Annotated in this window: 111 protein-coding genes and 6 tRNA genes (1 of these 117 only partly in view); 27 read left to right on the forward strand and 90 right to left on the reverse strand. The window is 59.5% G+C overall.

Features of this window, described 5'->3' with window-relative positions:
- Window positions 1–475: SNF2-related protein (locus tag AMM33_RS07775; RefSeq protein WP_228768011.1), on the reverse strand; the 475-nt coding region annotated here is incomplete at its 3' end.
- 82 nt (window positions 476–557) lie between these two features.
- On the reverse strand, window positions 558–767 hold the full coding sequence (locus AMM33_RS21885) for a hypothetical protein (protein ID WP_194945326.1): 210 nt from the start codon (window positions 765–767) through the stop codon (window positions 558–560).
- A 147-nt stretch (window positions 768–914) separates the two neighbouring features.
- Between AMM33_RS21885 and AMM33_RS07785 the strand changes: the two genes are divergently transcribed.
- From AMM33_RS07785 to AMM33_RS07790, 3 genes are all read left to right on the forward strand, one after another.
- Window positions 915–1562 carry a LysE/ArgO family amino acid transporter gene (locus AMM33_RS07785; RefSeq protein WP_194945327.1) on the forward strand — a complete coding sequence of 216 codons (648 nt, stop codon included), beginning with the start codon at window positions 915–917 and terminating at the stop codon, window positions 1560–1562.
- A gap of 321 nt (window positions 1563–1883) precedes the next feature.
- Window positions 1884–2036: a hypothetical protein gene (locus AMM33_RS21890; RefSeq protein ID WP_194945328.1), complete on the forward strand. Its 153-nt coding sequence runs from the start codon at window positions 1884–1886 to the stop codon at window positions 2034–2036.
- Window positions 2037–2155: 119 nt separating this feature from the next.
- On the forward strand, window positions 2156–2449 hold the full coding sequence (locus AMM33_RS07790; protein WP_062403242.1) for an RNA recognition motif domain-containing protein: 294 nt from the start codon (window positions 2156–2158) through the stop codon (window positions 2447–2449).
- 232 nt (window positions 2450–2681) lie between these two features.
- Here the strand turns inward: AMM33_RS07790 and AMM33_RS07795 are convergent, their stop codons facing one another.
- The 18 genes from AMM33_RS07795 to AMM33_RS07880 form a co-directional block, all read right to left on the reverse strand.
- The gene (locus tag AMM33_RS07795) at window positions 2682–4079 is read right to left on the reverse strand and encodes a PucC family protein (protein WP_090140161.1); all 1398 of its coding nucleotides are present in this window, start codon (window positions 4077–4079) and stop codon (window positions 2682–2684) included.
- Window positions 4080–4133: 54 nt separating this feature from the next.
- Entirely contained in the window at window positions 4134–4328 is a 195-nt protein-coding gene (locus AMM33_RS07800) for a light-harvesting protein (RefSeq protein WP_062403236.1), read from the reverse strand.
- A gap of 12 nt (window positions 4329–4340) precedes the next feature.
- Window positions 4341–4493: a light-harvesting antenna LH1, beta subunit gene (gene pufB, locus AMM33_RS07805; protein WP_019429105.1), complete on the reverse strand. Its 153-nt coding sequence runs from the start codon at window positions 4491–4493 to the stop codon at window positions 4341–4343.
- 104 nt (window positions 4494–4597) lie between these two features.
- Window positions 4598–5461: a carotenoid 1,2-hydratase gene (locus tag AMM33_RS07810; protein ID WP_090140163.1), complete on the reverse strand. Its 864-nt coding sequence runs from the start codon at window positions 5459–5461 to the stop codon at window positions 4598–4600.
- The gene (crtD, locus tag AMM33_RS07815; protein ID WP_090140165.1) at window positions 5458–6990 is read right to left on the reverse strand and encodes a 1-hydroxycarotenoid 3,4-desaturase CrtD; all 1533 of its coding nucleotides are present in this window, start codon (window positions 6988–6990) and stop codon (window positions 5458–5460) included. The genes AMM33_RS07810 and crtD overlap by 4 nt, the downstream gene beginning before the upstream one ends.
- Window positions 6983–7843: a hypothetical protein gene (locus AMM33_RS07820; RefSeq protein ID WP_228768012.1), complete on the reverse strand. Its 861-nt coding sequence runs from the start codon at window positions 7841–7843 to the stop codon at window positions 6983–6985. Before AMM33_RS07820 ends, crtD begins: the two co-directional genes overlap by 8 nt.
- Window positions 7844–7913: 70 nt before the next feature.
- Window positions 7914–8975 carry a photosynthetic reaction center cytochrome PufC gene (gene pufC, locus AMM33_RS07825; protein ID WP_228768013.1) on the reverse strand — a complete coding sequence of 354 codons (1062 nt, stop codon included), beginning with the start codon at window positions 8973–8975 and terminating at the stop codon, window positions 7914–7916.
- Window positions 8972–9949 (reverse strand): photosynthetic reaction center subunit M, encoded by a 978-nt coding sequence (gene pufM / locus AMM33_RS07830; protein ID WP_090140167.1) that lies wholly within the window; start codon window positions 9947–9949, stop codon window positions 8972–8974. Before pufM ends, pufC begins: the two co-directional genes overlap by 4 nt.
- A 47-nt stretch (window positions 9950–9996) precedes the next feature.
- Window positions 9997–10833 carry a photosynthetic reaction center subunit L gene (gene pufL / locus AMM33_RS07835; protein ID WP_090140169.1) on the reverse strand — a complete coding sequence of 279 codons (837 nt, stop codon included), beginning with the start codon at window positions 10831–10833 and terminating at the stop codon, window positions 9997–9999.
- Between the two features lie 83 nt (window positions 10834–10916).
- Entirely contained in the window at window positions 10917–11126 is a 210-nt protein-coding gene (pufA, locus tag AMM33_RS07840; RefSeq protein ID WP_090045568.1) for a light-harvesting antenna LH1, alpha subunit, read from the reverse strand.
- A gap of 10 nt (window positions 11127–11136) precedes the next feature.
- The gene (locus AMM33_RS07845) at window positions 11137–11361 is read right to left on the reverse strand and encodes a hypothetical protein (protein ID WP_090140171.1); all 225 of its coding nucleotides are present in this window, start codon (window positions 11359–11361) and stop codon (window positions 11137–11139) included.
- Between the two features lie 44 nt (window positions 11362–11405).
- Entirely contained in the window at window positions 11406–11549 is a 144-nt protein-coding gene (gene pufB, locus AMM33_RS07850; protein ID WP_019425952.1) for a light-harvesting antenna LH1, beta subunit, read from the reverse strand.
- A 140-nt stretch (window positions 11550–11689) separates the two neighbouring features.
- Window positions 11690–13216, reverse strand: a complete 1527-nt coding sequence (gene bchZ / locus AMM33_RS07855; protein WP_090140173.1) for a chlorophyllide a reductase subunit Z — start codon at window positions 13214–13216, stop codon at window positions 11690–11692.
- Entirely contained in the window at window positions 13213–14766 is a 1554-nt protein-coding gene (gene bchY / locus AMM33_RS07860) for a chlorophyllide a reductase subunit Y (RefSeq protein WP_090140174.1), read from the reverse strand. Before bchY ends, bchZ begins: the two co-directional genes overlap by 4 nt.
- Before the next feature lie 32 nt (window positions 14767–14798).
- Window positions 14799–15806, reverse strand: coding sequence for a chlorophyllide a reductase iron protein subunit X (locus AMM33_RS07865; RefSeq protein WP_090140176.1), 1008 nt, complete (start codon window positions 15804–15806; stop codon window positions 14799–14801).
- On the reverse strand, window positions 15803–16756 hold the full coding sequence (bchC, locus tag AMM33_RS07870; protein WP_090140178.1) for a chlorophyll synthesis pathway protein BchC: 954 nt from the start codon (window positions 16754–16756) through the stop codon (window positions 15803–15805). The genes AMM33_RS07865 and bchC overlap by 4 nt, the downstream gene beginning before the upstream one ends.
- 37 nt (window positions 16757–16793) lie before the next feature.
- Window positions 16794–18008, reverse strand: coding sequence for a methyltransferase (locus AMM33_RS07875; protein WP_090140180.1), 1215 nt, complete (start codon window positions 18006–18008; stop codon window positions 16794–16796).
- A 32-nt stretch (window positions 18009–18040) separates the two neighbouring features.
- Entirely contained in the window at window positions 18041–18955 is a 915-nt protein-coding gene (locus AMM33_RS07880; RefSeq protein WP_090140182.1) for a polyprenyl synthetase family protein, read from the reverse strand.
- A gap of 116 nt (window positions 18956–19071) precedes the next feature.
- Between AMM33_RS07880 and AMM33_RS07885 the strand changes: the two genes are divergently transcribed.
- Together AMM33_RS07885 and AMM33_RS07890 are read left to right on the forward strand one after the other, a co-directional pair.
- Window positions 19072–19260 carry a hypothetical protein gene (locus tag AMM33_RS07885; protein ID WP_090140186.1) on the forward strand — a complete coding sequence of 63 codons (189 nt, stop codon included), beginning with the start codon at window positions 19072–19074 and terminating at the stop codon, window positions 19258–19260.
- 232 nt (window positions 19261–19492) lie between these two features.
- Window positions 19493–19939: an REP-associated tyrosine transposase gene (locus tag AMM33_RS07890; RefSeq protein ID WP_090140188.1), complete on the forward strand. Its 447-nt coding sequence runs from the start codon at window positions 19493–19495 to the stop codon at window positions 19937–19939.
- 78 nt (window positions 19940–20017) lie between these two features.
- On the opposite strand, the gene AMM33_RS07895 is transcribed toward AMM33_RS07890, so the two are convergent.
- The gene (locus AMM33_RS07895; protein ID WP_090140523.1) at window positions 20018–21769 is read right to left on the reverse strand and encodes an ABC transporter transmembrane domain-containing protein; all 1752 of its coding nucleotides are present in this window, start codon (window positions 21767–21769) and stop codon (window positions 20018–20020) included.
- 183 nt (window positions 21770–21952) lie between these two features.
- Between AMM33_RS07895 and hemE the strand changes: the two genes are divergently transcribed.
- Window positions 21953–23119, forward strand: coding sequence for a uroporphyrinogen decarboxylase (gene hemE, locus AMM33_RS07900; RefSeq protein ID WP_090140190.1), 1167 nt, complete (start codon window positions 21953–21955; stop codon window positions 23117–23119).
- Between the two features lie 421 nt (window positions 23120–23540).
- Here hemE and AMM33_RS07905 read toward each other — a convergent pair whose 3' ends face one another.
- The 3 genes from AMM33_RS07905 to AMM33_RS07915 form a co-directional block, all read right to left on the reverse strand.
- On the reverse strand, window positions 23541–24512 hold the full coding sequence (locus AMM33_RS07905; RefSeq protein ID WP_090140192.1) for an alpha/beta fold hydrolase: 972 nt from the start codon (window positions 24510–24512) through the stop codon (window positions 23541–23543).
- Complete coding sequence (locus AMM33_RS07910) at window positions 24512–25516, reverse strand: Bug family tripartite tricarboxylate transporter substrate binding protein (RefSeq protein ID WP_090140194.1); 1005 nt, start codon at window positions 25514–25516, stop codon at window positions 24512–24514. Before AMM33_RS07910 ends, AMM33_RS07905 begins: the two co-directional genes overlap by 1 nt.
- 155 nt (window positions 25517–25671) lie before the next feature.
- Window positions 25672–27669, reverse strand: a complete 1998-nt coding sequence (locus tag AMM33_RS07915) for a sigma-54-dependent Fis family transcriptional regulator (protein WP_090140525.1) — start codon at window positions 27667–27669, stop codon at window positions 25672–25674.
- Between the two features lie 356 nt (window positions 27670–28025).
- Between AMM33_RS07915 and AMM33_RS07920 the strand changes: the two genes are divergently transcribed.
- The 7 genes from AMM33_RS07920 to AMM33_RS07950 are packed head-to-tail and all read left to right on the forward strand — an operon-like array spanning window position 28026 to window position 33855.
- Window positions 28026–29033: a thiamine pyrophosphate-dependent dehydrogenase E1 component subunit alpha gene (locus AMM33_RS07920; protein ID WP_090140196.1), complete on the forward strand. Its 1008-nt coding sequence runs from the start codon at window positions 28026–28028 to the stop codon at window positions 29031–29033.
- Between the two features lie 51 nt (window positions 29034–29084).
- Entirely contained in the window at window positions 29085–30125 is a 1041-nt protein-coding gene (locus AMM33_RS07925; RefSeq protein ID WP_053172431.1) for an alpha-ketoacid dehydrogenase subunit beta, read from the forward strand.
- Window positions 30122–30364 carry a lipoyl domain-containing protein gene (locus AMM33_RS07930; protein WP_090140198.1) on the forward strand — a complete coding sequence of 81 codons (243 nt, stop codon included), beginning with the start codon at window positions 30122–30124 and terminating at the stop codon, window positions 30362–30364. Before AMM33_RS07925 ends, AMM33_RS07930 begins: the two co-directional genes overlap by 4 nt.
- Window positions 30361–30996, forward strand: a complete 636-nt coding sequence (locus tag AMM33_RS07935) for a 2-oxo acid dehydrogenase subunit E2 (protein WP_090140200.1) — start codon at window positions 30361–30363, stop codon at window positions 30994–30996. The genes AMM33_RS07930 and AMM33_RS07935 overlap by 4 nt, the downstream gene beginning before the upstream one ends.
- Window positions 30993–31700 carry a lipoate--protein ligase family protein gene (locus tag AMM33_RS07940; RefSeq protein ID WP_090140202.1) on the forward strand — a complete coding sequence of 236 codons (708 nt, stop codon included), beginning with the start codon at window positions 30993–30995 and terminating at the stop codon, window positions 31698–31700. Before AMM33_RS07935 ends, AMM33_RS07940 begins: the two co-directional genes overlap by 4 nt.
- On the forward strand, window positions 31697–32251 hold the full coding sequence (locus AMM33_RS07945; protein ID WP_228768014.1) for a gluconate 2-dehydrogenase subunit 3 family protein: 555 nt from the start codon (window positions 31697–31699) through the stop codon (window positions 32249–32251). The genes AMM33_RS07940 and AMM33_RS07945 overlap by 4 nt, the downstream gene beginning before the upstream one ends.
- Before the next feature lie 23 nt (window positions 32252–32274).
- On the forward strand, window positions 32275–33855 hold the full coding sequence (locus tag AMM33_RS07950; protein ID WP_090140203.1) for a GMC family oxidoreductase: 1581 nt from the start codon (window positions 32275–32277) through the stop codon (window positions 33853–33855).
- A 320-nt stretch (window positions 33856–34175) separates the two neighbouring features.
- On the opposite strand, the gene AMM33_RS07955 is transcribed toward AMM33_RS07950, so the two are convergent.
- From AMM33_RS07955 to AMM33_RS07970, 4 genes are all read right to left on the reverse strand, one after another.
- Window positions 34176–35741, reverse strand: a complete 1566-nt coding sequence (locus AMM33_RS07955) for a class I adenylate-forming enzyme family protein (protein WP_090140205.1) — start codon at window positions 35739–35741, stop codon at window positions 34176–34178.
- Window positions 35741–37009: an acyl-CoA dehydrogenase family protein gene (locus AMM33_RS07960; protein ID WP_369802415.1), complete on the reverse strand. Its 1269-nt coding sequence runs from the start codon at window positions 37007–37009 to the stop codon at window positions 35741–35743. Before AMM33_RS07960 ends, AMM33_RS07955 begins: the two co-directional genes overlap by 1 nt.
- Window positions 37006–37788, reverse strand: a complete 783-nt coding sequence (locus AMM33_RS07965) for an alpha/beta fold hydrolase (RefSeq protein WP_090140207.1) — start codon at window positions 37786–37788, stop codon at window positions 37006–37008. The genes AMM33_RS07960 and AMM33_RS07965 overlap by 4 nt, the downstream gene beginning before the upstream one ends.
- A 145-nt stretch (window positions 37789–37933) precedes the next feature.
- On the reverse strand, window positions 37934–39019 hold the full coding sequence (locus AMM33_RS07970) for a 2,5-dihydroxypyridine 5,6-dioxygenase NicX family protein (RefSeq protein ID WP_090140532.1): 1086 nt from the start codon (window positions 39017–39019) through the stop codon (window positions 37934–37936).
- Window positions 39020–39090: 71 nt separating this feature from the next.
- Between AMM33_RS07970 and AMM33_RS07975 the strand changes: the two genes are divergently transcribed.
- The 5 genes from AMM33_RS07975 to AMM33_RS08000 all read left to right on the forward strand — a co-directional run bounded on the left by AMM33_RS07975 (window position 39091) and on the right by AMM33_RS08000 (window position 42938).
- The gene (locus AMM33_RS07975) at window positions 39091–39675 is read left to right on the forward strand and encodes a flavin reductase family protein (protein ID WP_228768015.1); all 585 of its coding nucleotides are present in this window, start codon (window positions 39091–39093) and stop codon (window positions 39673–39675) included.
- Window positions 39672–40127 (forward strand): MarR family winged helix-turn-helix transcriptional regulator, encoded by a 456-nt coding sequence (locus tag AMM33_RS07980; RefSeq protein WP_090140211.1) that lies wholly within the window; start codon window positions 39672–39674, stop codon window positions 40125–40127. The genes AMM33_RS07975 and AMM33_RS07980 overlap by 4 nt, the downstream gene beginning before the upstream one ends.
- Window positions 40128–40146: 19 nt before the next feature.
- On the forward strand, window positions 40147–40440 hold the full coding sequence (locus tag AMM33_RS07985) for a helix-turn-helix domain-containing protein (protein ID WP_090140212.1): 294 nt from the start codon (window positions 40147–40149) through the stop codon (window positions 40438–40440).
- Window positions 40441–40840: 400 nt separating this feature from the next.
- Window positions 40841–41494, forward strand: coding sequence for a hypothetical protein (locus AMM33_RS07995; RefSeq protein ID WP_194945330.1), 654 nt, complete (start codon window positions 40841–40843; stop codon window positions 41492–41494).
- 88 nt (window positions 41495–41582) lie between these two features.
- Complete coding sequence (locus AMM33_RS08000) at window positions 41583–42938, forward strand: AlbA family DNA-binding domain-containing protein (RefSeq protein WP_090140219.1); 1356 nt, start codon at window positions 41583–41585, stop codon at window positions 42936–42938.
- Between the two features lie 134 nt (window positions 42939–43072).
- Here AMM33_RS08000 and AMM33_RS08005 read toward each other — a convergent pair whose 3' ends face one another.
- From AMM33_RS08005 to AMM33_RS08035, 7 genes are all read right to left on the reverse strand, one after another.
- Window positions 43073–43468 carry a RidA family protein gene (locus AMM33_RS08005; protein WP_090140220.1) on the reverse strand — a complete coding sequence of 132 codons (396 nt, stop codon included), beginning with the start codon at window positions 43466–43468 and terminating at the stop codon, window positions 43073–43075.
- Window positions 43469–43589: 121 nt separating this feature from the next.
- On the reverse strand, window positions 43590–45260 hold the full coding sequence (locus AMM33_RS08010) for an AMP-binding protein (RefSeq protein WP_090140534.1): 1671 nt from the start codon (window positions 45258–45260) through the stop codon (window positions 43590–43592).
- A gap of 150 nt (window positions 45261–45410) precedes the next feature.
- Window positions 45411–46595 (reverse strand): acyl-CoA dehydrogenase family protein, encoded by a 1185-nt coding sequence (locus AMM33_RS08015; RefSeq protein ID WP_090140222.1) that lies wholly within the window; start codon window positions 46593–46595, stop codon window positions 45411–45413.
- Between the two features lie 3 nt (window positions 46596–46598).
- Complete coding sequence (locus tag AMM33_RS08020; RefSeq protein WP_090140224.1) at window positions 46599–47459, reverse strand: enoyl-CoA hydratase family protein; 861 nt, start codon at window positions 47457–47459, stop codon at window positions 46599–46601.
- A 14-nt stretch (window positions 47460–47473) separates the two neighbouring features.
- Window positions 47474–47974 carry a MarR family winged helix-turn-helix transcriptional regulator gene (locus tag AMM33_RS08025; protein WP_090140225.1) on the reverse strand — a complete coding sequence of 167 codons (501 nt, stop codon included), beginning with the start codon at window positions 47972–47974 and terminating at the stop codon, window positions 47474–47476.
- Window positions 47971–48759 (reverse strand): SDR family NAD(P)-dependent oxidoreductase, encoded by a 789-nt coding sequence (locus tag AMM33_RS08030; RefSeq protein WP_090140227.1) that lies wholly within the window; start codon window positions 48757–48759, stop codon window positions 47971–47973. Before AMM33_RS08030 ends, AMM33_RS08025 begins: the two co-directional genes overlap by 4 nt.
- Window position 48760: 1 nt before the next feature.
- A complete protein-coding gene (locus AMM33_RS08035; RefSeq protein WP_090140229.1) occupies window positions 48761–51094 on the reverse strand; it encodes a bifunctional salicylyl-CoA 5-hydroxylase/oxidoreductase in 2334 nt (777 codons plus the stop codon).
- A 450-nt stretch (window positions 51095–51544) separates the two neighbouring features.
- Here AMM33_RS08035 and AMM33_RS08040 point away from each other — a divergent pair, with 450 nt between their 5' ends.
- On the forward strand, window positions 51545–52792 hold the full coding sequence (locus tag AMM33_RS08040; RefSeq protein ID WP_255350680.1) for a sigma 54-interacting transcriptional regulator: 1248 nt from the start codon (window positions 51545–51547) through the stop codon (window positions 52790–52792).
- A 31-nt stretch (window positions 52793–52823) separates the two neighbouring features.
- Here the strand turns inward: AMM33_RS08040 and AMM33_RS08045 are convergent, their stop codons facing one another.
- From AMM33_RS08045 to rpe, 29 genes are all read right to left on the reverse strand, one after another.
- Window positions 52824–53981: a FimV/HubP family polar landmark protein gene (locus AMM33_RS08045; protein WP_194945332.1), complete on the reverse strand. Its 1158-nt coding sequence runs from the start codon at window positions 53979–53981 to the stop codon at window positions 52824–52826.
- Between the two features lie 231 nt (window positions 53982–54212).
- Window positions 54213–54288: transfer RNA gene (locus tag AMM33_RS08050), tRNA-Phe, on the reverse strand.
- A gap of 54 nt (window positions 54289–54342) precedes the next feature.
- Window positions 54343–55002, reverse strand: a complete 660-nt coding sequence (locus AMM33_RS08055) for a response regulator (protein WP_090140235.1) — start codon at window positions 55000–55002, stop codon at window positions 54343–54345.
- A gap of 20 nt (window positions 55003–55022) precedes the next feature.
- Complete coding sequence (locus tag AMM33_RS08060) at window positions 55023–57254, reverse strand: ATP-binding protein (protein WP_369802417.1); 2232 nt, start codon at window positions 57252–57254, stop codon at window positions 55023–55025.
- A 67-nt stretch (window positions 57255–57321) separates the two neighbouring features.
- Complete coding sequence (locus AMM33_RS08065; protein ID WP_090140237.1) at window positions 57322–57960, reverse strand: DUF4390 domain-containing protein; 639 nt, start codon at window positions 57958–57960, stop codon at window positions 57322–57324.
- Window positions 57920–59278 (reverse strand): 16S rRNA (cytosine(967)-C(5))-methyltransferase RsmB, encoded by a 1359-nt coding sequence (gene rsmB / locus AMM33_RS08070; protein WP_090140239.1) that lies wholly within the window; start codon window positions 59276–59278, stop codon window positions 57920–57922. Before rsmB ends, AMM33_RS08065 begins: the two co-directional genes overlap by 41 nt.
- Before the next feature lie 10 nt (window positions 59279–59288).
- Window positions 59289–59831: a LemA family protein gene (locus tag AMM33_RS08075; protein ID WP_090140242.1), complete on the reverse strand. Its 543-nt coding sequence runs from the start codon at window positions 59829–59831 to the stop codon at window positions 59289–59291.
- 97 nt (window positions 59832–59928) lie between these two features.
- Window positions 59929–64143 (reverse strand): DNA-directed RNA polymerase subunit beta', encoded by a 4215-nt coding sequence (gene rpoC, locus AMM33_RS08080; protein WP_090140244.1) that lies wholly within the window; start codon window positions 64141–64143, stop codon window positions 59929–59931.
- 23 nt (window positions 64144–64166) lie between these two features.
- Entirely contained in the window at window positions 64167–68291 is a 4125-nt protein-coding gene (rpoB, locus tag AMM33_RS08085; protein WP_090140246.1) for a DNA-directed RNA polymerase subunit beta, read from the reverse strand.
- A gap of 350 nt (window positions 68292–68641) precedes the next feature.
- Window positions 68642–69016 (reverse strand): 50S ribosomal protein L7/L12, encoded by a 375-nt coding sequence (gene rplL / locus AMM33_RS08095; RefSeq protein WP_090140537.1) that lies wholly within the window; start codon window positions 69014–69016, stop codon window positions 68642–68644.
- 40 nt (window positions 69017–69056) lie between these two features.
- Window positions 69057–69563: a 50S ribosomal protein L10 gene (gene rplJ / locus AMM33_RS08100; RefSeq protein ID WP_090140250.1), complete on the reverse strand. Its 507-nt coding sequence runs from the start codon at window positions 69561–69563 to the stop codon at window positions 69057–69059.
- 254 nt (window positions 69564–69817) lie between these two features.
- Window positions 69818–70513: a 50S ribosomal protein L1 gene (gene rplA, locus AMM33_RS08105; protein ID WP_090140252.1), complete on the reverse strand. Its 696-nt coding sequence runs from the start codon at window positions 70511–70513 to the stop codon at window positions 69818–69820.
- Window positions 70514–70945: a 50S ribosomal protein L11 gene (gene rplK, locus AMM33_RS08110; protein ID WP_090140253.1), complete on the reverse strand. Its 432-nt coding sequence runs from the start codon at window positions 70943–70945 to the stop codon at window positions 70514–70516.
- Window positions 70946–71063: 118 nt separating this feature from the next.
- The gene (nusG, locus tag AMM33_RS08115; RefSeq protein ID WP_090140255.1) at window positions 71064–71645 is read right to left on the reverse strand and encodes a transcription termination/antitermination protein NusG; all 582 of its coding nucleotides are present in this window, start codon (window positions 71643–71645) and stop codon (window positions 71064–71066) included.
- Window positions 71645–72028 carry a preprotein translocase subunit SecE gene (gene secE / locus AMM33_RS08120; RefSeq protein WP_090140257.1) on the reverse strand — a complete coding sequence of 128 codons (384 nt, stop codon included), beginning with the start codon at window positions 72026–72028 and terminating at the stop codon, window positions 71645–71647. Before secE ends, nusG begins: the two co-directional genes overlap by 1 nt.
- Window positions 72029–72127: 99 nt before the next feature.
- A tRNA-Trp gene (locus tag AMM33_RS08125) sits at window positions 72128–72203 on the reverse strand.
- A 12-nt stretch (window positions 72204–72215) separates the two neighbouring features.
- Entirely contained in the window at window positions 72216–73406 is a 1191-nt protein-coding gene (gene tuf / locus AMM33_RS08130) for an elongation factor Tu (RefSeq protein ID WP_053172486.1), read from the reverse strand.
- A gap of 73 nt (window positions 73407–73479) precedes the next feature.
- Window positions 73480–73554 (reverse strand) — tRNA-Thr (locus tag AMM33_RS08135).
- Window positions 73555–73584: 30 nt separating this feature from the next.
- A tRNA-Gly gene (locus AMM33_RS08140) sits at window positions 73585–73658 on the reverse strand.
- 87 nt (window positions 73659–73745) lie between these two features.
- A tRNA-Tyr gene (locus tag AMM33_RS08145) sits at window positions 73746–73831 on the reverse strand.
- A gap of 62 nt (window positions 73832–73893) precedes the next feature.
- Window positions 73894–74655 (reverse strand): uracil-DNA glycosylase, encoded by a 762-nt coding sequence (locus AMM33_RS08150; protein WP_090140258.1) that lies wholly within the window; start codon window positions 74653–74655, stop codon window positions 73894–73896.
- Window positions 74655–75443: an indole-3-glycerol phosphate synthase TrpC gene (trpC, locus tag AMM33_RS08155; protein WP_090140539.1), complete on the reverse strand. Its 789-nt coding sequence runs from the start codon at window positions 75441–75443 to the stop codon at window positions 74655–74657. Before trpC ends, AMM33_RS08150 begins: the two co-directional genes overlap by 1 nt.
- A 46-nt stretch (window positions 75444–75489) precedes the next feature.
- Window positions 75490–76518, reverse strand: coding sequence for an anthranilate phosphoribosyltransferase (trpD, locus tag AMM33_RS08160; protein WP_090140260.1), 1029 nt, complete (start codon window positions 76516–76518; stop codon window positions 75490–75492).
- Between the two features lie 39 nt (window positions 76519–76557).
- Complete coding sequence (locus AMM33_RS08165; protein ID WP_090140262.1) at window positions 76558–77253, reverse strand: LysE family translocator; 696 nt, start codon at window positions 77251–77253, stop codon at window positions 76558–76560.
- 4 nt (window positions 77254–77257) lie between these two features.
- The gene (gene ltaE / locus AMM33_RS08170; protein WP_090140263.1) at window positions 77258–78334 is read right to left on the reverse strand and encodes a low-specificity L-threonine aldolase; all 1077 of its coding nucleotides are present in this window, start codon (window positions 78332–78334) and stop codon (window positions 77258–77260) included.
- Window positions 78331–78912 carry an anthranilate synthase component II gene (locus AMM33_RS08175; RefSeq protein WP_194945333.1) on the reverse strand — a complete coding sequence of 194 codons (582 nt, stop codon included), beginning with the start codon at window positions 78910–78912 and terminating at the stop codon, window positions 78331–78333. Before AMM33_RS08175 ends, ltaE begins: the two co-directional genes overlap by 4 nt.
- A gap of 2 nt (window positions 78913–78914) precedes the next feature.
- On the reverse strand, window positions 78915–80414 hold the full coding sequence (gene trpE, locus AMM33_RS08180; protein ID WP_090140267.1) for an anthranilate synthase component I: 1500 nt from the start codon (window positions 80412–80414) through the stop codon (window positions 78915–78917).
- 284 nt (window positions 80415–80698) lie between these two features.
- On the reverse strand, window positions 80699–81421 hold the full coding sequence (gph, locus tag AMM33_RS08185; RefSeq protein ID WP_090140269.1) for a phosphoglycolate phosphatase: 723 nt from the start codon (window positions 81419–81421) through the stop codon (window positions 80699–80701).
- A 12-nt stretch (window positions 81422–81433) separates the two neighbouring features.
- Window positions 81434–82114: a ribulose-phosphate 3-epimerase gene (rpe, locus tag AMM33_RS08190; protein ID WP_090140271.1), complete on the reverse strand. Its 681-nt coding sequence runs from the start codon at window positions 82112–82114 to the stop codon at window positions 81434–81436.
- A gap of 29 nt (window positions 82115–82143) precedes the next feature.
- Between rpe and apaG the strand changes: the two genes are divergently transcribed.
- The 4 genes from apaG to AMM33_RS08210 are packed head-to-tail and all read left to right on the forward strand — an operon-like array spanning window position 82144 to window position 84552.
- The gene (gene apaG, locus AMM33_RS08195) at window positions 82144–82536 is read left to right on the forward strand and encodes a Co2+/Mg2+ efflux protein ApaG (protein ID WP_090140273.1); all 393 of its coding nucleotides are present in this window, start codon (window positions 82144–82146) and stop codon (window positions 82534–82536) included.
- Window positions 82537–82574: 38 nt separating this feature from the next.
- Window positions 82575–83534 (forward strand): thiamine-phosphate kinase, encoded by a 960-nt coding sequence (gene thiL, locus AMM33_RS08200; RefSeq protein WP_090140274.1) that lies wholly within the window; start codon window positions 82575–82577, stop codon window positions 83532–83534.
- Window positions 83535–83536: 2 nt separating this feature from the next.
- Entirely contained in the window at window positions 83537–84073 is a 537-nt protein-coding gene (locus AMM33_RS08205; protein WP_090140276.1) for a phosphatidylglycerophosphatase A family protein, read from the forward strand.
- Entirely contained in the window at window positions 84073–84552 is a 480-nt protein-coding gene (locus AMM33_RS08210; RefSeq protein ID WP_090140542.1) for a CinA family protein, read from the forward strand. Before AMM33_RS08205 ends, AMM33_RS08210 begins: the two co-directional genes overlap by 1 nt.
- 108 nt (window positions 84553–84660) lie before the next feature.
- Here AMM33_RS08210 and AMM33_RS08215 read toward each other — a convergent pair.
- From AMM33_RS08215 to AMM33_RS08335, 25 genes are all read right to left on the reverse strand, one after another.
- Window positions 84661–84737: transfer RNA gene (locus AMM33_RS08215), tRNA-Met, on the reverse strand.
- 18 nt (window positions 84738–84755) lie between these two features.
- Entirely contained in the window at window positions 84756–85142 is a 387-nt protein-coding gene (gene rplQ / locus AMM33_RS08220) for a 50S ribosomal protein L17 (protein WP_090140278.1), read from the reverse strand.
- 82 nt (window positions 85143–85224) lie between these two features.
- Window positions 85225–86217 carry a DNA-directed RNA polymerase subunit alpha gene (rpoA, locus tag AMM33_RS08225; protein WP_090140280.1) on the reverse strand — a complete coding sequence of 331 codons (993 nt, stop codon included), beginning with the start codon at window positions 86215–86217 and terminating at the stop codon, window positions 85225–85227.
- A gap of 100 nt (window positions 86218–86317) precedes the next feature.
- Complete coding sequence (gene rpsD / locus AMM33_RS08230; protein WP_090140281.1) at window positions 86318–86941, reverse strand: 30S ribosomal protein S4; 624 nt, start codon at window positions 86939–86941, stop codon at window positions 86318–86320.
- A gap of 85 nt (window positions 86942–87026) precedes the next feature.
- Window positions 87027–87431, reverse strand: coding sequence for a 30S ribosomal protein S11 (gene rpsK / locus AMM33_RS08235; protein ID WP_019427456.1), 405 nt, complete (start codon window positions 87429–87431; stop codon window positions 87027–87029).
- 19 nt (window positions 87432–87450) lie between these two features.
- Window positions 87451–87816 (reverse strand): 30S ribosomal protein S13, encoded by a 366-nt coding sequence (gene rpsM / locus AMM33_RS08240; protein ID WP_053172519.1) that lies wholly within the window; start codon window positions 87814–87816, stop codon window positions 87451–87453.
- A gap of 24 nt (window positions 87817–87840) precedes the next feature.
- Complete coding sequence (rpmJ, locus tag AMM33_RS08245) at window positions 87841–87954, reverse strand: 50S ribosomal protein L36 (protein ID WP_011481465.1); 114 nt, start codon at window positions 87952–87954, stop codon at window positions 87841–87843.
- Between the two features lie 91 nt (window positions 87955–88045).
- Window positions 88046–89365, reverse strand: a complete 1320-nt coding sequence (secY, locus tag AMM33_RS08250) for a preprotein translocase subunit SecY (RefSeq protein ID WP_090140283.1) — start codon at window positions 89363–89365, stop codon at window positions 88046–88048.
- A gap of 22 nt (window positions 89366–89387) precedes the next feature.
- A complete protein-coding gene (gene rplO / locus AMM33_RS08255; protein ID WP_090140284.1) occupies window positions 89388–89819 on the reverse strand; it encodes a 50S ribosomal protein L15 in 432 nt (143 codons plus the stop codon).
- A 10-nt stretch (window positions 89820–89829) separates the two neighbouring features.
- Window positions 89830–90012 (reverse strand): 50S ribosomal protein L30, encoded by a 183-nt coding sequence (gene rpmD, locus AMM33_RS08260; RefSeq protein ID WP_090140286.1) that lies wholly within the window; start codon window positions 90010–90012, stop codon window positions 89830–89832.
- A gap of 14 nt (window positions 90013–90026) precedes the next feature.
- Entirely contained in the window at window positions 90027–90545 is a 519-nt protein-coding gene (gene rpsE, locus AMM33_RS08265; RefSeq protein ID WP_090140287.1) for a 30S ribosomal protein S5, read from the reverse strand.
- Window positions 90546–90562: 17 nt separating this feature from the next.
- Window positions 90563–90928 (reverse strand): 50S ribosomal protein L18, encoded by a 366-nt coding sequence (gene rplR / locus AMM33_RS08270; RefSeq protein ID WP_062407202.1) that lies wholly within the window; start codon window positions 90926–90928, stop codon window positions 90563–90565.
- 11 nt (window positions 90929–90939) lie between these two features.
- Window positions 90940–91473, reverse strand: a complete 534-nt coding sequence (gene rplF / locus AMM33_RS08275) for a 50S ribosomal protein L6 (protein WP_090140289.1) — start codon at window positions 91471–91473, stop codon at window positions 90940–90942.
- Between the two features lie 16 nt (window positions 91474–91489).
- Entirely contained in the window at window positions 91490–91885 is a 396-nt protein-coding gene (gene rpsH, locus AMM33_RS08280; protein WP_019427448.1) for a 30S ribosomal protein S8, read from the reverse strand.
- Between the two features lie 18 nt (window positions 91886–91903).
- Window positions 91904–92209, reverse strand: a complete 306-nt coding sequence (gene rpsN, locus AMM33_RS08285) for a 30S ribosomal protein S14 (RefSeq protein ID WP_053172533.1) — start codon at window positions 92207–92209, stop codon at window positions 91904–91906.
- A gap of 8 nt (window positions 92210–92217) precedes the next feature.
- Entirely contained in the window at window positions 92218–92757 is a 540-nt protein-coding gene (gene rplE, locus AMM33_RS08290) for a 50S ribosomal protein L5 (protein WP_062408250.1), read from the reverse strand.
- Window positions 92758–92759: 2 nt separating this feature from the next.
- Complete coding sequence (gene rplX, locus AMM33_RS08295; protein WP_090140291.1) at window positions 92760–93080, reverse strand: 50S ribosomal protein L24; 321 nt, start codon at window positions 93078–93080, stop codon at window positions 92760–92762.
- A 9-nt stretch (window positions 93081–93089) separates the two neighbouring features.
- On the reverse strand, window positions 93090–93458 hold the full coding sequence (rplN, locus tag AMM33_RS08300) for a 50S ribosomal protein L14 (protein ID WP_053172537.1): 369 nt from the start codon (window positions 93456–93458) through the stop codon (window positions 93090–93092).
- Window positions 93459–93806: 348 nt separating this feature from the next.
- Window positions 93807–95390: a glycerol-3-phosphate dehydrogenase/oxidase gene (locus AMM33_RS08305; protein ID WP_090140293.1), complete on the reverse strand. Its 1584-nt coding sequence runs from the start codon at window positions 95388–95390 to the stop codon at window positions 93807–93809.
- Window positions 95391–95448: 58 nt separating this feature from the next.
- The gene (locus AMM33_RS08310) at window positions 95449–97182 is read right to left on the reverse strand and encodes an ABC transporter substrate-binding protein (protein WP_090140294.1); all 1734 of its coding nucleotides are present in this window, start codon (window positions 97180–97182) and stop codon (window positions 95449–95451) included.
- A gap of 94 nt (window positions 97183–97276) precedes the next feature.
- Window positions 97277–97585, reverse strand: a complete 309-nt coding sequence (locus AMM33_RS08315) for a DUF2160 domain-containing protein (RefSeq protein ID WP_090140296.1) — start codon at window positions 97583–97585, stop codon at window positions 97277–97279.
- 1 nt (window position 97586) lies between these two features.
- A complete protein-coding gene (locus tag AMM33_RS08320) occupies window positions 97587–98399 on the reverse strand; it encodes a carbohydrate ABC transporter permease (RefSeq protein WP_090140298.1) in 813 nt (270 codons plus the stop codon).
- Entirely contained in the window at window positions 98392–99285 is an 894-nt protein-coding gene (locus AMM33_RS08325) for a carbohydrate ABC transporter permease (protein WP_090140300.1), read from the reverse strand. The genes AMM33_RS08320 and AMM33_RS08325 overlap by 8 nt, the downstream gene beginning before the upstream one ends.
- Window positions 99282–100358 carry an ABC transporter ATP-binding protein gene (locus tag AMM33_RS08330; protein WP_090140302.1) on the reverse strand — a complete coding sequence of 359 codons (1077 nt, stop codon included), beginning with the start codon at window positions 100356–100358 and terminating at the stop codon, window positions 99282–99284. Before AMM33_RS08330 ends, AMM33_RS08325 begins: the two co-directional genes overlap by 4 nt.
- The gene (locus AMM33_RS08335) at window positions 100358–101434 is read right to left on the reverse strand and encodes an ABC transporter ATP-binding protein (protein WP_090140303.1); all 1077 of its coding nucleotides are present in this window, start codon (window positions 101432–101434) and stop codon (window positions 100358–100360) included. The genes AMM33_RS08330 and AMM33_RS08335 overlap by 1 nt, the downstream gene beginning before the upstream one ends.
- A gap of 161 nt (window positions 101435–101595) precedes the next feature.
- Between AMM33_RS08335 and AMM33_RS08340 the strand changes: the two genes are divergently transcribed.
- The 3 genes from AMM33_RS08340 (at window position 101596) to proC (ending at window position 104826) form a co-directional block, all read left to right on the forward strand.
- Complete coding sequence (locus AMM33_RS08340; RefSeq protein WP_090140305.1) at window positions 101596–102366, forward strand: DeoR/GlpR family DNA-binding transcription regulator; 771 nt, start codon at window positions 101596–101598, stop codon at window positions 102364–102366.
- Between the two features lie 17 nt (window positions 102367–102383).
- A complete protein-coding gene (gene glpK / locus AMM33_RS08345) occupies window positions 102384–103877 on the forward strand; it encodes a glycerol kinase GlpK (RefSeq protein ID WP_090140307.1) in 1494 nt (497 codons plus the stop codon).
- 124 nt (window positions 103878–104001) lie between these two features.
- The gene (gene proC, locus AMM33_RS08350; RefSeq protein WP_090140309.1) at window positions 104002–104826 is read left to right on the forward strand and encodes a pyrroline-5-carboxylate reductase; all 825 of its coding nucleotides are present in this window, start codon (window positions 104002–104004) and stop codon (window positions 104824–104826) included.
- 58 nt (window positions 104827–104884) lie between these two features.
- Here the strand turns inward: proC and ubiA are convergent, their stop codons facing one another.
- Window positions 104885–105736 (reverse strand): 4-hydroxybenzoate octaprenyltransferase, encoded by an 852-nt coding sequence (gene ubiA, locus AMM33_RS08355; RefSeq protein WP_090140310.1) that lies wholly within the window; start codon window positions 105734–105736, stop codon window positions 104885–104887.
- A gap of 448 nt (window positions 105737–106184) precedes the next feature.
- Between ubiA and AMM33_RS08365 the strand changes: the two genes are divergently transcribed.
- Window positions 106185–113505, forward strand: partial view of an Ig-like domain-containing protein gene (locus AMM33_RS08365; RefSeq protein WP_194945334.1) — the start only. Its footprint extends 21011 nt past the window's final position; 7321 of the gene's 28332 nt are visible here — the first part of the coding sequence; its start codon is at window positions 106185–106187; its stop codon lies beyond the right edge, outside the window.

Raw genomic sequence — 113505 nt, forward strand, 5'->3', positions numbered from 1 at the left:
GACCAAGTCCCAAGCCATGGAGCGCACCTCTTCTTTGATGCGGGTGGCGTAGGCATACGACATGACCACCACGGCTTTTTGGCGCAGCGGGGCCAAGCCTTGGCGCTGGGCTTCGCGCCAGGTTTTTGGAGTCCAGCACCACGGCGGGCAGGTTGAATTTGTCTTGCAGCTCCAGCGCCCATTGCTTGCGCAGCGAAGCGGGGCAGATGACCAGCAGCTGCCGCTTGCGCTCGGCCCAGTATTGGCAGAGCACGATGCCCGCCTCGATGGTTTTGCCCAGACCCACCTCGTCGGCCAGCAGCACGCCCTTGCTCAGCGGCGAGCGCAGCGCAAACACCGCAGCCTCGATCTGGTGGGGGTTCAGGTCCACGCTGGCGTTAAAAAGCGCCTGGCTCAAACGCTCGAGCCCGCCGCCTGCGTGCTGCAAGGTCAGGTCGTGCGCGATGTATTTGGCTTGGTGGGGGGTGAGCTGCAAGACAGTGCGGCCGTGAGCCGTGAATATGAATCAAAAAAGATATATATCGTAATTCCCTATTAATTTTTGAGTTGATTCAGATTCACTTTTTTTGTATTTTTTTATTTACTTTTTTAGCGACTTCAGGGTTTACCCCATGCAATTGGGTCAAGTAAAAACTGACAACGACTTTGAAGCCGCACTGCTGCGATGCGTCGATCTGGCGCTTGAAGGTGAAGTCGCCCCCCAGCCACAGGGCACAGACTTTTTTCATGCGGACGAGCCTGTTACGCGGCATGGTTTTTTGCACCATGGCTGGGCCTGACTCACGCCTTCACACAGGTTCCTGCAAAAGGCCGAGACCAAGGAAACCTGGTGAGCCATGGGCTCAAGACTTGGCACGTAAACCCGGCACAATCTCCCTTTTTTGAAACCTTTCGCGCTCTGAAGCGCGCATCGCATGAGTGTGCTGTCAAGTGTTGGAGGGGCCTGGCCTGTTTTTGTGCAGGGCATGGTCTTGGGGCTGGGTTTGATCGTGGCCATTGGGGCGCAAAACGCGTTTGTGTTGCGCCAAGGTCTGCGCCGCGAGCATGTGGGCAGCGTAGTGGCTTTTTGTGCGGTGGCCGATGCGGTGCTCATCACGGCAGGCGTGCTGGGCATGGCGCAGGCGCTGGGCAACAGGCCTATGCTGGCGCGTGGTCTGGCTTTGGGCGGGGCGGCGTTTTTGGCCGTGTATGGCTGGCGGGCACTGCAGCGGGCGCGCCAGGCCAACGCGCTGGATGTGACGAACACGGGCCAGGGCCTGAGCCGTGGGGCGGCGCTCGCGCAAGCGGCGGCCTTCACCTTACTCAACCCACATGTGTATCTGGACACGGTGCTCTTGGTGGGCAGCATTGGCGCACAGCAGCCCGCGCCCTTGCAAGGCTGGTTTGCGGCCGGGGCCAGTTCGGCCAGCTTGTTGTGGTTCAGCGCCTTGGGTTTTGGGGCGCGTTGGTTGGCACCCTGGTTTGCACGGCCACGCGCTTGGCAGGTGCTGGACGCGCTGATCGGTGTGACCATGTGGGTGCTGTCGCTCTTGTTGGTGCGCCACGCCATCGCCGGGCTTTGATGTCTTTCAAACTGTCGGAAATAAAAAATTTGACTTTTATTTCATGTGGAAATATACTCTTGGCTTGTTATGCAATACCCGCATAACAAAACGCAGATGGCTCACAAGGCGTCTGCATAAGCATCGATTGACTTCGAACACCGTCTCCTGTTGAGCTGCAGGCCTCGGCATTTTTCTCACAGCTCTGCGCAAGCCCCTGGATGGTTTGCGACTCGATTGATTTTGATTTCCCCGATTACCACCCGCACGGGCTCCCCGGTCGCTTCGCCCTCGACACACCCTTTTTGCACCGGCCTCGGCCGAACAACAGCTGCCACGGCTTTGCGCCAGGTTCGCCCTGCTCTGCAAGGCCTGGACCTGACGCCCGCCCTGCACAGGTCGGCTTGTGCTTTCACCCAACATGCTGCGCGCCGCGTCCTCGACACCACGCGCGACTGGCTGCAAAACAGCCCCAGCCCCGAACAAATGCGCTAAGGCCTCACGGCCCCTTGCGCATTTCCCTGCGGCCTCTCGGCATCTGCCAAGAATCCGCTTTTCCCTGCATGTCGGCTTCGTTTTGAAGCTGCCACGCCACCTCTCTGAAAGGCTCAACCATGAGCAGCAAAATTTACGTGGGCAACCTGCCCTACACCATCGACGACGCCAGCTTGCGTCAAAACTTTTCTGAATTTGGCGGCGTGATGTCGGCCAAAGTCATGATGGACCGCGACACCGGTCGCTCCAAGGGTTTCGCCTTTGTCGAAATGTCCAGCGCCGAAGAAGCCCAAGCCGCCATCACCGGCCTGAATGGCATGTCGGTCAGCGGTCGCTCGATCGTGGTGAACATCTCCAAGCCCAAAGAGCCGAGCACCGGCTACGGCAGCGGTTACCGCGACACACGCAACTGATCTGTTTCAGTCGCCCACAAAAAAGCCGCTTTACAGCGGCTTTTTTGTAGTCGGGGCTTTTTTCGAAGTCCCCAGGCCATGGGGCGCTTTACTTGCGTGGGCCCTTTGGACGGTTGAACCAGTTGGCCAGCATGAACAGGCCAAAAACCACGAACATGATGATGAGGATGTGTTTGATTTCCATGGTGAGTCCTTGGGTTGTGGGGTGATCTTGAAAAGGCGTGGGGAATGATTATGCAGAGATGGCGGGCGGGCGTACAGCAGCGGGCGCAGAACGCAGCAAAGGTCCCATGGCCCACAGGGTCATGCCCAACAAAAGAATCTCGATGGCGTAGACGGCCGAGTAGCCCATGACGGGGCTGCTGACCAGGCCAACGCCGTCGCGCAACAAGCCGCCTGCGGCCATGCCCACACCCGCAGCCGTGGCCTGCACGGCGCCCCAGGCGCCCATGGCCAGACCGATCTGCCCCGGTGGGGCCAGCTGCATGGTGGCCGTGAGGGTGCCGTGTGCAAACAAACCACCCCCCAAGCCAATCAAGAAAATGCCCAGTACAAACAAGGCGGGCATGGTCAGAGGGCCAGAGGCCATGACGCAGACGAAGGCAGGCAAACCGACCCAGGCCCCCCAGCCGGACATGCGGTAGGCGTCGCCGCCACGCCCCAATGCGCGCGAGGCCCAGGCAAAACCCAGCAGGCCGCCCAGCGCCAAAGTGGCAGAGAGCAAGGTGGTGCTGGACACGCTCATGTGCAAAATTTCGCCGCCATAAGGTTCGAGCAACACGTCTTCCATGGTGAAGGCCATGGTGCCCAGGCCTACCGCCAACAAACGGCGCAGTGTGTTCGGCCCTTGGCAAAACAGTTGCCAGGCTTGCGCAAAGGTGTGTTCGATGGGTGTGCCGGGTTTGCGCAGCCGGCTGCGCGGCTCTTGCTTCCAGAGCGCGATCACATTCAGGACCAGTGTGGTCACCGCCACGGCCTGCACCACGCGAATCAGCTGGCCAGGGCTGTAGTCGTGCAGCAAATAGCCCAGCATCAAGGCGCTGCCGATCATGCCGATCAGCTGCATGACGTACATGAGCCCCACCACCTGGGGCTGGCGCTCGGGCGGGGCCAGGTCGGTGGCCAGGGCCAGGCCTGCGGTTTGCACGGTGTGCATGCCCAGGCCCACCAACAAAAACGCACCCGCTGCGCCCAACTGGCCAACCCAGGCCGGGGCCTGGCTGGCTTGCCCGGCACCGGCGAGCACCAAGAGCGCAAAGGGCATGATGGAAAAGCCGCCAAACTGCAGCAAGCTGCCCATCCAGATGTAGGGCACGCGCCGCCAGCCCAGCTGCGAGCGGTGGTTGTCCGAGCGAAAACCAATGAGCGCGCGCAAAGGCGCAATGAGCAGGGGCAGCGCCACCATGAAGGACACCAGCGTGGCGGAGACTTTGAGCTCCACGATCATCACGCGGTTGAGGGTGCCCACCAGCATGACCATGGCCATGCCAACAGAAATTTGAAACAGCGACAAGCGCAGCAAACGCGACAGCGGCAAATCATCGCTGGCGGCGTCAGCAAAAGGGAGAAACCGGGGACCCCAACTGGCCAAAGCCATGCCCCAGTTGCTGCGATTTTTGGTGGTATTCATAAATCAAGAGAAAGACCAGGCGCTTGCGCGCCTGGCCGTTCGGGCTTTCACCCTTTACTTCTTCACCGCAGCATCCGCAGAAGGCGCCGCAGCGACCACTTTGGTACCACCGTTCAGGAAGCTTTTCACCCAGGTCGTGTTCGTTGTCAGGGCCAGGTGCACGCTGAAGGACGAAATCGCCACAGCCGCAATGAACACTGGGATACCGACCGAAGGCTTCACCACACACCACATTTTGGAGTAGATCATGATGATTTTCCTTTACTTGAGCCAGGGTGAATAGATGTAGGCCAGCAGGTGCGCAAATGCGGCAATCATGCCGAAGATTTGCGTACCCTGGATGAGATTGCGGTGAATCTCTTCCGATTCGGCCTCGGTCAGTCCCGTTGGCCAGACTTTGTCTGAGTTAGACATAGTTTTCTCCTTGCAGAAGACGTGCACGGCCCGCACGAGGGCTATTCTTGGCCACCGCGGCCAGGAATGGGGTTGCCTTGACATCACGTTCAAGGTTGTTCATCTCAAGCCCGCCTTGGCATGCGAAAAGGCAGCATGGCTTGAACCACCGGTGACACCAAACGCGGCACCGACAGGGTTTCGTGAAAGGCGAGCAAGGGCTCACCTGCGTGATCAAATTGCAGCAAGGCACGCTGGTAAAACGGCGTGTCTTCGAGTTGTTCATGCACGCGCACGGCTTGCGAACTTCGCATCCGACGGTAGATGCGCCAGCCGGTCTTGGACAGGCGCTGCACCGGGGGCGTGGCGATGGGCTCGACCGTGCCTTGGGGCGTGAAGCGCAGCGACAGCACGCGGTCTTCGGTGCCAGGCGATTGCATGTCATAAAACACCACGGTGCTGCCGTCGCGTGTGCGGGCACGGGACCAGTCCCAGGTGTGAAAACCCCGGTCCACCGGCTCGTCGCCTTCGTTGGAGTCCAGATACGCGTGGCCTTGCCACTTCAGATCGGGGGCACTCAAGTCCACCTCGATGCGTGAGGCGGGCGCCAGCGGCCCCCAGCGGTGCTGGGCGTACACATCGAGCGGTGTGGAGTAAGCAAACAACTGCTGGGGCCAGAGCTTGATGCGGCCGCGCACGCGGCGCGGGATGGGCACACACAGCTCGTCGATGTCGATGGTCAGGCAGTCGCCGTCCCAGCTGAGTTGGCTCGGGCCGATGGTGAACTGGCGAGCGCTGCGGGCGCAGTGGCGCTGGCCACGCTCGGTCATGGCCCAGCGGCCTTGGCCTTTGCTGTAGATGGCCACGTTCAGGGCGCAGTGGTTATCCGGGTTGGCCCGGCCACGCCCACGCGCCCAGGCGTAATAAGGCGAGAACACACTGCCCACAAACGCAATGAGGGTGATGCCGTGTTGACCATCGTCACTCATGGCGTCGACATACCACCACAGGTAGCCCCCATCGGGAACGTGCTGGTCGAAGCGAGGCTCGCCATCAGCGCCTCGGCCGCCCGCTGCCCGGACAAGGCCGCCATCGGCACGCCCGGTCCCGGATGCACGCTGCCCCCCGCCAGATACAGGCCCTGCAGGGGTGTGGTGGAGCCAGGTCGGCTGAAGATGCTGGTCCAGCCGTGCGTCGCCTGCCCGTACAGCGCTCCCCCGCTGGCCGGAAAGCGTCGATGGAAATCCTGTGGCGTCGTGCGCAGGCTGTTGCTCGCCGTGGGTTGCAGGTGCAGGCCCAGTTGGCGCAGGTGCTGAAAGGTGTGCGTTTGGCATTGTTCTAAAGCCTCCTCGGTGATTGCGCTGCCATCACCGCAGGCGGGGGCGTTGACCAAACAAAACAGGCGCTCGGCTTGGCCGTGCGGTAACGGAGCAGGCCGGTCTTGCGCGCAGACATAGACCGTGGGCTGTGCGGGCAAGCGCTGGCGCTCAAAGATGTCTTCAAACTCGCTGGCGTAGGTGCTCTGGAAAAACACGTTGTGCCGGTCCAGGGCCACGCCCTCGGCGGGGGTGTGCATGGACCAGGTCAAGGCCGACAAAGAGCGCGGTGGCGCGTCTTGAGGCACAGCGCGGCGCACATCCTCGCCCAGCAAGCCTTGGCGCAAAGCGGCGGCGTCGCCATTGAAGATGACGCGGTCGGCCGGTAAAAATTCGCCCGACTGCAGGTGCACACCGCACACACGGCCCTGGCGCTGCTCGATGCGCTGGCAAGTGCTGTGGTAGCGGAACACCGCGCCTCGGCGACGGGCCACACGGGCCAGTGCCTGAGCCATGCCGACCATGCCGCCTTCAACCGACCAGACCCCGTCCATCTCGACCTGCGCGATCAGCATGAGCGTGGCCGGCGACTGCCAGGGCGATGAGCCGCAGTAGGTGGCGTAGCGTGCAAACAGCTGGCGCAAACGCGGGTCTGAAAACTGGTGGCCGAGTTGTTGCCACAGGCTGCGCATGGGGCCAAGTTGGGCCAACACGCCCAAGCCTTTGAAGCCCAAGTCGCCCATGAAGCCGCCCATGCTGGGGCGCTGGGCACGGATCATCGGGCCTTCGAGCGTGGCATAAAGCTGGCGTGTGGTCTTGCAAAAATCCCGAAAGCGCCGGGCTTCGTCGCCACCCGACCATGCGGCAATGGCCGCCTCGCTCTCGCGGGCGTCGGCCGATAAATCGAGCTGGCTGCCATCGGGCCAGAAGTGGCGGGCCAGCACTTGCAGCGGCGTGATGCGCATCTCGGCCTCGACGCTGGTGCCCACGCTGCGCAGCAAGTCGTCGAAGACCCAGCGCATGGTGAACACGGTGGGGCCACTGTCGATGTGGGCGCCGTTCACCTCGCGGCTGTGTACTTTGCCACCGGGGGCGCCAGAGGTCTCGACCACGGTGACATCGAGCCCTTGGTGCGCCAGCGTGATGGCGCTGCACAAACCGCCCATACCCGCACCCACGATGACGACGCGGTGCTCAGACATGGCTGACCTCCAGGCTGGGCTCACCGGCCAGGCGGCTGCCGGTCAGCGCAGCATCGGCTGGGGCTGGGGCCTGCACCGCCAAGGCAGGTGCATCAAAGCTGCGGCCTTGCCAGGCCCCGGCCATCTGCAACACCTGCATGCGCACGAACAAGGATTCGGAAAAAAACTGGTGTTTGTACGCGGCGGTACTGGCCACCTGGTGCGCGCCCTGATGGGCGTAGTGCAACATGGCCTCAGTGTCTTTCCACAAGCTGAAGGTGCATTGACGCACCAAGGGTGCTTCGCCCAAGCCCATGGCCAGCAGACAGCCGGGGGCTTGGGCCAAATCGGCTTGTGCTGCTGGTGCATAGCGCCAAAACGCCATGGCCTTGGTGGGCACAATGCTGGCGCGGGTCAGCACGGCAAACGGCCCTTTGTTTTGCGCTGAATGCAGCCCACCTTCATGGTCATGCGCGTCCCACGGCTCACCCAAGGCTTCGGGCGTGCTGGCTTGCCAGCTTTGCTTGTCCCACTGCCCCCGTGCGGATTGGACCGAGAGCACGCCCGTCCAGCACTCGCGGGCACGGCTGCGGTAGGCCTGCACAGCGGCGCTGTCCAAAAATTGCAGTGCCCAATCCAGGTGACTGAAGGTGCAAATCAGACCCTGGTGTGAGGCACTGGGGCGCAAGCTGAAACCACCGCCATGACCACTGCCCATGACCTTGGCCATGGTCAAGCCAGGCACATCCTTGTAGGGCGTGGCCCCGGCCATCAACCTGAGCCAGCCCCAGCCCTGATGCTGGCGCATGAAATCTGCCAGCAACACCACCACCACGCCGGTCAGCGGGTCATGCGGTGTGCGAAGGCTTGGCATGAGGGTGTGTCCGGCAAGGTGTTGGAAGCGTGCTTGGGCTGACGGCTTGACAGACTTTTTTTCAATCCGACTACTTGGCCGCAACTTTGGCAGCGGCCAAAGCGGGTTTGAGCAATTCAGGAAAGTCTTTGGCCATGGGCGCGCCATTCAAAGGCTTGTAAGCACCCTGGTGGCAAGTGGCGCAGTTGAGCTTGGCCACATCACCCAGAGGACCCTTGCGGTGCGCCGGAAAGACTTCGGTCAAGGACTCCATATAGGTCAAGTTCAGGTCACGCGCCATGCGGATGCCGTGCCAGGCGGTCACACGCTGAGGCGGGCTGTTTTCCCAGTTCTGGAAGGACTGCGTGTTGTGGCAATAAGTGCAGTTCACACCCAGCGAGGTGGACATGTGCGTCATCAGCCCATAGGTCCATTCGGCTTGCTTGATCGACTGGCGGTTGCCCGAGGGCAGCGCGGTGGGGCCGTTCACGCGGATGTTCTGCTTGTCCAGCAGGAACGGGGTGAAGGGATCGTTGGGCAAAGAGGACAAATTGACCACGGGTGAAGGGGTGTTTTGTCCAGCCTTGTCACCGATGAAGTTCGAGCCTTGTGGCTGAGGATCGGACTTGAACCAGATCGCGCTGGGCACGGGCTCGCCACGGTGGCAGGTGTAGCAGGTCACACCGGTCTGCGCGACGTGGGGCTGCCAGTCGGCGTTGATGTGTTGCGTCATCTCGACCATGCGCCGCGCCACCACCTTGGTGTATTTGCTGTCGTCTTCAAAATTGGGCAAGGCGTGGCAATACGCACAGCCTTCGTTGGGCGCCACCCAGCTGGTCATGGAGACCATCAGGCGGTTGAAATCGCCCACGCTCAGGTCACCCAGGACCTTGACGTTCTTGTAGACCTTGGAGGCCTTGGGGCCGTCAGACCCAGCCGAAGGAATGGCCACAGGCGGCTGGTTTTTTTCGGTTTTGACTTCGAGCAGACGGGCGTTGTAGACCTGCGCCATGCCGGTGCCCCGGTAGCCGCTTTGCACCGTTTCGGGAATCGGGCGTTCGCAACCGGCCAGCACAAGGCCGACCAGTGCCAGGCCCAGGCCTTTGGCCATGCGGCTCATCCAACTGGGGTGGTGGGTGGTGTTCGGGTTCATGGCTTGACTCCTGTGCTCAGCGCGGGGTCAGCCATCGCTGGAAAAATTTCGGGGTACGGTGGTGCCACGCCATGCTTGATGGCCCAGAGGTACCAGTTGTCCACCACGGTGCCGGTCAGCAAGATGCCGATGCCGCCCGTGATGGGGCACAGGACGGCGAACCACCAGGCCCAGCGGTGAATCGATTCCATGGTGGCGTTGAAGCCCATGGTCCAGCGCCAGAACAAGGCCGCACGCTCAGAGGCCGTGCCCCGGTCGGTGATCTGCTCGATCTCGCGCTCGCCACCAAAGCGGGTCACCGCCAAAATCGTCGCGCCGTGCATGGCAAACAGCAGGGCCGAGCCATAGAGGAACACGATGGACAGCGCGTGGAAGGGGTTGTAGAACAGGTTGCCGTAGCGCAGCGAGAAAGCCGCCGTCCAGTCCAGGTGGGAGAAGATGCCGTAGGGCACAGCCTCACCCCAAGAACCCATCAGGATGGGGCGGAACAAGCCCAGCACCAGGAACAACCAGATGGCCGCTGCAAAGGCCCAAGCGATGTGTGTGCCCATGCCCAACTCGACCGCGCGGCGGTAAGTGCGGGCCCACCAGAACATGATCGATGCGGTGAGGAACAAACCCACGATGAGGAACCAGCCGCCTTGGTTGAGCGGGGGCATGCTCAGGCCGTAGCTCGGTGGTGGCGGCTCCAGCGACAGCCAGAACAACTGGCGCACGAACTGGATCGGGTCGTAGTTGACCGAGGCCAGCATGTTCATGCCAATCAGGGTGAAGGCGATCAAGCCAAACACGAGCGAAGCCAGACCCAGGCCACCGAGGTAGATGGGACCGAGCTGGGCGTTGCCCAGTTTGCCGATCCAGTAGTTGATCAGGGGTTGTCCGGTGCGCGGGCTGTTGCCGTGTCCAAGCTCCACCCCGTGGTGGACTGGACCCACGGCTTGCACCGTGGTGAACAGGTTTTGATAGTCGGCCATTTGCGGTACTCCTCAATTCTTGGGGTTCGGGCTGTGTGCAGTCCGAATCAGACCGGCCACTGGGACCAGATCGGCATGTTCAGCCACCAGCTCCACCACTCGGGCCAGCCACGGCTCCAGAAGGGGCCGCTGAGCACAATGCACAGGGCGCTGAACAGCACTGCAGCGAGCGCCAGGAACAGACCCAGGCGGTGGATGCCCAAGGTGCCGATCGAGTAGCCGATGATGTCGCGAAAGAACGTGTCTTCGTGTTCGGGTGTCTTGACCACGGTGCCCGGTGCAGGGTTGGTGGACGACAAAATCAGACCGCCGTGCAGCGACAAGGCAAACACACTGGCGAAGAAGAAACTCACGGCGATCATGTGCGCCGGGTTGTAGTGAAAGTGCAGGTACTGGTAGCCCACGTTGGACACCCAGTCCAGGTGGCTGTAAATGCCGTACGGAAAGCCGTGGCCCCAGGCGCCCATGAGCACCGGACGCACGACCACCAAAGTGACATAGGCCGAAATGGCTACACCGAAGGCCACAGGCACATGAAAGCCCATGCCCAGCTTGCGGCAAATTTCGACCTCGCGCATCATCCATGAGCCGAAGGCGCCGATGGCACACACGGTGATGAGCTGCCACAGGCCGCCTTCCATCAAGGGCGCAAAGCGCAGGCCATACGACAGATCAGGCGGTGCGATGCTGATCTGCCAGAGGTTCCAGGTAGGCCCTTGTGAGGCGCCCCACAAAATGAGGGCTGTACCCAGGAACGAAAAGAACAAGGTTGTCACGCCGAAGAAGCCGACGTAAAACGGCCCGACCCAAAAGTCGAACAAGTCACCACCCAGCAGGGTACCACCGCGAACACGGTACTTTTTCTCAAAACTCAGCATGGCCATGGTAGGGTCCTCCTGCTTCAGTGGATCAACAGATGCCGCATTGACACGAAGTCAATTGCGGCAACTGAACGACAAGTCCTGGATCAGGACTTGGGCGCGGGGAGCGATGCCACCGCAGTCGGCAGCGGCGAGTTTTGCGCCGATGCAGCGACTGGCTTTTTCGCGCCGTCGAGCCAGTTGAATTTGTTGGTGCTGAGCAAGATGAGGTGAATCATCGCGGCCAGGCCAAACAAGAAAATGCCCTGCAGTACCATGGCACGCAAAGGGTCGTAAAGTCGCCAAATTCTCCACATGGTGAATCTCCTAAATGATGTGGGACATGAAGGTGTACACAGCAGCTTTCACACCCTGACTCATGCTCTTGGCATCTTCTGCACCAGGCAGCAGATCCCGCCAGTGAACGCCGACCAGTTTGGCCAGTACGACGACCACAAACAGGCATCCGAATCCGATGAGGAAAATGGACCAGTAAGCGGGAGACTCATCCGCACGCGAATGGGCCTCGTTGAGGTGGGTTGTGTTGGGCATGACCGTGACTCCGTCAATCTATGGTTGAAAAATCAGGCTCTGAATCAGAACCAGGGACGCCACGCCCAGACCAGGATGTGTGCCAGCACAGCAACTGCTGTGAAGCCCACGGTGCCCTGCATCCAGTAGTGGTGGAACTCCTGGGCTTCCTCATCGGTGAGTCCGGAAATTGATGTCTTGGTGGACATGTTTTGCTCCTTTTAAAGAGGCCTTGCGACCCGGGTTGCGCACAGCCCGCGCAGATGGGCATCCGCAGCCAAAGGCCACGACATCGGATAAGCCGTGCCGCATGTGGCGGCACCGGCTGGTGTGTTGTTGGGGGTGTGGCTCATGCCGCGATCCCCAGACCCAGTTCGCGGCTGGCCGCGTTCACATGGGCTTCGGTCACCTCGCTGTGGCCTTGGGCCTGCGAGAGTTGTTCGGCCTGATCGCGCAAGCGCTTGGCCGCTGAAATCTGCACCAGCACCGGCTGGCTTTGCACCACATCGCGCAGGCGCTGCTGAGCCTGGTCTTGCCAGCTGGCATTGGGGGCGACCACGCCACGCGCTTGCGTGGCTTCGACTTTGTCCATCTCGGTGCCCAGCGGCAGGATGTGGAACAGCGCATCAAACAGCGCGTTGCAAACCTCCTGGATCACATAGCTCGCACCGCTGTAGCCCATGAAGGGGGTGCCCGTGTGGCGGCGGATGATGGCGCCGGGAAAGGACGCGGGAATGAAGGCCGCACGCATGGGGCTCCCGCCCGAGATCTCGCTCAGGTACATGCGCTCGTTGTAGCTGCCGAACATGATGAGTGGCGTTTGCGTTTTGACCAGCTCGCGCACAGCGGCGTTGTCGGTCTTGTTGCCTGCGGTGCGTGAGACGCTGAAGCGGCAGGGCAAGCCCATCTCGTTTTCGAGGAAGTTTTTAAGGCCCCGCGAATAGGTCTCGCCCGCCACCACCGCAAAACTGGCGGTGGCAAAAAAGTCTTGCGTGACCGAGCGCCACAGGTCCCACATGGGCTTGAGCGTTGTGTGCTTTTCGCGCTCGATGAAAGGCTCGGGGTCCAGGTGCAGCAACTCACCCAATTTGCGCAAGAAGTTGGTGGTGCTGTGCAGGCCAATCGGCGCTTGCAAATAAGGGCGCTCCAACGCCTCGCACAGCATGCGGCCGAATTCGCGGTACATGCAAATGTTCACATCGGCTTCGACCAGGCGCGACACATCGGCCAAGTGGCTGGTCAACGGGAAGACCATGTTGACGTCAGCACCAATGCCTTGCACCAGTCGGCGAATTTCGGCCAGGTCGCTCGGACTGTTGAAGGTGCCGTAGCAGGGACCAATGATGTTGACGCGGGGCTTTTCGCCCACAGGACGGTCTTCAAAAGGCTTGCGTGCAGGCACTTTGCGCAGACCGTATTCGCTCCACAGCCAGTACATGGCGCGGTTGGCGCATTGCCACTGGTCTTCGTCGATGGTGCGCGGCAAAAAGCGTGCGATGTTGGTGCCTTCGGGCGTGACACCGCCGCCGATCATCTCGGCGATCGAGCCCGTCACCACCACAGCGGGCAGTTCGGGGTCGAGTGTGGCGTGGGCGCGTTTCATGGCACCTTCGGTGCCTTCGCGGCCGAGCTGCTCTTCGGCCAGACCCGTCACTACAATCGGCAACTCGTGGGGCGGCAAAGCGTCGGTGTAATGCAGCACCGAGGTCACGGGCAGGTTTTCACAGCCCACCGGGCCGTCGATCACCACCTGCAAACCTTTGATGGCGGTGAACACATACACCGCGCCCCAGTAACCGCCTGCGCGGTCGTGGTCGAGGATGAGTGGCGACTTGGGCTTGGCCACGGTGCTGGGGGGTGGAGACACTTGGTTCATGAACCCATCTCCTCAGCTTTGCGCTTTTTCAACAACTTTTCGATCTGGCGGCGGGTTTCGGCCTTGAACTCGGGCCGGTCTTTGGGTACCGACTCCCACACGCCTGCGGCGTGGCCTGCACCCACATCGCCAAAGAAATCCTTCATGGCGTCAAAGCGGGCCTGGTTGCCCATGGCCGCCTGGACCACCTGCACCAGCGATCCGGCACCTGCCACCCCCATCAGGGGACGTGCCGAAATCAGATTGGTGAAATACAGTGCAGGCACGCTGTTTTGCTTGGCGATCTGAACTACCGGGGTGGTGCCGATGGTCAGCTGCGGCCGGTACTCGTACATGGCGTTGAGGTCTTGCTCGAGTGAGGCGCGCATTTGCACCTGCACGCCCTTGGCTTGCAGCCAGGCGATGTCTTGTGCATTCCATTCGGTGGCTGGACAAGCCGAGCCCACATAGCGCAGATCGGCACCACACTCGACCAGCAAACGGCCCACCAACAACTCGGAGCCCTCGTAACCACTCAGGGTGATGCGGCCAGAGATGGGCTTTTGCATCAAGAGCCCGCGCATTTGCGCCAGCGACTGGTTGCGCGCCACATCGATTTGCGCCTGCGCAATGCCGGCCGCTTGGCCGATGTTTTGCAACCAGTCTTGTGTGCCTTCCAGGCCCACCGGAGCCGAGCCCACCACAGGGCGACCTGCGGCTTTGAATTCGCGCACGCTGGCGGTGTAAAACGGGTGGATGGCAGCAGCCACCGAGCAGTCGAGCGCAGCGTACAACTCGCGCCACTCGCGGGTGGGCACCACCGGGCCAGCGGCCAGGCCCATGGGGGCGAGCATTTGGCCGATGATGACCGGGTCGGCCGGGAACATCTCACCCAGCAGAGCCACCGTGGGCTTGTCACCACGACCGGCGCGGGGCGCGGCCACCGGACCGCTGATGATTTCTTCGCGGGCGTATTTCAACATCGCCCCGGCCAACACGTCTTTGGCTTCGGCATGCGTGGGCACACCAAAACCAGGCACGTCGATGCCGATGATGCGCACGCCGTTGATCTCTTTGGGCAGCAGCTGTAGCGGCACACCACTGGCGGTCGGCACACACAGGTTGATGATGATGACGGTGTCGACCTGACTTGGGTCAGCCTCGGCGTGTACCGCTTCGCGGATATCTTCAAACAACTTGCCTGTGACCAGCGACTCGGAGTTGAAGGGCACGTAGCCTACGCTGCGGCGTGCGCCGTAAAAATGCGATGTAAAAGTGAGGCCGTACACGCAGCAGGCCGAGCCCGACAGGATGGTGGCGGTACGCTTCATGCGCAAGCCCACGCGCAGCGAGCCAAAGGCCGGGCACATGCTTTGCGGCTGGTCGTGTGGGCCGGCATCTGGTTGGCGCGGGTAATCGCGTGCGTATTGGTCCAGCACCTCGGACTTGCCCGCTTCTTTGGCAGCGGCCACCATGGCGTCGGTGCCGGCGTGGCAACCCATGCCGTCGCCTTGCAGCCCTGCAGGGTTGGGGGCATCGGTGCTGGGGTGAATCGGGATGGTGCGTGACATGGCCTGTTCCAGTGGGTGTTGTCTGCAGCGGTTCAGGCCGCGTCGTAGACGACTTCCAGCGAGGGCTTGATGTCTTCGTGCTTGCCGACCATGTCGAACACGGTGGCAGGCTCCAGCACCACATTGCGGCCGACCACGTCGGCGCTGAACAGGCCCAGCAACTGGTCCTGGGTCTGGGGCTTCGGACGCATGGGCGGGGCTTCGGCAACGTTCTTGGCCAACTCGGCAAACAGCGGGCCCCACTCGCCGTCAGGTCGGCCGATGATTTCGTAGCTGGCGCTCTTGCGGCGGATGTCTTCGTTGGCCGGAATGGCCGCCAGCACCGGGATGCCCGCATTGGCCGCAAAGGTCTGGGCTTCGCCCGTGCCGTCGTCTTTGTTGATGACCATGCCGGCCACGCCCACGTTGCCGCCGAGCTTGCGGAAATACTCCACCGCACTGCACACGTTGTTGGCGACATACAGCGACTGCAAGTCGTTGCTGGCCACCACGATGACTTTTTGGCACATGTCGCGGGCAATGGGCAGACCAAAGCCGCCGCAGACTACGTCGCCCAAAAAGTCGAGCAAGACGTAGTCAAAACCCCAATCGTGGAAACCGAGCTTTTCGAGCGTTTCAAAGCCGTGGATGATGCCGCGCCCGCCGCAGCCGCGACCGACTTCGGGGCCGCCCAATTCCATGGCGAACACGCCATCGCGCTTGAAGCACACGTCGCCAATGCTCACGGCCTGGCCGGAGAGTTTGAGGCGCGATGAGGTCTCGATGATGGTAGGGCAAGCCTTGCCGCCGAACAGCAAACTGGTGGTGTCGCTCTTGGGGTCGCAGCCGATCAACAGCACTTTTTTGCCCTGCTGCGCCATCATGTAAGACAGGTTGGCCAGCGTGAAGCTTTTGCCAATGCCGCCCTTGCCATAGATGGCAATGATTTGTGTCTCTTTGGTCACCTCGGAGGTGCTCACGGCGTCGGGCTCAACGTCGGCCTCGCGGCGCAGCACTTCAACAAATTTGATGGGCTGTGTGGTGGTGGTATCTGTGTTCATGCTGTGGCACTCCAATCAAGGATCATCTTGAGACAGCTCGCATCTCCGAAGGCTGTCTCGTAGGCAGAACCAGCTTGCGTCGATGGCTGGGTGTGGGTGATCAATCCGTCGAGCGACAAGCGGCCGGTGTGCACCAGCTCGTTGACGGCCAACAGGTCCGGGCGCTTCCACTCGGCGGCAATGCGCATGCGCGCTTCGCGCATGAAGGCCGGGGCGTAGGCAAAAGAGAGGTCTTGTTTGTAGAAACCGGCCAGCACCAGCTCGCCACCGGGTCGCAGGCGCTGGATCAGGCCGTTGAGCAGGCTGCCGTCGCCGCTCACGTCGTAAATGGTGCGGTAGTCGCGGCGCGGGTCGTCTTGCGGCTGCAACACGGTGTAACCCTCGGCCCCGGCAGAGCGCTCGGCCTGGGTTTCCCACACCGTGGGTGCTGGCAGGCCAGCAGCGACTGTCAGGCGGGCCAGCAGGCGTCCCATGACGCCGTGGCCTACGATGAGTTCTGGGGCTTCAAAGGGGTCTTGCTGACCACCGCCCGACACCGCGTGGTAAGCGGTGGCGGCCAGCGCCAGCAGCACCGATTGCGCGCCCAGGTGTTCGGCCACGGGCACCACTTTTTGCGCGGTCACCACCAGGCGCGAAGCCGCACCACCAAACAGGCTTTTGACGCCGGTGAAGCAATTGGCCCCTGGCACAAACACGCGCTGACCGGCTTGCACGCCGGTGTCCGAGGCTGCGCGGAGCACGCGGCCCACCGTCTCGTAACCGGGCACCAGCGGGTAGCCCATGCCCGGGAAGGGGGGCATGCTGCCGTCCCAGAGCATGCGCTCGGTGCCGGTGCTGATGCCGCTGAACTCCACGGCCACATCCAGCTGACCGGCTTGCAGCTCGGGCAAGTCCAGGGCCTGCAAGGACAGGTGCCTGGGGCTGTTGAAAACGACGGCTTGGGATTTCATGCTCGTATTCTTTGCCTTACATCGGCATATGTCAAAGTTAATTGACACTTTGACCTGAAACCGAGGGTAAACACTGAGATTTACGCCCCACAAGGATGCGTGCGTGGATGGGCATGGCGTTGGGCACCAGCTCCACATGGGTGAAACCGGCCTCTTGCATCATGGTTTGCAGCTCTTGAGGGGTGCGCAGACGCCCTGCCCCCATGGCCAAGAGGTAAAAGTGGAAATAGGCATCGACCGAAGCTTCGGGCTGCCCGGCTGCTTCGTCAGGTTGAGCCATGGGTTCGGCCAGCAGCAATGCCCCCCCCAAGGGCAAAGCCTCGAAGGCCTTTTGCAAAATGAGCTTGACCACTGCGTCCGGGTGGTCGTGTGCCACGCGCACCAAGGTGATCAAGTCAGCGCCTTGCGGCAAAGGGTCATCCAGAAAGCTGCCCGGGTGCAAGGTCACGCGCTGCGTCAAGCCCTTGGCCTGCAAGCCTTCACGGGCCAGCGCCAGCACAGGGGGCAGGTCGAACATCTTGAATTGCAGGTGGGGCTCGTACGCGGCCAGCTCGCTCACAAAACGGCCCTTGCCCGCCCCCACATCGAGCACACAGTGGTGTTCGTCAAAAAAGTAGGACGACAAAATCTCTTGCACCACAAAGCCTTGTGAGGCCGCCATGAGTTGCGAGTAGCGGGTGAACTTGTCCACCTGTTCTGCAGGCATGTGGACAGCGGGTTTTTCGTGGGCATAAGGCCAGTACTCGGCCATGCCGCCGCTCCAGGCGTTGTTCAAAAACTGTAAGGGGTCCTGCATGTCCTGGTAGAGCAGATGATTGTGCTCAATCATCTGGGCGATCCCCTCGTGCTGCGCCAGCGGCACGCCCAGCGGCCCCAGGCCAAAACGGCCTTGGCTGCGGTGCTCCAGCAGGCCCAGCGCCACCGCCGACAGCAGCAAGCGCTGCAAAACCGCTGGGGCCAGCCCGGTACGACGGGCCAGGTCTTCCAAATGCGCGGGGGCTTGATGCAAGGTCCGAAACAAGTCCAGACGCACGCAGCCGAGCAAAACCTGGCTGTGCACAAACCCGGCCATCAGATCAAACAGTTTGCGGGTTCGACGGCGCGTGAGCCAACGTGTCAGCGGGTTGCTGAGCGACCATCGGTACAAGCCGGGATGGGCGTACCAGCGCTCCAGCTGGGCTTGCCACGCATCCTTGAAAGCGGTGAAAGCTGACTGGGCCTGCATGCTGGCCAAATCCAGGGGTTGGGACATAGTGCCTCCTTCGCGTCTTGTGCTGGCCGGGCTCAGTGCGTGGCGCTGATGCGAGCCGCAGTCACCACAGAGTGGGTCTTGAAATAGCCCTCACACAGGGCTTTGGGCACCAGTCGTTCGGCTTCGACTTGCACCAATTGGCGCAACATGTCGCGGCAAGAACACGCCGGAATCGACGCAGCGGCCTGGTCAATGAGGTGATCAAAGTGGGCAATCGCCCCGTCCAGACCCAGCGCCTGGGCCGAGCTGGGGCGTGCGTGCAATGCATCCTGACCTGCGGGTTTGCCCAAGGTGGCCGCATCGGCAATCACGTCGCGGATGTCGTCTGCCACCTGATAGGCTTCACCCAAATACTGGCCCAAAGGCGCCCAAGGCTCGGGCGCCACACCGCAGCTGAGTGCACCCGCGCAGGTGGCGGACACAAACAGCGCCCCCGTTTTGGCGCGTTGGTATTGGCCCAGGTCGGCGCTGGTCTCGCATTCCCAGGCTTGCCCGGCCACGATGCCATGGGGCAGACCCACGCCCGTCGTCATGTTGTCCATCAGGGCGATCAGGCGCTCGGGCCGCTGCGCGCCAGCTTGAAGCAGCACGCGGTAGGCCATGACGATCAGGCCGTCCCCGGCCAGCAGCGCCAGCGGTTCACTGAAGGCCTTGTGCACAGTAGGGCGTCCGCGCCGGGTGTCGGCATTGTCAAAGGCGGGCATGTCGTCGTGCACCAAAGAGGCGCAATGCATCAACTCCAGCGCCACGGCAGCGGCATTGGTCAGCTCAGGCTTGTCGTCACCACAGGCGGTGGCCACGGCGATACACAGCTGCGGACGAATGCGCGCGCCCCCCGAAAACACCGCATGCCGCATGGCGGCGACCAGCCGGGGCGGCGCGCCCATGCCAGCGGCTTGCTCAAAACAGGTGCTCAGGGCTTGTTCGGCGCGTGTCAACAGACTCATGGGACCTCCGAAGGGGAAAGCCCGTCAACCCAAACTGACAGGCAGGGCTGTAAATGTAAACTGATTACACGGACTGTCAATATTTATTGACACATCAACACACGAAAGGTCAAGCCATGGGAATTTGGTTGGAGTTGGGGATTTTTGGCCTGGTGTTCGTGTTTGCCTTTTGGCAGATGCACGACGTGCGCAAGGCGCAAGAACACACGCGCCAGCAGCGGGCGCGGGAAAAGGCGGCTCAAGAGGCAAAGGATGCGCGGGAGGCGGCCAAGCAAGCACCAGACGAAACCGACATCAAGTCGTGAGCCACGCGCCTATGCCAGATGGTTTTGGGGCGCGTGCCCCGCCCATCGCCCACGGGGTGGGCTCCTACGAAACAGGGCTTTGCCACATCGCCCAAAAAAGTTTGGTTTTTGTAGGAGCCCACCCCGTGGGCAATGGCATATGGACCACCGATGTTTGATCGCCTGCAGTGCATGCAATCCGTGTTCACAAGACCTGCAATTTCGCTTAGGCTGCACCTGCAGAGAGAGAAAAATGACACGCTTCACAGCCCACGCGTACCGTTTGCGATCGGGCCGCTATTCCCAAAGTGGGCAGGTTTACATGATCACCGTGGTCACGGCTGAGCGACGGCGTATTTTTGAGGATTTTTCAGCCGCAAGGACCTTGATCGCTTACCTGAAAACAGAAAACGATTTACAACGGGCCAACACATTGGCTTTTGTGGTCATGCCGGACCACCTGCATTGGCTGATGCAATTGGGCGAAGGCGCAACACTTTCACAAGTTGTGCGCGGGGTTAAATCCCTCACTTCGCACCGGTTGGGCTATCCGGTCTGGCAGCGCGGGTACCACGACCATGCAGTGCGTCATGATGAAGACCTCAAAGCCATGTCGCGTTACGTCATTGCCAACCCGATCCGCGCTGGATTGGTGTCATCTGTTGCCGATTACCCCCATTGGGATGCCGTTTGGATTTGATCGTTGAAGGACCCGCAAGCCCAACAGCTGTAAGAATTTCAGGGCGTGTGCCACGCCCATCGCCCACAGGGTGGGCTCCTACAAAGCGTTGAACTGCAGCGCTGCCAGGCTGGCGTACAACCCCCCTTTGGCTTGCAGCTCGGCGTGGGTGCCCTGCTCCATCAAGCGGCCACGCTCGAGCACCCAGATCACATCGGCGCGTTGCACCGTGGCCAGGCGGTGGGCAATCACCAGCGTGGTGCGGCCGACCATGGCTTTGTCAAGTGCGGCTTGCACCATTTTTTCGCTTTGCGCATCGAGCGCGCTGGTGGCTTCGTCCAGCAGCAAGAGCGGCGGGTTTTTCAAAATGGCCCGTGCAATGGCGATGCGCTGGCGCTGTCCGCCCGACAAGCGCACGCCCCGGTCGCCCAGGTAGGTGTCAAAACCATCGGGCAAATCGCGGATGAACTCTTGGGCATAAGCGGCTTCGGCGGCGGCGTGCACCTCTTCCAAGCTAGCGTCGGGCCTGCCGTAGCGGATGTTCTCGATCACGGTCCCCGAAAAAATCACCGGCTCCTGCGGCACGATGGCCATGCGCTCGCGCAGTGAGTGCAGGTCCATTTGATCGATCGGCACACCGTCGAGCACGATGCGGCCCGACTGGGGGTCATGAAAGCGCATGAGCAAATCGAACAAGGTGGTCTTGCCCGCGCCACTGGGACCCACCACCGCCACCGTCTGGCCAGGATGGATCTGGCCGCTGAGCTGGTCCAGCGCCCAGGTGTCGGGGCGTGAGGGGTAATGAAAGCGCACAGCGTCGAGCTGCAGCGACGAGCCGCCTTGTGGCCAGGGCGCTTGTTGCGGCTGGGCAGCGATCTTCAAGTTGGACTCGGTGTGCAGCAACTCCATCAGTCGCTCGGTCGCGCCGGCTGCGCGCAGCAAGTCGCCGTACACCTCGCCCAGCACCGCAAAAGCGCTGGCCAGCAAGATGACGTAAAACACCGTCTCGCCCAACTGGCCTGCGGTGCTGGTGCCCGCACGCACGGCCAGCGTGCCCATGTACAGACCCCAGAGCAAGACAGCGCTCGAGGCCATGATGATGAAACCCACCAGCATGGCCCGCGCCCGGATGCGGCCCAGCGCCGTGCCCAGGGCTCGGGCGGTCGAATCAATGAAGCGACGGGTTTCACGGCCTTCAGCGGTGTAGCTTTGCACCACGCTGATGGCGTTGAGCACCTCGGAAGCGATGGCACTCGAATCGGCCACCCTGTCCTGGTTGGCCCGCGACAGGCGACGCACACGTCGACCCAAATACACACTGGGGAAAATCACCGCGGCCAGCACGGCCACCACCTGCAGCATGAGCACCGGGTTGGTCCACACCAGCATGATCAGCGCCCCCGCGCCCATGACCAGGTTGCGCAAGCCCATCGAAAATGATGAGCCCACGACGGTTTGCACCAAGGTGGTGTCGTTTGTGAGGCGCGAGAGCACTTCGCCCGACTGCGTGGTCTCAAAAAAAGCCGGGCTTTGTTTGAGCACATGGGCGTAGACCGCATTGCGCAAGTCGCCCGTGATGCGCTCACCCAGCCAGCTCACGGTGTAATAACGCCCCGAAGAAAACACCGCCAAAGCCGCGGCCACCCCAAACAGCTGCAAAAAATTGCCTGACAGCTGATCGGCTGAAGCCCCGCTGGCCAAACCTTGATCAATCAGCTGGCGCAAAACCCAGGGAAAAGCCAGGGTGGTGCCCGCCGCCAGCAACAGGAACAAAGCCGCGACACCCAAAGCCACACGGTAAGGCTTCAGAAAAGGGGTCAAACCAGTGAGCGATTGGGCAGAAGCGGCCATGAAAAAATTCAGTCTTAAGATGTCGAAGTCTGAGCATAACGGCAAATGAAAAATGCCCGCCAGCGACATGAACGGCAGCAGGGTGCCCCTCGCCTGTGCTGATAATCATCAGATTTACCCCCGACGGCACCGCTGACCCAGCGCTGTGCCTGCCCCTGAACGATAGACGGAGACAATCACCCCATGAATACAAGTTCCAGCTCGGCTTTGACGGCCACAACGCCCAAAGGCAAGACTGTCAACTGGCCTTCTTTGGCCAACGACACATTTTTGCGCGCCTGCCTGCGCCAGGCCACCGACCACACCCCCGTCTGGCTCATGCGCCAGGCCGGACGCTATTTGCCCGAGTACTGTGCCACCCGCGCCAAGGCCGGCAGCTTCATGGGCCTGGCCACCAATGTCGACTACGCCACCGAGGTGACCCTGCAGCCGCTGGACCGCTATCCGCTGGACGCGTCCATCTTGTTCAGCGACATCCTCACCGTGCCCGACGCCATGGGCCTGGGCTTGTCGTTCGCACAAGGCGAAGGCCCGCGCTTTGCCAAAAACGTGCGCGACGAAGCCGCCGTGGCCGAGTTGGCCGTGCCCGACATGAACAAGCTGCGCTATGTGTTCGATGCCGTCACATCCATCCGCAAAGCGCTCAATGGCCGCGTGCCTTTGATCGGCTTTTCTGGCAGCCCCTGGACGCTGGCGTGCTACATGGTCGAGGGCGCGGGCTCTGACGACTACCGCCATGTGAAGACCCTGATGTACAGCCGCCCGGATTTGATGCACCGCATCTTGGAAATCAACGCCGATGCCGTGGCCCTGTACCTGAACACGCAAATCGAAGCCGGTGCCCAAGCCGTCATGGTCTTTGACAGCTGGGGCGGCGTGCTGGCCGATGGGGCCTTCCAGCAGTTCAGCCTGGCCTACACGGCCCGCGTGCTGAGCCAATTGAAAACCGAGCACAACGGCCAGCGCATCCCCAGCATCGTCTTCACCAAAGGCGGGGGCCTGTGGCTGCCCGAGATGGCGGACCTCAACTGCGACGTGCTGGGCCTGGACTGGACCATGAACCTGGGTCGCGCCCGGGCCCTCGTGGGCGGCCAAGTGGGCGGCCCCGGCAAGGCGCTGCAAGGCAACATCGACCCGAACATCCTGTTTGCGCCGCCTGCACAGATCGCGACCGAGGTGCACCGGGTACTGGACAGCTTTGGCACGCCGCACACCGACCGCAGCACCACCGGCCCCACCCACATCTTCAACCTGGGCCACGGCATCAGCCAATACACCCCGCCAGAGCATGTCACGGCGCTGGTGGAGGCGGTGCACAGCCATTCGCGGAAACTGCGCCAGAGCCACTGATGCAGCCACCTGCCGAGGCCACAGATTCTGCGCATGCGGCGGGCCTGTGTACCCGGAGGATGTGCAAGGGTTTCCACCCTTTTGATCCGGCCCTGTGAAGTTTGCAGGGTGACTTCAATCTTGTACTTTGTGGGAGCTAGCCCTGCTGGCGATCAGCATCTTGTGGACCGCAGGCTTTTCGCTTGGCTGGCAAGCTCCCACAAAATCCTCCCAACGGGCAACACACGGCTCAGACTCGCAGGTCGGCGGTCGAAGACCCCGACATGGGGCCTGTGCCAAAGGCTGAAAACGTCGGACTCTGCGAGTACCGACCTACGAGATGCCATTTCTCACACATTTCAAACTTCAGCGTGCCGAATCAATAAAGCCAAGCGCCCCCTGCGCTTGATGCGTCAAGGGACAGCCTCTGGAGTAGGTCAAGTCAAACCATCCATTTGGCCAGCGCTTGGCTAGTGGCTTCGGGCAGTTCTTCGGGGATGAAGTGGCCCGAAGGCATGACCTGCCCGCTCACATGGCCCGCGCATTGCGCCTGCCACAGCTCAACCGGCTTGAACATGCGGTTGACCACACCCCGACTGCCCCACAAGACCAGCGTGTCGCAAGCGATTTTGTCGCCGTGCGCGCGGCTTTCACGGTCGTGCGCCAGGTCGATGCCAGCACTGGCGCGGTAGTCTTCGGCCGCGCTGTGAACAGCCGCTGACCAGCCTTTTTCGTTCAAGGTCGGGTTGCAAAAGGCGCGTTCGTATTCGGCCAAGGCCTCGGGCTCGATGTAGCCCATGCCCTGGCTGCCCCAGCCGCCGAGCTTGGCGTGCAAATAGGCCTGGGGGTTGCCGCCGATCATGAACTCGGGCAGGGGCGCGGGCTGCGTCAGGTGGAACCAATGGTAGTAGGCCTGTGCAAAGGCGAAGTACGGGTCGGCCACAGGGCCGGAGACCTCAGGGGTTTTGCCCCAAAGACCGCTGTACATGTCGAAGGTGGGCGCGATGTCGATCACGCACAACTTCTTGACGCGCTGGGCATGGTCAAGCGCCAAACGGTGCGCCACGCGGCCACCTCGGTCGTGACCGCACAGGAAAAAATCCCCCACGCCCAGGGCGTCGAGCAGGCCCACCACTTCTTGCGCCATGGCGCGTTTGCTGTAGTGCGTGTGCTCAGCGTCACCCACGGCGTGCGACGAATCGCCGTAACCCCGCAGGTCGGGCATGACCAGGCGGTAACGGCCGCGCAGGTTTTGCGCGACGCGGTGCCACATGACATGGGTTTGCGGAAAGCCGTGCAGCAACACCAGCACGGGCAGGTGCGCTTGCGCAGCCCAATCGGCCGATTGCCGAAAGCAGACTGGCAAGCCCGCCACCGTGCGTGTGTGCCGCTCGAAGCCTTCAAACCAGGCCATCAGTCGACCTTGGCACCCGAGGCCTTGACGACATCGGCCCACTTCTTGTGTTCGGCTTCAATCATGGCCGCAAACTGAGCGGGCGTGTTGCCGCTGGGGATCGCGCCCAAGGTGGCCAGGCGCTCTTTCATGGCGGGGGTGGCGAGCGACTTGGCCACTTCTTGCTGGATGCGGCTGACCACATCGGGGGGGGTGCCTGCAGGGGCCAACAAACCAAACCAGCTGCTGGCTTCGAAGCCTTTGAGGCCGGCAGCTTCTTCGATGGTGGGCAACTCAGGCATGGCCGCCGAGCGCTGGGAACTGGTCACCGCCAGGGCTTTGAGCTTGCCGCCTTTGATCAGCGGAATGGCTGAGGGCAGGTTGTCAAACATCACGTCCATGGTGCCGCCCGACAAATCCAGCAGCGCTGGGGCAGAACCCCGGTAAGGAATGTGCGCCATGAAAGTGCCGGTCTGCGACTTGAACAACTCGCCCGCCAAGTGGATGGAGGTGCCGTTGCCACTCGATGCCATGTTCAGCTTGCCGGGGTTGGCTTTGGCGTACTGAATGAAGTCTTTGACGGTGTTGATCTTGTTGGCCGCGGCTTTTTCGGCGTTGACCACCATCACGTTGGGCACGCCCGCCACCAATGTGATGGGGGCGAAGTCCTTGAAGGGGTCGTAGGGGAGCTTGGCGTACAGGGCGCGGTTGATGCCGTGTGTGCCCACCGTGCCCATGAGCAGGGTGTAGCCGTCGCCTGCGGACTTGGCCACGATTTCTGCCCCCAGGTTGCCCCCGGCCCCCCCTTTGTTTTCAATGACAAATTGCTGACCAAAAGCTTTGCTCAAATCCGGGGCGATGGCGCGGGCCAGGATGTCGGTGGTGCCGCCGGGTGCGAAGGGCACCACGATCTTGACGGGTTTGTTGGGCCAGGCGGTTTGCCCCCAGGCCATGGACGAAGTTGCCAGCAACGCAGCGGCCGCAACACCACCCATGATGTGTCGGCGGTTCAATTTTGAAATCATGCGGGTCTCCTTAAAAACGTGAGTCCTGCATGATGACATCATCGCTTCAAGCCCCTGTCACCCAAGCGCCGAAACACCCCCACACCAAGGGTTTGTCTGAGGTTGAACCCCCAGACAAACATGTCCAGCTTGCGCAACACGCGGCTTGATCCTCCTCAGATCGGCGCACTGATGCCTTCGCGCGCCATGCGTCGGTAAATGGTGGAGCGACTGACGCCCAGTTGGCGGGCCACTTCCGAGACATTCCAGCGCTCTTGGCGCAAATGCGCCAGGAGTTGGGCGCTCTTTTCGGGCAGGGCTGACTCTGGCATGGACGACGCTGGCTGGCCGGACAGGGCTGTGCAAGACGCCAGCGGCTCCCCCGAGGCCAAGCGGGGCGGCAACAAAGGCACGCCCGCACCGCACTGCAACTCGCGTGGCAAATGCCTGGGCTCGATCAGATTGCGTTCACACAAGGCCACCGCCGTTCGCAACACGTTTTTCAACTCGCGGATATTGCCAGGCCATGCATAGTGCTTCAACAAATCGCAGGCCTCTGGCGTGATGGTGGGAATGAACACCCTGGACTGTGCGCGCGTTTGTGCGTGCAAGACCTGTTCAATCAGTGCGCCCAGATCCTGGCGTTCACGCAAAGCAGGCAACTCGATCACGATGCCACTCAAACGAAAATACAAGTCTTGCCGGAAGTGTCCCTTGTCCACCATGGACAGCAGCTTGCGGTGCGAAGCGCAAATGACCTGCACTTCCACTTTGGCCGACACCTCTGCGCCCAAGGGCATGACTTCACCTTCCGCCAGAACGCGCAACAAGCGGGTCTGCAAAGCCAGTGGCATGTCGCCAATTTCATCCAGAAACAAGGTGCCGCCATCGGCTTGCTGGATCTTGCCCTTGACCCCTTTGGCGCGTGCCCCGGTAAAGGCGCCATCCGCATAGCCAAACAACTCACTCTCAATCAGGCTTTCGGGAATGGCTGCGCAATTGAGGGCGATAAAGGATTGGTCTTTGCGGGCGCTGCACTGGTGCATGGCTTGCGCAAACATTTCCTTGCCGGTGCCAGTCTCCCCATGCAGCAAGACCGAAATGCCCTTGTTCATCACCCGACTGGCCTTGAGCACGTTGGACATCATCAAGGGGTCCGTACCGGCCAGCACATGCAAAGCTTGCAGGTCCGTGCCCACCGAAGCGGCCTGGGCATGGTTTGCCAAGACCCTGTTCACACGCGGCTGCGTGGGATGCGTGAGTTTGGCAAAGTAGCGCCGCGCACTGGCCACATGGCGCACTTCGAAGGCGTCACCTTTGGCCCGGTGCGCCTGAGTGACCAGTGCGGGCATGTCCAGGCCCCACACATGGCTGATGTCTGCCCCCATGCACGTCAGCGCATGCGCCAGTGGATGGTCCGGATGCGCCCCCAAGCATTGACGCGCCCGGCTGTTGGCGGCCATGACCCGCCCGCTCTCGTCCAATGCCATCAAGAGGCTGACCTGCACATCCAGCAAGGCCCGACTTTCGCTCAGGTGCAAGACGCAGTGGTGGCGATGCTGGCGCAAAAAATAAGCGTCCTCGACCATTCGGGCCGTTTGCGACACCATTTGCAGCACCAGGTGTTGGCTGCGCTTGTCATGCGGTGAATACAGCGCCGATGCATCCAGAACGGCCAGTAAATCACCCCCAGGTCCGAACACCGGGGCAGAGCTGCAGGTCAAGGTGGTGTTGGGCGAGCGAAAGTGCTCATCGTGGTGCACGGTGATGGGTGCGCGTTCAATCGAACACACGCCCACCGCGCAAGTGCCTTCCACCTCCTCTGACCAGCAAGCCCCCACGTAAAGACCCGCATGTCGCAGCTCTTTGTCGTGGGCCTCGTTGTTCACAAAGTCCACCGTCACGCCCTGTGGATCGGTCAGCAACACCACATAACCAGCATCCCGCACTTGGCGCGAGAGTTGATTCATGCCCTCGCGCGCGGTGTGCATCAAGTCTTCCAACGGCGTTTGGTAGTCCTTGAGCTGGCCCCTCGAATACACCCTGGGTGGCGTGCTCAGACCGGGGTCTATCTGGTAGCGCTCCAGAGACCGTTTCCAGGACTTGGCCAGGGCCGAGTCGCCCTGCATGGCCTGACGAATGCGCTGGTCGATGACGGAAGCAGAAAAGGACATGGTGAAAGGGGTGAACACGCCCATACCAGCGCTGCAAGAGGTATTTCTCCAAGCGCCGTATGCCTACGTGTAGTCGTTGACAAGACGAGTCCATCGTAGTCATTTATGCCTCTGTATTCATTGGCGCTTACCCGACTCCAAGGTGTCATTTGTTGCATGGGAATGCAACACCTGTCGCACCCCGAAAGGCGGCCATTGCATCAGCTGTCTGCCCTGTGCAACAGGCCAGCGGCCATGCAGTCAGGGCAATCCCTTGCTGGAACTGGCTTTTGGCCGCTGGCACGGCGATTGCAAAAGTTCATCGTCCGATGCCCGTCATTCGACGGTGCACGGCGCCAGAACTTGAGGAGATATGCATGCAAGCAAGTACCGAGCAATTGCGGTGGATGTACGAAACGATGGTCGAAATTCGTGAGTACGAAGAAACCATGGTCAAGGTGTATATGGAAGGCAAACTGCCGCCCGCCATTCAAAAAGGCCTGGCCTTTGACATCGGCTCAGGCCCCGTGCCCGGAGAGATGCACCTGGCCGCAGGCCAGGAGCCGGTGGCCGTTGGGGTGTGCGCGCATCTGCGCCAAGACGACACCGTGGTGGGCGCACACCGCCCGCACCACTTTGCCATTGCCAAGGGCGTGCCCCTCAAACCCATGACAGCCGAGATGTTTGGCAAGGCCACGGGCCTGGGCCGTGGCAAGGGCGGTCACATGCATTTGTTTGACCCGGAGCACAAGTTCAGCTGCAGCGGCATCGTGGGCGCCAGCATGCCCCCGGCCTGCGGCGCAGCGCTGGCCGCCAAAAAGCGCGGCACCGATGCGGTGGCCGTCGCCTTTTTTGGAGAAGGCGCCACCAACCAGGGCGCCTTCCATGAATCCATGAACCTGGCTGCCCTGTGGCGCTTGCCGGTGATTTTTGTGTGCGAAGACAACGCGTATGCCATCTCGGTCGAAAAGTCCGAATCGACCTCTGTGGCCTGGAATTCAGACCGTGCAGCGGCATACGGCATGCCCGGCATTTTGGTGAAAGACAACGACGCCGTCGAAGTGTTCAAAGCCGCAGGCCAAGCCGTGGCGCGGGCACGCGCAGGCCTTGGGCCAACCCTGATCGAGGTCAAGACCGACCGCTACCTGGGTCACTTTCAAGGTGACCCGGAAACCTACCGCCCCAAAGGCGAAACAGAGGCATTGCGCAAAAACGATCCGATCCCGCACCTGGCGCAGCAACTGCGTGCCCTGGGCGCCCTGGACGAGAGCCAAGACGCGGCATTGCGCCAGGCCGTGCACCAGCGCGTTCAAGAGGCTTACGACTTCGCGCGCAACAGCCCCTACCCCGAAGCCGAAGACGCCTTGCTGCATGTCTTTGCCTGAACTTTTCAGCCTCGGAAAACCCCACACCCCCTCACATTTCAGGAGTCCTTCATGACCCAACCCACCCGCAAGCTCACCATGGCCCAAGCCATCTCCGAAGCCATTGGCCAGGAGATGGAGCGCGACGCAGAAGTCTTTGTGCTCGGCGAAGACGTCGGCAAGTACGGCGGCATCTTCGGTGCCACCGGCGGCCTGCTCGACAAGTTTGGCAAAGACCGCATCATGGACACGCCCATCTCTGAAACCGGCTTCATTGGCGCGGCCATCGGTGCGGCGGCAGAAGGCATGCGCCCGATTGCCGAATTGATGTTTGTCGACTTCTTTGGCGTGTGCATGGACATGATCTACAACCACATGGCCAAAAACACCTACATGGCCGGTGGCAACATCCAGCTGCCCATGGTGCTGATGACGGCCATTGGCGGCGGCTACAACGATGCGGCGCAGCACTCGCAATGCCTGTACGCCACATTTGCCCACATGCCGGGCCTTAAGGTGGTGGTGCCCTCCAACGCCTATGACGCCAAGGGTTTGATGACGCAGGCCATTCGGGACAACAACCCCGTGGTCTTCATGTTCCACAAAGGCATCATGGGCCTGCCCTGGATGTCCTACCTGGAGGGCAGCACCAACGAGGTGCCGCAAGAGGCTTACACCATCCCATTCGGCAAGGCCAAGGTCGTGCGCGAAGGCCGCGATGTGACGATCGTCACGCTCAGCCAGATGGTGCAAAAAGCGGTGCTGGCCGCCGAAACCCTGGCCGCACAGGGCATCGACGCCGAGATTGTGGATTTGCGCACCGTGGTGCCCCTGGACCGCGAAACCATCTTGGCCTCGGTCAGCAAGACGGGGCGTCTGCTGGTGGCCGATGAAGACTATTTGAGCTTTGGTCTGTCGGGCGAGATCGCCGCACTGGTGGCCGAAAACCTGGACATCCTCACCCTCAAAACACCTGTGCGGCGCTTGGCCGTGCCCGATGTGCCGATTCCCTACAGCCGTCCGCTGGAACAATTCGTCATTCCGCAAGTGGCCAACATCGTGCAGCAGGCACAAGCCTTGATGGTGGCGCCGAAAGTGAAGGTGGCCGCATGAACGCCGTGACCTTGCCCGCCGAATTGTGGGCCGACGTGGATGAGGGCACCGAAGCCCTGGTGGAAGAATGGCGAGTCAAAGAACAAGACACGGTGACGGCAGGTCAAGTGCTGGGCAGCGTGGTTCTGGTCAAGTCCAGCCATGAAATCACGGCCCCCGTGGCCGGCACCGTGCAACGCATTTGCGTTCAGGTCGAGGAGACTTTCGCACGCGGCACCACACTGATTGAGCTGTCATGAGCGTCATTCCCCTCAAAGGCATGCGAGGTGCGATTGCGCGCAACATGACCTTGGGCTGGCAAGCCCCTCGCGTGGCCATGACCATGGAAGTCGACATGTCGGCCTGCCTGGGCCAACAAGTCGGCATCACGCCCCAGGTGCTCAGCGCGGTCGCAGGCGCTTTGCGGGATCACCCCGCACTCAACGCGTGGCTGACCCCCGAGGGCATCGCACCGCAGAGCGTGGTGAATCTGGGGATGGCCGTCGCGCTGGCAGAAGGCTTGGCTGTGCCTGTGATCCGCAACGCGGCGGCCAGGTCACTGACCGACATGGCGCAGCAGGTTCGGGAATTGGCCGCAGCAGCACGCCAGCAAAGCTTGCCGCCCAAGGCCTACCAAGGCGGCAGCTTCACGGTGACGAATCTGGGCGCCACGGGCATTGACTGGTTCACGCCGATTCTCAATCCACCCCAAGTGGGCATTTTGGGCATCGGCCGCACGCTGGACACCCCCGTGGTGCGTGACGGCCAGATCGTGATGGCGCCCATGATGTCCATGATTTTGGTGTTCGATCACCGCGCTGTGGATGGTCACCCTGCCGCCTTGTTCCTGGCCGACTTGCGCAAGCGACTGGAAGCAGGAGTCCTGCCATGAAGCGCGACTGGCCAGTCGATTGCCTGACGGTGTCTGCGGCAGAGGAACAGCGCTGGAACGAGCAGCAACTGAGCACGCTGGTGACGCAACCCATCACGCGCTTTTGGCGCTACACGGAACCCGCTTTGGTGCTGGGCTGTGGGCAACGCGCCAGCTTGGCGCAACTGCCCGACAGCCCCATACCCGCGCTGGTGCGCCATGCCGGTGGCGGCGCGGTGCTGACGGGTCCCTGGATGCTGAGCCTGTCGGTCATGCTGCCGCCTGACCACCCGGCTGTCAGCTCAGGGATTTTGAGCAGCTACCGCTGGTTGGGCGAGAGCCTGGCCACAGCCTTGCAAAGCAGTTGGGGGGTGCCCGCGCAAGCCCTGGCCAAGCACGCGCCCAAGCCCCCACATTGGGCCTGTTTTGCAGGCTTGTCCCCCTGGGAAGTCGTGGCCGATGGGCGAAAGCTCGTCGGTCTCGCCCAGGTCCGCCGAAGCACGGGCGTGTTGCTGACCGCCGGTGTTTTGGTGAGCCCGCCCGACTGGGCACTGCTGTGCCAAGCCATGGGCAAACCCCTGACAGACGCCATGCACCTTGAATGCGCAACGACTTCGATCAGTGCGCATGGGGGCCACGCGGTCACGGCCCACGATGTGTTTCCTGCACTGGCTTTGGCCGTGCAAGAAGCACTCCATTCATTTTTACCTCAGGAGACTTTATGAGCACTCAAAAACCTTCTATGCGTGTCCTCGACAAACTGCCCCAAGTGCAGCGCCGGAGCTTTCTCGCCGGTGCTGCCGGCATGAGCGTCGTGCCTATCTCGGCGCTGAGCATGGCCCCAACAGCTTTGCACGCAGCGTCCTTCAAGGTACTGGGCAGCCAAACCGGGGCCACGCTGCTGCGCATGGCACGCGACATTTATCCGCACGACAAGCTCGCCGACCGCTATTACCTGCAAGCGCTGATGGCCCATGAGAAAGCCTCGGCCAAAGACGCGGCACTGAAAAAAATGATCGCCGACGGCGTGGCAGAACTGGACGCGCAAGCCAAGCGCCGCTTTGGCAGCAGCTACGCCGCAATTCCAAAAGAAGCCGATCGCGTCAGCGTGCTCAAAGGCATGGAGCAGTCGCCTTTCTTTCAAAAAATTCGCGGCGACATGGTCACAGGTCTTTACGACAACAAGCAGGTCTGGCCCATGTTGGGCTACGAAGGCTCATCTTGGCAAAAGGTCGGTTACGTCAACCGTGGCTTCAACGACATCAACTGGCTTTGAGCCACTTTAAAGGAGACAAACACATGGCAACACCCACACAATTCAGCCTCAACGACGACAGCGTCGTGGTCATCGTCGGCTCCGGCGCGGGCGGCGGAACCCTGGCCAATGAGTTGGCCCAAAAAGGCATCAACTGCGTGATTCTGGAGGCGGGCAAACACTACACCCAGGCCGATATCGACAACGACGAATGGGGCATGTTCAACAAAATTTCCTGGCTGGACAAGCGCATCTCGGCCGGTGGCTGGCACCACACCAAGACCTACCCCGGCCTGCCCGCCTGGATCGTCAAGGGCGTCGGTGGTTCATCTGTCCACTGGGCAGGCCTTGCCTTGCGCTTTCAGCCGCACGAATTCAAAACCCGCAGCACCTATGGCGAACAAGCGGGCACGCAAGTGATGGATTGGCCTGTGGATTACGCTGAAATGGCCCCCTTTTATGAGCTGGCCGAAAAGAAATTGGGCGTCACGGGCACAGCTGCCAGCGGATTGCCCATGCTGCCCGAAAACAACCACTACAAGGTCATCGCTGCCGGAGCGCGCAAGATCGGCTACAAAAACATCGTGCGCCCCATGGCCATCAACTCGCAGGCCTACCAGCACCGCCCCGGTTGCCAGCAAATCGGCTTTTGCATGCAAGGCTGCAAGATCGGCGCGAAATGGTCCACCCTGTATGCAGACATTCCGGATGCCCTGGGCACCGGCAAGGTCGAGCTGCGCCCGCAGTCCATGGCCCTGCGCATTGAACATGACGCACAGGGCAAAGCCACGGGCGTGCTGTATGCCGACAAAAACGGCAAGCAGCATTTCCAGAAAGCGCGCATCGTTTGTGTCGCAGGCAACTCGATTGAGTCGCCACGCCTCTTGCTGAACTCGGCCTCCAGCATGTTCCGTGACGGTTTGGCCAACTCGTCCGGCCAGGTGGGGCGCAATTACATGAACCACGCCACAGCGGCAGCGGCGTCGATTTATGACAAACCGGTCTACATGTACCGTGGCACCTCTATTGGTGCAGTGGTGGCCGATGAAGCACGACATGACGCATCACGCGGCTTCAATGGTGGTTACTACCTCGAAGGTTTGTCTCTGGGCCTGCCCTTCATGGCGGCCTTCATGCAACCGGGCGGTTGGGGGCGCGATTTCACATCGGCCATTGATTTGTACGACCACATGACCTGCGTCTGGGTATGCGGAGAAGACCAGGCCATGGCGGACAACCGCATCACCCTGCACGCCACGGTAAAAGACCAATATGGTCTGCCCGTCCCCGTCGTCACCAAGACCTACACCGCCAACGATGATCGGCTCGCCAGCCACGGCCTCAAGCAATGGCGTGCTTTGTCCGAAGCCGTGGGGGCCAAGCGTGTGATCGACATGCCGCCTTACCCGGCCAGCCACAACATGGGCACCAACCGCATGAGTGAAAAAGCCCGTGACGGGGTGGTCAACCGCCACGGTCAGGCGCACGACATCAAAAACCTCTTTGTCTCGGACGGCAGCCAATTCACGTCCAGCGGCGCCTGCAACCCGACCCTGACCATCGTGGCCCTGGCCATTCGGCAAGCCGGTTTCATTGAAAACGCGATGAAACGCCGGGACCTTTGAGGGCCTGCTCGGCAAACCCTTGCTGGATCACACCGTGGCTGGCCATTCAAGGCCCCCGTGTGTGATCCAGCAATGGGCCTATTGATCCGGCCCGATGATGTTTGCATCAATGCTTTTTTTGTTGGAGCGGTGCCCTCGCCGCAATCAAACTTGCAGCCCACCACACATCGCTAAGGCGGAGCTTGCTCATGGGTTTTGAATGGGCTTTGTAGGAGCAGCACCCCGTGCGCGATGGCCCGCAGACCACCAACGCCCATCGCGCGCAGGGCGCAGCTCCTACAGATCAAACTTCATGGTGCCGGATCACTAACGCCCGTCGTTCACCCCTGCAAAAGCTGTTGCAGCTGGGGCTTGAGCACCTTGCCCAAAGCACTCTTGGGCAGGCTGTCCATGAACACCACGCGGCGCGGCAGCTTGAAGCGGGCGATGCGGCTTTGCAGGTGTTGCAGCACGGCTTCGGCCGTCAGGGCCTGCCCTGCGGGGTCTGGGCTGCGCACCAGCACCGCCACGGGCACTTCGCCCCAGCGGGCATCGGCCACGCCGACCACCGCGTTCTCGGCCACGCCGGGCAAGGTGACGAGCTGGTTTTCGATTTCGGCCGGGTAGATGTTTTCGCCACCCGAGATGATCATGTCTTTGCTGCGGCCCACGATGGTGATGCAGCCGTCTTCGGCACGCTGGCCCAAGTCACCGGAGTGGAACCAGCCGTCCTGCAATCCCGTATTGGGCTGGCAGTCGGCACGCCAGTAGCCGCGCATCAGGTTGGTGGCGCGGATGCAGACTTCGCCCGTCTCTCCGGGGCCGACTTCCTGGCCTTGGGCGTCGATGAGTTTGACCTGCGCTTGCGGGTGCGGCCAGCCGGATGCGCCCAAGCGGGCCATGGCATCGGGCAGGCGCAGCACGATGGACACAGGCCCCGTCTCGGTGGTGCCATAGACCTGGCCCACGGGCACGCCGCGTGCGTGCAGGGTTTCGATGTAAGCCACAGGCACAGTGGACGAGCCGGTCATGATGCCGCGCAGGCAAGCCAGCGAAGTGTCGGCCCAGCGCGGGTGTTCAAACACGGCGCGCATGGTGGCGGGCACCAAGAGCGACAGTGTGGGGCGGCTCGTTTGCATTTCACCCAGCCAAGCCGTCGGGTCAAAGCGCGGGTGCAGCACCACCTCCACCCCCGCCAGCAGCGCGGGCAGGGTCTGGATGCACAAGCCGCCCACATGGAACATGGGCAAGGTGGACAGCACCTTGTCGCCGGGTGGATTGTTGTTCGGCCCCGCAGGGCGAAACTCATGCGCCCAGGCACTGGCGCGGGCATTGGCCAACAGCGCGGCTTGTGTGTGCACTGCGCCCTTGGGCACGCCCGTCGTGCCCGAGGTGTAGACCAGCAGCAGCGGCAAGTCGCCATGCACGGCGGGCCGAAGCAAGGCGCGAGGCGAGGCGGTGGCGATCAGGTTGTCGTGGTGCGTGTGCTGCAGGCCTGCGCCTTGCAGCGCATGAGCGGCATCGGCATGGTGGCTGTCGTGCACCAGCAGGCGCGGCTGGGCGTCTTGCATGACCTGATGCAACTCTGCCACCGCCAGACGAAAGTTGAGCGGCAAAAACACCGCACCCAAACGGGCACAAGCCACCAGCGTGACCAACTGCATCTCGTGGTTGAAACCCAGCCAGGCCACACGGTCACCCGGCTGCACGCCCCAGGTGGACTGCAGGTGCGCGGTGACGCGTGCCACGCGCCGCCAGAACTTGGCAAAGTCGTAGGTGAAGGTGCTGTCACCCGTCTGATTGGCCTTGCGCTCATCACCCCGGAAGGTCATGGCGGGCTGCGTGCCGCAGTCCTGCGCCAGCTGCTCAAAGCGGGCCGCGAGGGGGCTGGTTTCGTCGCCCAACATCACTCGTCTTTTTCGCCGGGTTCGTACAGGGCTTCACGGCCAATGCGGTCCATGCACAGCTCGGCCGTCCAGGGCAGCATGAGCGAGCCGCAACGTGCATCGCGGTAGAGGCGCTCCAGCGGCAGGCTTTTGAGCATGGACTGGCCGCCGCAGGTGCGGATCGCCAAACGGGCAATGTCTTGCGCGTTTTCCATGATGGTGTACTGCGCGGCATAGGCGCGCAGGCGGGTGGACTTGCTCGGGTCCACCTTGGCGTCTTCGATGGCGCGCAAGAAGAGGTTGCGGGTTTGTTCGAGCTTGATGAACATCTCGGCCACGGCGATCTGCTTGGTCGCGAACTGGCGACGCTTGACGGGGCCCGTGCCCGGAATCTCGCCACGCAAATAAGCCACGGTGAAGTCGTACGCCGCTTGTGCGATGCCCATATACGTGGGCGAGAGCGTCATGAACATGTGTGGCCAGCGGCTGGCCGCCTGGAAGTACAGGCCTTGCGGCATGAGCGCTGCGTCGTCGGGCACAAACACGTCTTTGAAAATCAAATTGCGCGACACCGTGGCGCGCATGCCCAACGGGTCCCAATCGCCTTCGATCGTCAGGCCCGGCGCTGTGCGGGGTATGGCCAGGTACAAGGTGTCGCGGCGCGAGAGGTCAGCGCCCTCTTTTTTCTCGGTGCAGAGCACGCCAAAGTAATCGGCCGCGTCCGACAGGGATGCGAAGATTTTTTTACCATTGATCTTCCAGCCGCCATCGACCTTGACGGCGAGGGTGCCGAAGGGTTGTGCGCCCGCAGCAGCTGCACCACCTTCCGAGAAAGGCTGCGCGTAAATCGCGCCGTCTTTCACCACCCGCGCAAAGTGGGTGGCCTGATGGCTGCGGTGGCTGGCGCGTTGCTCGGGCGTCATCTCCAGGTCTTCTGACAGAAGACCACTCCAAAGCATGGTGCAGACGTGCATGTTGAAGGTGAGCGCGGTGGCGCCGCAGTAGCGACCGATCTCGGCCGAGACCATGGCATAGGTGGCGTAATCGGCACCCTGGCCGCCATGCGCTTCGGGCACGCACAACGCCAGCAGGCCCGAGTCGCGCATGTCGTCGTAGTTGGCAAACGGGAACTGGGCGTCGCGGTCGAGCTGCGCAGCACGGGGGGCGAACTTCTCGCGGCCGAGTTGCCGCGCCAAAGCCATCAGCTTTTGCTGCTTCTCGGTCAGGGGGTAATCGTCGCCACAGATGGGCATGACGTCTGGTTGAGAGGGGGCTTGCACGTCGGTCATGGTTTCACGTCCTTCAGGAATTTTTCGAGTTCGGCGTTGAACGCCTCGGGCTGTTCGTAATGCAGCAAATGCCCTGCCCCGGCCAGGCAGGCGTAGCGCGCACCGGGGATCTTTTGCGCCATGCGTTCCATCACGGTAGGCGGGGCGGTGCGGTCATGTTCTGCGGCCAGGCACAACACGGGCACGGTGATGATGGGCAAAGCGGCGCGTTGCTCAAACTGCACCAGCGCATGCAGCGCGGCGCGGTAGGTGGCGGGCGGCACAGCCGACATGCTTTGGTGCGCCGGGATCAACTGGGCGGCATCGCCACCGGGCGCGGCCATGGTGGGGATCAGCTTGTCGGCGATGTCGCCCATGGTTTTGCCCGCTTCCAGCGGGGCCAGGCGCTGCGCCAAAAACTGCTTTTGAAAATCGCCGTCGCTGTGGCCAAAAGCCGGGCTGCTGGCGGCCAGCAGCAGGCCACGGATGCGCTCAGGCTTTTGCGTCCAGGCTTGCAGGGCGACCATGGCGCCCATGCTGTGGCCCACCAACACGGCTTGTTCTATGCCTGCTGCGTCCAGCATCTGCCAGAGGGCTTGCGCCAGGTGCGCGAAGTCATAGGGGATGACCATGAGGCTGTCGCCATAACCGGGCATGTCCCAGGCCAGGCTGCGCCAGCCCAAGGCAGCCACATGCGCTTGTTGCGCTTCCCAGCCCTGCCTGCCACCGCCCACGCCGTGCAAAAACACCACAGCAGGCTGCGAGGGCAGGCCCACGTCGGTGAAGGCTGGCGTATTCATCAGAAATACCACCTAAAAATCTGTCGCTTTGCGGCTTTGATGTGGGAGGCCGCCCCTGCGGCCGAATGTTTAAAGTAGCTCCGCCCTGCATTCGCGAGCGGGGGCTCGCTCCCACATGGATTCAGGAAAGCGCGTGCGTGCAGCCTCATGAAAGTGCATCCGTTTGAACCACTCCCGTATCAACCACCACCGTATCGTCGAGCCGGATGGTGCAGCCGCGCATGGGCAGGTCAAAGTGGCCCAACGTGTGGCGGCCCGCGACTTCGTTGGCCCCAGTCGAATACAAAAAGTTGCCCGCAAAGGCGCGCAGCTCGGTGCCATTGCAGTCGCGCTTGTCGTAGAACGCCATGGCATCCCAACGCGCCGCCGGGTTCAGGCCAAAGCCCACATGCGAGACGGCATAAGCGGCGCGGTGGCCCTCGGCGTCTTCCCAGGCTTTCCAGTAGCCGCGCATCATGTCCACGTCCACGCCCTGCCCCTCGATGTCGACCACGCTGTCGTTCTCGATGGTCAGGCGGATCGTGTCGCGCAAATAGCTTTTGAAAGTCAGGTTCACATCACCCGGGGCCATGACCAATGTGCCGTTGACACTGCCCGCTGCGGGGAAAGCCAACGCCAGCCCGGCAGGCCAGTGAGAGACCATGCCCGGCTTGGGGCAAAAGCCCCACACACCACCCACCACCGCTTGTTTGTCGCCATGTTTCAGGTTCACCCGCAGGTCGGTGCCTGCGGCAGACGTGACGTGCATTTGTTGTGTGCCGCGCAGCTTCTTCATGGCGGCACGCACCACGCCTTCGAGCGCCGGATCGGGCACGGTGCGCTCCAAAATTTCAGGATGCTCGTTGGACACCATGAGCAGACGCGGCATGTGGCCGTCCACGCCCTTCATGATGGTCGGCAACTCGGGCGCGTGCAGCAGGCCTTCGACGGTGCAGTCCACCACCATGTCGGCGCGGGCCAATGCTGCCACCACGGGGCCGAGTTGCCCAATAGCGTCACTCGCACCTGTGGAACGCACGGGCGCGGGCGCTGTCAGTGCAGGCGTGGTCAACGTCACCTCAAACACACGAGCGCCCATGGCCTCCAGCGCGAGGCGGGCCAAGTCCACGTTGACCCGGCGTGATTGGGTTTCGGCCAAAATAGCGACCACTTCGCCAGGCTGCACCTTGCACAGCGTGAAGGTGCGGGTAAACGCCGCGAGCCACCTGTTTTCGATTCGTTCCACCAGCATGCTTGTCTCCTTGGCCTGCAGCTCTGAACGGTTCACCTGCAGACATGAATGGTCAGTTTATATGAAAATTCATGCAATTCAACTATCATCCACCCATGCACCAAGCCCCCCCATCTCACATCAAAGCGCTGAGTCCAGACTTTGAAACGCCGCATTTCAAGCAAGCCCTGTCGCGCTTTGCCACGGGGGTGACCGTCATCACCACGTTCGCACCAGGCGCACACAAGGGCGATTCGGCCAGCAGCAGCTTTGTGGGCATCACCGCCAGTTCATTCAACTCGGTGTCACTCACACCGCCGCTGGTGCTGTGGAGCCTGGGGCAAGGCGCCAGCAGCGCACCGCTGTTCCATGCGGGCACGCATTACGTGGTGAACGTGCTGGCCGCCGATCAGCTGGATGTCTGCAACCGTTTTGCCTTCGGCAAAGGCGACCGCTTTGCCGACACCGCTTACCAGCTGGGCGAGTCGGGTTTGCCCATATTGACTGGGGCGCTGGCCTGGTTTGAATGCCACAACCGCAGCCGCCACGAAGAAGGCGACCATGTGATTTTTGTGGGTGAGGTGGAACGCTGCGGTTTCAGCGATGAAACGACACCGCTGGTCTACCAAGGCGGGCAGTTCAGCACCACCACGCCTCTGCCCCATCCTCTGCCATGACCAACTCGGCAGGCTTTGTCGACGACTACCTGGCTTACTTGCTGGCACGCGCCAGCCATTTGATTTCGAGCGAATTCCACGCCGTGGTCGAGGCCAGTGGCCTCTCCCTGATGGAGTGGCGCGTCATGGCCAGCCTGTCGGGCAAAGACAGTTTGAGCATCAACGAACTCGCCAGCATCGTGCTGGCCAAACAACCCACCGTGACCAAGTTGGTGGGCCGTATGCAAGACGCCGGGTGGGTCAAGCGCTGCGACGCCGCACATGACAAACGCCAAAGCCTGGTCAGCCTCACGGCAGCAGGCCGGCGCAAAGTGCAGCCCCTGCTGAAGCAAGCCAAAGCACACGAGGCGCAGGTGGTGTCAGCTTTGGGTGCAGACCCAGCGCATCAACTCAAGCTCATGTTGGAGAGATTGATTGCGGCGCATACAAGTGCTGGTGGAAATTTGCTTTGAATATTGAAAGGGAACACACATGACCCACGCATTCAAGAGCATCCAACAAGGCTTGACTGAGGCCATTGCACATGCCAAGACCAAAGACACAGAAACCACTGGCGTAAAGCTGTACCAGCCTCATGCCGTCAATGTGTTGGACCTGCGAGAGCGACTGAATATGACTCAAGAACAGTTTGCTGCGCAATTTGGTTTTTCAGTCGCCACACTGCGTCATTGGGAGCGTGGCGACCGCTCGCCCAGCGGCGCATCGCTGGTATTGCTCACTGTGATTGATCGCAATCCAACAGCGGTGATGCAAGCATTGCAATAAAAAAATTCGACCCATTCTTTAGCAAGTCGACGATACAAATCTAAGCACCTTCCCGCGACCAAGTTGGTGGGCCGCATACAAGACGCCGGGTGGGTCAAGCGTTGCGATGCCGCACACGATAAACAGCAAAGCCTAGTGAGCCTCACGGCTACAAGTCGGCGCAAAGTGCAACCCCTGCTGAAGCAAGCCAAAGCGCACGAAGCGCAGGTGGTCTCGGTTTTGGAGTCGGATCCGACCCATCAACTCAAACTCATGTTGGAAAGCTTGATTGCGACGCATGGCAGTGCGGGGGGCGCTGATTTGATTTTGGGATTTTGAGGTTGTTGTTTGGACCCGGGCGGTATTTGTTCCAATCTTGCATATGCGTAGATTAAGATTAAGGACAAATCAGGGGAAAAACATGAGGCATATCGCCCTTTCAGCACTTTTTGGGTTAACGATCTTGGGCGCTGCTGCTCAACCCGCCGCAGATATAGCGCAACTAGCCCAGCGCTTGGAAGGGACAATTTACGTGATACCCCACCGTGAGTCTGCTGACGGTTCATTAACTGCGTGCGGTTTGGAGTTTGGTGCTCTAAAGCGTGACTTCACCACTATGAAAGGTGCTCCGGTCAAATTAGTAGGTTCCTTTTACTTGCGGCCACACTCGGTGACAGGTCTCGCATATATGTTGAAGGTAGGCATATTCGACGGCTTAGGCTACACCAACGGATTCGCACCTGCCAATGCGTTTATTCGTGGGCCGAATAGTCGGGCACCCAAAAAGGCAATACGACAGGAAGCAGAAAACAACGGCTTTGCCCTTTTTGTCGGTGCACTTGACGATGAAGTCATTGCCGCCTATGCCGGAATTGCGGAGAAAAAACAATTGGTTGTAGGGTTCAATAGGAAGCCCGGTCAACAGGATGTGCTGTTCAATCTTGACTTGACGGTAATCGATACCGAGATGGGTTCTGATGGACAACCTATCCGCAAACGAACTAACGCGGCAGTAGATGAATTTCTGGCTTGTTCGGACGATTTAATGAAAACGCCAAGTTCCAAGATCAAATAGCCACTTCCAGTTGTTTGATACGGCGCATTGCCGATTCCGGATGCCAGTCACTGTCAATTAAAGCCTTCACAGGGGTTCTTGCCACTACATGCACATGCTTAATCGAGACATAAATTCGCGCTTTGAGGATTGGTTGCTCAGTCCAAGGGAAACTCTAGACTTTGAGGTCAAGCAGTGGCTTGACCTTACGGACAGTGAGGCCCAAGGCACGGTCGCGAAAGCGCTAATCGCGCTCGAAAATCACGGCGGAGGGTTCCTTCTTTTTGGGTACTCTGAAGACTCGAACAAAAAGCTGGTGCCTGACTGCAATCGGCCCGCTTCGCTCGAATCCTTCCTGACGGACGCGATCAATGCCATTGTCAAAAAAAGAGCCGAGCCGACCTTTAGCGTCGAGGTTACATTGCAGCGCCACCCTGAAACCGATCTTGAGTACCCACTCGTACGCGTACTTGGGCGTTCTAAGGTACCTGTCCGATCTGACAGCGCTACAGCTGGCGGATCGCTGAAGCAGCACGTGTACTACATCCGCGCGCCTGGTCCTGAGAGTCGTGGTCCCCTGACCGCGGCGGAGTGGGATGGACTCCTACGTCGAGCAGTGGCCAATCAACGCGAAGAGATAGTTGGACTCTTGCGTAGCATTCTTCCAAGCGCTTCAGATTTCGGTATTGCTTCTCAACCTTCGGAGTTGGATCGCTTGAACGAATTCGTCGCGGCGGCAGTGACGCGATGGAATTCCTTGAACGAATCCCTTCCAAAGGAACATCCGGCGGCAATAAGTCTTGGTCATTACCACTTCGCAGCACGGCTGATTGGCAAGCCTACGAATTCGACAACTCAGTCTATCCTTCAAACCAACAGTTCAGCTAGACGCTACACGGGATGGCCAGCCTTTATAACTCTACATCAGGACAAGACTCGCCCAAAACTTGTGGACGGTTGTATTGAAACTTGGCTCGCTGATACGAAATATCCCGATGTTGGTCACGCTGACTTTTGGCGCATCGACTCCAATGGAAACTTCTTCTTGCTTCGCGGGTATCAGGAAGACTCGCTTGATCCCAACAAGGGCTTAGGAGCGGCCGGCACCCTCTTTGAGGCGACCCTCCCCATCTGGCGATTGGGTGAGTTTCTACTCAGAGTCGTGGAGATTGGGTCGACAACTTTTGAACCTGATTTCGAGTTAGCCATTAGCTGTGAGTGGCATGGTCTTAAGGATAGAAAACTGTTCGTCCACAATATGCGGCGATTCTTGGCTGGAACCTACAAATCATCGCAAAACGACATCCAAACTACCGGACAATTTCCCGCATCTGCAATCAGAGATCTGCTGCCTGACGTCGTGAAAGCCCTCACTCACACCCTATATGAGCACTTTGATTTTTTCACTCCCCCTGATTCCATGTACAAGGAGGAATTGGGTGAGATGATGAAAAACCACTACTAATCACATTGTGATTTTGTGATCGTCAGCAGAGGGTCGACTCCCGTCCTTGGTTCCGGCTTCACGTGGTTGGCTCACAGCCTAAACCTGCCGATCGATCTAGGCCTTCTGCAGCTTCTCACTAAGACCTTTTAAATTCAGTCCGGCACCACCGCCGTGACCTCAATCTCAACCAGCGCCCGATCTTCCACCAGATCGGCCACTTGCACCAGCGTCATGGCCGGGTAGTTCTTGCCGATGACTTCCTGATAAACCTTGCCCAGCTCGCGGCCGCGTGCGAGGTATTCCTTCTTGTCTTTGACGTACCAGGTCATGCGGGCCATGTGCTGTGGGCCTGCTCCTGCGCACGCCAGCGTGTCGACGATGTTTTGCAGGGCTTGGCGGCACTGGGCCACGAAGTCGTCGGTCTCGAATTGAGCCTGCCCGTTCCAGCCGATCATGCCCGCGACGAACACCATTCGGCCGCGCGCTTCGATGCCGTTGGCATAGCCTTTGGCGGGTGCCCAGCCTTCGGGTTGGAGGATGTTGAACATGGGGTTTCTTTCCATAAAAGTGTTCATCTGTCTTTGTAGGGGCCTGCCCTGCTGGCGATGTTGGTTTGCACGCCATCGCTTGCAGGGTAAGCTCCTACAAAGAGCCTGCTTCGGGTTGCGATCAATCCATTTGACGCAGCTTGAAGCGCTGCAGTTTGCCGGTTTCGGTGCGGGGCAAGGCGTCCAAGAAAATCACCTTCCGCGGGTATTTGAACGGGGCGATGGTTTGCTTGACGTGCTCTTGCAAGGCTTTTTCCATGGCCGCATCGCCCGTGTGGCCGGGCTTGAGCACCACATAGGCCTGCACGATGTGGCCACGGTCTTCGTCGGGCATGCCGACCACGCCGCACTCGGCCACGGCCGGGTGTTGCAGCAAAGCGCCTTCCACCTCGGGGCCTGCGATGTTGTAGCCTGCCGAGATGATCATGTCGTCGTTGCGCGCCTGGTAGCTGAAGTAGCCGTCGGCGTCCATGACAAAGGTGTCGCCCGGCAGGTTCCAGCCATCTTTCACATAGTCTTGCTGGCGCGGGTCGGCCAGGTATTTGCAGCCTGTGGGGCCGCGCACCGCCAGTCGCCCCACGGTGCCGGGTGGCACGGGCTGCATGTCGTCGCCCACGATCTGCGCCACATAGCCGGGCACCACTTGGCCGATGCTGCCGGGGCGCACTTGAGCGCCCGCGCTCGAGATGTAGATGTGGATCACCTCGGTGCCGCCAATGCCGTCGGTCATCTCGATGCCCGTGGCCTGCTTCCACAGCTGGCGGGTGGCGTCGGGCAAGGCCTCGCCTGCCGAGACAGGGTGCTTGAGGCTCGACAGATCAACGCCTTTGGCCAGCATTGCCATCTGGCGATACATGGTGGGCGCGGTGTAGCACTGAGTGGCGCGGTACTTGGCAATGGTCTGCATCAAGGTCTCGGGCGTGTGCTTTTCGAGCAGCACGGTGCTCGCGCCATAGCGCAGCGGAAACGCCAGCAGACCACCTAGCCCGAAGGTGAAGGCGATGGGCGGCGTGCCGCACACCACATCGTTTTCATTAATTTGCAAGATGTGGCGCGGGAACAAATCGCACATGGCCAGCACATCGCGGTGGAAGTGCATGGTGCCTTTGGGCTTGCCTGTCGTGCCACTTGTAAACGCAATCAGGCACACGTCGTCGCGGCTGGTGGGGTGGGCGGTGTACGCGACACTTTGCTGCACCATGCGCTGTTCCAGGCCATCAGGGGCATCGCTGCGAAACTGCACCAGTTGCTGCAAGCTGGCCATGTGGCTGGCGTGACCGGGCGTCATGCAGTGCTGCAGTTCGTCGGCCAGCAGGCTGTCGCAAAGCGCAGCGCTGACCTGCGCTTTGTCGATGATCTGTGCCAACTCGCCCGCACGCAGCAGCGGCATGGTGGGCACCGCCACCAGGCCCGCCTTGAGCGCGCCCAGCAAGCAAGCGGCCATCATGGGGCTGTTGCCGCCGCGCAGCAAAATGCGGTTACCGGGCAAGAGGCCCATGTCTTGGGTCAGCACCTGGGCGATGCGGTTGCTCTTGTCTTGCAACTGCGCATACGTCCAGCTGAAGTCGCCACCGCCCTTGTTGAAGTCGCTCACGCCATGCAGCGCGATGCGATCGCCTCGGCCTGCACTCACATGGCGGTCGACCAATTCCATCGCGCAGTTCAGTGTGTAGGGATAGTCCAGCTCGGGCCGGTTGGCGATGAACACGGGCCACTGCTCGGGCGGTGGCAAGCGGTCGCGTGTGAAAGCATCCACATGCGTGCTCGGTATAAGTGTGTTCCAGTCGTTCATGTCTTCTCCGTTTTTTTCGATCCGGTCATGGACAGTGAGTCCCTTGGCTGTTTTGTAGGAGCCCACCCCGTGGGCGATGGTTTTTTTCAGGGCGTGTGCCACGCCCATCGCCCACGGGGTGGGCTCCTACAGAAGCAGGGGCACCTGTATTCAACCTTTCAACACATCCTTGCCGATGATCAGCTGCTGCACTTCGGTGGCGCCTTCGTAAATGCGCAACGCCCGAATCTCGCGGTACAGCGACTCCACCATCACGCCTTTTTTGACGCCCATGCCGCCGTGCATCTGCACCGCCATGTCGATGATCTGTTGGGCGTTTTCGGTAGCGGTCATCTTGGCCATGGCCGCTTCGCGGGTGATGCGACCGCCTTGGTCGCGCAGCCACGCGGCGCGATACGTCAAAAGCGTGGCCGCGTCCAGCAGGGTGGCCATCTGCGCGATCTTGGTCTGGGTGATCTGAAAGTCGCCCAAGCTCTGGCCAAACATCTTGCGCGAACGCGCCCAGCTGATGGACTCGTGCAACGCACGCCGCCCAAAGCCCAAAGCGGCCGCCGCCACCGAGGTGCGGAACACATCGAGCGTGGCCATGGCGACCTTGAAGCCTTGGCCCGCTTCACCAATGCGCTGGTTCGCAGCGACCTTGCAGTTGTCAAACTTGAGCGTGGCCAGCGGGTGGGGCGCGACCACGTCAATCCGTTCTTCAATCGACAGACCGGGCGTATCCGCATCGACAATGAAAGCCGTGATGCCGCGTGCGCCAGGCGCTTCGCCTGTGCGGGCGAACACCACATAAAAGTCGGCAATGCCGCCGTTGCTGATCCAGGTCTTGCGTCCGTTGAGCACATAGCCGTCTGCCGCGGGCGTGGCGCTGCACTGCATGGCGGCTACGTCGGAGCCTGCATCGGGTTCGCTCAAGGCAAAGGCGCTCAAGGCCTGGCCCGACGCCACACGCGCCAGGTAGCGCTGCTTTTGATCGGCTGTGCCCATGAGGCTGATGGCGCCTGTGCCCAAGCCCTGCATGGCAAACGCGAAGTCCGACAAGCCGTTGTGAAAAGCCAGTGTTTCGCGCAGCAGGCAGAGCTGGCGGGTGTCGATCACGTCCGATGCGGCGCCGTAGGCCGTGCCGGACACTGCGTGCTTGAGCCAACCGCCGCTGCCCAGCAGGCGCACCAGACGGATGCATTCGGCGTCCACCGCGTCGCGGCTTTCGTCGTGATGGGCGTGGGCAAGGTGCTCTTGGCACCAAGCGTCCAGCCGCACTTTGAAGTCGCGGTGGCTGTTGTCAAAGAAAGGCCAGTCGAGTTCTGGCGGGTGATTGGCTGTGTGATTTGACATGGCTCAGTCCCCTTCAAACACGGGCGTTTGCTTGGCCACAAAGGCGTGGTACGCCCGGTGGAAGTCGTTGGTGGCCATGCAGATGGCTTGGGCCTGGGCTTCGGCCTCGATGGCTTCGTCCACGCCCATGTTCCATTCCTGCTGCAGCATTTTTTTGGTCATGCCGTTGGCAAAAGTGGGGCCAGCGGCCAATTGGGCGGCCATGGCTTGTGCCTCGCCCAGCACCTCGTCTGCGCCGCACACCCGGTTGTAAAAGCCCCAACGTTCAGCCTCCAGCGCGCCCAGTCCGCGCCCTGTAAACAGCAACTCGCTCGCACGCCCCTGGCCGATGATGCGCGGCAAAAGTGCGCACGCGCCCATGTCGCAACCGGCCAAGCCGACCTTGTTGAACAGGAAATAGGTCTTGCTGCGCTCGGTGCCGTAGCGCAAGTCAGACGCCATGGCCAGGATCGCGCCAGCGCCCGCGCACACGCCGTCGATCGCCGCGATGATGGGCTGGGGGCAAGCGCGCATAGCCTTGACCAAGTCGCCCGTCATGCGGGTGAAGGTCAAGAGGCCAGGCATGTCGAGCTTTGTGAGCGGGCCGATGATCTCGTGTACATCACCACCTGAGCAAAAGTTGCCGCCCTCACCCGTGATGACCACGGCATGCACATCGGGCGCATAAGGCAAAGCGCGGAAAAAGTTGCGCAGCTCGGCGTAAGAATCAAACGACAGCGGGTTCTTGCGCTCGGGGCGGTTCAGGCTGACGGTGGCCACACCGTCTTTGACGGCCAACAGGAAGTGTTCTGGCTGGTACCCCGCCATGGGCTGGTTGTGGCGTGGCAGCTGGTGCGACTGGCCGGGCAAGTAGCGTGTGCTCATGGGTTCTCCTCGGTTCATTCCGGGTGGGGGTGGATGGGGGGTGGGCTGGGTTGACCGGTTTTCAGGGTGCCCAACAATTGGTGCAGTTGTTCTTGCTGCTGCGCGGGCAGGGGCGACAGCAACTCGACCACCCAGCTTTCATGGGCAGTGGCCATGGCGGCGAAAGCCTCGCGACCCGCTGGCGTCAGGTGCACCGCATACGCACGTCGGTCCCCGGGCTGGGGTTGCCGCTGCACGAGTTGTTCTTTTTCCAGTTGGTCCACGATGCTGGTGACGTTGCCACCCGTGACCATCATGCGGCGCGAAAGCTCCCCCATGGACAGGCCTTGCGCTTCTCTTTCGAGTTGGGCCATCAGGTCAAAGCGCGGCAGCGTGATGCCGAACTGCTCGCGCAAGCGTTGGCGGATGGTGTCTTCGATGCGGGTGGTGGCCGAGAGCAGGCGCAACCACAGCCGCAGCGAGGCGTGGTGGTCGGCGTGGGCGCGCACCTCCATGTCGGTGTGGCGCGCATTCATCCTGCCAGCTCTCCACCGTCGATGGCAATCGCCTGGCCGTTGATCGCGTCGCTGCCCGCCGCGCACAGCCACAACACGCTTTGCGCCACTTCGTGCGGTTGCACCAGGCGCTGCTGCGGGTTGCTGGCGGCCAGCGCTTGGCGCGCTTCGGCCTCGCTCTTGCCCGTTTTGGCCACAATGTTCTGCACGGCTTCACGCACGATGTCGGTCTCGGTGTAGCCGGGACAAATCGCGTTCACCGTCACGCCTTTGCGCGCCAACTCCAGCGCCAAGGCCTTGGTGAGGCCCACCACGCCGTGCTTGGCCGCGACATAGGCGCTCACGTAGGCATAGCCTTTGAGGCCCGCTGTGCTGGCGATGTTGACGATGCGCCCGGGCGTGCCTGCTTGCGCTGCCTCGAGCATGCCGGGCAGCACCGCCTGAATGCAGTGGTAGGTGCCTGTGAGGTTGACGTTCAGCATCTGCTGCCACATGGCGGCATCGGTCTTGGCAAAGGGCGCGCTGTGCGCTTGGCCCGCGTTGTTGACCAAGATGTTCACCGGGCCCAAGCGGACCTGTGCTTGCTGCACCGCCGCTTGCACGGCGTGTTCATCGGCCACGTCCATGGGCGCAATCAACACTGCCACATCGGGCACTTGCGCGCGCAGGGCTTCGGCTTGCGCGTGCAGCGTGCCTTGCGAGCGACCGCACAGTGTCAGGCGACAACCCGCCTGGGCGAGTGCCAGTGCGATGGCCGCACCGATGCCCGCGCCCGCGCCGGTGATGAGGGCATGGCGACCTTGCATCTCAGTCCCCTTTGGTCGCCGATTGCTGTGCGCGCTCGCGGGCAAACCCGGCTTCGAGTTGCGGCTTGCCCGACACGTAAGCGCGTGGCCAGGCGATGTCTTTGAAACCAATTCGTGCGGCTTCGGTCAAGGTCCATGCTGGATTGGCCAGGTGCGGGCGGGCCACAGCGCACAGATCGGCGCGGCCAGCGGCCAAGATGCTGTTGACGTGGTCGGCCTCAGAGATGGCCCCCACTGCGATGGTGGCGATGCCCGCTTCTTGTCGGATGCGGTCTGCAAACGGGGTTTGGTACATGCGGCCGTAAGTGGGCTTTTGTTGCGCACTGACCTGGCCCGATGAGCAATCGATCATGTCGGCGCCTGCGGCCTTGAAGGCGCGGGCAATCTCGACCGCGTCGGTCGGCGTGATGCCACCCTCAACCCAGTCGTGCGCCGAAATCCGCACCGACATGGGCAGGTCTTTGGGCCATGCGGCACGCACGGCGGCAAACACTTCGAGTGGGTAACGCAGGCGGTTTTCGAGCGAGCCGCCGTATTCGTCGTTGCGTTGGTTGGTGAGCGGGCTGATGAAGCTCGACAGCAAGTAGCCGTGGGCACAGTGCAACTCCATCCAATCAAACCCCGCTTGCGCAGCGCGCTGGGTGCTGGCCACGAATTCTGCGGTCACGCGGTCCATGTCCTCACGCGACATGGCACGGGGCACATCGCCATGGGGCAAATAGGGGATGGCCGATGCCGCGATGAGCGGCCAGTTGCCTTCTGCATCGTCTGCGGGCACAGGCTGGTCCATGCCCGGCCCTTGCCAGGGGCGGCAGGTCGATCCTTTGGGGCCGGCATGGCCAATCTGCAGGCCGATTTTCGCGTCAGACTTGGCGTGCACCCAGTCCACAATCTTGGCAAAGTCGTGGGTCTGCTGGTCATTCCACAGACCCGGGCAGCCGTGCGTGATGCGCCCATCGGCACTTGGTGCGGTCATCTCGACCATCACCAAGCCTGCGCCGCCCATGGCGCGTGCGCCCAGGTGCACCAGGTGGTCATCGCCTGCACGACCGTCCACCGCCATGTATTGCGCCATGGGTGACACCACCACACGGTTCTTGAGCGTGACCGAGCGCAAGGTGTAAGGCGTGAACATGGGGGGGCGAATGCCCGGCATGGCCGTGCGCCCTGCAAACCAGGCCTCGTAACCTTCGAGCCAGGCCTTGTCGCGCAAGCGCAAATTCTCGTGGCTGATGCGCTGGCTGCGCGTGAGCATGGAGTACATGAACTGCTCGGGCTCAAGCTGGTCACAGTAGCGCTCGCCACAGACCTCGAACCATTCCATCGCGTTCCAGGCCGCGTTTTGCAGTCGGATCACGTCGATCTCGCGCACGGCTTGGTAATGTTTCAGCACTTCGGGGATCCGGTCGGCGGTGTCGCCCAGCGTCTTGAACTGGCGCACCAACTCAATCGCGTCTTCCAGTGCGAGCTTGGTGCCCGAGCCAATCGCAAAGTGGGCGGTGTGCACCGCATCGCCCATCAGCACCACATGGCTGTTGCCGTTGAAGTGCGACCAGTTGGCGCACTTGACGCGCTGGAAGTTGAGCCACGCCGAGCCGCGCAGGTGGCGGGCGTTGGTCATCAGCTTTTCGCCTTGCAGGTTCTTGGCAAAGAGTTTTTCACAGAAGGCAATCGACGCATCCTGGTCGGCCTTGTCCAGGCCATGTGCCAGCCACACATGCTCGGGGCACTCGACAATGAAGGTGGAAGTCTGGTTGTCGAACTTGTAGACGTGCGCCTGGAACCAACCGTGTTCTGTCTTCTCGAACAGAAAGGTGAAGGCGTCGTACTGCCGATTCGTGCCCAGCCAGATGTAGCGGTTGGGTCGCGTCACGATATCGGGCTGGAAGATCTCGGGCAAGCGGCTGCGCACGCGAGAGTTAATGCCATCGCTGGCGATGATCAGGTCGGCGTCGGGGAAGTCCAGATCGGACTGCGCGTCCTGCTCAAACATCAGCTTCACACCCAATTGCTCGCAGCGCGCCTGCAGGATGTTGAGCAGCTTCTTACGGCCGATGCCTACAAAGCCGTGGCCGCCCGATCGGATCACGCGGTCCTTGAAGTGCAGCTCGATGTCGTCCCAGTGGTTGAAGGCCTGCTGCACTTCGTTGGCGGTCTCGATGTCCCACTGGCGCATGTTCTCCAGCGTCTGGTCAGAAAACACCACACCCCAACCAAAAGTGTCGTAGGGCTTGTTACGCTCTACCACGGTGATGTCGTGGTGCGGGCCGAGTTTTTTCATCAGCAACGCGAAGTACAACCCGGAAGGACCACCGCCAATGCACACGATTTTCATAGCTAAACCTTTCGCCTCTGACCTTCGTCCGAATTGATTAAGACCTTGATATTTCAAGTTTGAAGTATTTCCTTCAGCCACCCTGCTGTCAATCAGGTGTTAACCCTTGCGAAGATGAATTTTCAGGTCGGTGGTCGAAGACCCCGACGTTTGCTCCCCAGACCCTGCCGCATGGCGAGCGTTGACGATGCGCGTTTCACGTCGGACTCCCCGATCACCGACCTACCCTCCCCAACAAACCCATAAACAGCTTCAACCCCAAATTCATGAATACCAAATCACTTCACGCCGTTTGTTTTGTTTTTTGTCTTTGACTTTGGCCGTTCGCATTCACACCATGGCTTGTACGCCACATATTCAATTTAAAACCCCTTACTTTTTTTGTTGCGACGATTAAAATTTGTCAATAGTGACAAAACCAATAACACGTGTGTGAGCTGCATGCCCCCCATGACCTCTGACCATTCCGTCCTGGCGGTTGCCAAGCGACCCACAAGTGCTGCCTTTCATGGCTTCGTTCGACGCCTGCACATGGCCAGTCAAACGGATGACCCCGTACTGCTGGCTGGCGAGGTGGGTACAGGCAAGCGACAGTCGGCCACCACGGTACACAACGTCAGCGCTCGCAGCGGACACAACTTTGTGCAAATCGATTGCCTGGGCATCAAGGAAACCAAGTTCGAGCTGGAGATCCTGGGTTCACTCAACCCCTTCAACCACCAGTTGCGCCAAGGCGCCGTGTCTCTGGCCGAGGGCGGCACGCTTTACCTGCATGAGGTCGGTGAATTGCCGCCCGCCAGCCAGACCCTGCTGCTGCGTCTGATGGAAAGCAACACCTATTCCCCCGTCAACTCCAGCGACACCTACAACAGCGATTTCCGCCTGATCACCTCGTCCAGCCAGGACCTGATGGCCATGGTGGAGCATGGCAAGTTCCGCAATGATTTGCTGCACCACATCAACACTTTGACCATACGCACGCCCTCCCTCAATGAGCGTCGCGAGGACATCGCTGACCTGGTCAATTCCATCTTGCAAGAGATTCCCGGGGGGCGCCACAAACAGGTCAGTCCCGAGGCCATGGAGGTGCTTTGTCACCACAAGTACACGGCCAACATCCTGGAGTTGCGCAACATCATCCACCGCCTGGTGGGCACCTTCGAGGCCCAGTGCTATTCAGGCCTACAGGTGGTGCAAGCCATTCATGCGGGCACGCCTTCTAGCAAATCAGAGCGGGTCATCGAAAAAAAATCGCAACGCTCCATGCTGCCCGACTTCAATGGCTACCTGGATCAGGCCCAGAACAATCCACCGGCATTCGCCCAGCCCGAGCAACAAGTAGGGGCTCAGCAATCGATTTTTCAGGGGGCCAGTCATTCCGCTTACGCCAGCACGACTTACCACATCGGACCCCAAACTGCGCCTGCTCAACCCGTGGCTGAACCTGCATGGCCATCGGCCAAGGTGGCCGACATCCGCTCACGCCAGGTTCAAGCCCCGCCTCAACCCCCGAGTTGGCAAGCCAGGGTTGCGGACATGGAGTCTGAAGACGAAAGCATGGGGCCATTCACGGCCCTGAAAGCGCAGGAGCGCGATTACATTGCGCGGCTGGTGGATTACTGCAACGGCGACAAGAAAAAAGCGGCCGACATTGCAGGCGTGACCTTGCGCACGCTGTATCGCAAGCTCAAGCATTGACCACTGCAGACGGCCTTGGCGAGAACTGGCATCAGACCATTTCCTGGATGAGCTTGAGTGCTTGGGTGGTTTCGGGCTCGGAGCCTTCGGCAATGACTTCGTCCAACACCGATTTGGCGGTGGTTGCATCGCCCATGCTCAGGTAAATTTTCGCCAGATTGAGGCGGTCTTCGGCCACGGTTCTGGGTGGCGAAGCACGGGTCTTGCGTGCGCTGTCAACCACCAGCGTCGGACGTGTAGGTATGGGGCGCACGTTATCTGCCACCTTGGCCTCTTGAGTAAATGCATGAGAACTCACCTCATGCGCAGGTCTTGCACTGCGCACAGGCACATTCAGCTCGGGCGACTGCGACTCCGGCTCGGTGTTTGGCGCATCTAGCCGACGCCCCCAGTGCTGACGCCCCAACAAAAACCCCAAGAGCAGCAATGCGCTGCATACCAGTGCCAACCAGACCATCAATTCTGTTTTGGACAGGCTCAAATGAGGCATGAGCACCGTCACAAAAGGCCCCTCTGTCTGAGACTTCAAGTCATCCGGCATCGTTTCTTCCGTCGGGTTCGGCTCAGCGACCAATGGTGAAAGCGTCAAGGTGTCTTGAGCTTTGGGGGCGCCATCAGCCGCATTGGCCGAAGCAGTCACCGTTGAAAATTTTCCAATTGGAGCGCTGGCCGGCACACTGTTTGTCTCCACATTTCGGGATATTGAGGGCAAGTTCGCCTGCACGAAATTATTGGGCAGTGGCTTATTGGATGCGGGCAGCGGTGCAGTCAGTGGCACCAGCATCACCTCCCCTTTGCTCACTGTGGACTTTTCTGCCACTGTGACTTTGTAATGCAGCGGCATTTTTTGCTGCCCATGGCTTACCCACAAAAGCAAATCAAAGGTCTGCTCAGCCACCGGGTCGGCCGACACCAATTCAATGTAGCCTGCATCTTCCCGGGTCAACACCACCCGAGCCCGGATGAATTTCAAGGCTTCGGCCCGCGTGAGTCCCCAGCGTTCATAGTCACTCGGCGAGCCTGTTTGAACCTGAATCTCCCGGGACGCCCCAGGCAAGGTTTGCGAAAAGGGCAATACGGCATGAAACACCGTGAACTGACTGGATGAAACCGTCAAATCAGCCAAGGTAAAGGCATGTGACGAGATGCTGCAAAGCAAGACCAGCAAACTGCAAACGGCACGTCCCATTTGCCTTGCCGCAATTTTGCTCAGACAGACGCGCACGCTCAGCATCACTGCACACCCCCACGTTTTGTGAGCGCACGCAGTGCAATTTCCAAAAAAACCAAGCTATCAACCATTGATGTATTTGTCATTAATGACAATTTATACCATTGGTTCAGCTCATGGCGTGGAAGTGATGCCCTGCTCAAGCCAAGAAAAAAGCCGCAACTTCTTGCGAAGCTGCGGCTTTTTGTTTGGTGGCCTGGGACGGAATCGAACCATCGACACGCGGATTTTCAATCCGCTGCTCTACCAACTGAGCTACCGGGCCTGAGCTTTGAATTATAGCAGAGTAAAACAGGGGGCCTGAATTTTCAGACATGTTTTACGCGATGCGTTTGCTACGGGACAAATCAATGCCGAGTTGTTTGAGCTTGCGGTACAGGTGTGTGCGCTCCAGGCCCGTCTTTTCTGCCACCTTGGTCATGGAGCCGCCTTCATGGGTCAGGTGAAACTCGAAGTACGCGCGCTCGAAGGTGTCACGCGCCTCGCGCAATGGGCAGTCCAGATCGAAAAGCTGTCGCTCTTGAGGACCCAAATTTTCCTCAGCGCTCGGTGCGGGGGGCGGCACGTAAAAAGCTGTGGACTGAAAGGTGACGGTGGTGGCAATTTGGCGAACTTGCTCACGCGCCAAACCTTGCTCAACCGCTTTAAGCAATTTTTGCAGGGTAATGGGTTTTTCGAGAAATGCCTGCGCGCCGATCTTGACGGCATCGACGGCGGTATCAATGGTGGCATGACCACTCATCATGATCACGGGCATGGTCAGCAACCCCGATGAGGCCCACTCTTTGAGCAAACTGACGCCATCGGTGTCAGGCATCCAGATGTCCAGCAACACCAGGTCAGGGCGCATGCGGTGGCGAATATCACGCGCTTGGGCGGCATTCTCGGCCAGTTCAACCTGATGCCCTTCATCGAACAGGATTTCAGACAGCAGGTCACGTATGCCCAGCTCATCGTCCACCACCAAAATATTTGCCATATTGACTGTCTTGTCTCAGTTCATGAAGAGGGCTGGTTCGGCGCGCCCTGTGTTGCGTCCAATGCGAATGATAGCGATACTTGTGCGCCTTTGATTTCTCCGTCTTGGATGACGTTGCTCAGCTCAATGCGCGCACCGTGTTCATCGGCAATTTTTTTGACCACCGCCAGACCCAAGCCTGTGCCTTTGGCTTTGGTGGTGACGTAGGGCTCAAAGGCTCGCTTGAGGATGTTTGGCTCAAATCCGGGTCCCGTGTCTGTCACGCTCAGGCGCACCCGTTGTCGCAAGACGCTCCATTCTGTGCGCACCAATACACGGGCGTTGGGCAAGGCGTGTCCACGACTTTCACAGGCGTCCTGGCCGTTTTGCAGCAGGTTATGGATGACCTGCCGCAGCTGCTGCACATCACCTTGTATGGGGGGGCAAGCCGGGTCCAATTCGACACTCACTGGCGCCCTGTGCACTTGATCACTGGGTTCGCTGGCATACAACACCATCAGATCGGTAATGAGTGCATTGAGCTGCACGCTTTTGAGTTCTGCTGAGGGAAGCCTTGCGTAGTCACGAAATTCATTGACCAGCCGTTTCATGGCATCAACCTGATCGACGATGGTTTTAACGGACTTGGTCAGCAATGCATCGTCTTGCGCTGCCAATTTGCCGATCAATTTGCGCTGGAGTCTTTCGGCCGATAACTGGATCGGCGTCAGCGGGTTTTTGATTTCGTGCGCCAGACGCCGAGCGACTTCACCCCAGGCTTGCGAGCGTTCTGCGGAAACAATTTCGGATATGTCATCAAACACCAACAAACGCATGCCGTCAGGCAAGACAGCACCTCGGGCCAACAAGGTGACACAGCTTTCTGTCAAGCCCTGCCCCGTGGCATGAATTTCATATGACTTTTGCCAATGGTCAAGTTCATGAGCGCCTTTGTCTGAGCGCAACAGCGTAAATTGTTCGGCCACGCCTTTGGCAAATTTCTCCAGCGTCGGCAAACTCAGCAAGCTCAGTCCTTCATGGGCCGCCACAGGCACCCGCAAAATGCGCGTTGCTCCTGGGTTGGCAGACAAAATGATGCCATCCGCATCAAGCACCATCACGCCGGATGTGAGGTTGTCCAAAATGGTTTGCAAATTGCCACGTGCTGAATCCAAGGCCTCCAGACTGCGCTCCACACTGGCCCGTGCGTCTGACAACTGTTGGGTCATGTCGGCGAACGAGCGTGTCAGGCCGCCCAACTCATCCTTGCCTTGCAGTGCCATTTTGGGTGTCAGGTCACCTGCGGCCACCTGGCGCATACCGTGCGCCAGCAGCAACAAGGGTCTGGCCAGCTGATTACCCAGCAATACCGCCAGCAAAATGGCTCCCAGCACGGCCAGAAACAGGCTGAGCGTCAGGGTGCCTATGTACATGTGGCGCAACCCTTCGCGGGCCAACGCACGCTCTTGGTATTCACGGTAGGCGGCTTGCACTTCGAGCGCGTTGTTGACTAACGTGGGGGGCAACTCCTGCGTGATTTGCAAGAGTTTGCGGTCTTCGTCAAACGCCATGCCAGATTGCGGCACCAGCACCAGCACCTTGATTCGACCTTTATCTCCACCAGAGCTTGATTCATCCAGCCCTTCAATCCATTCCACGCCGCCCTTTTGCCGGGCCTCCTTGATCATGGAGGCGGGGGGCCGTTCGGGCCTGATCTGGAACCTGGACTGTCCAGAACTGGCCAACATGCGGCCATTCGTTGTCCAGAGCACCACATCACTGAAGCCTTGCTGTTCTTGCAACTTTTCCAGCGCTACGCCGGCGCTGGCATCCATCGTGTCGGCCAGTTGCGACGCAGCAGCCCGTGTTTGCTTGCCCAAATCGTTGCTCAGGGTGTCCAATGTGGCCCGTCCAAGATTCAGGCCGCCGACCAGTGCGGCCTCCACTTTCACATCAAACCAGCTCTCGATAGAGCGAGATACAAACTGGTAGGAGACGACATAAATCAACACCCCTGGCACCACGCCGACCAAAGCAAAGATGGCGGCCAACTTAAGGAGCAATTTGGCGCCGAATTGGCCACTGCGCCAACGCAGGATCAATCGAACAAAACCCCACAAAATGGTCAACAACAATCCGCCAGCAACGATGCGATTGACCAACACCAGCCATTCGTAGTTTTGGTTGTAGCGACCACGGTGCCCGGTGGCCTGCGTGAGCAACACCAGCAGGCCCAAACCAATCACCACCATGGCCACAGCACCGAGGGTCATCAACCATCTACTGGTTTTTGTCGCCCACAAGTTTTGTCGGCTGGTCACATTCGCAAACAAGGCCATGTCAACGCACCATGTCGGCACTCAATCGCAAGCTGCGACTGATCACCAAATTCCAGTCCGCTTGATTGCCAGCAGCAATTTGAAAAGGTCTGGGCAACTGGGAAAAATCCAGCTTGAAACGGTAGATCAAGTATTGATTTCCATCGGCGTCCAAGTCTGGAGCGTTGGCTACTTTCCAGCCCGATTGCCGACGGATCACCCCCAAGGCTTCAGCGAGTGTTTCGTAATTTTGCGAGATGGTGCTCGATAGACCCGAGTTTGAGATGGGTTCACTCGATACATTCAAGCGCCAACGCCGCGTCAAAGGTTGAAAGGCCAAACGGTAATAACGGCTGACGCTGCCCAGTTTGCGGTCATACCAGTACCAACGGTCACGCATGAGTTCGGCATCGGCCACAAAGTGCACCGCCAGGCCTTTGACCAAGGCGTCCTCCACGGCGGGACCCAACTCCAGTTTGAGCTGCGCATTCAGAACCAGCGCACTGTCTTGGCGCTCCACCCGCAGTTCTGTCAATTCGGCCACAGAAGACTGCGCGCCCACCTTGCACACCCACAACAAGCACAGGGCGCCCAAGACCCAAAGGCGACAGCGCCGAAGATCAAACTTGGCGCTTTTCCAGCAGTGCGTAATAAAACCCATCGTGTTCACCCAGTTGATTGTCCTCGACTGGCCGTCCTCTGGGCACGTTTCCCGGCATCAAATGCCCCGGAGATGGGTGCAATGTGGCGTCAGTGTTGCGTTGAAGAAACGCTTGTATGACGTCATCGCCCTCCAGCTTGAAAACCGAGCAGGTGCAATACAAGAGGCGCCCACCGACTTTGAGAAGGGGCCAAAGGGTCTTCAACAATTGTGTCTGTACCTGTGCTAACTGTGCACTGTCCGTGGGACGGCGCAACCAGCGCACATCGGGATGTCTGCGCACGATGCCAGAAGCTGTACACGGGGCATCGAGCAAGATGGCATCAAACGGCTGCCCATCCCACCAGGTCTTGGGCATGCTGGCATCAGCCCCACGCACTTGTGCCTTGACCCCCAGCCTTTCCAAATTTTCATGGATTCGGGCACAGCGCTCTTCATCTACGTCCAGGGCCAGCACCTGGGCCTGCGGACTAATTTCCAGAATGTGTCCGGTTTTGCCACCCGGTGCAGCACAGGCGTCCAGTACATGCCAAGGCTGCTGACTGTCCCACCCCTGCAGCAACAAGGGCGCCGCGATTTGCGCTGCGGCATCTTGCACCGATACATGGCCTTGTTCAAACCCTGGCAATTGATGAACAGGCACGGCTTTGTCCAATTGCAAACCATCCGCACCCACCGGTTTACATGCCCAACCTTGAGCAGCCAGTGCATCCTGGTAGGACTGCACGCTGTGGTGTTGCCGGTTCACCCGTAAAGTCATGGGTGCCGGTGTTTGCGCCATCTTCAGCAGCGCCTGCCAGTGGTCTGGGTGGTCTGCCTGCAGCCGGTCTATCCACCACAAGGGATGATTCCACTGCGCCTGGGGGTTGCCAGACGTCTGCCCCACCAAGACCTCACGCTCGCGCATGAATCTTCGCAAACAGGCATTGATGAAACCGCTTTGCACCTGTGTGCTGCGTTGCTGGCGAGCGGCTTCCACCACTTGATTGACGAGTGTATGCACCGGATACGGCGCCCGCGCCTCGTCCCAGCACAAGGCCAAGGCTGTACACAACAGGGCATCGGCAGCGGGTGGTGGTGCTTTGCTGGCCAGCAACTCCCGCAAAGCTGTAGCCTGTCCGAGCTGCCGCAAGGCATGAAAGCTCAAGGCCTGAACCCCTGGACGCAAAACCTGGGGTACAGATTGGAGTTGTGCGGTCAAGGATCGGCCTGCGCGCACGGCCTGTACTGCTGAAGCGGTGGCCTGCAGCAGACGCCACAAGGGAACGGATGAGGCAGATGAGCTACGGGTATCGGCGGGAGTTTTGACGGTTTTCATGCAATGCGTTTCAGCTCGTCGACAAAGACAAGTCCATGCGAATGGCGGGCTTGAATTTCAAACGCCGCCCCAGCCAGGATGCAGGTCGCATGGACAAGGCCTCGTTGTAGGCCAAGACAGCCACATGGTAGGGAATCAAGGCTGCGGGCAAAGTCTGACGCATGCGGTTCAGGGCAATGTCCAAATCCGGCCGAATGGCTTGAGGGGCTGTTTGCTGCATCAGCCGGATTTCCGCCACCAGTTTCAGGTGCTGGGATACCACTTGTTTTTGACTGTCTTCATCAAGGGGTTGCAGCCTCGCTTGCGTCAACGCCTCCAGCAATTCATCACAAATGATTTGAAGTTGTTGCAAGTCTTGCGTTTCGCCCTCGCTGGCCAATGCCTGACGAGCGGCCAAGCCGCCTTGCAGGCGCACGAGCAATCTCAGCCACACGGCATCCACACTGCTCCATTGACGCACGACTTCACTGCGCAAACGAACCAAGCGGTTGTGCGCACCCACCGCCCAAAACAGCAACACAGCCAGAAATATGCCAAAACCCAATGCACCCATCACAGCTCCTCATGTTTGCATCTGCAACAAAACAGCCCCTGTCCGCAGGCGGTACAGGGGCTGATCAAGATCACCGACGCATCGGTGATGTCATGGCTCAGGCGGCTTCGCCTGCATCCGAGACAGCTTCTGTCACCGAGGAACCCGCCAGATCTGCAGCTTCGGCGTCCGCAATGGCGCGGCGCTCAGCGTCGTCCATCGCATCTTTCACCTTGCGTGCCTGATGGTAGGCCAGACCCGTACCGGCAGGAATCAAGCGACCCACGATCACGTTTTCCTTCAGACCGCGCAATTCATCACGTTTGCCCATGATGGCCGCTTCGGTCAGCACACGGGTCGTTTCCTGGAAGGAAGCGGCCGAGATGAACGAATCGGTCGACAAGGACGCCTTGGTGATACCCAGCAACAAGTTGCTGTACGTCGCAGGAATCTTGCCGTCTTTTTGCAGGGCGTCATTGGTGTTGAGCATTTCAGAACGCTCCACCTGTTCACCGGCGATGTAATTGGAGTCACCAGCGTTCTCCACCACCACACGGCGCAGCATCTGACGAACAATCACTTCGATGTGCTTGTCGTTGATCTTCACACCCTGCAAGCGGTACACGTCCTGCACTTCGTCCACGATGTAGCGGGCCAGCTCTTCGATGCCCAGCAAACGCAGGATGTCTTGGGGGTCGGCAGGACCGTCCACAATGCTTTCACCTTTGTTCACCACTTGGCCTTCGTGCACCAGGATGTTCTTTTCCTTGGGGATCAGTTCATCCCAGATCTTGCCTTCCGGATCAGTGATCTGCAAACGGACCTTACCTTTGGTTTCCTTGCCGAAGGACACGGTACCGGTGATCTCGGCCAGCATGCCTTTGTCTTTAGGAGAGCGTGCTTCAAACAGTTCTGCAACACGGGGCAAACCGCCGGTAATGTCTCGGGTTTTCTGCCCTTCAACGGGGATACGGGCCAGCACTTCACCTGGGCCTACATCCATGCCGTCACGGACCTGGATCAGCGCGCCGATCTGGAAGCCGATCGTCACCGAGTGGTCGGTGCCAGGAATTTTGACTTCCTTGCCTGCGGCGTCAATCAGTTTGACCTGTGGACGAATGACTTTGGCTGCACCGCGACGCTTGGGATCGATCACCACCAGTGTGGACAGACCGGTCACTTCATCCACCTGTTTGGCAACCGTCAAACCTTCTTCGACGTTCTCGAATTTCACCTGACCGGCGAATTCGGTGATGATCGGACGGGTCAAGGGATCCCAATTGGCCAAGATGGTGCCAGCCTTGATGGTCTGGTCTGCCTTGATGGACAAGATGGCACCGTATGGCACTTTATGACGCTCACGCTCACGGCCATGCTCGGTGATGATGATCTCACCTGAGCGAGCAATCACCACCAACTCGCCTTTGGAATTCGTCACATAACGCATCGTGGCATTGAAGCCGATGGTGCCGTTGGACTTGGCTTCCACGCTGGACGCCACCGCTGCACGCGAGGCTGCACCACCGATGTGGAAGGTCCGCATGGTCAGCTGCGTGCCAGGCTCACCGATGGACTGAGCAGCGATCACACCCACGGCTTCGCCATTGTTGACCAAACCACCGCGACCCAAATCACGGCCGTAGCATTTGGCACACAAACCAAAGCGTGTGGCACAAGTCAACGCGGTGCGGACCTTGACTTCATCCACACCTGCGGCTTCGAGTTCGTCGATCAGGTCCTCATCCAGCATGGTCCCTGCAGAGGCCAGCACCGAACGGTTCTCTGGATGCAACACATCTTCAGCCACTGTGCGGCCCAAAATACGGTCACGCAGCGATTCGATCACTTCACCACCTTCGACGATGGCGCGCATCAGCGAACCGTCAGCGGTACCGCAATCGAGCTCGGTCACGACCAGGTCTTGGGTCACGTCCACCAGACGACGGGTCAGGTAACCCGAGTTCGCGGTCTTCAAAGCCGTGTCAGCCAGACCTTTACGTGCGCCGTGTGTCGAGATGAAGTACTGCAACACGTTCAGACCTTCACGGAAGTTCGCCGTGATGGGGGTCTCAATGATCGAGCCGTCAGGCTTGGCCATCAGACCGCGCATACCAGCGAGCTGGCGAATCTGGGCTGCAGAACCACGGGCACCGGAGTCGGCCATCATGTAAATCGAGTTGAACGATTCCTGATCGACTTCATGACCATGGCGGTCAATGGTTTTTTCTTTGCGCAGCTGGTCCATCATCACTTTGGAGACGACGTCACCGGCCTTGCCCCAGATGTCCACCACCTTGTTGTAGCGCTCGCCAGCAGTCACCAGACCGGAGACGTATTGCTGCTCAATGTCTTTGACTTCTTTTTCAGCCGCTTCAATGATGGCGGGCTTCTCAGGCGGCACCAACATGTCGTCGATGCCAATGGAGATACCGGCGCGTGTGGCCAAACGGAAACCGTTTTGCAGCAACTTGTCGGCAAACACCACGGTCTCTTTCAGGCCGCACTTGCGGAAAGACGTGTTGATCAGCTTGGAGATTTCCTTTTTCTTCAGCGCCTTGTTCAGATTGCTGAAAGGCAGGCCTTTGGGCAGGATCTCGGACAACAAGGCACGGCCCACGGTGGTTTCCACCATCGACACAGCGGAGGTGAATTCACCAGTCGCCTTGTTTTTGGTCCACTCGGTCATGCGCACACTGATCTTGGCAGCCAACTCCACAGCATCCGAGTCCAAAGCACGCTGCACTTCACCGATGTCGGAAAAGATCAGGCCTTCACCCTTGGCGTTGATACGGTCACGGGTGGCGTAGTACAGGCCCAGCACCACGTCTTGAGACGGGACGATGGAGGGCTCACCCGATGCGGGGAACAAGATATTGTTCGACGCCAGCATGAGTGTGCGGGCTTCCATCTGCGCTTCCACCGACAGCGGAATGTGCACGGCCATTTGGTCACCGTCGAAGTCGGCGTTGAAGGCCGCGCAAACGAGGGGGTGCAACTGGATGGCTTTGCCTTCGATCAGCAAGGGCTCAAACGCCTGGATGCCCAAACGGTGCAGCGTAGGCGCACGGTTGAGCATCACGGGGTGCTCTTTGATGACCTCTTCCAGAATGTCCCACACCACGGGCGTGCCGGCTTCGACTTCCTTCTTGGCGGCCTTGATGGTGGTCGCGATGCCCATGGCTTCAAGACGCGCAAAGATGAAAGGCTTGAACAGCTCAATCGCCATCAGCTTGGGCAAACCGCACTGGTGCAGCTTAAGGGTTGGGCCCACGGTGATCACGGAACGACCGGAGTAGTCCACGCGCTTGCCCAGCAAGTTCTGACGGAAACGACCGCTCTTGCCTTTGATCATGTCGGCCAAAGACTTCAGGGCGCGCTTGTTGGCGCCGGTCATGGCCTTGCCACGGCGGCCGTTGTCCAGCAAGCTGTCCACGGCTTCTTGCAGCATCCGCTTTTCGTTGCGGGCAATGATCTCTGGAGCTTTGAGTTCCAGCAAACGGCGCAGACGGCTGTTGCGGTTGATGACGCGGCGGTACAGGTCGTTCAGGTCGGAGGTCGCAAAACGACCACCGTCCAGTGGCACCAAGGGACGCAGGTCCGGTGGCAACACGGGCAGCACTTCGAGCACCATCCACTCGGGCTTGATGCCCGACTTTTTAAAGGCTTCCAGCACCTTCAAGCGCTTGGAGTTCTTCTTGACCTTGAGTTCGGAGCCGGTCAGGTCACCGCGCAGACGCTCGATCTCGCTTTCGATGTCGATGCCTTGCAACAATTCCTTGATGCCTTCAGCGCCCATCTTGGCCACGAACTCGTCGCCGTATTCCTTGACTTTGGCGTCGTAATCATCTTCAGACATGATGCTGAATTTCTTCAGCGGCGTCATGCCCGGGTCGGTCACCACATAGGCTTCAAAGTACAGCACACGTTCGATATCGCGCAGCGTCATGTCGAGCACCAGGCCCAGACGAGACGGCAGCGATTTGAGGAACCAGATGTGGGCGCAAGGCGCGGCCAGGTCGATGTGACCCATGCGCTCGCGACGCACTTTGGTTTGTGTGACTTCAACGCCGCACTTCTCGCAGATCACGCCGCGGTGCTTGAGGCGCTTGTACTTGCCGCACAGGCATTCGTAGTCTTTGATGGGGCCAAAAATCTTGGCGCAAAACAGACCATCGCGCTCGGGCTTGAAGGTGCGGTAGTTGATGGTTTCCGGCTTTTTCACTTCACCGAAAGACCAGGAACGGATCTTCTCGGGCGATGCCAGGCCGATACGGATCGCATCGAAGTGGTCATCGGGCGTGAACTGCTTGAACAGGTCGAGTAGTGATTTCATGGTTTAAATCCTTTGCCTGTGAATTAAGAACGCTCGAGCTCAATGTCAAGGCCCAGCGAACGGATTTCCTTGACCAGCACGTTGAACGATTCGGGCATGCCCGCTTCGATGGAGTGTTCACCTTTGACGATGCTCTCGTACACCTTGGTGCGGCCTTGCACGTCGTCCGACTTGACGGTGAGCATCTCTTGCAGAACGTAAGAGGCGCCATACGCTTCCAGCGCCCACACCTCCATCTCACCGAAACGCTGACCACCAAACTGCGCCTTACCACCCAGCGGCTGCTGAGTGACCAAGCTGTATGGACCTGTCGAGCGGGCGTGCATCTTGTCGTCGACCAAGTGGTGCAACTTCAGGTAATGCATGTAGCCGATCGTTGTTGGACGGTCGAAGGCATCGCCTGTACGGCCATCAAACAAATTGGCTTGCGTACGTGTAGCGGTCAGCCCCTTGGCCTTGGCCAGGTCGTCCGGATAGGCCAGGTGCAACATGGCTCGGATTTCCTCTTCGGCTGCACCATCAAACACCGGTGACGCAAACGGGAAACCCTCTTTGAGGTTCTCGGCCATGGCCAGAACTTCGTCATCGCTCAGCTCCGACAGGTCTTCCTTTCGGCCCAAGCTGTTGTAAAGCTGCTCGAACAATTGGCGCAGTTCGGCAATTTTTTCCAAACGCTGCGTTTCGGCCTGCAGCATGTTGCCAATGCGTTGGCCAATGCCTTTACCGGCCCAACCCAGGTGAACTTCGAGCACCTGGCCCACGTTCATGCGCGATGGCACGCCCAGGGGGTTCAACACGATGTCAGCAGGGGTGCCGTCGGCCATGTAAGGCATGTCTTCGACGGGAACGATCTTGGAGACCACACCCTTGTTGCCGTGACGACCGGCCATCTTGTCACCAGGCTGCAAGCGGCGCTTGACGGCCAGATAGACCTTGACCATTTTGAGCACGCCTGCGGGCAACTCGTCGCCTTGGGTGAGCTTTTTGCGCTTTTCTTCAAACGACAAATCGAAGCTGTGGCGGGTTTGCTCCAGCGAGTTCTTGATGGACTCGAGTTGCATGGCCACGTCGTCTTCTGCTGGTCGAATGTCGAACCAGTGGAATTTCTCGACCGACTCCATATAGGCCTTGTCGATCTTGGTGCCTTTGGCCAGTTTCTGAGGGCCACCGTTGGCCACGCGGCCCACCAGCAACTTTTCGATACGGTCAAATGCGTCGGCTTCCACGATGCGCAGCTGGTCGTTCAAATCCAAACGGAAACGCTTGAGTTCGTCGTCGATGATCTGCTGGGCACGCTTGTCGCGCACGATGCCTTCACGGGTGAAGACCTGCACGTCGATCACAGTGCCTTGCGAACCTTGGTCCACGCGCAGTGAGGTGTCTTTCACATCGCTGGCTTTTTCGCCAAAGATGGCGCGCAGCAGTTTTTCTTCAGGCGTGAGGGTGGTCTCGCCTTTGGGAGTCACTTTGCCCACCAGCACATCGCCGGGCTGCACTTCGGCACCCACGTAGATGATGCCGGAGTCGTCCAGGCGGCCCAGTTGCTGCTCGGACAAGTTAGGGATGTCGCGCGAAATTTCTTCGGCGCCCAACTTGGTGTCACGGGCCATGACCACGAGTTCTTCGATGTGGATCGAGGTGTAGCGGTCTTCGGCCACCACGCGCTCGCTGATCAAAATCGAGTCTTCGAAGTTGTAGCCGTTCCAGGGCATGAAGGCGATCAGCATGTTCTGACCAATGGCGATTTCACCCAGGTCGGTCGATGCACCGTCAGCAATCACGTCACCCTTGGCCAGCTTGTCGCCACGCTTGACGATGGGTCGCTGGTGGATGTTGGTGTTCTGGTTGGAACGCTGGTACTTGATGAGGTTGTAGATGTCCACACCCACTTCGCCGGCCAAAGCTTCTGCGTCGTTCACGCGGATCACGATGCGGGTGGCATCGACATAGTCCACGATACCGCCGCGGGTGGCGGTGACCACGGTGCCGGAGTCGACCGCTGCAACGCGCTCGATGCCGGTGCCGACCATGGGCTTTTCAGGACGCAACACAGGCACAGCCTGACGCGACATGTTGGCACCCATCAAAGCGCGGTTGGCGTCGTCGTGCTCGAGGAACGGCACCAAAGAGGCCGCCACCGAAACGATCTGCGCTGGCGACACGTCCATGTACTGGATGCGCTCGGCACCGCACAGGATGGATTCGCCTTTTTCACGGGCAGACACCAGGTCGCCAGTCAGCTTGCCGTCTTTGTCCAATGTGGCGTTGGCCTGGGCGATGACGTACTTGCCTTCTTCGATGGCCGACAGGTAATCGATGTCCATCGTGACCTTGCCGTCCACCACGCGGCGGTACGGGGTTTCAATGAAACCGTACTCGTTCAAGCGGGCGTACAAAGCCAGCGAGTTGATCAAACCGATGTTTGGACCTTCAGGTGTCTCGATAGGGCAAACGCGACCGTAATGGGTCACGTGCACGTCACGGACTTCAAAGCCTGCGCGTTCGCGTGTCAAACCGCCTGGGCCCAAAGCTGAGACGCGACGTTTGTGCGTGATCTCGGCCAACGGGTTGGTCTGGTCCATGAACTGCGACAGCTGCGATGCGCCAAAGAACTCTTTCAGGGCCGCAGAGATCGGCTTGGAGTTGATCAGGTCATGCGGCATGAGTGGCTCTTGCTCGGCTTGACCCAGACGCTCTTTGACGGCCTTTTCGATACGTGCCAGACCGGTGCGGTACTGGTTCTCGGCCAATTCACCCACGCAACGCACGCGGCGGTTGCCCAAGTGGTCGATGTCATCGACTTCGCCATTGCCGTTGCGCAGATCCACCAGGATCTTGACGACGGCCAGGATGTCTTCGTTGGTCAACACCATGGGGCCTGTGGACTCGCCACGGCCCACGCGGGCGTTGAACTTCATGCGGCCCACGCGCGACAGGTCGTAAGTGTCGGGGTTGTAGAACAGGCGCTGGAACAGCGCTTGCACAGCGTCTTCTGTCGGTGGCTCGCCAGGGCGCATCATGCGGTAGATGGCCACGCGTGCTGCGAATTCATCCACGGTTTCGTCGATGCGCAGGGTTTGCGAGATGTACGCGCCTTGGTCAAGTTCGTTGGTGTAGATGCACTGCAGGTCTTGAATGCCGGACGTACGCAGTTTCTTGAGCAAGGCCTCCGTCAACTCTTCGTTGGCTTTGGCGATGATTTCGCCGGTGTCGCCGTCCACAATGTTGCGGGCGACCACGCGACCGATCAGGAAGTCTTCGGGCACGCTGATGTGCGAAGTGCCTGATTGCTCAAGCTCTCGCGTGTGACGTGCAGTGATGCGCTTGTCTTTGGCCACCACGACCTTGCCGGCTTTGTCCGTGATGTCAAAACGTGCCACTTCACCGCGCAGACGTTCGGCCACAAATTCCATTTGTGCGCCGCTGTCCATGAGGCGGAAAGTGTCGTTGACGAAGAAGTTCGCCAGGATCGATTCTGGGTTCAGGCCGATGGCTTTGAGCAGGATCGACACGGGCATCTTGCGACGGCGGTCAACGCGGAAGTACAGGATGTCTTTCGGGTCGAATTCGAAGTCGAGCCATGAGCCACGGTAAGGGATAATTCGGGCCGAGAACAACAGTTTGCCCGAGCTGTGGGTTTTGCCCTTGTCGTGTTCAAAGAACACACCCGGCGAACGGTGCAACTGAGAAACAATCACGCGCTCAGTACCGTTGATGATGAAGGAGCCTTTGTCGGTCATCAAGGGCACTTCGCCCATATAGACTTCTTGCTCTTTGACTTCCTTGACCACTTTGTTCTGCGTGGTCGAAGAGTCGCGGTCGTAAATGATCAGTTGGACGCGGGCACGCACGGCAGACGAAAAGGTCAGTCCACGTGTCTGGCATTCGCGCACATCAAACGCGGGTTTGGCCAGGTTGTACTCGACGAATTTCATCTCCACAAAGCCGTTGTGGGACACGATCGGGAATGCCGACTCAAAAGCGGCTTGCAGGCCTTCGTGTGTACGTTTGGATGAAACAACACCTGCTTGCAGGAAGGACGTGTATGCGTCTTTTTGCATTTGCAGCAGGTAAGGAACTTCGAGCACGCTTTCGCGGCTTCCGAAACTTTTGCGAATTCGCTTGCGTTCGGTGTATGAATAGGCCATGAGATCTCCGGGCTTGATCTTTCAGGACTGTGTGTCATCCACGCTTTTGGTATGGATGACGGGCTTGGCGGCTGGCCTCTACCAGCTTTGGCGGACGATTGCGCATTGCACGCAACCCGAACCAAGGGTCTTCTGCAGTCGGGTCAGAAAACACTGGAAAGAAGACTGGGTTCAACCCGCTTTCCGGTGTTTCACTAAAACACTGGAAAGAAGACTGGGTTCAATCCGCTTTCCGGTGTTTCGCTCAAACACTGGAAAGGGGACTGAATGGAGTCTGCTTTTCGGTGTGCTCTTCAAGCACCAAAGGCTGGAGGCCCTTGCGGACGCTCCAGCCTTGGGCAGAGACCGAATTACTTGAGTTCGGCCTTGGCGCCAGCTTCTTCCAGCTTTTTCTTGGCAGCTTCAGCGTCAGCTTTTGGCAGGCCTTCTTTGACCGCTTTGGGTGCGCCGTCAACCAGGTCTTTGGCTTCTTTCAAGCCCAAACCAGTGATTTCACGCACAGCTTTAATCACGGACACTTTATTAGCGCCAGCTTCCAGCAACATGACGTTGAATTCAGTCTTCTCTTCGGCAGCAGCAGCGGCACCGCCACCAGCAGCAGCGGGAGCCGCCATAGCGGCAGCGCTCACGCCAAACTTCTCTTCGATGGCTTTCACCAGGTCGTTGAGTTCCATGACCGTCATGCTGTCCAGCGCGGTCAAAAATGCGTCTTTATCGAATGCCATTTTCATTTCCTAACAATTGGTTAAAACACGAACGCTGGCCTTAAGCGGCAACAGCTTCGCCTTCGCCTTTTTTGGCCGCCAAAGCACCCAACACCACTGCGGTGCGAGACATAGGCGACATCAACAAGCCACACAACTGAGCCAACAAAACTTCTTTCGAAGGGATGCTTGCCAGCTGCTTAACGCCGTTCACGTCCAAGGCTTTACCTGCAAATGCACCTGCGCGAATCACCAACTTGTCATTGGTTTTCGCGAAATCGGCCACCACTTTCGCGGCTGCGACTGCATCTTCAGAGAAGCCATAGATCAGCGGACCAGTCATCTGGTCGACAACAACTTCAAACTGCGAACCGGCTACAGCACGGCGAGCCAAGGTGTTTTTCAACACACTCAGCGAAACGCCCAAGCTGCGAGCTTTAACGCGCAAGTTTGTCATGTCAGCGACCGTGATGCCACGGTATTCCGCCATCACCAGCGTTTGAGCTTTAGCGGCGAGGTCGGTCACTTCTGAAATGACCGCTTCTTTCTCACTGCGATTCAGACTCAAGGTCTACTCCTTTGTATGTGTTTTTCGGGTCACCCCTGAAACACGCCTATTTGCAGCGACCAACTGTTTAGGATCTTCATCCATCTGCAGCGGGATCGCCATCTGCGTTGGCCCAAAACTTCAAGTTCAATTGAGGTTTTGTTGATTAAGCACACAGTGTGTGCACCAACGGTCTTGGATGGCCCACCGATCTTTAGAAAGATCAGCGGCCCACCACATTGAGGTGCTCGGTTGAGCCCCTCAAATCTTTGCCATCACGCCGAGATGGATTGTGTGTCGACGCGAACGCCCACACCCATGGTCGACGACACAGCCACTTTGCGCAGGTACACGCCTTTGCTGGTTGCAGGCTTGGCTTTCACCAAGGCTTCCACCAGCGCAGCCAAGTTGCCTTGCAACTTGTCGGTGTCGAATGAACGGCGACCGATGGTGCCGTGCACGATACCGGCTTTGTCCACGCGGAACTGCACTTGACCGGCCTTGGCGTTCTTCACGGCCGTGGCCACGTCAGGGGTGACGGTGCCGACTTTGGGGTTGGGCATCAGGCCACGTGGGCCCAGAATTTGACCCAGAGTACCGACCACGCGCATGGCGTCAGGTGCAGCAATTACCACGTCGAAGGGCATGTCGCCAGCTTTGACGCGGGCAGCCAAGTCGTCCATGCCAACCACGTCAGCACCGGCAGCGCGGGCTTCGTCAGCCTTGGCGCCTTGCGCGAACACGGCCACACGGGCGGTCTTGCCGGTGCCATTGGGCAACACGACAGCGCCACGAACTACTTGGTCCGACTTCTTGGCATCGATGCCGAGCTGGACAGCCACGTCGATGGACTCGTCGAACTTGGCGGTCGCGCATTCTTTGACCATGGTCAATGCGTCAGACAATGCGTAAAGTTTTAGGCTGTCGACTTTGCCAACCAGGGCTTTTTGTTTTTTAGTGAGCTTGGACATTTACACGCCCTCCACATTCACGCCCATGGAACGGGCAGTACCAGCGATGGTGCGAACGGCTGCGTCCATGTCGGCGGCAGTCAGATCTTTCATCTTGGTTTTGGCGATTTCTTCGAGCTGAGCACGATTGATCTTGCCAACTTTTTCCAAGCCTGGCTTGGTCGAGGCCTTGTCGATCTTGATGGACTTCTTGATCAAAGTGGCCGCTGGTGGCGTTTTGATGATGAAGGTGAAAGACTTGTCTGCAAACGCAGTGATCACCACTGGCAATGGCAGGCCTGGCTCGACGCCTTGGGTCTGGGCGTTGAAAGCCTTGCAGAATTCCATGATGTTCAAACCACGCTGACCCAGTGCTGGACCGATGGGTGGTGATGGATTAGCTTTACCAGCTGGCACTTGCAGCTTGATGAAGCCGACGATTTTTTTCGCCATGCTTTTCTCCTTGCGGGTATTAACGCTTAGGTTTTCTGAACCATCTGCTTCCCGGGGTTAACGACTCTTTTTTCAATAACCAAACACCGAGTCGGGAAGTGCTTCGTTTTCTTACTGGTCAGGTTTTTTCAACCTGACTGAATTCCAATTCGACCGGCGTTGCACGCCCGAAAATCGTCACAGACACACGCATCTTGTTTCGTTCGTAGTTGACTTCTTCAACCGTACCATTGAAATCCGTGAACGGACCCTCTTTCACACGGATGTACTCGCCCACTTCAAACTCAACTTTATGACGGGGCTTGTCAGTACCTTCTTGCATTTGGCTGACGATTTTGGCCACATCAGCTTCTGAAATGGGTGCTGGTCTGTTTTTAGCTCCACCCACAAATCCTGTGACCTTGTTGGTATGTTTAACTAAATGCCAAGTTTCATCGTCCATCACCATTTCCACCAGCACATAGCCGGGGAAAAATTTGCGTTCAGTGGTTCTTTTTTGACCATTCTTGACTTCAACCACCTCTTCGGTGGGCACCAGAATGCGCCCGAATTTGGACTCCATGCCTGAACGAGCAATGCGTTCAACAATGTTGCGCTCTACGGCTTTTTCCATGCCAGAGTAAGCATGGACCACATACCACTTCAAATCAGGATTCGTGGAGGTTCCTGCCATTGGCGCATTGACCACAATATCGTTCATTATTTTTTCCACCCAAGAATAAGATCGTAAAAAACCCATTCCAGAGTTTTGTCAGTGAGCCACAAGAACAGCGCCATCACGACCACAAAGACAAACACATACGCGGTAATTTGCATGGCCTCTTTACGCTCTGGCCAAACCACCTTTTTCACTTCACGGACAGCATCTCGTCCGAAAGCGATCAACTGCCGTCCGGATTCTGATGTAAAGAATGCCACCATGGCAGCAGCCAGCCCCAGCAGCAATCCACCCCATTGAACCCACGCACCTTGTTGAGCCAACAAATAGAAGGCAGCCAAGGCAACAATGACCAATGCACCAGCAAGAGCAAGACGCGCCTTATCTCCGGCAGCGCTAACAGTTTGAACTTCGGACGTTGCCATACGGCTTGAAAACCTTTTTTTCGCCCCATCATTGATGGCGACGTATCAGACAAGGAAGCCCGCTAGAGTCTAGCGGGCTTGAAAATCCACCTTTTCAGGTGGCAGGGGCAGTAGGAATCGAACCTACAACCTTCGGTTTTGGAGACCGACGCTCTGCCAATTGAGCTATACCCCTATTTGAACCTCTTTAAGCGATGATCTTGGCAACCACGCCAGCGCCAACGGTACGGCCGCCTTCGCGGATGGCAAAGCGCAAGCCTTCTTCCATCGCAATGGGGTTGATCAACTTCACAGTGATCGACACGTTGTCACCAGGCATCACCATCTCTTTGCCTTCTGGCAATTCGATCGCGCCGGTCACGTCCGTCGTACGGAAGTAGAACTGAGGACGGTAGTTGTTGAAGAAAGGCGTGTGACGGCCACCTTCGTCTTTGGACAAGACATAGATCTCGCCCGTGAAGTGGGTGTGGGGCTTGATCGAGCCGGGCTTGCACAGCACTTGGCCGCGCTCGACGTCTTCGCGCTTGGTGCCGCGCAGCAAGATGCCGACGTTGTCGCCCGCTTGACCTTGGTCCAGCAGCTTGCGGAACATCTCAACGCCTGTGCAAGTGGTCTTGACAGTGTCTTTGATACCGACGATTTCGATTTCTTCGCCGACTTTGACGATACCGCGCTCGATACGACCCGTCACCACAGTGCCGCGGCCAGAAATGGAGAACACGTCTTCCACGGGCATCAGGAATGCACCGTCCACTGCGCGGTCAGGCGTAGGGATGTAGGTGTCCAGAGCTTCGGCCAGCTTCATGATGGCTTGCTCGCCCAAAGGACCCTTGTCGCCTTCCAGCGCCAGCTTGGCAGAACCTTGAACGATCGGTGTGTCGTCGCCTGGGAAGTCGTACTTGGACAACAACTCGCGAACTTCCATCTCGACCAGTTCCAACAACTCAGCGTCGTCAACCATGTCGCACTTGTTCAGGAACACGATGATGTAAGGCACGCCAACTTGACGGGCCAACAAGATGTGCTCGCGGGTCTGAGGCATGGGGCCGTCAGCAGCGGAGCAAACCAAAATAGCGCCGTCCATCTGGGCAGCACCGGTGATCATGTTCTTCACATAGTCAGCGTGGCCAGGGCAGTCCACGTGGGCGTAGTGACGGTTTTCTGTTTCGTACTCAACGTGAGCGGTGTTGATCGTGATACCACGGGCCTTCTCTTCGGGAGCCGCGTCGATCTGGTCGTACGCTTTGGCAGCACCGCCGAACTTGGCAGCCAACACGGTGGTGATGGCAGCAGTCAGGGTGGTTTTGCCGTGGTCAACGTGACCGATGGTGCCCACATTCACGTGGGGTTTGGTCCGTTCGAATTTCTCTTTTGCCATATCTTCGACTCCGAAAAGTAGCGGTCAACAACCAAAACAGAGGGCGCACAACTTTCATTGCACGCCCCAAAACTGGTGCCCTTGGCGGGAATCGGACCCGCGACCTCTCCCTTACCAAGGGAGTGCTCTACCACTGAGCCACAAGGGCGAAAACTTCTAACAAACCCAACCGATTGACTGGAGCGGGAAACGGGAATCGAACCCGTGTCATTAGCTTGGAAGGCTAAGGTTCTACCATTGAACTACTCCCGCATTAATTGCGCCACACGAATGAATGCAACGCCAATGCTTGGAAACCTTTTCCAAATGCTCTAAATCAAACGACTGAGTCGTGTTTGCTGGTGGAGGAGACTGGATTCGAACCAGTGTAGGCGTAAGCCAACAGATTTACAGTCTGCCCCCTTTAGCCACTCGGGCACCCCTCCAAAAGCAAGTCTTAGATTATGCCATCTTTTTCAAAGACTTCGCAACTTTCAACATAACTTTTTCACCAGTCTATGGATTTTTGCCCCATTCGTAAAAAAAATTGGTTGGCAAGCGCGAAGTGATCACTACCTAAAAAGGGGGTTGGCGGTCGCCGTGCCGACAATGGTGATGGGTGGTTGGATTGCAAGATCAAATGCCTATCGTTCGGGCACAGGTCATCAATCCTGTTTTTTTTCGCCTGTGCTTGTGCGCCCCACAACATAAACACCAAGGGCTGCGCGCTTTGCGCTGCTGCCTCTACCAATACATCTGTCAACGTCTCCCAACCCCAACGTGCATGGCTACCCGCGTGGCCCGCCTCGACTGTGAGGCACGTGTTTAGCAGCAAAACCCCTTGCTGAGCCCAACGCACCAAAGAGCCATCGCCCTGAACTGGGACACCCAGGCTCTGTTGCAGCTCTTTGAAAATATTGCGCAAACTCGGCGGAATCCTTACGCCATGAGGCACAGAAAATGCCAACCCCTCTGCTTGACCCGGCCCGTGGTAAGGGTCTTGCCCCAAGATCACCACGCGCACAAGGTTCAATGGCGTCAAAGCCAAGGCACGCAAAGGCTCTGGTGGGTAAATGACTTTTCCTTCACTCAAGGCCTGAGTCATTCGCCTAGACAGCTCCACGCCTGTCGTGGATGCCAAAAAATCGGTCACCAAAGGTCTCCAGCCCTCATCCAAAGCCTGCACATCGGGTGGCCACTGAGTCAAGCTGCGCCCATACCAATCTTCTTTCCCAAAGCCAAAGGCTTGCTGACTTTTTCTGTCAAACATCAAGCAAACAGTTTGGCCAAGGCTTCGCCGGGCTCGCTGGCACGCATGAAAACCTCACCCACCAGGAACGCGTTGACCTTGGCCTCGCGCATGATTCGGACATCTTCCAGGGTTTGAATCCCGCTTTCGGTGACCAGCAAGCGGTCGGCCGGCACAGCGGGCAGCATGTCCAAGGTCGTCTGCAAGGACACTTCGAAAGTTTTCAGGTTGCGGTTGTTGATGCCGACCAGACGCGTTTTGAGTTTCAGGGCGCGTTCCAGCTCGGCTCTGTCGTGCACCTCCACCAGCACCGCCATGTCCAGGCTGCGGGCCACCGCCTCCATCTCGGCCATGTGGGCGTCGTCCAGGCAGGCGGCGATGAGCAAGATGGCGTCAGCCCCCATGGCCCGGGCTTCGTACACCTGGTAGGCATCGATCATGAAATCCTTGCGCAGCACGGGCAGGTCACAACTGGCGCGGGCTTGTTTGAGGTAATCCACACTGCCCTGAAAGAACTGCTTGTCCGTCAACACCGACAGACAAGCCGCGCCGAATTCGGCGTAGCTTTGGGCAATGTCGGCCGGAATGAAGTCGGCCCGCAACACGCCTTTGGACGGGCTGGCCTTCTTGATTTCGGCGATCACTGCCGCTTGGCCTGCAGCGATCTTGGCACGCATCGCGCCTTCAAAGTCACGGGTCAACACGCGGCTTTCGGCATCGGTGCGCACCGCTGCCAGTGATTTTTGCTTCAAGGCCGCCGCCACTTCTTCGCGTTTGACCGCGACGATTTTGTCCAGGATGTCACTCATGATTTTCTTTCTGTGCGGGCTCGGTGGCACCGTTTTTTGAAATGGCTCAAGCCGCCTTCTGGCCGAAGGCCACAAACTGCGCCAGCTTGGCTTTGGCCGCGCCCGACTCGATGGCCACACGCGCGCGCGACAGGCCATCGGCGATGCTGCTAGCCACATTGGCCGCGTACAAGGCGGCACCCGCGTTGATCAAGACGATGTCCCGCGCCGCACCGGGCTCATTGTCCAGCACGCCACGCAGCATGGCCATGGATTGCTCGGGTGTGTCCACTTTCAGCGCCCGGTTGCTGGCCATGGTCAGGCCAAAATCTTCCGGGTGGATTTCGTATTCGGTGATCTGGCCGTTTTTGAGCTCGCCCACCAAGGTGGCCGCGCCCAGGCTGATTTCGTCCATGCCGTCGCGCCCGTACACCACCACCGCATGCTCGGCCCCAAGGCGTTGCAAGGCACGCACCTGAATGCCCACCAGGTCGGAGTGGAACACGCCCATCAAAATGTTGGGCGCGCTGGCTGGGTTGGTCAAGGGGCCGAGGATGTTGAACATCGTGCGCACTCCCAGCTCCTTGCGCACCGGGGCCACGTTTTTCATGGCCGGGTGGTGGTTGGGGGCGAACATGAAGCCGATGCCCACCTCTTCGATCGACCGGGCGATCTGCTCGGGCGACAGGTGGATGTTGCCACCCAGGGCTTCGACCACATCCGCACTGCCCGATTTGCTGCTGACGCTGCGCCCACCGTGCTTGGCCGTTTTGGCCCCAGCGGCAGCGGCCACAAACATGGCGCAAGTCGAGATGTTGAAGGTGTGGGCCCCATCGCCCCCCGTGCCCACGATGTCCACCAGGTGTGTGGGGTCGGCCACATGCACCTTGGTTGAGAACTCTCGCATGACTTGCGCAGCGGCGGTGATCTCGCCAATGGTTTCCTTTTTCACGCGCAGGCCTGTGACGAGCGCGGCGGTCATGACGGGCGACAACTCGCCATTCATGATCATGCGCATGAGGTGAAGCATCTCGTCGTGAAAAATCTCGCGGTGCTCGATGGTGCGTTGCAGCGCTTCCTGAGGGGTGATGGGCATGGTGGAGTTCCTCTCGGATAGTGGGATGCGGTGAAAAATTCAGTGGGATGGCGCGTCCGTCAGGGCGAGCTTCAGACCAAAGCCGACAAACAAAAAGCCCGTCAGCCGGTCCAGGTGTCGCATGCCGCGCTGCAGCCATTGGCCTCTGCTGGCCAGCCAAGAGGCGGCCACAGCCCAGCCCATGCACACCAGCCAACTGTTCAGATTGAACAAGCAGCCCAAGAGTACAAAAGACCAGGCCGGGTCGGGGGCATGCGCCGGGATGAACTGCGGCACAAAGGCCAGAAAAAACAGCGCCACTTTCGGGTTCAAGGCGTTGGTGGCGAACGCGCCGAAGAACACGGCCCATAAACCAGTGGCCTCTTTGGAGGCTGGCCTACGCCCGGGCGGGTCAGAATGGCCCATCAGCGCCGGAACTTGCGCTTGATCGCCATCGGCACGGGCTTGGCATGTGCGCCACAACAGACGCCCACCCATCCACAACAGGTAGGCGGCACCGATCCACTTGACCAGATTGAAGGCGTTGGCTGAGGTGGCCAAAACGGCCCCCAAGCCCCAAGCGGCCGCAGCCACATGCACAAAACACCCCGCTGTGATGCCCCAGGCGGCAACGAGACCCCGCTGCACGCCCCCGCTCAAGGACTGGTTGACGATGTAGAGCACATCCGGCCCAGGCGTGAGGTTGAGCAGCACACCGGCCAACATGAACATCAGGACTTGCTGCGCGTCAAACATGGCTTCAGTAAACGCCCACTCGGGTGGAAGCCGGGCTTGTCTGCGCAGACGCGTTCGCCATGAAGCGCTGGATGCAATCGATGGCATGGTCGATGCCGGCCGCATCCACCCCCAGGTGCGTCACAAAGCGCAGGCCGATCAAACCCGTGGCCAACACGCCATGGGCCTTCAGATCCTCAAGCAGGGCCGGGCCACGTCCATCGGCCACATCCACAAACACGATGTTGGTTTGCGCCGAACGCACGCTCAGACCTGGCACGCCTTGCAGGCCTTGGGCCAACCGCTGCGCCAGCGCATGGTCATCGGCCAAGCGCTCGACATGGTGATCCAATGCGTGCAAAGCCGCAGCCGCCAAAATGCCGGACTGGCGCATACCACCACCCAACACCTTGCGCCAGCGCAAAGCCTTGGCGATCAATTCACGCGAGCCGCACAAGGCTGAGCCCACAGGCGCGCCCAAGCCCTTGCTGAAGCACACCGACACGCTGTCAAAGTGGTCCACGATACGCCGCACGCTGGCCGTGACCGATCCGCCTTCGGCTTGTGCGACAGCCGCATTAAAGAGGCGGGCACCGTCCAGATGCACGGCCAAGCCGTGCTGCCGGCCAAGCGCTGTGGTTTGCGCCAAATAAGCCTGCGACATGGGGTGGCCGTTCCAGGTGTTTTCCAGCGCCAGCAAGCGTGTGCGTGCAAAGTGACAGTCGATGGGTTTGATGGCTGCCGCAATGTCGCCCAGCGCCATTTCTCCCACGCTGTTTTGTGCCAGCGGCTGCGGCTGGATGCTGCCCAGCACGGCTGCACCGCCGCCTTCGTAGCGGTAGGTGTGCGCGTTTTGACCGACGATGTACTCGTCGCCCCGCTCGCAATGCGCCATCAGGGCGCACAGGTTGCTTTGTGTGCCCGAAGGCATGAACAGCGCTGCTTCTTTCCCGGTGATCTGCGCGATGCGCTCTTGCAAGGCGTTGACCGTGGGGTCGTCGCCAAACACATCGTCGCCCACAGGCGCAGCCAGCATGGCCTCGCGCATGGCAGCGGTGGGCTGGGTCACGGTGTCGCTGCGCAGATCAATGGTCGTGTTCATGGTCGCACCAAAAAGTTTTTGAGCATGGCGTGGCCATGCTCGGTCAGGATGGATTCGGGGTGAAACTGCACGCCTTCGATGTCCAACTCGGTGTGCCGCACGCCCATGATTTCGCCGTCGTCTGTCCAGGCGGTGACTTTCAGGCAGGGCGGACAAGTGGCCCGTTCAATGGCCAGGGAGTGGTAGCGGTTGACGGTGAACTGCTCGGGCAAGCCCGCGAACACCCCTTCTTGCGTGGTGGTGATGACACTGGTCTTGCCGTGCATCAACTCCTGCGCCCGAACGATTTGGCCGCCAAAGGCCGCACCAATGCTTTGGTGCCCCAGACATACGCCCAAGATGGGCAGTTGGCCTGCAAAGTGCTGGATGGCGGCCACCGAAATGCCCGCCTCGGCAGGCGAGCAAGGGCCGGGCGAAATCACCAAGCGGTCTGGCTGGCGGGCCGCAATGCCTTCGAGCGTGATTTCGTCGTTGCGAAACACCTCGACCTCCGCGCCCAGTTCACCGAAGTACTGCACGATGTTGAAGGTGAACGAGTCGTAGTTGTCGACCATCAGGAGTTTGATTTTTTTCGCCATGATCACTCCAAGCCTTCTTCCACCAACTCGCTGGCCCGCAACAAGGCACGGGCCTTGTGTTCGGTTTCGCGCCATTCCATCTCGGGCACCGAATCGGCCACCACCCCGGCCGCAGCCTGCACATACAGCGTCTGGTCCTTGATGACGGCGGTGCGGATCGCAATCGCCACATCCATGTCGCCCGCATAACTGATGTAGCCACAAGCGCCGCCGTAGATGCCGCGCTTGACGGGTTCAAACTGGTCAATCAGCTCCATGGCGTGCACCTTGGGCGCGCCTGTCAAGGTGCCCGCCGGGAAGGTGGCCTTGAGCACGTCCATATTGCTCATGCCTTGGTTGAGCAGGCCCTCGACGTTGCTCACGATGTGCATGACGTGGCTGTAGCGCTCGACCACAAAGGCCTCGGTCACCTTGACCGATCCGATCTGGGCGATGCGCCCAATGTCATTGCGCGCCAAGTCAATCAGCATCACATGCTCGGCCCGTTCCTTGGGGTCGTTGATCAGTTCCTGCTCGGCAGCTTTGTCTTTCTCCGGCGTCGCGCCACGAGGGCGTGTGCCCGCCAGAGGACGGATGATGACTTTGGCGCCCTCGTCGGTTTGCTCCTGACGCACCAAAATTTCGGGGCTGGCTCCGACGACATGGAAGTCGCCGAAGTTGTAGAAGTACATGTAGGGGCTGGGGTTGAGCGAACGCAGCGCACGGTACAAGGACAGCGGGCTTTCGGTATAGCGCTTTTTGATGCGTTGCCCCACTTGCACCTGCATGAAGTCGCCGCCAGCGATCAGCTCCTTGGCTTTTTCCACGGCGGCGATGTAATCGGCCTTGGCAAAGTCCCGCTCGGCAGGGTAAGACTGGGTGGGTTTGACCACCGGGGCGCTGACCGAGTACTTGAGCTGCTCTTTCAAATCGCGCAGACGTTTTTTCGCGCCGACATAGGCCTCGGGCGTGGCCGGGTCGGCATAAACAATGAGGTAAAGCTTGCCCGACAGGTTGTCGATCACCGCCAGTTCTTCGCACTGCAGCAGCAAGATGTCGGGTGTGCCCAAGGTGTCGGGTGGGCAGGATTTTTCGAGTTTTTTCTCGATGTAACGCACCGCGTCGTAACCAAAATAGCCAGCCAGGCCGCCACAAAAACGGGGCAGACCTGGGCGCAAGGCGACCTTGAAACGCTTTTGGTATTGCTCGATGAAGTCGAGTGGGTTGCCGGCAGCCGACTCGATGACCACGCCATCACGCACCACTTCGGTTTTGGCATCGGCACCAAAACCGCTGGCGCGCAGCAATGTGCGTGCAGGCAAGCCGATGAAGCTGTAGCGGCCAAAACGCTCGCCACCCACCACCGATTCGAGCAAGAAGCTGTATTGGCCGTTGTCTTTGGTGTGCGCCAGCTTCAGGTAAAGCGACAAGGGGGTTTCCAGGTCCGCAAAGGCCTCCAGCATGAGGGGAATGCGGTTGTAGCCTTGGCTGGCCAGGCTTTTGAATTCAAGTTCGGTGATCACAGGCTAGCGCCTCCTCAGCGCTCAGCGACCTCAGTCGAGGTGCTTTTCATTCATCCAGGTGCCCGGTCATGGTGTGTATGAAACCGGGCGCGGGTGGCGGGCAAGCCGCACAGTCGATGGGGTCAGGCTGGCCGACGCCAGGGCCAGGCTCCCCGGCCTTCCGCGGAGGAATGGCTCGGCAGGCTGGCTGCGCTGAGGTGGCTGTGGATGATGAACATGGTCTGTAAGTGTAGCAAAGCTCGCAGGCTGGTTTTCACCAGATCTGAAGCCTGCTGGGCCTTAGCTCATCGGCGCGTGGTGCGCAAGCGCTCTGGCAAGTCGGCCAGCGTGTCCAGCCAAGCGGCCGCTGGTGTGTCTTGCACGCGCTGACCATGGTTGTAGCCGTACGTGACCAGCACCACCGGGCATCCCGCTGCGTGGGCGGCCTGCGCGTCGTTGCTGGAATCGCCCACCATCAAGGTTCGCGCGGCGTGGGTGCCCATCGCCTCACAGGTTTTGATCAAGGGCAAAGGGTCGGGCTTTTTGCGCTCGAAACTGTCCCCACCAAACACGGGGCCAAAAAAGTGCGCCAGTGACTTTTCTTTCAGCAAGGCCTGGGCAAATGCCAAGGGCTTGTTGGTCAGGCAAGCCATGGGCATGCCCTGCGCGGCCAATGCCTCCAGTGCGTCCACAGCGCCCGGGTAGACGTCAGCAAACTGACCATTGATCGCCAAATAGTGGTGCTGGTAACGCTGCCATGCACGGCCGAAAAGGGCTTCCACCGACAGGACCGGGTAGGCTTGCCCCACGCCTTTGACTTCGGGCCGGTTGATTTGATGCGCCAGCAAGGTGCGGATCAGGTGCTCAGAGCCTTTACCAATGGTTTGCGCAATCAGCGCGTCCGACACCGGCGGCAAGTCCAGATCGGCCATGGTGCGGTGCAAGGCCACCTGAAAATCACCCAAGGTGTGCACCAGGGTGCCGTCCAGGTCAAAAATGACCGCGTCAATCTGCGTCAGATCCTGCATGGGTTGCCCCCTTCAGGACAAAGCAACGCGCATCTGGTCGATCACGGCTTTGTAATCGGGTTTGCCAAAAATGGCGCTGCCCGCCACAAAGGTGTCGGCCCCGGCATCGGCCACGCGGCGGATGTTGTCGGCCTTGATGCCCCCGTCCACTTCCAGGCGAATGTCGCGACCACTGCGCTCGATCCATTGACGTGCCAGCTCGACCTTGCGCAAGGCCGAATCGATGAAGCTTTGGCCACCAAAACCCGGGTTGACACTCATGATCAGGATCAGGTCGATCTCGTCGATGGTCCACTCGAGCACATCCAGGGGTTCGGCCGGGTTGAACACCAGACCGGCCTTGACGCCCTTGGACTTGATGGCCTGGATGCTGCGGTGCACATGGGCGCTGGCATCGGGGTGAAAGCTGATGAGGTCGGCACCGGCCTCGGCAAATGACGCGGCCAATGCATCGACGGACGAGATCATCAAATGCACATCGATCGGCACGGCCACACCCGATGCCGTTTTGGCATGCGGCTTGAGGGCTTGGCAAATCATGGGGCCAAAGGTGAGGTTGGGCACGTAATGGTTGTCCATCACGTCAAAATGGATCCAGTCGGCACCAGCGTCGATGACGCTTTTGACTTCCTCTCCCAAACGGGCGAAATCAGCCGAGAGGATGGAAGGGGCAATGCGGTAGGTCGTTGTCATCCCTGAATTGTCGCAGTTAACATGTGCAGATGTCCGCCTACACCGTTCAAATTGATGTTCTGCCCCACTACGTGGCAGACCAAAGCAATCCCTTGCAGGATCTCTTTGCATTCGCCTACACCGTCACGATCACCAACACGGGCCAGGTCCCTGTGCAGTTGATTTCTCGCCATTGGGTGATCCTGGACGAACGCGGTCACAGTGAGGAAGTCAAAGGGCTGGGCGTGGTCGGTCAACAGCCCTTGCTGCGCCCCGGTGAATCCTTCCAGTACACCAGCGGCTGCCGCTTAAGAGCCGCCAGTGGCACCATGCATGGCAGCTACTTTTTTGTGGCCGAAGATGGCCACCGTTTCGATGCGCCCATTGGCACTTTCGTGCTCGACGCCTCCAACGCCATTCCCGGCGGTCGCACGTTGCATTGAGTCGGCCCGGAGTATGGCTCTCGGTTAAGCTTTGGCCCATGGGTGAATTTGAACTGATCGAACGGTTTTTCAAACGGGCTGCGCGTCATGCAGATGTCGGCATTGGCGACGACTGCGCCATCTGGACACCCTCGCCCGGCCATCAACTGGCCATTTCCGCTGACATGTTGGTTGAAGGTCGGCACTTTCTCTCGACCGTCAACCCCCGTGATTTGGGTCACAAGGCTTTGGCGGTCAATTTGAGTGACTTGGCCGCTTGTGGTGCATCACCACGCGCTTTTTTACTGTCCTTGTCATTGCCACGGGTAGACGAGCACTGGTTATCTGGTTTTTCAGAAGGCTTGTTCGCCTTGGCGGATGCACAAGGTTGTGAATTGATCGGTGGCGACACCACCCAAGGCCCCTTGAATGTGTCCATCACGGTGATGGGGGAGGTGCCTGCCCATCAGGCCATCTTGCGTTCGGGTGCTCAGGCCGGTGACGTCGTTTATGTGAGTGGCCATCTCGGTGACGCCCGTCTGGCTCTCGATGCATTTCGCGGCACAGTCAACTTGCCGCAGTTTGTCTTTGAGTTGGCCCGCTCTCGCATGGAACGGCCCGAGCCACGTACGGCCCTCGGTGTTTCATTGCGCGGCGTGGCCACGGCCATGGCCGATGTCAGTGATGGCCTATTGGGCGATTTAGGTCACATTCTCAAAGCCAGCCGTGTGGGGGCAGACATCCACATCGATGCGATAGAGAATTTGATGTTGACCCATGATGCATGGGCTTGCCCACAAGACTTGTTGCAGCGATGCGTTTTGTCGGGTGGCGATGATTACGAACTGGTTTTCACCTGTCACCCTTCTAATCATCAGCGGATTCAGGCCTTGGGTGAGGCTTGCGGCACGGCTGTCACGCGCATTGGTCGCATCACGGCCAATCCCCGTTTGCTTTTGCTGTCTCAAGATGGGAGTGTTCTACCCAACACCTTCAGCTCATTCGACCATTTCGCTTGAAGATGTCTACTATTTCAGATCTTCCCGTTGATTATGTGGCTCCTCCCATGAGACCCACAGCTGCTTTCATGCTGCGCCATCCAGCCCATGCCATTGCATTTGGTTTTGGTTCGGGTTTGTCACCCAAAGCGCCGGGTACGGTGGGCAGCCTCTGGGGCTGGGCTTCGTGGCTGCTGATCCAAAACAGCTTGTCTCTGAACGCTCAGGCGGCCCTGATTTTGGTTTCGCTGGCGATGGGTTGGTGGGCATGCACCTTGACAGCACGCAACATGGGGGTGAGTGATCCCGGCGCCATCGTTTGGGACGAGATCGTGGCCATGTGGTTGATTTTGTTTTTGATCATGCCTGCGGGTTTCATGGCTCAACTGGCTGCGTTTTTCTTGTTCCGATTTTTTGATGCCGTCAAACCCGGCCCTGTGGCTTGGGCTGACAGATTGTTCAAGGGTTTTGGCTGGCGCGGCGGCTGGGGCATATTGTTTGACGATCTGGTAGCCGCCTTTTGCACGCTGCTGGTCTTGGCCTTGTGGAGGTGGTTCTGATGACCGAAATTGCACACGTCTTGGCGGACAGACTGATGACCTTGGGTTGGATGATGGCCACTGCAGAAAGCTGCACAGGGGGCTTGATTGCCGCCCAATGCACCGATCTGCCCGGTTCAAGTCGCTGGTTTGATCGTGGTTTGGTGACCTATTCCAATTCGGCCAAGTCTGAGTTATTGGGCGTTGATGCGTCATTGATTGAGGTCCATGGCGCAGTGAGCGAGGCGGTGGCCCGCGCGATGGCTTTGGGTGCCGTGTACCGAACAAACGCCCGGGCGTCCGTTTCGGTCACAGGCATCGCAGGGCCAGATGGTGGCACTGTTGCCAAACCGGTGGGCACGGTCTGGTTCGGCTGGTGCATCGATGGCTTGGTTTATTCAGAGTGCCAACTTTTTAGCGGCACTCGACAGCAGGTGCGCCAAGCCAGCTGCGTGCATGCACTCGTGGGTTTACGCCAGCGCTTGCCGGTTAAGACATGACGCAAGCCTTTGACCATTGATTTTTCAGCAGTTGTTGGATACATCTGTAACAGAAACGAAAAAACCCTCCGAAGAGGGTTTTTTTGATTTTCAACCGCAGTTGAAATTTGGTTGCGGGGGCCGGATTTGAACCAACGACCTTTGGGTTATGAGCCCAACGAGCTACCAGACTGCTCCACCCCGCGGTATCTGTGAATTATACCTTACTCAGCTGCTGTTTCGACAGGAGTTTCGGCACGATCGACCAATTCAACCAAGGCCATTGGTGCGTTGTCACCCACGCGATAACCCATTTTCAGGATGCGTGTGTAACCACCAGGGCGCGAAGCCGAACGTGGACCCAACACATTGAACAATTTGGTGACGCTGTCGCGGTCACGCAAACGGTTGAACGCCAAGCGTCGGTTCGACAAGTTGTCCACTTTGGCCAAAGTGATCATGGGCTCGATCACGCGGCGCAATTCTTTGGCCTTAGGCACTGTGGTTTTGATGACTTCATGCTCGATGAGCGAGTTCATCATGTTCTGCAGCATCGCAAGACGGTGCGAGCTGGTGCGATTGAGTTTACGAAGGCCGTGTCCGTGACGCATGGTGCTTTCCTTTCTTTATTAAACAGACAGCCGTATCAGGTACTGTCCGTGCACACTCCGGATTATTTCCGGGAACTTGAGATTATCGCTTTTCCAGACCTGCTGGTGGCCAGGCTTCGAGCTTCATGCCCAAAGTCAAACCACGCGAGGCCAGAACTTCCTTGATTTCGTTGAGTGATTTGCGACCCAGGTTAGGGGTCTTGAGCAATTCGTTCTCGGTACGCTGGATCAAGTCGCCGATGTAGTAAATGTTTTCTGCTTTGAGGCAGTTGGCCGAACGAACGGTGAGTTCGAGTTCGTCCACAGGGCGCAACAGGATCGGATCGAAACTGCCCGCACCACCACGCTGCGCTGGCTCGTTGAACGCAGACAATTCGCTGCCTTCGAGTTGTGCAAACACGGCCAATTGCTCGACCAAGATCTTGGCAGAGGAACGAACTGCATCTTCTGCCGTGATAGCACCGTTGGTTTCAATTTCGATGACCAATTTATCCAAATCGGTACGCTGCTCAACACGCGCGCTATCAACGGTGTAGCTCACGCGCTTGACGGGCGAGAAGGAGGCATCCAGAACAATGCGACCTAAAGCCTTTGTGGGCTCGTCAGCAAATCGACGCATTGTGCCAGGCACATATCCACGGCCTTTTTCAACCTTGATCTGCATGTCCAGCTTGCCGCCATGTGACAAATTGGCAATGACATGCTCAGGGTTGATAATTTCAACATCGTGAGGTGTCTGGATGTCAGCAGCAGTCACGGCACCTTCGCCGTCTTTGCGCAAACTCAGTGTCACTTCGTCGCGGTTGTGCAACTTGAACACCACGCCCTTGAGGTTCAACAGAATGTTGACCACGTCTTCTTGAACACCGTCGATAGAAGAGTATTCATGCACAACGCCGGCAATGGTGACTTCGGTGGCAGAGTAACCGACCATGGAAGACAACAAGACGCGACGCAGCGCGTTGCCAAGGGTGTGACCATAGCCACGCTCGAAAGGCTCCAGCGTGACTTTCGCACGGTTGGCAGCCAATTGCTCGACTTGGATAGCTTTGGGTTTCAACAGATTGGTTTGCATTCAGACTTCCTCTCAATACCCCCGGTTCGTTACACCGGTAAGGCTGATGAAGCACCCGGCCCACAATGCCTTGTGCGCCGGGAACGATTGAAACAACGAATTAACGAGAATACAGTTCGACAATCAACGATTCGTTGATGTCTGCAGCGAATTCATCGCGATCAGGCACTTTCTTGAATGTGCCTTCTGCCTTGTCGGCGTTGACCTCAACCCAAGCGGGCAAGCCCACTTGCAGCGCCAATTGCAGTGCTTCGACAACACGGTTTTGCTTCTTGGACTTTTCGCGAACAGCGATCACATCACCGGCCTTGACCAGGTAAGAAGGGATGTTGACTGATTGACCGTTCACAGTGATGGCCTTGTGGGACACCATCTGGCGTGCTTCAGCACGAGTCGAGCCGAAGCCCATACGGTACACGACGTTGTCGAGGCGGCACTCCAACAGGCCCAACAGGTTGGAACCAGTGTTGCCCTTGCGGCGATCGGCCTCAGCAAAATAACGACGGAACTGTTTTTCCAGAACGCCATACATGCGTTTGACTTTTTGCTTTTCACGCAGTTGCAGACCGTAGTCTGATGTGCGTTGACCCGAAGTACGACCGTGTTGGCCTGGCTTGGAGTCGAACTTGGACTTGTCCGCAATGGAGCGACGTGCGCTCTTGAGGAACAGGTCGGTGCCTTCACGGCGAGAGAGTTTTGCCTTGGGGCCGAGGTAGCGTGCCACTTGATTTTCCTTTATGCAACTGCCGCATCAGAAATGCGGGAGCCAGGCGATGCAAGCACGGCCTGGCGGTGGGCTTGGTTTGAAATTAGATACGACGACGCTTCTGAGGGCGGCAACCGTTGTGCGGGACCGGTGTCACATCGGCAATCGAAGTGATGCGGATACCCAAAGCACCCAGGGCACGAACCGAAGACTCGCGACCAGGGCCTGGGCCCTTGATTTCGACGTCCAGGTTTTTGATGCCTTGTTCTTGTGCAGCACGACCTGCTACTTCCGAAGCAACCTGAGCTGCAAAAGGAGTCGACTTGCGCGATCCCTTGAAGCCTTGGCCACCGGAAGAAGCCCACGACAATGCATTGCCTTGGCGATCAGTGATGGTGATGATGGTGTTGTTAAACGACGCATGTACGTGCGCAATACCGTCAGCAATATTCTTGCGAACTTTCTTACGGACACGTTGGGCGGCGCTGTTTGATTGTGCTTTAGCCATGTTGGTCTCTTAATCCTGCTTATTTCTTCAGAGCCGCTGCGCCTTTGCGCGGACCCTTGCGAGTGCGAGCATTGGTGCGTGTACGCTGACCGCGCATGGGCAAACCACGACGGTGACGGAATCCACGATAGCAACCAATGTCCATCAAACGCTTGATGTTCATAGTGGTTTCACGACGCAGATCACCTTCAATGGTGAATGCAGCGATTTGATCGCGAATTTTTTCCAAGTCGCCGTCCGTCAGATCCTTGATCTTCTTGGAATAAGCAATACCACAAGATTCACAAATCTTGCGAGCGCGGGTGCGACCAATACCGAAAATGGCTGTCAAGCCAATTTCAGCATGTTTGTGTGGCGGAATGTTGATGCCAGCGATACGTGCCATTTTCGTCCTCTAAAACTAGTTCAATCAGCCTTGACGCTGCTTGTGGCGTGGATCAGTACAGATCACACGAACAACGCCTTTACGGCGAATGATCTTGCAGTTACGGCAAATTTTTTTTACCGAAGCAGAAACTCTCATGGTTCTCTCCTAAAACTCTTCGTTAACTTGGCATTGGGCCAGGTTGAAATGGTTGCTCCGCAAGCGGCGCAGAAAATCAATCTCAAATCAGTCAAGACTTGAAGCTCGCCTTCTTCAAAAGCGATTCGTATTGTTGAGACATCAAATAATTTTGAACCTGGGCCATGAAATCCATGGTCACCACGACGATGATCAACAATGAAGTGCCGCCAAAGTAAAACGGAACATTGTATTTCAGAATCAAAAACTCAGGCAGTAAACACACGAAGGTGATATAAGCCGCACCCACTGCAGTCAGTCTCAGCAGGATCTTGTCAATGTACTTGGCCGTCTGGTCACCTGGGCGGATGCCAGGGATAAAAGCGCCACTTTTTTTCAAGTTATCTGCTGTTTCGCGGCTGTTGAAAACCAACGCCGTGTAAAAGAAGCAGAAGAAAATAATGGCGGCGGCATAGAACATCACATACACAGGTTGTCCAGGTGCCAAAGCACTCGCTACATCTTTGAAAAATCTAACAACAACACTTTCAGAAGACCCTGAGCTGAACCAACCGATTAAGGTCGCAGGAAGCAAAATGATCGACGAAGCAAAAATTGGGGGAATCACTCCCGCCATGTTCAGTTTAAGTGGCAAGTGTGATGACTGTCCGCCATAAACCTTGTTGCCCACTTGACGACGTGCGTAATTGACGAGAATTTTGCGTTGACCGCGTTCCACAAAGACCACGAAATAAGTGACCAACACCACCACCACAATGATCATCATCGAGACCAATGGATTCATCGCTCCAGTGCGCACCAATTCAAACAATCCGCCCAATGCACTTGGCAAACCAGCTGCAATGCCTGCAAATATAAGTATCGAAATGCCGTTACCTAAACCGCGCTCCGTGATCTGTTCACCCAACCACATCAGAAACATGGAACCGGCTGTCAAACTCACTACAGCTGTCATCCTGAAACCCATCCCCGGGTTGATCACCAACCCAGCAGAAGCCTCAAGCGCTACGGCAATTCCGAAAGACTGAAAGATCGCCAATCCCAAGGCACCAAAACGTGTGTATTGAGTAATTTTCCGACGCCCCGCTTCGCCTTCTTTTTTCAACTGCTCGAAAGCTGGCAAAACATAAGTCAGCAACTGCATCACGATGGACGCAGATATGTAGGGCATGATACCCAGAGCAAATACAGTGAACCTTGACAAGGCTCCACCCGAGAACATGTTAAACAGGTTCAGTATGCCGCCCTGCTGACCATTGAACAACTGCTTGAGCTGCTCAGGATCAATTCCTGGAACAGGAATGTGAGCGCCTGCACGGTAAACCACCAGCGCGAGCAGCAAGAATACAAGACGGCGACGCAAGTCTCCGAACTTGCCTGTCTTGGCGATCTGATTAGCGTTGGTGGCCACAGTGAGTCTCGCTATTCAACATTCAAGCCAAGGAGCCACCAGCAGCTTCAATAGCTGCTTTGGCACCCGCAGTCGCACCAATACCCGTCAATTTGACTGCAGTGGCCAACTCGCCAGACTTGATGACCTTGACCACCTTGGCAAGTTGAGGCACGAGACCTGCTTGCTTCAAAGCCAACAAATCCACCTCAGCCAAACCGAGCTTGCTCAGTGTTGTCAATGTGATTTCAGCATTGAATTTCAGCAAGTGCGACTTGAAACCGCGCTTGGGTAGACGACGCTGTAAAGGCATTTGACCGCCTTCGAAACCGACTTTGTGGTAACCACCCGAACGGGACTTCTGACCTTTGTGGCCACGGCCAGCAGTTTTTCCCAGACCCGATCCGATACCGCGACCTACACGACGTGCTGCGTGTTTGGCGCCGTCTGCGGGCTTGATGCTATTGAGTTCCATCATCAGCCTCTTAGAGAACTTTGACCAGATAACTGATCTTGTTGATCATTCCGCGCACAGCTGGAGTATCTTGCAGTTCGCTCACCGAATTGAGCTTACGCAGACCCAGGCCACGAACAGTGGCACGGTGCGAGACTTTGGTTCCGATTGGGCTACGCACCAATTGGACTTTCACGATTGCTTGGTTTGACATGTTCGATCTCCGGTTCAGACGAACAACTCTTCAACCGACTTGCCACGCTTGGCAGCCACGTTGGAGGCCGTTGTGCAATTGGACAAAGCGTCCAAGGTAGCACGAACCATGTTGTAAGGGTTGGACGAACCGTGGCTCTTGGCCACGATGTCGGTGATGCCGACCACTTCGAACACAGCACGCATAGGACCACCAGCAATGATGCCGGTACCCTTGGGAGCTGGTGCCATCATGACGCGGGCTGCGCCGTGGTGACCGTTCACTGCGTGGTGAATCGTGCCATTTTTGAGGTGGACTTTGGCCAGGTTGCGACGGGCTTCTTCCATCGCTTTCTGCACAGCTGCTGGCACTTCTTTCGATTTGCCTTTGCCCATGCCGACTTTGCCGTCGCCATCACCGACCACAGTCAAGGCTGCGAAACCGAGGATACGGCCACCCTTGACCACCTTGGTCACGCGGTTGACCGCGATCATCTTTTCGCGCAGACCGTCTTCAGGACCGTCGCTCTGCGGTTTTGCTGTAAATTTAGCCATTTGTAACTCCGATCCGTTTAGAACTGCAGACCTGCTTCACGGGCTGCTTCGGCCAAAGCCTTGACACGACCGTGGTAAGCGAAACCTGCGCGGTCGAAAGCGACCTTCTCAACGCCAGCAGCTTTTGCTTTTTCAGCAATGCGCTTGCCAATGACGGTGGCTGCAGCGGCATTGCCGCCTTTGCCTGCTGCACCCAGTGCCGTGCGCACTTCGGCTTCGGCGGTGGAAGCACTGGCCAACACTTTGGTACCACAACCAGAAATAACGCTGGCGTAGATGTGCAAGTTGGTGCGGCTCACGGTCAAACGGGCTACGCCTTGCTGTGCAATGCGGATGCGTGTTTGTCGTGCACGACGCAGACGCTGCTCTTTCTTGGTCAACATGATGCAGCTCCTTATTTCTTCTTGGTCTCTTTGATCGTGATCTTCTCATCCGAATAACGGATGCCCTTGCCTTTGTAAGGCTCAGGTGGACGAACAGCACGGATCTCAGCGGCAATTTGGCCAACACGTTGACGGTCAGCACCCTTGATCACGATTTCGGTCGCGGTTGGGGTGGCCACCGTGATGCCAGCAGGCATGTCGATGTTGACAGGGTGTGAATAACCCACGGCCAGGTTCAGTTTGGCGCCAGCGGCTGCCGCTTTGTAACCCACACCGACCAGGTTCAGCTTCTTTTCGAAGCCTTTGGTCACACCAGTAACCATGTTGTTCACCAGCTGACGCATGGTGCCGCTCATGGCATTGGCTTCACGTGAATCGTTGGCAGGCGCAAAGCTGAGCTTGCCGCCTTCGTTGTTGACCTTGACCAAGCCGTTGGCGGCGATGGCCAATTGACCACCTGCACCTTTGACGCTGATCTGATCATTGTTGATGGACACATCCACGCCAGTGGGGATGGTCACAGGCATTTTTCCTACTCGGGACATTCAGTCTCTCCTGCCTTTAAGCGACGTAGCACAGCACTTCGCCACCGACACCGGCTGCGCGCGCTTTGCGGTCGGTCATCACACCTTGGGGTGTGGTGACAATGGCGACGCCCAAGCCGTTCTGGACTTGTGGGATGGCATCACGGCCTTTGTACACACGCAGCCCAGGACGGCTCACGCGCTCAATGCGCTCGATCACAGGGCGACCGGCATAGTACTTCAGGGCGATTTCGAGAACGGACTTGCCGTCTTCGGTCTTGACTTGGAAGCCGTCAATGTAGCCCTCATCTTTCAGCACCTGAGCGATGGCCACCTTCACTTTGGAAGAGGGCACCATCACGGCAGCTTTAGCCACCATTTGTGCATTACGGATGCGGGTCAACAGATCGGCAATAGGATCACTCATGCTCATGTTGTTCTCTCCTGCCGATTACCAGCTGGCCTTGGTCACGCCCGGAATATTGCCTGCGAAGGCAAGTTCACGGATCTTGGCGCGGCCCAGACCAAATTGACGGAACGTACCGCGTGGGCGACCGGTGATTTCACAGCGGTTGCGTTGACGGGTCGGGTTGGCGTTGCGCGGGAGCTTTTGCAGACCCAGACGGGCAGCTGCACGCTCTTCATCACTGCGCTTGGCATCGTTGGCAATGGCTTTCAATTCCGCGTATTTCTTCGCGAATTTGGCCGCCAGTTTTTCACGCTTGAGCTCGCGCTCGATCAAAGCTACTTTAGCCACGTGACACCTCAGTTCTTGAAGGGGAAGCGGAAAGCCGCCAGAAGAGCCTTGCACTCTTCGTCAGACTTGGCCGTTGTGGTGATGCTGATGTTGAGACCGCGCAAGGCATCGACCTTGTCGTACTCAATCTCAGGGAAAATGATCTGCTCTTTGACGCCGATGTTGTAGTTGCCACGGCCATCGAACGCACGGCCTGAAATACCACGGAAGTCACGAACACGCGGCAAAGCCACGGTCACGAAACGATCCAGGAATTCATACATCTGAACGCCACGCAGAGTCACCATGCAACCGATGGGTTGCTGCTCACGGATTTTGAAACCCGCAATGGCTTTCTTGGCCTTGGTCACCACAGGCTTTTGGCCAGCGATTTTGGTCAGGTCGCTCACAGCGTGGTCCATGACTTTCTTATCGGCCACGGCTTCAGACACACCCATGTTCAGGGTGATCTTGGTAATGCGAGGAACCTGCATGGGCGACGTGTAGCCAAATTTGGCCGTCAGGTCAGCAGCGATTTTCTCGCGGAAGAGTTGTTGCAAACGTGCCATGCTCATGCCACCTTGATTTCTTCGCCGCTGGACTTGTAAACGCGAACGCGTTTGCCGTCGTCTTGCAGCTTGATACCCACGCGATCAGCCTTGCCAGTTGCAGCGTTGAAAATCGCCACATTGGATTGGTGAATCGGCATGGCCTTTTCGATGATGCCGCCAGTTGCACCCTTCATCGGGTTTGGCTTGGCGTGTTTTTTGACGATGTTGACACCATCAATCAAAAGGTGCGAGTCGCTGGCGCGCGACGACACTTTCCCGCGTTTGCCTTTGTCACGACCTGTGATGACGATGACTTCGTCGCCTGTGCGAATCTTATTCATGGCACGTCCTTACAGTACTTCAGGAGCCAATGACACGATCTTCATGAACTTTTCGGTACGCAATTCACGCGTAACGGGGCCGAAGATACGGGTGCCAATGGGCTCTAATTTTGCATTCAGCAACACTGCAGCGTTGCCATCGAACTTTACGAGCGAGCCATCGCCACGGCGAATGCCTTTGGCGGTACGAACCACCACAGCACTGTAAACCTCGCCTTTTTTGACGCGTCCACGGGGCGCAGCTTCTTTAATGCTCACTTTGATGATGTCACCAACACTTGCATAGCGACGCTTGGACCCGCCGAGCACCTTGATGCACAGCACGGACTTGGCGCCGGTGTTGTCGGCCACATCCAACCGAGTTTCTGTCTGGATCATTTCTTTATTCCCAACTTGTATTCTTTGCCCGCCAACCCAAAAGCCAACAAACAAGAATCAGTCTTGGACCCGTCATTCACGCAGCAAACCACTTGCTGTGCTTCTGTTTGGGCAGATACTTACGCTTTTTTGCAAAGCGAAGCCCACGATTGTGGCAGAAAAATTGTGTCTGGGCAATACTTTATTGAAGATTTTCTCCAAATAAATGATCTTCTTGACCCAGACCGCGATTGTGGTGGTCTATCTCAGGACTTCGCAGGGTCTTAGTTCGCAGCGCCCCCCTAATTACCGAGCCGGCATGACGCTCAGCGCCAGATCTGCGCCCCCCACTTGTGTGGGACCCTTTTCTCACAGGTATTTTTTTGACAAGGCCATGAAATCGCCCAAATGGGGATCTTGCCCGGTTTCATCTCCTAATATGCTCGCGACCGCATCCGCCATGTCCATGGCCTGACGCGCATCCAGAAACAGTGCTCGCCAACGCCTTGCCAGCACATCCTCCACCGTCCATGCATATTCATGGTGGGCCGCATAACGCACCATGGCTTCCGTCAGACCCAGCCCAAGCAGACGCTCGGCACCAGGACATGCGCGCACTTGGGCCTCTTCACTGCCGTAAAGGTGCCAGCCTGGCGCATCACAAACCCCAAAGCCGCCGAGTTCAGAGGTAGCACCCATAAGCAGATGATTTTGGCTGGACACCCCATCGCGCCGGGGCAAGACGCCGGCCTCAAAACATGCTTGCATGACATCCTCGGCCATGGAGCGGTATGTTGTCCACTTGCCACCTGTCACAGTGATCAAACCATTCTCATCCGTGACGATGGTGTGCTCACGGGACAGGCTCTTGGTGCCTGATTGGGGTTGATTCGAACCCACAAGTGGGCGCAATCCAACCCACAGGCTTTTCACGTCCGCCCGCGTCACTGGGCGACTGAGCACCTTGCTGGCCTCGCTCAAAATGAATTCCAACTCAGCCTCAAAGGCCTGCGGTTCACGCGGCAAATCCTGCCTGGGGGTGTCGGTGGTCCCCAGGATCAATGCACCCATCCAGGGCACGGCGAACAACACCCGACCGTCCTGTGTTTTAGGCACCAGCAAGGCATGCCGCCCTGGCATGAAATCACGGCTGACCACCAGATGCACGCCTTGGCTTGCACTCACAATCCGCTCGGGCATGGCCTGCCCGGAATCGAGCAGGGATTGCTGGCGCACAGCGTCAACCCACACCCCCGCCGCATTGACCACTGAGTGGGCATACACACGGTAAGCACCTGTTTGCCGCTGATCTGTCAGCGAAAGCTCAAATCGCGAACCATCGGCCCGCAAAGCAGGCAAGCCGTGCACACGCTCCACATTCATGTAATTGAGTAACTGACCACCCGCACGCTCGATCGTGCGCGCCAAGGCCAGCGCCAGCCTGGCATCGTCAAACTGGCCATCCCAATATTTGACGCCACCCTTCAAACCTCGAGATTGAAGACCTGGCAATGCCGCCAGGGTTTCCTGGACATTGAGCCACTCGGTCTGACCCAAGCCAGCTTTCCCGGCCAACACATCGTAAAGTTTCAACCCCAAGCCATAAAACGGCGTCTGCCACCAGTTATAGGAAGGCATCACAAAGGGCAAGGGCTGGGCCAGATGCGGCGCCAGCTTCAAGACGGCGGCACGTTCGGCCAGCGCTTCACGCACCAAAGATATATTGCCTTGCGCCAGATAGCGCACGCCGCCATGCAGCAATTTGGTAGACCTGGACGATGTGCCTCCGGCAAAGTCATGCGACTCCAGCAGCAGCACTGAGAAACCGCGCAAAACCGCATCCAAAGCCACCCCCAGACCTGTCGCCCCACCACCGACGACCACCAGGTCATAGGTCGGGTGCGTGGCCAGGGTGCTCAGCAGTTCAGCGCGTTTCATAGTCAAGGCATTCATGGCCCTGCGGTCATTGCAACCACAGGGCAGTTGGAGAACAGCTCAGGACTGTTGACGATCAGCGAGCGCGGCCACTCTTCCAGGCACTGAGCAACTGGTCATAGGCGATGGTTTGGCCCTTTGGCTTCTCGTTGGCCAACTTCTTCCAGGGTGCATTTTTGTCGCTGAGCCACTTGGCGGGGTCTTCCTTCTTGTTGAGCTTGGGCGCGCAACGCTCCATGCCCGCACGCTCCAGACGGCCCATGACCTGGTCCATTTGCTCAGCCAGGTTGTCCATGGCCTGCTGGGGGGTCTTTTCAGCCGTAACAGCCTGCGCCACGTTTTGCCACCACAGCTGGGCCAGCTTGGGGTAATCGGGCACGTTGGTGCCTGTGGGCGACCAGGCCACACGGGCCGGGCTGCGGTAGAACTCGACCAGACCACCGAGCTTGGGCGCCATATCGGTCATGGCCTTGCTCTGGATGTCGGATTCACGGATCGGTGTCAAGCCCACCAGGGTCTTTTTCAGACTGGCTGTTTTGGCCGTCACGAACTGGGCGTACAACCAGGCTGCAGCTGTGCGGTTGGCATCATGGTTCTTGAAGAATGTCCAGCTGCCCACGTCCTGGTAGCCGTTTTGCATGCCTTGCTTCCAGTAGGGACCGTTGGGGCCGGGGGCCATGCGCCACTTGGGCGTGCCGTCGGCGTTCACCACAGGCAGACCTGGCTTGGTCATGTCGGCCGTGAAGGCGGTGTACCAGAAGATCTGCTGCGCAATCTGGCCTTGTGCGGGGACCGGACCGGCTTCACCGAAGGTCATGCCCGAGGCCTCTTTGGGCGCGTATTTCTTCATCCAGTCCACGTATTTGGTCAGCGCATAGACCGCTGCAGGCGAGTTGGTGGCACCGCCGCGAGACACCGAAGCGCCCACCGGGGTGCACTTGTCATCGGCCACGCGAATGCCCCATTCGTCAATCGGCAAGCCGTTGGGAGCGCCGATGTCGGCTGTGCCCGCCATGGACAACCAGGCATCGGTGAAGCGCCAGCCCAAAGAGGGGTCTTTCTTGCCGTAATCCATGTGGCCATAAATGGCCTTGCCGTCGATGTTTTTCACGTCATTGGTGAAAAACTCGGCAATGTCTTCATAAGCGCTCCAGTTCAAGGGCACGCCCAGGTCGTAGCCATATTTGGCCTTGAACTTGTCTTTCAGATCCTTGCGGTCAAACAAGTCAGCGCGGAACCAGTACAGGTTGGCAAACTGCTGGTCGGGCAACTGATACAGCTTGCCATCGGGGCCGGTGGTGAACTTGGTGCCAATGAAATCCTTCAAATCCAGCCCGGGGTTGGTCCACTCTTTGCCCGCACCGGCCATGTAATCCGTCAGGTTGAGGATCTTGCCGTAACGGTAATGGGTACCGATCAGGTCAGAGTCCGAAATCCAGCCGTCATAAATCGACTTGCCGGACTGCATGGATGTTTGCAGCTTTTCAACCACGTCACCCTCTTGGATCAGGTCATGCTTTACCTTGATGCCCGTGATTTCGCTGAAAGCCTTGGCCAGTGTTTTGGACTCGTATTCGTGGGTGGTGATGGTCTCTGACACCACCGAAATTTCCTTCACGCCCTTGGCCTGAAGTTTTTTGGCCGCGTCGATGAACCACTTCATCTCTGCCAGCTGCTGGTCTTTGTTCAAAGTGGACGGCTGGAACTCGGTATCGACCCAACGCTTGGCCGCCGCCTCGTCAGACCAGGCCACATTCGAGCCCAGAGCCAGGGCCGCCGAAACGGCCAAAATGGAATAGCGCAATTTCATGATGTCTCCCAAATGGTGTGAGTTCCCCGGTGACAGACACAAAGTCATGCGGCCCCCCGGGGAAACTCCGGGCCACAATTTCGACAAAAACGAATCAGCCCTTGCGCATGACGCCCAGCAACCAGACGATGGACAGCCCCAGACTGATCCACACGCTGGGCTCACCGTCCAGCGACAAAAGCTCGGTCAGCCAACCGGCCACGCCCACAAACGCGAGGTTGATGTAGGCCGCCCCCAGCAAACCGATGAACAAGCGGTCCCCGCGGGTGGTGGCCATGGGCAAAAAGCCCTTGCGCATCACGGTGGGGGACTTGATTTCCCACACCGTCATGCCCACCAGCATCAGCCCGATGCACGAGAAGAAAACGGCCACAGGCGTGGTCCAGACCATCCAGTCAAACATGTCAAACCCTTCCCATGGCAAAGCCTTTGGCGATGTAATGCCGGACAAACCAGATCACGATGGCCCCCGGAACGATGGTCAGCACACCGGCTGCCGCCAGCGTGGCCCAGTCCATGCCCGAGGCACTCACTGTGCGTGTCATGGTGGCCACAATCGGTTTGGCATTCACGCTGGTCAGGGTGCGCGCCAAAAGCAATTCCACCCAGGAAAACATGAAGCAAAAGAAAGCCGCTACGCCCACCCCGGCCTTGATGAGGGGCAAGAAAATCATCACGAAAAAGCGCGGAAAGCTGTAGCCGTCGATGTAGGCCGTTTCATCAATTTCGCGCGGAATGCCGCTCATGAAACCTTCCAGAATCCACACCGCCAGGGGCACGTTGAACAACAAATGCGCCATGGCCACGGCAATGTGCGTATCCATCAGGCCCAGCGTGGTGTAGAGCTGAAAAAACGGCAGCAAAAACACGGCAGGCGGCGTCATGCGGTTGGTCAGCAACCAAAAGAAGATGTGCTTGTCGCCTAAAAATCGGTAGCGTGAAAACGCATAAGCCGCAGGCAAAGCCACCGACACCGAAATCACCGTGTTGATGGCCACATAAATCAGGCTGTTGATGTAGCCCGAGTACCAGGATGGATCGGTGAAGATCGTCAGGTAGTTGCCCCAGGTGAAATGTTGCGGCCACAAGGAAAAACTCGACAGGATTTCCTCATTGGTCTTGAAGCTCATGTTGACCATCCAATAGATGGGCAGCAAGGCAAAGACGATGTAGGCGGCCAGAAAAATCGACCGCTTGTGAAAACGCTGTTCATGCATGTGCGTGCTCCTTGTGGGCTGCGCCCAGGCTTTGCATCCAGTTGTAGAGGACAAAGCACAGCAGCAAAATGATGAGGAAATAGATCAGCGAAAACGCCGCCGCTGGCCCCAGGTCAAATTGCCCCACGGCCTTTTGCGTCAGGTACTGCGACAAGAAGGTGGTCGCAGTGCCGGGGCCGCCACCGGTCAGCACGAAAGGCTCGGTGTAAATCATGAAACTGTCCATGAATCGCAGCAGCACCGCAATCATCAGCACCTCGCGCATCTTGGGCAGCTGGATGTAGCGAAACACCGCCAACTTGCTGGCGCCATCGATGCGGGCGGCCTGGTAATAGGCATCGGGAATGCTGCGCAAACCCGCAAAAGCCAGCAAGGCCACCAGCGGTGTCCAGTGCCACACATCCATGATCAACACCGTCAACCAGGCGTGCACCGGGTCACCGGTGTAGCTGTAGTCAAACCCCAAGGCCTGCAAGGTGTGGCCCATCAAACCGATGTCGGCACGTCCATAAATTTGCCAGATGGTGCCCACCACGTTCCACGGAATCAGCAACGACAAGGCCACCAGCACCAGCACGGCCGAAGACTTCCAGCCCTGCGCCGGCATGGACAGCGCCAGCGCAATGCCCAGCGGGATTTCCACAGCCAGCACGGCCAGCGAGAACTTCAACTGCCGCCACAAAGCGCTGTGCAACTCTTCATCGCGCATCACGGCGGCAAACCATTCGGTGCCCACAAACACCCGGCGTTCGGGCGAGATGATGTCTTGCACCGAGTAATTGACCACCGTCATCAGGGGCAGGATGGCTGAAAACGCCACACAGACCAAGACCGGCAACACCAACCACCAGGCTTTTTGATTGACGGGTTTTTCAGTCGCGTTCATGCCACCAGCTCCTCATTTTTGTAAAAGCAGGTGTGCGGCCCCAGCACACGCAAGAACACCTGAGCCCCTACCTGCGGCGCCTGCGCTTGTGGTGGCAGGCGCACTTTCAGCATGATGCCCACCGCATCGCAAGTGACCATTTGGTAAGTGCCAACGTCTTGCACCTGGCGCACCACGGCAGCCAAAGTGCCCGCCTCGGCCACCTCTGATACAGCCAGGTATTCCGGCCGAATGCCCAGCTTGAGGTCGCCTTCGGGCACCGCCAAGCCTTGTGGCACCTGCACCGCTTGGCCTTGCACGGTCAAAACGCCCCCGACCGCTTGCGCCGGTAAAAAGTTCATGCCGGGCGAACCGATGAAATGCCCCACAAAGGTGTGCGCCGGTCGCTCGAACAAGGCCTCGGCCGAGCCGACCTGCACCGCCTTGCCGCGCGTCATGACCACCACCTCTTCGGCAAAAGTCAGCGCCTCGACCTGGTCGTGCGTCACATAAATCAGCGTGAGCTTGAGTTCATGGTGAATCTGCTTGAGCTTGCGCCGCAGCTGCCATTTCAGGTGCGGATCAATCACCGTCAGTGGCTCATCAAACAGCACGGCCGACACGTCCGAGCGCACCAGCCCTCGTCCCAGTGATATTTTTTGCTTCTGATCGGCCGACAAGCCCGCTGCGCGCATGTCCAGTTGGTGGCTCATGTCCAGCATTTCGGCAATTTGGCCCACGCGCTGGCGGATTTGATCGGCGGGCACCTGGCGATTTTTGAGCGGAAACGCCAGGTTCTGCGCCACCGTCATGGTGTCGTAGATCACCGGAAACTGGAACACCTGCGCAATGTTGCGCGCTTGCGGGCTGCTGCGCGTGACATCGACCCCGTCAAACTTCACCGTGCCTTGAGAGGGGACCACCAGCCCCGACATGATGTTGAGCATGGTGGTTTTGCCGCAACCCGACGGCCCCAGCAAGGCATAGGCCCCGCCGTCGCGAAAGCTCATCTTCAAGGGCAGCAAGGCGTAATCCGTCTCCAGCTGCGGATTGGGTTTGTAGGCATGCGCCAAGTCCAATTCAATTTGAGCCATCAGATCGCCCTCCCCTTGCGCACAGGTGCCATCACCAAGGGGCCTGCGGCATCAAACACATACACCTGCGAAGGCTGCAAAAACAAACGGATGGGCGCTCCCAACTTGAACTCATGCACTCCCGTGAGTTGCGCCACCAGATTGCCCACCGGCGTTTTTGCATGCACAAAGGTGTCCGAGCCGGAAATCTCCGCCAGCTCCACCACACCCGGCAATTGAAGATCACCCGGCTGCCCCTGCACGCGCAAGGCGCTGGCGCGTGCGCCCAAGACCACATCTTTGGGCGCCGATGCAGGCAAGGCCAAGGGCAGCTCAAAACCACCCGACAAAGCCACACCCGTGGCACTGGTTTGTGCGGGCAACAGGTTCATGGGCGGGTCGCTGAACGCGCTGGCCACCTGGATGGACGCAGGCTGATGAAACACCTCGGCGGTCGGGCCGTATTGCAACAAGTGCCCTTGGTGCAAGACAGCGGTGTAGCCCCCCAACAGCAAGGCCTCGGCCGGTTCGGTGGTGGCATAGACCACCGTCGAATCGCCCGTGGCAAACAACTGCGTCAACTCTTCGCGCAACTCCTCGCGCAGCTTGTAGTCCAGATTCACCAGCGGCTCGTCCAGCAGCATCAGCGGCGCATTTTTGGCCAAGGCGCGCGCCAAGGCTACCCGCTGCTGCTGCCCGCCCGACAACTCAGCGGGCAGACGCTCCAAAAACATCTCGATGTGCAGCTTGGCCGCCAGCTCATGCACCCGTTGGGCCACATCCTTTTGCCCGCGCAATTTCAGGGGCGAGGCAATGTTGTCAAACACCGTCATCGACGGGTAATTGATGAACTGCTGGTACACCATGGCCACATCGCGGCGGCGCACCGGCACGCCCGTCACATCTTGCCCATCCACCCGCACACGCCCTTTGGTGGGTGCGTCCAGCCCGGCCATGATGCGCATCAAACTGGTCTTGCCCGCCTGCGTCGCACCCAGCAAGACCGTGACCTGTCCAGCTTTCAGGGCCAGATCCAGGGCACTGAGGTGAACTTGCCCAGAAACGGACTTGCCCACCCCTTCCAGGCTCAGTTGCATGGCGCATCTCCGCGTTGAGAATTCAGGATCATTTCAGTTCCATTTTTTTCGCTTCACAGATTTTATTGTTCGCTTGAGTTTTTTTAAAGCCCGTATTTACCCTCTATACCCTGATACATATGTTCGTTTATGTTCGAATAAGCCATATTGAGCGAAACACCATGGATTTGAACCCCCGACAAACAACCCTGATCGATGCCGTTCGATCACAAGGTCCCGTGACCATCGAAGCCCTGGCCGAGCGTTTTGGCGTGACCTTGCAAACCGTGCGCCGCGATGTGCAGCGCTTGGCCGAAGCCGGTTTGCTGACCCGATTTCATGGCGGCGTGCGCCTGCCAGGCTCCACCACCGAAAACATCGCCTACCGCCAACGCCAGGCCATGCAATCGGCGGGCAAGCATCGCATCGCCAAAGCCATTGCCCAGCGCATACCCAACGGCTGTTCGCTGATCATGAACATCGGCACCACCATCGAAGCCGTGGCCCATGAGCTGCACAAGCACCGTGGCCTGCGCGTCATCACCAACAACTTGCACATCGCCGCGCTGATGAGCACCCACCGCGACTGCGAAGTCATTGTGGCCGGAGGGCTGGTGCGCGGCAGCGACCAAGGCATCGTGGGCGAAGCCACGGTGGACTTCATTCGCCAGTTCAAGGTCGACATTGGCCTGATTGGCATCAGCGGCATCGAAGCCGACGGCACCCTGCGCGACTACGATTACCGCGAAGTCAAGGTGGCCCGCACCATCATTGAACATGCCCGCGAGGTCTGGCTGGCCGCAGACCACAGCAAATTCAACCGCCCGGCCATGGTCGAGCTGGGCCACTTGCGCGACATCGACGTGCTGTTCACCGACGAAGTCCCCCCCGCCAGCTTTTCCGACCTCATGACGCAAGCCCATGTGGAATGCGTCACGGCTGCCCCCCAATGACACTCTGAGGATTTTTCATGCGCTACCTCCTCGCCCTGGACCAGGGCACCTCCAGCTCCCGCAGCATCGTGTTTGACCAGGCCGGCCAGGTAGTGGCCATGGCCCAGCGCGAGTTCCGGCAGATTTACCCCCAACCCGGCTGGGTCGAACACGACCCGCAGGAAATTTGGACATCCCAACTGGCCACCGTGCATGAAGTGCTGGCCAAAGCCCAACTCAAGGCCAGCCACATGGCGGCCATCGGCATCACCAACCAGCGCGAGACCACCGTGGTCTGGAACCGCCGCACGGGCGAGCCGATTTACAACGCCATCGTCTGGCAAGACCGCCGCGCCGAACCCACCTGCGCGGCCTTGCGCGCGCAAGGCCACGAAGACACGGTGCTGAGCAAAACCGGTCTGCGCATCGACGCCTATTTTTCTGGCACCAAACTGCAATGGATCCTGGACCAAGTGCCGGGCGCCAGGGCCCTGGCCGAACAAGGCGAGCTGGCCTTTGGCACGGTGGACAGCTGGCTGATCTGGAAGCTCACCGATGGCCGCTCGCATGTGACCGATGTGAGCAACGCCGCCCGCACCATGCTGCTGAACATCCACACCAACACCTGGGACAGCGAGTTGCTCAATTTGCTGAACATCCCGGACGCGCTCATGCCCCGGGTCTTGCCCTCCAGTGCCCACTTTGGCGACACCACCGCCGCACTGCTGGGTGCCAGCTTGCCCATTGGCGGCGTGGCCGGTGACCAGCAAAGCGCCTTGTTCGGCCAAGCCTGCTTCACCCCCGGCATGGCCAAAAACACCTACGGCACCGGCTGCTTCATGCTCATGCACACCGGCAACACCTTCCAGCGCAGCCAAAACGGCCTGATCACCACCTCGGCCGCTCAGGCCACCAGCACCCCGCAATACGCGCTGGAAGGCAGCGTCTTCATCGGTGGCGCCGTGGTGCAGTGGCTGCGCGACGGCCTGCGGGCCATCTCCAGCAGCGGCGAGGTCGAAGGCCTGGCCCACAGCGTGCCCGACGCTGGGGGCGTCATGTTCGTGCCGGCCTTCACCGGCCTGGGCGCCCCCTATTGGGACGCCGAAGCACGCGGCGCCATTGTCGGACTCACGCGGGGCTCCACCGTGGCCCACATTGCACGCGCCGCACTCGAAAGCATCGCCTTCCAAAGCGCTGCCTTGCTGCACAGCATGAACCGCGACGCCGTGGCCGGTGGCGGCGTGGCCGTGACCGAATTGCGCGTGGACGGCGGCGCTTGCGTCAACGACCTCTTGATGCAAATCCAGGCCGACTTGCTGGGCATTCCGGTGGTGCGCCCTGCCGTGACCGAAACCACCGCGCTGGGCGCCGCCTATCTGGCCGGTCTGCACGCCGGGGTCTACAGCGGCCTGGAGGAATTGAGCCAGCAGTGGCGCGCCGACCGCACCTTCTACCCCACCTTGCCCAGAGAACAGGCCCAAGAGCGCATGGACCGCTGGGAGCGTGCTGTGCGTCAGGCCACTGCCCGCTGACCCTCCAAGTTCTGATCCACCGTCTTCAGACCCCTCGCGTCAGCAGCGACAATTCAGATTCCTCAGACCCGGCCCGGACGCCAAGCGCCCGGCCCGTCCCACAAAGCACACGACTGAACATCCCATGTCTCACTCCACACCCCACATCGCCTTCATCGGCGGCGGCAACATGGCCAGCGCCATCATCGGCGGCCTGATCCGCCAGGGCATGAAGCCCGAGCAGATCACCGTGGTGGAACCGTTTGCCGAGACCGCCGCCAAACTGCTCAATGACTTTGGCATCACCGCGCTGCCTGCCGCAGGCCCCGCTTTGGACCAGGCGGATCTGGTGGTCTGGGCGGTCAAGCCGCAAATCTTCAGCGAAGCCGCCGCGCCCGTCATGCCGCACACCCGAGGCGCGCTGCACCTGTCGGTGGCCGCAGGCATCCGCACCGACAGCATCTGCCGCTGGGTGGGCACCGACCGCGTGGTGCGCTGCATGCCCAACACCCCCGCGCTGGTGGGCCAAGGCATGACAGGGCTGTTCGCCTGTCCATCCGTCACGCCTGCCGACAAAGCGCTGGTGGAACAAGTCATTCGCACCACCGGGCAATACGTCTGGGTGCAGCAAGAGTCGCATCTGGACGCCGTGACCGCCTTGTCGGGGTCCGGTCCGGCCTATGTGTTTTATTTCCTCGAAGCCATGACCCAAGCCGGCGTGGGCATGGGCCTGAGCGCCGAGCAGGCCTACCAACTCGCAGTGGCCACCTTCTCGGGCGCCTCTACCTTGGCTGCGGCATCGACCGAATCCCCCGAAGTGCTGCGCCAACGCGTCACCTCCAAAGGTGGCACCACCTACGCGGCCATCACGTCGCTGGACGACTCGGGCGTGAAAGCCTCATTTGTCAAAGCCATGCACGCCGCCGAAGTACGCGCACGCGAGTTGGGGGACGAATTCGGCAAGGCCTGAGCGGCCCCCGCAGGTCGGTGGTCGAAGACCCCGACACATGCTGGATCACCTTTGGCACTCAACGGTAAGACAAGACCACCCCCACAAACACGCTGAACCCCAGCCAGTGGTTCAACCTGAATGCTTTGAAGCAGCCTTCGCGGCTGCGCTGGCGGATCAGGCTGTAGTGCCAGATCACCTGGCCTGCCGACACCACCCAGGCCATCCAGAACCACACACCTTGCTGCAATGCGTTCAGCAGCCAGGCCCAGATCAACAGGTAGGCCACATAAAAGCCCATGATGGCGGGCACGTCATGATCGCCCAGGGTGATGGCCGAAGTCTTCATGCCGATCTTCAGGTCATCGTCGCGGTCCACCATGGCGTACTCGGTGTCATAGGCCAGCACCCAGAACAGATTGCCCAGCAACAAACCCCAAGCCAGCAGCGGCACAGCGCCCTGCACAGCGGCAAACGCCATCGGAATGCCAAAGCTGAAAGCCACCCCCAGCACCGCCTGCGGCATGGACACAAGACGCTTGGCATAGGGATACACCAAGGTCACGGCCAGCGCCGCAAAAGACCAGGCGACGGTGGCCCTGTTGGTGGTCAAGACCAAGCCAAACGCACACAAGGCCAAAACGGCACCGACCAGCAATGCCTCCTTCGTGCCAATGCGCCCACTGGTCACCGGACGGTTGGCGGTGCGTTTGACGTGTTTGTCAAAGTCGCGGTCGGCCACGTCGTTGATGCAACACCCCGCGCTGCGCATTAGGATGGTGCCCAGGGTGAACACTGCGATCAGGTGCCAGCCCGGGAATCCCCCTGCGGCCACCCACAAAGCAGCCAGCGATGGCCACAGTAAAAGCAACCAGCCCGCAGGCCGGTTCCAGCGGATCAGATCCAGATAAAGGCTGAGTTTGTCGGTCATGGCCGAATTATCGGTGCCTGAACGATGTGTCCCTGACCTGCCCTTTTCTACACGCTCCCAAAAACCTCTTTAGGCACGGCTTGTTCACGGCAGGGGCAGTTTCTAGAAACCCCGACAAACCACCTGAAGCCTGACATCACCGGACTCCTTGTGACCCGCCCATTCATCGGGATTACCCCAAATGGGGGTGTGAAATTGACATTTCCAGCAATATCATTTTTTCAATTGACCAAAATGTCAAAACACATTAAATTTCAATTCGAAAACATAAAAAGTATTTAATGAATCAAATGCTTTTAAAAAATGTTATTTCTAGTTAATTTTCAGCCATCCATGAAAATTTTGGCACTTTCGTAGAAATTTTCGATGTGCTGGCGGCTCACACATTTGCATCAAAAAGGCCAAGCACCCGGTCGTGTTTTGTCTACTGAACAGAAGAACTTTGAATATGACCATCAGCAGCAGCAACTTCTTGTTGAAGACAGGGGCCTTTGCAGCCCAAACCCTGGCCTTGCAGGGCAATGACTGGGTGGCTGCCAAAACCTTGCTGGAAACGGCACAGGCCAGGGGCATTGACGAAGCCATCAAGCAAGCCCTGAGCGTTCAGCTGTTTCAGCTCATCGTCCAGCCGCCCGTCAACCGCCAGCAAGCCCTGCAGGACTTGTGGACCGGTGCGGCCCATGCACTGACAGCCCAGCTGGGCGACTTGTTGTTGTCCGACGCGAGCCTTGGCGGGGCTTGGCAGCAATTGGGCCCCAGCAAAACGCAGGCACTGATGGTGCAGTGGCTGGATGTGGGGCAGCACAGCGCCGAAGTCATGAGCGCTTTGCGCGCCGATGCCGCGCTGGTGAACGCTCTTCAGGCGGCTCAGCCCAACGTGGCCTTGATGGACCGTGTGACCACGCAGGGGGCATGGCCATCGCCTGGCAGCACGGCAAGCTCCAGCCCGGCAAGTCCAAATGGCGTCTCGCAGCCCTTGGCACTCGACATGGGTCTGGACATTTTGGACACCCGCGCCAATGCTGACACCCGTTCGATCACCGGCACTGCAGCCATCACGCCCACCGCTAGCCCCACCGCTAGCCCCACCGCTAGCCCCACCGCTAGCCCCACCGCTAGCCCCACCGCTAGCCCCACCGCTAGCCCCACCGCTAGCCCCATCGTCAACGCCGCTGCGCTCTCCTCCCCGGACAATGGTCCCCCCAGCATCGTGCTGGGCAGCGACAAGCAAAGCTTGCTCAAAGGACAAACGGCCCAGCTGAGTTTCACCCTGTCAGAAGACAGCCTGGACTTTGGTCTGGACGACATCACGGTCATGGGCGGCACGCTCAGCCAATTCCAGGGCAGTGGCAAAAATTACACCGCCTTGTTCACCCCCGATGCCCACAGCACCAGTGCGCTGGTGTTTGTGGCCAGTGAACGCTTTGGCGATGCGGCGGGCCATTTGAACCAGGACGGCGGCGAAATCGACAACCTGCTGTCCATGGGCATCAATCTCAGCACCCCGATCACCCCAGTCACACCACCCCCGCCGCCCGCCACCAGCACGGGTAGCACCAGCATTGGCAGCACGGCCACGGGCAATACGCCCACCAGTGGCACAAGCGCATCCACCGGCAGCGGATCAACGGCTAACGGCACAGGTACAGGCACAGGCACCACAACCAACACCACGAGCACCCCAACCGGCAACACCAGCAGCGCAAACGCGTCAACAGGCACGCCAACGCCCACAGGATCCTCGGGCTTCACATCCACCAGCCCGGCACCTACAGACAGCACCCCACCCAGCATCACCATCACGGCCAACAAAACCGTGCTGGCGCAGCAAGAAACAACGACGGTGCTGTTCACGCTCAGTGAAGCCAGCGCAGATTTCAGCCTGGACGACATCACCGTGCTCGGTGGCACGCTGAGCCAGTTTCAGGGCAGCGGCAAAAACTACTCCGCCACCCTGACACCCGGCACCGCCAACACCAGCGCCTTGGTGTTTATCTCCAGCGAACGCTTCAGCGATGCCAGCGGCAACTTCAACCAGGACGGCGCCGACGTGGACAACGCGCTGCCTTTCAGCGTGAACAACGCGGTGGTCACCCCGCCCCCCGTGGCACCACAGCCCCCCACGGCCCAACTGAGCAGCCTGAGCGACAGCGGCCTTCAAGGGGACCGGATCACCCAAAACAGCACGCCCACACTGAGCGGTACGGGCACACCCGGACACACCATCACTGTCCGGGACGCCACAGGTCAAGTGCTGGCCAGTGCCACCGTGCAAGCCAATGGCAGTTGGCAAGCCACGCCTGTGCAAGCTTTGCCTCAAGGCCTCAACGCCTTGCAAGTTGTGGCCACCAGCCCAATGGGCCTGAGCAGCCCAGCCACCCCTTTGTCGGTCACAGTGGACACGTTGGCGCCCACTGTCACCATCGGTGCGCTGCAAACCACGCTCAAAGCGGGCGAGTCGACCACGGTGACCTTCACCCTGAGCGAAAGCAGCCAGGATTTCAGCCTGGCCGATGTCACCGTCATTGGCGGCAGCCTGAGCCAGCTTCAAGGCAGTGGCCAAAATTACAGCGCCACATTCACCCCGGCGGCCGCCAGCAGCAGTGCACTGCTGTATGTGGCCAGCGAACGCTTCAAGGATGCGGCGGGCAATTTCAACCAGGACAAAGGCGATCTGAAAAACCTCTTGTCCTTGAGCGTGAGCCAGGCCCCCCCGGCCTTGCCCCCCGTGCGTCCGACCCTCACCCTGAGCACCGCCAGCGACAGCGGGCTGGTGGGCGACGGCATCACGAACAACGACAAACCCAGCTTCAGCGGCACAGGCACACCGGGTGACACCATCCGGCTGAGCCTGACCAGCACCGGCGAAGTCCTGGTGACCACCGTGGCCAGCAATGGCACTTGGAGCGCCACACCCATCCAGGCCATCGGCAGTGGCACCGTGAGCGTCACCGCCACCAATGCCGCCGGACTGGTCAGCGCCGAGCAAACACTGGCGCTGGTCATCGACAAAAGCATCAACACCCCCGTGCTCAGCCTGGTGTGTGACAGCGGCAGCAACTCGGCCGATGCCATCAGCCAATCGGGCGCCCTCCAGGTGATCGCTGATGCAGGCAGTCGGCTGGAATACAGCACCAATGGCCTGGTCTGGAGCAGCACCTTTGTGCCGGTGGAAGGCAGCAATCTGGTGAGCGTTCGCGCCACCGACGCTGCGGGCAACGTGGCCACCGCCAGCGCTTTGCGCTTCACCCTGGACACCACACCGCCTGTGGCACCCACGCTGGCTTTGGCCTGCGACAGCGGCGCCAGCGCCACCGACCTCATCAGCAGCAATGGCGCGCTCAGCGTCATTGCCGAAGCTGGTGCCACCTTGCAATACAGCACAAACGGCAGCACTTGGGGCAGCACCTTCACTGCGCTTGAAGGCGCCAACACCGTGCAAGTGCGGGCCGTGGATGCCGCAGGCAATACAGGCCCTGCCAGCAGCCTGGGCTTCACCCTCGACAAAACCATCGCCACACCCACCCTTAGCCTGGTCTGCGACAGCGGCACCAGCGCCTCGGACGCCATCACCCGCAATGGGGCCATCAGCGTGAACGCCGAAACGGGTGCCTCGCTCCAATACAGCACCAACGGCAGCAGCTGGGCGACGACCTTTGCAGCGGTCGAACGCACGAACACCGTGCAAGTGCGCGCCACCGACGCAGCAGGCAATGTCGCCACCTCCGCCCCCCTGAGCTTCACGCTCGACACCCAAACGGCCGCCTTCAGCGTGGCTTTGGTGTGTGACAGCGGCGCTTTGGCCAACGACGGCATCAGCAAAGCGCCGGCTTTGGTCGTCACCGGCACCGAAGCTGGGACCACTGTGGAATACAGCAGCAACGGTGCAGTCTGGGCCAGCACCTACAGTGCGGTGGAAGGCCTGAACAGCGTGCAAGTGCGGATGACGGATACCGCAGGCAACCCAGGCACACAAAATTTCAGCTTCACGCTCGACAGCACCGCCCCCGGTGCACCTGTGCTCACGCTGACCTGCGACAGCGGTGCCAGCGCCACCGACCTCATCAGCAGCAATGGCGCGCTCAGCGTCAACGCCGAGGCAGGCGCTACGCTGCAATACAGCACCAACGGCACGTCTTGGGCCAGCACCTTTGCAGCGGCTGAAGGCAACCACACCGTCAAAGTGCGCGCCGTCGATGCCGCAGGCAACGCAGGCGCTGCCAGCACCCTGGGCTTCACACTCGACAAAACCACCGCCACGCCCACGCTCAGTTTGATCTGCGACAGCGGGGCCAGCGCCTCGGACGCCATCACCCGCAACGGCGCCATCAGCGTGAACGCCGAAACGGGTGCCACCCTCGAATACAGCACCAACGGCACGACCTGGGCGACCACTTTTGCAGCCGTTGAAGGTGCCAACACCGTCACCGTGCGCGCTACCGACGCGGCGGGCAATGTGGCCAGCTCCGCGCCTTTGAGCTTCAGCCTGAACACACAAGTGGCGGCTTTCACGGCCAAGCTCGACGACGCCAGCAACAGCGGCAGCACCGCCGACTTGCTCACCAGCGACAACACGCCCACCATCAGCGGCACCGGCACGGCAGGAAACACCATCCAGGTCACCATGCCCGGCACCGGCGAAGTGCTGAGCGCCACCGTGGCCGCCAATGGCAGCTGGAGCGTCACGCCCACGCTGGCCATCGTCAGCGGCAACGTGAGCATCACCGCCAGCGACGCCGCAGGCAATGTCAGCAGCGCCCAGACCCTGGCGCTGGTGGTGGACAGCAGCATCGCCACGCCCACGCTCAGCCTGGTGTGCGACAGCGGCGCCAGCAGCACCGACAAGATCAGCCGAGACGGCACGCTCAGCGTGAGCGCCGAAGCAGGCGCCACCCTTGAATACAGCACCAACGGCACGTCTTGGACGACCACCTTTGCAGCCACCGAAGGCGTCAACACGGTCACCGTGCGGGCTACTGACGCGGCAGGCAATGTGGCCACCTCTGCGCCTTTGAGCTTCACCCTCGACACCCAGACGCCCGCCTTCAGCTTGGCCTTGGTCTGCGACAGCGGTGCTTCTGCCACCGACAGCATCAGCAAAGCCCCGGCTTTGGTCGTCACTGGCGCCGAAGCTGGCGCCACAGTGGAATACAGCAGCAACGGTACCGTCTGGGCCAGCACCTACGCCTCAACCGAAGGCCTCAACAGCGTCAAGGTTCGCGTGAGCGATGCCGCTGGCAACCAGCGCACGCAAGACTTCAGCTTCACCCTCGACAGCACGGCCCCCACAGCGCCTGTGCTCACCCTGGTCTGTGACAGCGGCACAAGCGCCACCGACAAACTCAGCAACAACGGCGCCATCAGCGTGACCGCTGAAGCCGGTGCCACGCTCGAATTCAGCACCAACGGCAGCACCTGGGCCAGCACCTTTGCAGCGGCCGAAGGCGCCAACACCGTCATGGCCCGCGTCACCGACGCGGCAGGCAATGTCAGCACCAGCAGCAGCCTGAGCTTCACGCTCGACAGCAGCGCTCCAGTTGCACCCACGGTCGGTCTGTTTTGCGACAGCGGCACAGCCACTGGCGCAGCCACTGGCGCAGCCACCGACAAAGTCAGCAACAACGGCACCCTGAGCCTGTCCAGCCCCGAAGCTGGGGGCCTCATCGAATACAGCACCAACGGCGTCATCTGGGCGACCACCTTTGTGGCCGCTGAAGGCAACAACGCGGTCAAAGTCCGCGTGACCGATGCCGCAGGCAATGTGGGCGCCATCACCGACTTCAACTTCACCCTGGACACCACCGCGCCTGGCGCACCGGTCATTGGCCTGACGTGCGACAGCGGTGCCAGCGCCACCGATCTCATCAGCAGCAACGGCGCGCTCAGCGTCAACGCCGAGGCAGGCGCTACGCTGCAATACAGCACCGACGGCACGTCTTGGGCCAGCACCTTTGCAGCGGCTGAAGGCAACCACACCGTCAAAGTGCGCGCCGTCGATTCCGCAGGCAACGCAGGCGCTGCCAGCACCCTGGGCTTCACGCTGGACAAAACCACCGCCACGCCCACGCTCAGTTTGGTCTGCGACAGCGGTGCCAGCGCTGTTGATGCCATCACCCGCAACGGCGCCATCAGCGCGAATGCCGAAACGGGTGCCACCCTCGAATACAGCACCAATGGCAGCAGCTGGGCCACCACATTCGCGGCCGTTGAAGGCGCCAACACTGTGCAAGTGCGGGCCACCGACGCGGCGGGCAATGTGGCCACGTCCAGCGCGATGAATTTCACCCTCGACACCCAAACGCCCGCCTTCAGCGTAGCCCTGGTGTCTGACAGCGGCGCCTTGGCCACCGACGGCATCAGCAAAGCCCCGGCTTTGGTCGTCACTGGCGCCGAAGCTGGCGCTGCGGTTGAGTACAGCAGCAACGGCACCGTCTGGGCCAGCACCTACGCCGCCACCGAAGGCCTCAACAGCGTCAAGGTCCGCGTGAGCGATGCCGCTGGCAACCAGCGCACGCAAGACTTCAGCTTCACGCTCGACAGCACAGCGCCCACCGCGCCCGTCATCACCCTGGTCTGCGACAGCGGCAGCAACGCCACCGACAAACTCAGTGGCAACGGCGCCATCAGCGTGACCGCCGAAGCCGGCGCCACCCTCGAATTCAGCACCAACGGCAGCACCTGGGCCAGCACCTTTGCAGCGGCCGAAGGCGCCAACACCGTCATGGCCCGCGTCACCGACGCGGCAGGCAATGTCAGCACCAGCAGCAGCCTGAGCTTCACGCTCGACAACACCGCTCCGACAGCCCCCACAGTCGGTCTGTTTTGCGACAGCAGCACAGCCACCGACAAAGTCAGCAACAACGCCACCTTGAGCCTGTCCAGCCCCGAAGCCGGTGGACTCATCGAATACAGCACCAACGGCGTCGTCTGGGCCAGCACCTTTGTGGCCGCCGAAGGCAACAACGCGGTCAAGGTCCGCGTGACCGATGCCGCTGGCAATGTGGGCGCCATCACCGACTTCAACTTCACCCTTGACACCACCGCCCCCGGCGCACCGGTCGTGACCCTGGCCTGCGACAGCGGCGCCAGCGCCACCGACCTCATCAGCAGCAATGGCGCGCTCAGCGTCAACGCCGAGGCAGGCGCTACGCTGCAATACAGCACCGACGGCACGTCTTGGGCCAGCACCTTTGCAGCGGCTGAAGGCAACCACACCGTCAAAGTGCGGGCCGTCGATGCCGCAGGCAACGCAGGCGCTGCCAGCACCCTGGGCTTCACACTCGACAAAACCACCGCCACGCCCACGCTGACTTTGGTCTGCGACAGCGGTGCCAGCGCTGTTGATGCCATCACCCGCAACGGCGCCATCAGCGTGAACGCCGAAACGGGTACCACCCTCGAATACAGCACCAACGGCACGACCTGGGCGACCACTTTTGCAGCAGTCGAAGGCGCCAACACGGTCACCGTGCGCGCCACCGACGCGGCGGGCAATGTGGCCACCTCTGCGCCTTTGAGCTTCAGCCTGAACACGCAAGTGGCCGCTTTCACGGCCAAGCTCGACGACGCCAGCAACAGCGGCAGCACCGCCGACTTGCTCACCAGCGACAACACGCCCACCATCAGCGGCACCGGCACGGCCGGTGACACGGTTGCAGTCACCATGCCCGGCACCGGCGAAGTGATGAGCGCCACCGTGGCCGCCAACGGCAGCTGGAGCGTCACGCCCACCCTGGCCATCGTCAGCGGCAATGTGAGCATCACCGCCA

Source organism: Limnohabitans sp. DM1 (genome assembly GCF_001269385.1).
Classification (GTDB): Bacteria; Pseudomonadota; Gammaproteobacteria; order Burkholderiales; family Burkholderiaceae_C; genus Limnohabitans_A.

What these genes read in the sequence shown, in the direction of transcription:
- AMM33_RS21885 (WP_194945326.1), bottom strand. Translation starts at nt 767, where the DNA reads ATGGTGCAAAAAACCATGCCGCGTAACAGGCTCGTCCGCATGAAAAAA.
- AMM33_RS07785 (WP_194945327.1), top strand. Translation starts at nt 915, where the DNA reads ATGAGTGTGCTGTCAAGTGTTGGAGGGGCCTGGCCTGTTTTTGTGCAG.
- AMM33_RS07790 (WP_062403242.1), top strand. Translation starts at nt 2,156, where the DNA reads ATGAGCAGCAAAATTTACGTGGGCAACCTGCCCTACACCATCGACGAC.
- AMM33_RS07795 (WP_090140161.1), bottom strand. Translation starts at nt 4,079, where the DNA reads ATGAATACCACCAAAAATCGCAGCAACTGGGGCATGGCTTTGGCCAGT.
- AMM33_RS07800 (WP_062403236.1), bottom strand. Translation starts at nt 4,328, where the DNA reads ATGATCTACTCCAAAATGTGGTGTGTGGTGAAGCCTTCGGTCGGTATC.
- pufB (WP_019429105.1), bottom strand. Translation starts at nt 4,493, where the DNA reads ATGTCTAACTCAGACAAAGTCTGGCCAACGGGACTGACCGAGGCCGAA.
- AMM33_RS07810 (WP_090140163.1), bottom strand. Translation starts at nt 5,461, where the DNA reads ATGAGTGACGATGGTCAACACGGCATCACCCTCATTGCGTTTGTGGGC.
- crtD (WP_090140165.1), bottom strand. Translation starts at nt 6,990, where the DNA reads ATGTCTGAGCACCGCGTCGTCATCGTGGGTGCGGGTATGGGCGGTTTG.
- AMM33_RS07820 (WP_228768012.1), bottom strand. Translation starts at nt 7,843, where the DNA reads ATGCCAAGCCTTCGCACACCGCATGACCCGCTGACCGGCGTGGTGGTG.
- pufC (WP_228768013.1), bottom strand. Translation starts at nt 8,975, where the DNA reads ATGAACCCGAACACCACCCACCACCCCAGTTGGATGAGCCGCATGGCC.
- pufM (WP_090140167.1), bottom strand. Translation starts at nt 9,949, where the DNA reads ATGGCCGACTATCAAAACCTGTTCACCACGGTGCAAGCCGTGGGTCCA.
- pufL (WP_090140169.1), bottom strand. Translation starts at nt 10,833, where the DNA reads ATGGCCATGCTGAGTTTTGAGAAAAAGTACCGTGTTCGCGGTGGTACC.
- pufA (WP_090045568.1), bottom strand. Translation starts at nt 11,126, where the DNA reads ATGTGGAGAATTTGGCGACTTTACGACCCTTTGCGTGCCATGGTACTG.
- AMM33_RS07845 (WP_090140171.1), bottom strand. Translation starts at nt 11,361, where the DNA reads ATGCCCAACACAACCCACCTCAACGAGGCCCATTCGCGTGCGGATGAG.
- pufB (WP_019425952.1), bottom strand. Translation starts at nt 11,549, where the DNA reads ATGTCCACCAAGACATCAATTTCCGGACTCACCGATGAGGAAGCCCAG.
- bchZ (WP_090140173.1), bottom strand. Translation starts at nt 13,216, where the DNA reads ATGAACCAAGTGTCTCCACCCCCCAGCACCGTGGCCAAGCCCAAGTCG.
- bchY (WP_090140174.1), bottom strand. Translation starts at nt 14,766, where the DNA reads ATGTCACGCACCATCCCGATTCACCCCAGCACCGATGCCCCCAACCCT.
- AMM33_RS07865 (WP_090140176.1), bottom strand. Translation starts at nt 15,806, where the DNA reads ATGAACACAGATACCACCACCACACAGCCCATCAAATTTGTTGAAGTG.
- bchC (WP_090140178.1), bottom strand. Translation starts at nt 16,756, where the DNA reads ATGAAATCCCAAGCCGTCGTTTTCAACAGCCCCAGGCACCTGTCCTTG.
- AMM33_RS07875 (WP_090140180.1), bottom strand. Translation starts at nt 18,008, where the DNA reads ATGTCCCAACCCCTGGATTTGGCCAGCATGCAGGCCCAGTCAGCTTTC.
- AMM33_RS07880 (WP_090140182.1), bottom strand. Translation starts at nt 18,955, where the DNA reads ATGAGTCTGTTGACACGCGCCGAACAAGCCCTGAGCACCTGTTTTGAG.
- AMM33_RS07885 (WP_090140186.1), top strand. Translation starts at nt 19,072, where the DNA reads ATGGGAATTTGGTTGGAGTTGGGGATTTTTGGCCTGGTGTTCGTGTTT.
- AMM33_RS07890 (WP_090140188.1), top strand. Translation starts at nt 19,493, where the DNA reads ATGACACGCTTCACAGCCCACGCGTACCGTTTGCGATCGGGCCGCTAT.
- AMM33_RS07895 (WP_090140523.1), bottom strand. Translation starts at nt 21,769, where the DNA reads ATGGCCGCTTCTGCCCAATCGCTCACTGGTTTGACCCCTTTTCTGAAG.
- hemE (WP_090140190.1), top strand. Translation starts at nt 21,953, where the DNA reads ATGAATACAAGTTCCAGCTCGGCTTTGACGGCCACAACGCCCAAAGGC.
- AMM33_RS07905 (WP_090140192.1), bottom strand. Translation starts at nt 24,512, where the DNA reads ATGGCCTGGTTTGAAGGCTTCGAGCGGCACACACGCACGGTGGCGGGC.
- AMM33_RS07910 (WP_090140194.1), bottom strand. Translation starts at nt 25,516, where the DNA reads ATGATTTCAAAATTGAACCGCCGACACATCATGGGTGGTGTTGCGGCC.
- AMM33_RS07915 (WP_090140525.1), bottom strand. Translation starts at nt 27,669, where the DNA reads ATGTCCTTTTCTGCTTCCGTCATCGACCAGCGCATTCGTCAGGCCATG.
- AMM33_RS07920 (WP_090140196.1), top strand. Translation starts at nt 28,026, where the DNA reads ATGCAAGCAAGTACCGAGCAATTGCGGTGGATGTACGAAACGATGGTC.
- AMM33_RS07925 (WP_053172431.1), top strand. Translation starts at nt 29,085, where the DNA reads ATGACCCAACCCACCCGCAAGCTCACCATGGCCCAAGCCATCTCCGAA.
- AMM33_RS07930 (WP_090140198.1), top strand. Translation starts at nt 30,122, where the DNA reads ATGAACGCCGTGACCTTGCCCGCCGAATTGTGGGCCGACGTGGATGAG.
- AMM33_RS07935 (WP_090140200.1), top strand. Translation starts at nt 30,361, where the DNA reads ATGAGCGTCATTCCCCTCAAAGGCATGCGAGGTGCGATTGCGCGCAAC.
- AMM33_RS07940 (WP_090140202.1), top strand. Translation starts at nt 30,993, where the DNA reads ATGAAGCGCGACTGGCCAGTCGATTGCCTGACGGTGTCTGCGGCAGAG.
- AMM33_RS07945 (WP_228768014.1), top strand. Translation starts at nt 31,697, where the DNA reads ATGAGCACTCAAAAACCTTCTATGCGTGTCCTCGACAAACTGCCCCAA.
- AMM33_RS07950 (WP_090140203.1), top strand. Translation starts at nt 32,275, where the DNA reads ATGGCAACACCCACACAATTCAGCCTCAACGACGACAGCGTCGTGGTC.
- AMM33_RS07955 (WP_090140205.1), bottom strand. Translation starts at nt 35,741, where the DNA reads ATGTTGGGCGACGAAACCAGCCCCCTCGCGGCCCGCTTTGAGCAGCTG.
- AMM33_RS07960 (WP_369802415.1), bottom strand. Translation starts at nt 37,009, where the DNA reads ATGACCGACGTGCAAGCCCCCTCTCAACCAGACGTCATGCCCATCTGT.
- AMM33_RS07965 (WP_090140207.1), bottom strand. Translation starts at nt 37,788, where the DNA reads ATGAATACGCCAGCCTTCACCGACGTGGGCCTGCCCTCGCAGCCTGCT.
- AMM33_RS07970 (WP_090140532.1), bottom strand. Translation starts at nt 39,019, where the DNA reads ATGCTGGTGGAACGAATCGAAAACAGGTGGCTCGCGGCGTTTACCCGC.
- AMM33_RS07975 (WP_228768015.1), top strand. Translation starts at nt 39,091, where the DNA reads ATGCAATTCAACTATCATCCACCCATGCACCAAGCCCCCCCATCTCAC.
- AMM33_RS07980 (WP_090140211.1), top strand. Translation starts at nt 39,672, where the DNA reads ATGACCAACTCGGCAGGCTTTGTCGACGACTACCTGGCTTACTTGCTG.
- AMM33_RS07985 (WP_090140212.1), top strand. Translation starts at nt 40,147, where the DNA reads ATGACCCACGCATTCAAGAGCATCCAACAAGGCTTGACTGAGGCCATT.
- AMM33_RS07995 (WP_194945330.1), top strand. Translation starts at nt 40,841, where the DNA reads ATGAGGCATATCGCCCTTTCAGCACTTTTTGGGTTAACGATCTTGGGC.
- AMM33_RS08000 (WP_090140219.1), top strand. Translation starts at nt 41,583, where the DNA reads ATGCACATGCTTAATCGAGACATAAATTCGCGCTTTGAGGATTGGTTG.
- AMM33_RS08005 (WP_090140220.1), bottom strand. Translation starts at nt 43,468, where the DNA reads ATGTTCAACATCCTCCAACCCGAAGGCTGGGCACCCGCCAAAGGCTAT.
- AMM33_RS08010 (WP_090140534.1), bottom strand. Translation starts at nt 45,260, where the DNA reads ATGAACGACTGGAACACACTTATACCGAGCACGCATGTGGATGCTTTC.
- AMM33_RS08015 (WP_090140222.1), bottom strand. Translation starts at nt 46,595, where the DNA reads ATGTCAAATCACACAGCCAATCACCCGCCAGAACTCGACTGGCCTTTC.
- AMM33_RS08020 (WP_090140224.1), bottom strand. Translation starts at nt 47,459, where the DNA reads ATGAGCACACGCTACTTGCCCGGCCAGTCGCACCAGCTGCCACGCCAC.
- AMM33_RS08025 (WP_090140225.1), bottom strand. Translation starts at nt 47,974, where the DNA reads ATGAATGCGCGCCACACCGACATGGAGGTGCGCGCCCACGCCGACCAC.
- AMM33_RS08030 (WP_090140227.1), bottom strand. Translation starts at nt 48,759, where the DNA reads ATGCAAGGTCGCCATGCCCTCATCACCGGCGCGGGCGCGGGCATCGGT.
- AMM33_RS08035 (WP_090140229.1), bottom strand. Translation starts at nt 51,094, where the DNA reads ATGAAAATCGTGTGCATTGGCGGTGGTCCTTCCGGGTTGTACTTCGCG.
- AMM33_RS08040 (WP_255350680.1), top strand. Translation starts at nt 51,545, where the DNA reads ATGACCTCTGACCATTCCGTCCTGGCGGTTGCCAAGCGACCCACAAGT.
- AMM33_RS08045 (WP_194945332.1), bottom strand. Translation starts at nt 53,981, where the DNA reads ATGGGACGTGCCGTTTGCAGTTTGCTGGTCTTGCTTTGCAGCATCTCG.
- AMM33_RS08055 (WP_090140235.1), bottom strand. Translation starts at nt 55,002, where the DNA reads ATGGCAAATATTTTGGTGGTGGACGATGAGCTGGGCATACGTGACCTG.
- AMM33_RS08060 (WP_369802417.1), bottom strand. Translation starts at nt 57,254, where the DNA reads ATGACCCTCGGTGCTGTGGCCATGGTGGTGATTGGTTTGGGCCTGCTG.
- AMM33_RS08065 (WP_090140237.1), bottom strand. Translation starts at nt 57,960, where the DNA reads ATGGGTTTTATTACGCACTGCTGGAAAAGCGCCAAGTTTGATCTTCGG.
- rsmB (WP_090140239.1), bottom strand. Translation starts at nt 59,278, where the DNA reads ATGAAAACCGTCAAAACTCCCGCCGATACCCGTAGCTCATCTGCCTCA.
- AMM33_RS08075 (WP_090140242.1), bottom strand. Translation starts at nt 59,831, where the DNA reads ATGGGTGCATTGGGTTTTGGCATATTTCTGGCTGTGTTGCTGTTTTGG.
- rpoC (WP_090140244.1), bottom strand. Translation starts at nt 64,143, where the DNA reads ATGAAATCACTACTCGACCTGTTCAAGCAGTTCACGCCCGATGACCAC.
- rpoB (WP_090140246.1), bottom strand. Translation starts at nt 68,291, where the DNA reads ATGGCCTATTCATACACCGAACGCAAGCGAATTCGCAAAAGTTTCGGA.
- rplL (WP_090140537.1), bottom strand. Translation starts at nt 69,016, where the DNA reads ATGGCATTCGATAAAGACGCATTTTTGACCGCGCTGGACAGCATGACG.
- rplA (WP_090140252.1), bottom strand. Translation starts at nt 70,513, where the DNA reads ATGTCCAAGCTCACTAAAAAACAAAAAGCCCTGGTTGGCAAAGTCGAC.
- rplK (WP_090140253.1), bottom strand. Translation starts at nt 70,945, where the DNA reads ATGGCGAAAAAAATCGTCGGCTTCATCAAGCTGCAAGTGCCAGCTGGT.
- nusG (WP_090140255.1), bottom strand. Translation starts at nt 71,645, where the DNA reads ATGAACGATATTGTGGTCAATGCGCCAATGGCAGGAACCTCCACGAAT.
- secE (WP_090140257.1), bottom strand. Translation starts at nt 72,028, where the DNA reads ATGGCAACGTCCGAAGTTCAAACTGTTAGCGCTGCCGGAGATAAGGCG.
- tuf (WP_053172486.1), bottom strand. Translation starts at nt 73,406, where the DNA reads ATGGCAAAAGAGAAATTCGAACGGACCAAACCCCACGTGAATGTGGGC.
- AMM33_RS08150 (WP_090140258.1), bottom strand. Translation starts at nt 74,655, where the DNA reads ATGTTTGACAGAAAAAGTCAGCAAGCCTTTGGCTTTGGGAAAGAAGAT.
- trpC (WP_090140539.1), bottom strand. Translation starts at nt 75,443, where the DNA reads ATGAGTGACATCCTGGACAAAATCGTCGCGGTCAAACGCGAAGAAGTG.
- trpD (WP_090140260.1), bottom strand. Translation starts at nt 76,518, where the DNA reads ATGCCCATCACCCCTCAGGAAGCGCTGCAACGCACCATCGAGCACCGC.
- AMM33_RS08165 (WP_090140262.1), bottom strand. Translation starts at nt 77,253, where the DNA reads ATGTTTGACGCGCAGCAAGTCCTGATGTTCATGTTGGCCGGTGTGCTG.
- ltaE (WP_090140263.1), bottom strand. Translation starts at nt 78,334, where the DNA reads ATGAACACGACCATTGATCTGCGCAGCGACACCGTGACCCAGCCCACC.
- AMM33_RS08175 (WP_194945333.1), bottom strand. Translation starts at nt 78,912, where the DNA reads ATGGCGAAAAAAATCAAACTCCTGATGGTCGACAACTACGACTCGTTC.
- gph (WP_090140269.1), bottom strand. Translation starts at nt 81,421, where the DNA reads ATGCAGGATCTGACGCAGATTGACGCGGTCATTTTTGACCTGGACGGC.
- rpe (WP_090140271.1), bottom strand. Translation starts at nt 82,114, where the DNA reads ATGACAACGACCTACCGCATTGCCCCTTCCATCCTCTCGGCTGATTTC.
- apaG (WP_090140273.1), top strand. Translation starts at nt 82,144, where the DNA reads ATGTCCGCCTACACCGTTCAAATTGATGTTCTGCCCCACTACGTGGCA.
- thiL (WP_090140274.1), top strand. Translation starts at nt 82,575, where the DNA reads ATGGGTGAATTTGAACTGATCGAACGGTTTTTCAAACGGGCTGCGCGT.
- AMM33_RS08205 (WP_090140276.1), top strand. Translation starts at nt 83,537, where the DNA reads ATGTCTACTATTTCAGATCTTCCCGTTGATTATGTGGCTCCTCCCATG.
- AMM33_RS08210 (WP_090140542.1), top strand. Translation starts at nt 84,073, where the DNA reads ATGACCGAAATTGCACACGTCTTGGCGGACAGACTGATGACCTTGGGT.
- rplQ (WP_090140278.1), bottom strand. Translation starts at nt 85,142, where the DNA reads ATGCGTCACGGACACGGCCTTCGTAAACTCAATCGCACCAGCTCGCAC.
- rpoA (WP_090140280.1), bottom strand. Translation starts at nt 86,217, where the DNA reads ATGCAAACCAATCTGTTGAAACCCAAAGCTATCCAAGTCGAGCAATTG.
- rpsK (WP_019427456.1), bottom strand. Translation starts at nt 87,431, where the DNA reads ATGGCTAAAGCACAATCAAACAGCGCCGCCCAACGTGTCCGTAAGAAA.
- rpsM (WP_053172519.1), bottom strand. Translation starts at nt 87,816, where the DNA reads ATGGCACGTATCGCTGGCATCAACATTCCGCCACACAAACATGCTGAA.
- rpmJ (WP_011481465.1), bottom strand. Translation starts at nt 87,954, where the DNA reads ATGAGAGTTTCTGCTTCGGTAAAAAAAATTTGCCGTAACTGCAAGATC.
- rplO (WP_090140284.1), bottom strand. Translation starts at nt 89,819, where the DNA reads ATGGAACTCAATAGCATCAAGCCCGCAGACGGCGCCAAACACGCAGCA.
- rpmD (WP_090140286.1), bottom strand. Translation starts at nt 90,012, where the DNA reads ATGTCAAACCAAGCAATCGTGAAAGTCCAATTGGTGCGTAGCCCAATC.
- rpsE (WP_090140287.1), bottom strand. Translation starts at nt 90,545, where the DNA reads ATGGCTAAATTTACAGCAAAACCGCAGAGCGACGGTCCTGAAGACGGT.
- rplR (WP_062407202.1), bottom strand. Translation starts at nt 90,928, where the DNA reads ATGTTGACCAAGAAAGAGCAGCGTCTGCGTCGTGCACGACAAACACGC.
- rplF (WP_090140289.1), bottom strand. Translation starts at nt 91,473, where the DNA reads ATGTCCCGAGTAGGAAAAATGCCTGTGACCATCCCCACTGGCGTGGAT.
- rpsH (WP_019427448.1), bottom strand. Translation starts at nt 91,885, where the DNA reads ATGAGCATGAGTGATCCTATTGCCGATCTGTTGACCCGCATCCGTAAT.
- rplE (WP_062408250.1), bottom strand. Translation starts at nt 92,757, where the DNA reads ATGGCACGTTTGCAACAACTCTTCCGCGAGAAAATCGCTGCTGACCTG.
- rplX (WP_090140291.1), bottom strand. Translation starts at nt 93,080, where the DNA reads ATGAATAAGATTCGCACAGGCGACGAAGTCATCGTCATCACAGGTCGT.
- rplN (WP_053172537.1), bottom strand. Translation starts at nt 93,458, where the DNA reads ATGATCCAGACAGAAACTCGGTTGGATGTGGCCGACAACACCGGCGCC.
- AMM33_RS08305 (WP_090140293.1), bottom strand. Translation starts at nt 95,390, where the DNA reads ATGAATGCCTTGACTATGAAACGCGCTGAACTGCTGAGCACCCTGGCC.
- AMM33_RS08310 (WP_090140294.1), bottom strand. Translation starts at nt 97,182, where the DNA reads ATGAAATTGCGCTATTCCATTTTGGCCGTTTCGGCGGCCCTGGCTCTG.
- AMM33_RS08315 (WP_090140296.1), bottom strand. Translation starts at nt 97,585, where the DNA reads ATGTTTGACTGGATGGTCTGGACCACGCCTGTGGCCGTTTTCTTCTCG.
- AMM33_RS08320 (WP_090140298.1), bottom strand. Translation starts at nt 98,399, where the DNA reads ATGCATGAACAGCGTTTTCACAAGCGGTCGATTTTTCTGGCCGCCTAC.
- AMM33_RS08325 (WP_090140300.1), bottom strand. Translation starts at nt 99,285, where the DNA reads ATGAACGCGACTGAAAAACCCGTCAATCAAAAAGCCTGGTGGTTGGTG.
- AMM33_RS08330 (WP_090140302.1), bottom strand. Translation starts at nt 100,358, where the DNA reads ATGGCTCAAATTGAATTGGACTTGGCGCATGCCTACAAACCCAATCCG.
- AMM33_RS08335 (WP_090140303.1), bottom strand. Translation starts at nt 101,434, where the DNA reads ATGCAACTGAGCCTGGAAGGGGTGGGCAAGTCCGTTTCTGGGCAAGTT.
- AMM33_RS08340 (WP_090140305.1), top strand. Translation starts at nt 101,596, where the DNA reads ATGGATTTGAACCCCCGACAAACAACCCTGATCGATGCCGTTCGATCA.
- glpK (WP_090140307.1), top strand. Translation starts at nt 102,384, where the DNA reads ATGCGCTACCTCCTCGCCCTGGACCAGGGCACCTCCAGCTCCCGCAGC.
- proC (WP_090140309.1), top strand. Translation starts at nt 104,002, where the DNA reads ATGTCTCACTCCACACCCCACATCGCCTTCATCGGCGGCGGCAACATG.
- ubiA (WP_090140310.1), bottom strand. Translation starts at nt 105,736, where the DNA reads ATGACCGACAAACTCAGCCTTTATCTGGATCTGATCCGCTGGAACCGG.